Genomic DNA, 112,905 nt, shown 5'->3' on the forward strand with positions numbered 1-112,905 from the left:
CGGTGCGGGCCAAGGCCGTAGCCGGTCGCGACTACCACGACGTGGTGAATGAATGGCACGCCGCGCGAGCCCGCTTGTGGGCCGAGGCGATCGAGACCGAACTCGGACCCGACGGCGTCGGCGCGTTCCTGGCGTGGGGCGATCCGTCGCTCTACGACAGCACCCTGCGCATCCTGGACCGCGTCGCCGCACACGTCGAGTTCGAGTTCGACGTCATCCCCGGCATCACGGCCATTCAGGCGCTCACCGCCCGGCATCGCATACCGCTCAACGACATTGGCGAACCGGTGCTCATCACGACGGGCCGGCAGCTGCGTGAGCATGGACTGGTCGGGGCGGCCGTCGTGATGCTCGATGGCGAGTGCTCGTTCCTGGAATGCCCCCCGCACACCCGGATTTGGTGGGGTGCCTACCTCGGCACCGTGGATGAAATCCTGATCGCCGGGACCCTCGGTGAAGTCGGTGACACGATCGCGCGAGAACGGGCGGCGGCCCGCGATCGGCATGGCTGGATCATGGATATCTATCTACTGCGGGCAGAATCGACAGCATGAAATCGTTGCTGGTGCGCGCCGGCCTTACCGGCCTGGCGTTGTGGGTGGTCACTCGTATGGTGGCGGGGATCTATTTCGTCTTCCCCGTGGGCGCCACTCAACTCGAGCGGGTCGGCATCATCCTGGTCGTGGCTTTCGTCTTCGGGTTGGTCAACGCCATCATCAAGCCGATCGTGCAGCTGTTCGCGATTCCGCTGTACATCCTCACCCTCGGCCTGATCCACGTCGTCATCAACGCGTGGATGCTGTGGATCACGTCGTGGATCACCGAGAACACCACGCACTGGGGCCTGGGAATCGACCAGTTCTGGTTCACCGCGATCTGGGCGGCGATCCTGCTGTCCATCGTCGGCTGGGCGCTGGGCCTGGTGCAGCGCGCCGTCGAGAAGTAGGGATCAGGCCAGCGATGCCCGGATCGCGTGTAATTCGTTGGCGCCGAAGGTCGGTGGCTCGCCCATCTCGGCGGCCGGGCGTCCCGTACGGATTGCGTCGGCGAGATCGGCGATCGTCGCGGTCAGTCGCGCGGCGTCGTTCAGGGTGAGCGGCGCCTCGGACTGTTCGGTGGCCCAGCTCGCGGCGAGCGTCCGGTAGGCCAGTTGTTCGCTGGCGACGATCGTCGGCCAAAGTCGTTCTGCCGCAACCCGGGTCCGAGCGGACCCGCCGATGGCGGTGTCGTAGACCGGAAGCATGGCCATCGCGCGCAGCTGCAGATCACGACGGTCATTGCGGGCCTGATCGGTGGTGACCGCACCCGCTGCCAGATGACGCATCACGACGGCGACGGCATCCAACGTCCCGGCAATCGACTCGGCGGGGCTGGCGGCAGGATGACCGCGCCGGGTCAGCCACAGCACCAGAAGTGCCACGGCGCAACCGATCACGGTGTCGATGCCGCGGGCCAGCAGCATGGCGGGCACGTCGGCGATGTGGTGACCGCCCGACGCGATGGTCAGTGCGGCCGGCGTGATGAAGATGACCGCGATGGTGTAGTTGCGCACCACGAACATCTCGATCAGGAACTGCAGTGTGCCGACGATCAGGGCGAGCCAGGGTCCGCCCGGCGCGGCGAGCAGGACGCCGCCCGCCAGGACCAGGCCGAGCCAGGTGCCCAGCGTCCGTTCGATGCCGCGTTGTACGGTGCGCCGCCAATCGAAACCCTGATGCAGCATCAGCACCGCGGCCGCCATGGCCCAGTACGCGTGGTCCATGTTCAGGCCGACGGTGACGGTACCCGCGATCGCCACCGCAGCCGCGGTGCGCAGCGCCGCGGTCAGTGCGGGAGCGCCCGGCGTCACCGCCCGGCGCAGCAGGGTCCCGACGGACGGCCGTCCCAGCGGGATCATGCCCTCGAAACTGCCGCCGATGTCGCCGGGCACGGTGCCCAGCTGCCGCGCCAACGCGGCGCCGTCGACGGACATCGGCCGGCCGCGGTCGGCAGCGGCCATGGCTTCGGCGAACAACACGTGCAGCCGGCGGTTCGTCACCCGGAGCCGATACAGGGCATCGTCCGGTTTGGGCCGCACGGGCTGGAACGTCACCAGGGTGATCCACGCCTCGTGCAGGAGTTGTGCGGCGCGGTGCCGCGCGTCGGGTGACGACGTTTCGATGTAGGTGGCCACCGCTTCGGCGGCACTGGCGACCGCGGCGCGTTCGGGCCCGCGCGGGCGGACCAGTGCTCCGGCCATGTGGACCGCCCAGGCAAACGTGCCGCCGGCCAGCACCAGCGCACCCAACCTCCACGGGCTCAGATGCTGGGTGGCGATCCCGACCGCCGCCGCGCAGGCCAGCACCGGCATGTAGGCGCCGGGCGGACCGACCGAGAGGGCCTGGCAGACCAGTACGGCGATCATCGCGATCACCGTCACCACCAACACCGCCGACCACGGCATGGCGGCCGCCCAATCGCCGAGCGCCACGACCACCGCGAACGAGACGGCGATCGCGCCGAGGTACATCGCACGGTTGAGATACGGCCGTCCACTGCCGTACAGCGAGGTGAAGCCACCGATGGTGGCGACCAGCCCGGCGGACACGTCGCCGGCCGCCCACCCGATGAGAATCGGCACCACCATGCAGATCGATGCGCGCAGCGCGAACGGCCAGCGGCGCGGCACGCTGTTCATGATCAGGATGCGTCGCAACGGATTGGTGGCCGGGGCGGGCGCCGAGCGGTCTGCCATGTCTACAGCATGCGGTACATCCAGTCGCTAGCCTGAACCCATGCCGGAACTTCCCGAGGTCGAGGCGCTCGCCGATCACCTGCGTCGTCATGCGGTCGGATTGCCGGTGGGCCGTGTCGATGTTTCCGCCCTGTCGGTGCTCAAGACCTTCGACCCGCCACCGACCGCGCTCTACGGCAAGGAGGTGACGGGGGCCAACCGCTGGGGAAAGTATCTGGGGCTGCAGGTCGGCGACCTGCATCTCATCACCCACTTGTCACGGGCGGGCTGGCTGCGCTGGTCGGAGAAGCTGGCTGCGGCGCCGCTCAAACCGGGCAAGGGGCCGATCGCTTTGCGGGTGCATCTCGGAAAGCCGGGTGAGGCACCGGGTTTCGACCTCACCGAGGCGGGAACGCAAAAACGCCTGGCGGTCTGGCTGGTGAACGATCCGCTGGCGGTGCCGCAGATCGCCACATTGGGCCCTGACGCGCTGTCACTCGGGCCGGCTGAGTTGAGTGCCGTGCTGGCCGGCAATACCGGCCGGATCAAGAACGTCATCGCCGATCAGCGGGTGATCGCCGGAATCGGCAACGCCTACAGCGACGAAATCCTGCATGTGGCCAAGCTTTCGCCATTCGCGACGGCGGGCAAGCTGACCGACGAGCAGCTGGGATCGTTGCACGACGCAATGATCTCGGTGCTCACCGACGCCGTAACCCGATCGGTCGGCCAGGGCGCGGCAACCCTCAAGGGGGAGAAGCGCTCCGGGCTGCGGGTGCATGCCCGCACGGGGCTGCCGTGCCCGGTCTGCGGTGACACCGTTCGTGAGGTGTCCTTCGCGGACAAGTCCTTTCAGTACTGCGCGACGTGCCAGACCGGTGGCAAGGTACTTGCCGACCGGCGAATGTCCAAGCTGCTCAAGTGATTCAGCTGCAGTAGTTCCTGGTCGCTGCGGTGAGTGCCTGCCGGTAGAGCGGATCGAGGTGCTGGTTCGTGGTCACCTGTGCTCGGGCGGCGTCGAGTGCCGTGGCGCACCCCGGGCCGTGCAGGACGCCTTGCTGTGCCGCCAACTCGGCGACCATGGTGCGGTTGAAACCGTCTATCGCCGTGCGTGATTCGGACAGGTTCGGGGCTGTGGCGGGGGCCGCGGCCGGATCGAACTTCCACTGGCTGAATCGCAGGTACTCGATGCCCTCGGTGGCATGAATCTGGTCGGTGAAGACCTTCCGCACAAACGCCGGGTCAGCGCCCGCGCTCTGGGCCTGTGAACCGACCGCGGCCAGCACCTGATCGACCCGCGCGGGATCCTCGATCGAGCCGCCGTCGATCCACTTGACCGCGGCCACCGCATCGGCGGTCTGCAGCCGCTGGGCCGCGGTGTCGACCAGTCGGAACAGTGGATCGTCGTCGGCGTGGGCGAGGGGCATCGACAGCACTCCCAGGGCAACGGTCAACAGGGCGGCGAGCTTCATATGTCGATCCTGCCCCCTCCGACCTTTCTTGACAGGTGTCGACTTGGCTACGCTGCTGTCATGACTCGGCAGAAAATCCTCATCACCGGCGCGAGCTCCGGCCTCGGCGCCGGTATGGCGCGGCAGTTTGCCGCCAAAGGCCGCGACCTGGCCCTGTGCGCCCGCCGGCTGGACAACCTCGAAGAACTGAAGGCTGAACTGACGGCGCAGTACCCGGGGGTGACCGTGGCCATCGCGACGCTGGACGTCAACGACCACGACCAGGTGCCGAAGGTGTTCGAGGAGCTCTCCGACGAGCTCGGCGGCATCGACTGCGTCATCGTCAACGCCGGCATCGGCAAGGGCTACCCGCTGGGCGGCGGGAAGTTGTGGGCCAACAAGGCGACCATCGAGACGAATCTGGTTGCGGCACTGGTCCAGATCGAAACGGCGCTGGAGATGTTCAAGGCCGCTGGCCGGGGCCACCTGGTCCTGGTGTCGTCGGTGCTCGGCAACGTCGGCGTGCCCGGACACAAGGCCGCGTATGCCGCGAGCAAGGCCGGCGTCACATCGTTGGGTGAGTCGCTGCGTGCCGAATACCCATCCGGCCCGATCAAGGTCACTGTGCTGGAACCCGGCTACATCGAGTCGGAGATGACCGCGAAGTCCAACTCGACCATGCTCATGGTCGACAACGAGACCGGCGTGAAGGCCATGGTCGACGCCATCGAGAACGAGAAGGGCCGCGCCGTCGTTCCCGGCTGGCCGTGGTGGCCGCTGGTCGAGGTGATGAAGCTGATGCCGCCGCGCTTCACCAAGTACTTCGCCTAGTTCCTCCACTCGTGGCGTGGAAAATGCCCCGCGGCGCGGGATGTAGGTGGGGGCAGGTCAGCACGTCGCTTTCGGGGATCCAGTCCATTTATTGCTGACGAATCGCTCGTTGATGGTGTTGCCGCTCATGGAGCCGTCGTCGGCGATGTGCACGCTGTAGACGTTCGAACCGCCAGTCTCGCGCCATCGCATTGGGAAACTGAAGTCGCTGGTCTCGCCGCGCCGCTCCGCATCGCCGAGACCGGTTATGAGCCGGCCGTCCTTGGCGGTGTACTGACCACGGGCCGGTGTGCCTCCCTCGAAAGTCACGAGCACGTCGAGGCCATTGTCCTGGTGGATGGTCAGAAGATTCGGCAGCTTCCAGTAGTGGAAGAGGCCGCATGGGGGCGCCAGCGGCACCATCGGTGTTGCTGCGGCCGAGCCGGCACCTGTGAGACAAGCGACCACCGCGAACACTGCTGGAGCGGCTGTTCTCTGCGCAATCGAACGTGACATGTCGTTCCTCCGGTCTCGGGGCTGACCCCTCCGGAGTCGGCTCGTCCCTGTCCATGCCAAACGCTATGAACATTCGGAGGTCCGCGAAATAAGGGATCTCCCTAGGAAATCCGGCTTCTCCGCGGCTCTGGCTACGCGGAGCGGCTGCGCTCGGCGCGACTCAGGCTGATCGACCTCGCTCCGCTCGGTAATGGCGCACGAGTGCATCGGTCGAGCTGTCGGACTGTGGGGCCGGCGCGGCTTCGGACGTGATCACCGGCAGGAGGGCCTTGGCCTGCGTCTTGCCCAGTTCGACGCCCCACTGATCGAACGAGTCGATGCCCCAGATGACGCCCTCGGTGAAGACCTGGTGCTCGTACAGGGCGATCAGCTGGCCGACCACCGACGGCGTCAGCTTGGTCGCCAAAATCGAAGTGGTGGGCCGGTTTCCGGGCATCACCTTGTGGGGGACGACATCGGCCGGGGTGCCCTCGGCAACGATCTCCTCGGCCGTCTTGCCGAACGCCAGCACCTGCGTCTGCGCGAAGAAGTTGCTCATCAGCAGGTCGTGCATGCTGCCGGTGCCGTCGGCGGTGGGCAGGTCGTCGGTCGGCTCGCTGAAACCGATGAAGTCGGCCGGCACCAGCCGGGTGCCCTGGTGCAGCAGCTGGTAGAAGGCGTGCTGGCCGTTGGTTCCCGGCTCGCCCCAGAAGATTTCGCCGGTGTCGGTGCTCACCGGGGTGCCGTCGGAACGGACCGATTTGCCGTTGGACTCCATCGTCAGCTGCTGCAGGTAGGCGGCGAACCGGGCCATGTCGTTGGAGTAGGGCAGCACCGCACGCGCCTGTGCGCCAAAGAAATCCGAGTACCAGAGGCCGATGAGCCCGAGCAGCGCCGGCGCATTCGCCTCCAGTGGTGCGGTGCGGAAGTGCTCGTCGACCAGGTGGAAGCCGGCCAGGAATTCGCCGAACCGCTCCTTGCCGATGACGGCCATCACCGAGAGCCCGATGGCGCTGTCCACGGAGTAGCGGCCGCCGACCCAGTCCCAGAAGCCGAACATGTTCGCGGTGTCGATGCCGAACTCGGACACCAGCTTCGCGTTGGTCGAGACCGCGACGAAGTGCTTGGCGACGGCATCATCACCCAGCGCCGCGACGAGCCAGCGCCGGGCGGCAGTGGCGTTCGTCAACGTCTCCAGCGTCGAGAACGTCTTGGAGGCGACGATGAAAAGCGTTGTGGCAGGGTCGAGTCCGTCCAGCTTGGCCACCAGGTCAGCCGGATCGACGTTCGACACGAACCGCGCCGAGATGCCTGCGTCGGCGTAGTGGCGCAGCGCCTGGTCGACCATCACCGGACCCAGATCGGAGCCACCGATACCGATGTTGACCACGGTGGTGATGCGCTGCCCGGTGGCCCCGGTCCACTCACCGCTGCGCAGCCGGTCGGTGAAGGTGCCCATGTCGTCGAGTACCGAGTGCACGTCCGCGACCACGTCCTGACCGTCGACCACCAACGAGGCGCCCCGGGGCAGCCGCAGCGCGGTGTGCAGCACCGCGCGGTCCTCGGAGGTGTTGATGTGCTGACCGGCGAACATGGCGTCGCGCCGCTCCTCCAGGCCGGCCGCACGGGCCAGATCGAGCAGCAGCGCAAGGGTTTCCCGGGTCACCCGGTGCTTGCTGTAGTCGATGTACAGGTCGCCGACGGTCAGGGTCAGCTCGCGGCCGCGGTCCGGGTCGTCGGCAAACAGCTCGCGCAGCGTGGTCGCCTCGACCGCGGCGTGGTGCGCGGTGAGCGCCTCCCAGGCCGAGGTGGTCGAGATGTCGGCAGCGGGAGTGTGATCAGCCATGCCTCAAACCCTAGTGTGACGCAGGAGACGCCGCCGTACATGATGGGTGTATGGACATCGCCGCGCTGTTGTCGTCTGTCCCGACTGGCCTCTGGATCGGCGGTGAGGAGCGCGCCGGGCAATCCACGTTCGAAGTGCTCAACCCGGCTACCGAGGACGTCATCGCCCGTGTCGCCGACGCCACCCCGCAGGACGGCATCGCCGCCCTCGATGCCGCGGCGGCCGTCGAAAAGGAGTGGGCGGCAACCCCCGCGCGTGAGCGCGGGGAAATCCTGCGGTCGGTGTTCGAGACCATCACCGCGCGCGCCGAGGACGTGGCGACGCTGATGACGCTCGAGATGGGCAAGGTGCTCGCCGAGAGTCGCGGCGAGGTCAAGTACGGCGCCGAGTTCTTCCGCTGGTTCGCCGAAGAAGCGGTCCGCATCGGCGGCCGCTACACGCCGAGCCCGGCCGGTACCGGACGGATCGTCGTCACCAAGTCGCCTGTCGGTCCCTGCTATGCGGTGACGCCGTGGAACTTCCCGCTGGCCATGGGTACCCGCAAGATCGGCCCGGCCCTGGCCGCCGGTTGCACCATGCTGGTAAAGCCGGCCGCCGAAACGCCTCTGACCATGCTGCTGCTGGCCAAACTGATGGCCGACGCGGGCCTGCCCAAGGGCGTGCTGTCCGTGCTGCCGACCACCAGTCCGGGTGAGCTGACCGCCGCCCTCATGAACGATGGCCGACTGCGCAAGCTGACCTTCACCGGGTCGACCGGGGTGGGCCGGGCGCTGGTGCAGCAGGGCGGAGAGAAGCTGCTGCGCATGTCGATGGAGCTCGGTGGCAACGCGCCGTTCGTGGTGTTCGACGACGCCGACATCGACGCCGCGGTCGACGGCGCCATCCTCGCCAAGATGCGCAACGGCGGCGAGGCCTGCACCGCGGCCAATCGCTTCCACGTCGCCAACTCGGTGCGCGAGGAATTCACCACCAAGCTGGTGCAGCGGATGAGTGGGTTCACGCTCGGCAATGGCCTCGACGAGAACGCGACACTCGGCCCGCTGATCAACGCCAAACAGGTCGGCACCGTGACCGAGCTGGTGTCCGACGCGGTGTCTCGCGGCGCGACCGTGGCCGTCGGCGGCACCGCTCCCGGTGGGCCCGGCTACTTCTATCCCGCGACGGTCCTGGCCGATGTGCCCGCCGATGCCCGCATCCTCAAGGAGGAGGTGTTCGGGCCCGTCGCACCGGTGACGGGCTTCGACACCGAGGACGAGGCCATCGCCGCCGCGAACGACACCGAGTACGGGCTGGCGGCCTACATCTACACGCAGTCGCTGGACCGGGCGCTGCGGGTGTCCGAGGCGCTGGAGTCCGGCATGGTCGGCGTCAACCGCGGCGTCATCTCGGACCCCGCGGCGCCGTTCGGCGGCGTGAAGTTGTCGGGATTCGGCCGCGAAGGCGGCACCGAAGGCATCGAGGAGTACCTCGACACCAAGTACATCGCCCTGACCCCGTAACTCCCTGCGCGCCCCTCCGCGAGCGGCCGTGTCTGCACACGACACGCCGTGGCTAGTCGTACAAAAGGGGGCCGCTCACCAGCCGCGAGGGTCCGCAAACCACACACCCAAGTCGGTGTGTCGCCGTACAGACACGGCCGCTCGCGGGAGAAGGCGTCGGTGGCCGAGGCGTCAGTGGCCGAGGAGTCAGTGGCCGAGGCGGCCGCGGCCGAGGCGCAGCAGGAGCATCGCGAGGTCTTTGCCCTCGGGGCCCAGCTCGCTGTAGCGCTCGATGACCTTCATCTCGCGGCTGTGCACCAGCCGGGTACCGCCGGAGGCCATGCGGGCTTTGCCGATCATCTTGGAGACCTCGGTGCGACGGGCGACGGCCGCCAGGATGGTGGCGTCGAGCTCGTCGATCTCCAGGCGGAGCTCGTCGATGTTGGGGAGTTCAGTTTCGGTCGACATGTTTTCCTCGTTGTTGGTGGATTCTGGTGTCATCCGAATTCAGGCCTCACACAACAAACGAGCCCCGGATCCGGATGCGGACCACGGGGCTGAAGGGAAGCAGCTAAACCCCGGGTACCGGCGTCCGGTACCCGTAGAAAAATCGCTGCTGCGCATTGAGCACGTTTCGAGTGTGCCATCCCGGCCGGTGCCAGCGCAAAGAGGCGAGCGATAGCGGCGGGGAAGTGCCGGGCTTGTCACACCGCAGCGGTAAGTTTGAGCTGATATGACGAGCCCCAACATGACCAGCACTGCCCCCGACACAGACCAGTTGTTGGACGGCCTCAACCCGCAGCAGCGCGCAGCTGTGCTGCACGAAGGTTCGCCGCTGCTGATCGTGGCCGGCGCGGGCTCGGGCAAGACCGCGGTGCTGACCCGGCGCATCGCCTACCTGTTGGGCAACCGCGACGTCGGCGTCGGCCAGATCCTGGCCATCACGTTCACCAACAAGGCCGCCGCAGAGATGCGCGAGCGCGTGGTCCAGCTGATCGGGCCGCGTGCCAAGTCGATGTGGGTGTCGACGTTCCACTCGACCTGCGTCCGCATCCTGCGCAACCAGGCGTCGCTGTTGCCGGGCCTGAACTCGAACTTCTCCATCTACGACGCCGACGACTCGCGCCGGCTGCTGATGATGGTCGGCAAGGACCTCAATCTCGACGTCAAGCGCTACTCGCCGCGGATGCTGGCGACAGCGATCTCGAATCTGAAGAACGAGCTGATCGACCCGCTGCAGGCCGCATCGGAGGCATCGGAAGCTGACGAGGACCTGCCGAAGATCGTCGCCGAGGTGTACGGCGAATACCAGCGCCGGCTCCGCGCCGCGAACGCCATGGACTTCGATGATCTCATCGGCGAGACGGTCGCTGTGCTGCAGAGCTTTCCGCAGATCGCGCAGTACTACCGGCGGCGCTTCCGGCACATCCTGGTCGACGAATACCAGGACACCAACCACGCCCAGTACGTGCTCGTGCGCGAGCTCGTCGGGCACCACGCGGCAGAAGGCGCCGACGACGTGCCACCCGCCGAACTGTGCGTCGTGGGTGACGCCGACCAGTCCATCTACGCGTTCCGCGGCGCGACCATCCGCAACATCGAGGATTTCGAGCGCGACTTCCCGAACGCGAAAACCATTCTGCTGGAACAGAATTACCGATCCACTCAGAACATCCTGTCGGCGGCCAACGGGGTGATCAGCCGCAACGCCGGCCGCCGCGACAAGAAGTTGTGGACCGACGCGGGCGAAGGCGAGCTGATCGTCGGCTACGTCGCCGACAACGAACACGACGAGGCGCGGTTCATCGCCGAGGAGATCGACACGCTGACCACCAAGGGCAGCGGTATCGACACCAAGTTCAGCTACGGCGACGTCGCGGTGTTCTATCGCACCAACAACTCGTCACGGTCGGTGGAAGACATCTTCATCCGGGCCGGTATCCCGTACAAAGTCGTTGGGGGCATGCGCTTCTACGAGCGCAAGGAGATTCGCGACATCGTCGCGTACCTGCGGGTGCTGGACAACCCGGGCGACGCGGTGAGTCTGCGGCGCATCCTCAACACCCCGCGACGGGGTATCGGCGACCGCGCCGAAGCCTGTGTGGCGGTGTACGCCGAGAACACCGGCGCCAGCTTCAGTGACGCGCTGCAGGCCGCGGCCGAGGGCCGGGTGCCGATGCTGAACTCCCGCTCGGAGAAGGCGATCGCCAGCTTCGTCGAGCTCATGGACAGCCTGCGCGCCGGACTCGACGGCGAATTGGGCGACCTGGTCGAGACGGTGCTCGACCGTACCGGCTACCGCCGTGAGCTGGAGGCCTCCAGCGACCCGCAGGACCAGGCGCGGTTGGACAACCTGAACGAACTGGTCAGCGTCGCACACGAATTCAGCACCGACCTGGCCAATGCGCAGGCATTGCAGGAAGAGGAACTGGACGAGGATATCCCCGATACCGGAGCGCTGGCGGCGTTCCTGGAACGGGTCTCCCTGGTGGCCGACGCCGACGAAATTCCCGAAGGCGGCGACGGCGTCGTCACCATGATGACGCTGCACACCGCGAAGGGTCTCGAGTTCCCCGTGGTTTTCGTGACCGGCTGGGAAGACGGCATGTTCCCGCACATGCGCGCCCTCGGTGATCCCACCGAGCTGTCCGAGGAACGCCGACTGGCCTACGTCGGCATCACCCGGGCCCGGCAGCGGCTGTACCTCAGCCGCGCCAAGGTGCGGTCGTCGTGGGGGCAGCCCATGCTCAATCCGGAATCGCGCTTCCTGCAAGAGATTCCGCAAGAGCTGATCGACTGGCGACGGGTCGAGCCGCCGCCATCATTGTCGGCGCCGAGCCGGTACGGTTCCGGCGGCTCGAGCGGCGGTCTGGGCGGCGGACGTCCGTCGCCGATGCGGCCGGCGCCCAATCGCAACAAGCCGCTGGTGGTGCTGTCACCGGGTGATCGCGTCACCCACGACAAGTACGGGCTGGGGCGGGTCGAAGAAGTCAGCGGAGTCGGCGAATCGGCCATGTCGCTCATCGACTTCGGTAGCTCCGGCCGGGTCAAGCTGATGCACAACCACGCGCCGGTACAGAAGCTTTAGCGCCGTCGCGCGCGAAACCGCCAGGGTGCGATCTCGCTGATTTTTAGCCGGATTCGCGTTGGCGACGTCAGATTTTGGTGCACCAGCGCCCGGTGACGGGCAGCATCGCGAGGACGATGCTCACGACGGGCAGCACCGGGATGCCGTAGACGATGGGCGGTAGTTTCGCCCCGGCGACGAACAAACTGGCGAAGATGACCAGCGTCACCAAAGCGCCGACCACCACCAGCATCCGGCCGGTGCGATGGCGCAGCAGCACCGCGATCTGGCCGCCGATGGTGGCGCCGCAGCCCACCGCGGCGAGGAAGCCGATGGCGACGCAGAACAGCGGATCGGTGCGCCACCACCCGGAGATCAGTGAGGTGGCGATGACGGCGGTGGCCCAGCCACTCAAGATGCAGGCCGTGGCGGTGGCGGCGGCGGCGAACGGGCCGGGCGGCGATTTCGGCCTGGGCTTACTGGGTGCCGCGATGTTGGCGGTCCCTGGCGCTTCGGGTTCGACCAGGCCGGACAGGATCAGGCCGGTGGCAGTGGGTTCGATGATGCTGGTCTGCGGCGCGTCGGCATCGGCATCGGCGACAGGGATGGGGATGGCGCCGGTCGGCATGCGCCGGATGATGCTGGTCGCCGGTGCGCTGTCGTCGGCGGGGTGCACGATCGGGATCGCGCCTGTGGGTACCCGACGAATCAGCCCAGTTTTGGGCTCGTCGTCAGACTGTCGCCCAAAGGTCTGGGTGGGGTCGGACAACGGCCCATCGGGAGAGTTGTCGTCCGTCACGAATCAGCCGACGTAGTTACCCGGGCTCAGGCCACGCTGCGCCAGCCACGGCACGGGGTCGATGCGCTGGCTGCCGCCGAGGAGCACCTCGAAGTGGCAGTGCGGGCCGGTCGAGTTGCCCCGGTTGCCGATGGTGGCGATCTGGTCGCCGGCGAAAACGCGCTGGCCGACCGACACCACCCAGGTGTTGACATGGCCATACAGCGTCACGGTGCCGTCCGAGTGGCGGACCTTGACCCAGGCGCCGTAACCTGCGGTCGGACCTGCCGCCACGACAACGCCGTCGGAGACCGCGACGATCGGGGTGCCGATCGGGCCGGCGAGATCGATACCGCCGTGCAGCGCGCCCCAGCGGTAGCCGAACCCGGAGGTGAACACACCCCGCGTCGGCATCACGAACAGCGGGCGGGCCAGGCGGGCTTCGCGCTCGGCGCGCTCTTGCGCGAAAGCGGCGCCGTTGGCCAGTTCCTGGGCGTGCACAGCGCCGGAAGATGCAGCGGGCTCGACGTTGACGATCTGGATGCCGTCGGCGGAGCCGGTGGGACCCGACGCCAGAATCTGATCGGCGGCCAGCTTGGTGCTGGTCGGCTGATCGGCGCTGGTCATCATCGAGTACCCGGCGGCAGCAGTGGCGCCGACGGCCATGGCGGCGGCGACCAGGCGGCCCTTCACACCGCCCGTGGGCTCGGGTTTGCGGTGGGTGCCACGGCTCGCGCGCAGATCGATGACGTCGGTGTCATCGAAACCATTGCTGGTGTCCGTGTGGCTGTCGCGGTAGGCGCTGGCGGAGAGGCGCTGGGCGCCCTCGGGCCGCCGGAATTCTGCCGGCACAGTCAGGATCAGCGGGGTCTCGTCGTCGGTGTCGTTCAGATCGTCGAGCTCAGGGGCCGCGTTGACGCGGGAATCGCGGTCGAAAGCGCTCTCAGAGAGGTCCAGATCGTGCAGATCACCGAACTCGTTGAACGGGATGATGTCAGTCACTTCGGCGGGGCTCACAGCGCGGGATGGCTTGATGGTGGTGCGGGTAGCGTTCTCGGTGTTGCCGGCGTTCGTCGCCTCTCCGAGGGGAGTGCCAGACGAATCGTGCTCAGCCAACCGAAATTCCTTTGCTCCGTGACCGTACCGTTACCGAGACCGCCCATGACGGTACTGAAAATCAGAACCGATTGGCAACCTATTGATGCCATTGGCCGGGAACTGTGATTTGCCTCACTCGTGGCTCTCGGGTGAGATGTACCACATGGGTGGTAGGCGGTGCTGGCTACTCATTAGTACGTGGCTAAAGTGCCGAGCGAGCCAGTGCGGCCCAATGCTGAAGTGAATTCAACCGTCAACGCAGACAGAACGGGATTTCTCAGAGCTCATGGATCTCTTCGAGTACCAGGCGAAAGAGCTGTTCGCCAAGCACAACGTCCCTACTACACCGGGCCGGGTCACCGAGTCCGCCGATGACGCCAAGGTGATCGCCGAGGAGATCGGCAAGCCGGTCATGATCAAGGCGCAGGTCAAGGTCGGCGGCCGTGGTAAGGCCGGTGGCGTGAAGTACGCCGCCACCCCGGAGGACGCCCTCACTCACGCGCAGAACATCCTCGGTCTGGACATCAAGGGTCACATCGTCAAGAAGCTGCTCGTTGCCGAGGCCAGCGACATCGCGGAGGAGTACTACATCTCCTTCCTGCTCGATCGCGCCAACCGCACCTACCTGGCCATGTGCTCGGTCGAGGGTGGCATGGAAATCGAAGAGGTCGCCGCCACCAAGCCGGAGCGCCTCGCCAAGGTCGCCGTCGACGCCGTCAAGGGCGTTGACCTGGCCTTCGCCCGTGAGATCGCCGAGAAGGGCCACCTGCCCGCCGAGGTCCTCGACGCCGCCGCCGTGACCATCCAGAAGCTGTGGGAGGTCTTCGTCGCCGAGGACGCCACCCTGGTCGAGGTCAACCCGCTGGTTCGCACCCCCGACGATCAGATCCTCGCCCTGGACGGCAAGGTCACCCTGGACGAGAACGCCAACTTCCGCCAGCCCGGCCACGCCGAGTTCGAGGACAAGGAAGCCACCGACCCGCTCGAGCTCAAGGCCAAGGAGCACGACCTCAACTACGTCAAGCTCGACGGCGCGGTCGGCATCATCGGTAACGGTGCCGGTCTGGTCATGTCGACGCTGGACGTCGTCGCGTACGCCGGGGAGAACCACGGCGGCGTGAAGCCCGCCAACTTCTTGGACATCGGTGGTGGCGCCTCGGCCGAGGTGATGGCCGCCGGCCTGGACGTCATCCTGAACGACAGCCAGGTCAAGAGCGTCTTCGTGAACGTCTTCGGTGGCATCACCGCGTGTGACGCGGTCGCCAACGGCATCGTCAAGGCTCTGGAAATGCTGGGCGACGAGGCCAACAAGCCGCTGGTCGTCCGTCTCGACGGCAACAACGTCGAAGAGGGCCGCCGCATCCTGGCCGAGGCCAACCACCCGCTGGTGATCCAGGCCGAGACCATGGATTCCGGTGCCGACAAAGCCGCCGAGCTGGCGAACAAGTAAGGGAGCCAACAACTTATGTCTATCTTCCTGAACAAGGATTCCAAGGTCATCGTCCAGGGCATCACCGGCGGTGAGGGCACCAAGCACACCAAGCTGATGCTGAAGGCGGGCACCCAGGTCGTCGGTGGTGTGAACGCGCGCAAGGCCGGCACCAAGGTCTCGCACGTCGACAAGGACGGCAACGACATCGAGCTGCCGGTGTTCGCCACCGTGGCCGAGGCCATGAAGGAGACCGGCGCCGACGTGTCGATCGCCTTCGTCCCGCCGGCGTTCTCGAAGGACGCCATCATCGAGGCCATCGACGCCGAGATCCCGCTGCTGGTCGTCATCACCGAGGGCATCCCGGTGCAGGACAGCGCGTACGCGTGGGCCTACAACGTCGAGAAGGGTCAGAAGACCCGCATCATCGGCCCGAACTGCCCGGGCATCATCACCCCCGGTGAGGCGCTGGTCGGCATCACGCCGAACAACATCACCGGCAAGGGCCCGATCGGTCTGGTCTCCAAGTCCGGCACCCTGACCTACCAGATGATGTACGAGCTGCGCGATTTCGGTTTCTCGACCGCTATCGGCATCGGCGGCGACCCGGTCATCGGCACCACCCACATCGACGCCATCGAGGCGTTCGAGAAGGACCCGGAGACCAAGGTCATCGTGATGATCGGCGAGATCGGTGGCGACGCCGAAGAGCGTGCTGCCGATTACATCAAGGCCAACGTCACCAAGCCGGTCGTCGGCTACGTCGCGGGCTTCACCGCTCCGGAGGGCAAGACCATGGGCCACGCCGGCGCCATCGTGTCGGGCTCGTCGGGCACCGCTGCCGCCAAGCAGGAGGCCCTCGAGGCCGCCGGCGTGAAGGTCGGCAAGACCCCGTCGGCCACCGCTGCGCTGGCTCGCGAGATCCTGCAGTCGCTGTAATTCTTTCTGCACAACAGGCCCCCACCTTCTGGTGGGGGCCTGTTGTGTTTTGTGCCGAATGTGCGGTCAGACGCGACCGCCGAGGTGCTGGGCGAGGAAGCGCTCGACGGCGTGGTTCATGTCGATCTGGTTGTCGGGGTTGAGGAATCCGTGTCCTTCGTCGGCCTTGACCATGTACTCGACCGTGACTCCGCGGGCGCGCAGTGCCTCGACGAGGTTGTCGGATTCTGCCTGCACGACGCGAGAATCGTTGGCGCCCTGGATAACCAGCAGTGGTGTGCGGATCTGATCCACCTTGGTGATGGGCGAGCGGGCCAGCATGTCGGCCTCCTGCGCGGGGTCGTTGGGGTCGCCCACGTACGTATGCCAGTTGGTGGCAAGGAAGGGCCGAGCCACGTTGGGCAGGGTGCGCATGAAGTTCGCGAGACTTGAGATCCCGACGTAGTCGATGGCCGCCGCGAAGACGTCCGGGGTGAACGTCACGCCGACCAGCGCGGCGTAGCCACCGTACGAGCCGCCGTAGATCGCCACCTTGTCCCGGTCGGCGTAGCCCCGCTTGACGGCCCAGTCCACGGCGTCGATGAGGTCGTCGTGCATCTTGCCCGCGAACTCCCCGATCGCAGCTTTGGTGAAGGCCTTGCCGTAGCCCGTCGAGCCGCGAAAGTTCACCTGCAGCACCGCGTATCCGCGATTGGCCAGCAACTGCACGTCGGGTTGGAAGCCCCAGCAGTCGCGCGCCCACGGACCACCGTGGACCAGCACGACCAACGGCAGGTCGACGGGTTCGATCCCGACTGGCAGGGTCAGATACGAAGGCAAGTCCAGGCCGTCGCGCGACATGATGGTCACGGGTGTCATCGGGGCGAGCGCATCCGGGTCCAGACGCGCGTAGGGCCGAAACAGCAGCCGGCTTTCGCCGGTCGAGTGGTCGTAGAGATAGGTGGCCCACGGATCACGGTCATGGGTGAAGCTGACCACCCACCGTTGTCCACGGTCGTCGGATGACACGGTGGCGAGGTCGCCGTCCGAGAGTTTGACCAGATTGTCCAGTACCGCAGCGAAATTCGGGTCCAGCGGATGGACGACCTGGCGTTCGCCGTAGTAGCGGACGCCGATCAGATCACCTGTCCGCTGGCCCAGGATGAATGGTGACGGGAGGACCATCTGGTTGCCCAGGTCGAATGTCGGGTGGCTGTCGACCTCGGTCTCGGTGCCGTCGGCGACGTCGACCAGGACCAGTCGGGACCGGTCGCTGTTCTCATACGAGGGTAGCCAGATGCCCCTGCCGTCCGGTGTGACGGTGACCGGGAAGATCCCCACCGGGTAGTCGCTGCCGTCGTAGACCTTGACCGGGCGCAAGGTGCTCGTTGTCGCGTCCCAATGCGAGATCTCGACGTCGCCTTCGGAGGTCAGCGTATTGGTGAACAGGTCACCGCTCGGACCGCTCAGCCAGGTCACGACATTGCCCGGGTTCTCCGCGCGGAGCGTGAGTTCGCCTGTGGCGATGTCGATTTCGTAGACGTCGAACAGTTCGGGGTTGCGTTTGTTGATCTGGACGATGGCCTTTCCCGGCAATCGCCTGGGCAGTTCGAAACTCGCTCGCGTCCCGGGAAACGGGGTCAGGTCCACTGCAGGCGTGTCCGGGGTCTCCAGGTCGATGCGGTACACGTGCCAGTTCTCGTCACCGCCGTTGTCCTGCATGTAGAGCATCCATCGTGGATTGTCAGTCCACCGGTAGATGTACACGCTGCGCGTTTCGTCGGCGGTGACGCACCGTGCGGTGGCGTCGTCGTCGACGTCCTGCACCCAGACGTTCAGGCGGTTCTTCCACGGTGCCAGGTACGCGATCCGGGTTCCATCCGGGGAGATCGTCGCCGCCGTGCGTTCAGGTGCGCTGAAAAGGTCTTCGACGGAGATGAGTTCGGGTAGCGCCATGGGAATCCTTTCTTGGACAAGCTTGTTCGCCGGGCCGGTGGTCGCCGGCTCGTGAGGAAATATGGGGTTGTCAGGGTTTGACGGGGCCGCCCAGCCTGCCGTTGGTGGCTTCGCGAATCGCCCGGTCCATGAGGGCCAGTGCCTCTTCCTGGCTGACTCTCTTGCCGTCGACCACGATTGCCTTACTAACGTCTTCGTCGACGACGCGGAAGGCGCCCGTGACCGCCGCCGCGCACAGGCGGACGGTGAGGTCGTCGTCGGGTAAGCCCAATCGGTCGGCGATGACCGGGATGAGTCCCCGCTCCATGCGGTCGTGGACCATCAGGTACGCGGTGCGCAGAGCAGGGTCGGATGTTGTCATGGTGGCCAGCCGGATCGCGCTGAGCTCGTCCTCGATGTCCTGCGGTGACAGCGGATGCGCAATGGCATCTGCCGCAAGGTGTTCCGACAACGAGAGCTCGTGCGGCCAGCGCCGTGCGCTCGCCAGGAACCGGTCGGCCGACTTGGCGAGCAGGGGTTCGACGCAACTTTCCTTGCTGCGGAAGTAGCGCCAGATGGTGCGGGTGGAAAGTCCGGCGGCCGCGGCGATGTCGTCACCACTGGTTCCGGCGACGCCCCGCTCCCAGAACAGGGCACAGGCAATGCGTGACACCGCAATCCGCGCCTGGTCCTGCTTGTCGCTCATTGGCCTCCCTCCTGTCACTTAGTGACAGTCCAACTGTGTCACTAAGTGACAGTTTCGTCAAGGAGTCGAGCCCCAGCGTTGGCGGCGTTCGCGGTAGTGCAGGTAGTTCCGCAGCAGCGGGTCGTTGAGGTCGTACCAGGTGGCGCGGCGGTCGCCCGACTCTGCTTTGGCGGGGTGGACCCAACCGCCGGTCGTCAGCCGGCCCAGGGCGGCCGAGGCGGATTGGTTCGAAATACCCACGGCCGCAGCGAGGTCGGTGACGGTTCGCGCCCCGTCGGCGCGAGCCAGTTCGACGATCAGGCGTTGTTCGCCCGCGGGCAGCTGCCAGAGGAGCTGCTGGTAGTGGGGTGTCAGCTGTTCGAGTACGGAGTCGGCGGCGGGCTGTGTTGCTTGGAGTGCGGCTCGGTCGACGGTGTCGGCGATGATCTGCCAAACTCGCGGTGACCAGCCGACGATCTGTGCGACATCGCCGATCCGGGCCGCGCCCTCGGAAGTCTGGACGTACGAGGCCACTTCGCGGTTGCGGGCATGTTGGGCGAGGAGCTCGGCGACATCGGTGTCGGTGAGGTCGGGGAGTTCCTCGATGATGAATGATCCGTACCAGGGGTGGGTGCGGGAGGATATCGCGGGGAACAGTGCCGGCGCCGTGGCGAAAACCAATATCGCGGTGGATGTTTCGACCCATGCCCGGAAGCTGCCCTGACCTGCCTCACCGATGGCCTCGAAGATCCGATCGGCGTTCTCGATCGCGATCAGCACCATTCGGCCCGCGGCCAGATCGAGGATCTCCCGTTCGAGTTCCAGTGCGTCGCCGCGCTGTTCCCGCGCACGTTCGGCTGTCTCGGGGTCCTGGGTGCGGAGCAGTTCGACGAGGAGGTCCGAATAGCTGCCGACAGCCAGGGCGTCTTCCGGAAGTGCCAGCAGCAGGGTTGCTTTCGCGGTCTTGTGGTGCTTCATGGCCCGGTGGATCGCGACCTGAAGGGTGTGTGTTTTGCCGGCGCCGCGGGGTGCGACGAGCAGCGTGTGCGGCCGGGAGCCGTCCTGGGCGGAGCTGACGATGCGGTCCGTCAGGCGCTTCAGTAGTGCGGCGCGGCCGACGGTGCGGGCGTCGAGCTCGGCGGGGTGGACGGTGCCGGGGGAGAAGGCAGGGTGGGACACGGCCTACCGCCTCATCGCCCGCCAGGCGGATTGCACGAGGCCGGAGGCGAAGCAGTCGTCGTCGCCGATGCGGCGCAGGTAGTGATCCTGTTCGAGGCGTTCGATGAAAGACACCAACTGATCGCGGTCATGGATCGGTGACCCTTCGGTCTGCAGGAACTGCAGTGTGGCGTCGACGCCCAAAGGTGCTGGGGCATGGGCATAGATGTCGAGCAGGCCTGCGATCGCGGGGGCGTCATCGCCGTAGTAGTTGCGCAGCCGGTCGCGGTAGTGACGGAGGTCCCAGGGGTCGTGCGGATCGGTGATGGCGGCCGCGAGCAGCTCGGCGATCCGTTCCGGTTGGACGGCACCTTCTCGTGCCGCGCCCGCGACCAGATGCTGGATGTAGTACGGCACGTTCTCCGCCGCCGCCGCAACGGATTCCGCGACCTGATGTCGGTCGGTGGTCGGGACGTTCGCGCCGAGCAACAGGCACTCGGCGAGGTACGTGGCGTGGTCATGCCGGATGGGTCCGACCGTGACCTTGCGGATGTCGTTGACCGAGCTGAGGGCGTCCTCTGAAACATGGTGAAAGCCAATAGAACCGGATAATACGGTAGCCAGCTTGCCGGAGTTGTCCTGCCGGAAGCGGCGCAGCAGATGCAGGAATGCGTCTCCGCCGCCGAGCTTTTCGCGTTCGAGGTTGCGCGCGAGCACGGTGACCTCGTCGATGAACAACACCAGCGGGCCGTTCTTGGTGCGGGCGACGGCGCGCTGCAACAGGTCGTCGAGCGCGGCGTCGGCGCGGACCCGCTCGAACTTGAACGGCCCGGTGCCGACGGCAACCTTCCAGCGGTCGACTTCTTGACGCAGCGCGTTGTCGACGCGGCCGAGTTCGGCGGCGAGGGCGGTGACGAACTCGGCGTAGGTCTGCCGCTCGGCACTGACCGAGACGACGGTGAGGCCCTGCAGTCGCGCGGTGTGCGCGACGAGGCGGGACAGTGACGTCTTGCCGTGCCGACGATCGCCGACGAGGGCGGCGCCGCCGTCGGGCAGGCTGGCCAGGATTTCCTGCTGCTCACGGACGCGGCCCACCACGTTCTCGGGCGGGACGACGCCGCCGACCACGAGAGACATGGGTCTGATGGGCCAATTCATGCCGCAATTGTACGTCGAATTAGATGTACGTCTAGATGGTTGTACGTCTGAATTGGCGTGGGTTAGAAGGTCCAGCTGCCGGTGGGTGAAATGACGAAACCGTGGTGTTGGCTGGTCGCGCATGCAATGTAGTGGTCGTCACCGACAGCGCATCCCGTGGCGCCGACCGTGAGTTTCATTCCTGCGGGCAGGAGCCGGTAACCCTTCTCCTCGGTATAGGTACCCAACGCTGACGTGAATCTGAATTGACCATCGGACGATTCTTCGACGGTGAACACCGTCGGCCGGTCTTTGAGTTTGGGGTTGAGGGCATCTGCGGGGAAGCCTGGCATCGATTGTCCGTGGCACTCGATCAGTCCCATGGCGTTGTTGGAGATGTAGGCAAAGCAGCCGATTTCACCCGGCGTCCGAAACAAGACGTACGTGTCGTCATGCCAGTTCTTCGCGGAATACGACGCCAGTTCGGCTGGTGCGAAGGACGCGAAATCGGGGAAGACTCCGCTCGGCGGAGGAGGGTGCGGTGGACCGCCGGCAGGTGCCGTCGGTGGCGATTCCGGGGTTGCCTGACCGGGCGAGGACATGTGGCATGCGCTCGCGATCGACACGATCAGACCCAACGTCGCCAGCTGGCGCATCAGAACGTTCAGTCGTGAGGCCGCACGCACCTGAATATTCATGCCTCAGCGCCGCCCAGGTGCGGATCCGATCCGGCGGCCATTGCTCAACCGTACTTCGGTCCGCGGCTAGCTCCTGACGCAAATGTGCAGCTACCCCGCGACGTTGCGGAGACATCGCAATCGGTTAGCCTGTCGAATTAACAGTTGCCTGGAGGTTTGTAATGGGTGTCGATCCGCGTACGCCGGTGATCGTGGGCGTCGGTCAGTTCACCGAACGCCTGGAAGACCCTGACTACGGAGGGATGTCGTCGGTCGACCTCGCCGCCGCAGCGGCGCAGGCTGCGCTCGAGGACACTGGAGCTGACGTGGCAGTGGTCGCCGCGGCCATCGACACCGTCGCAGGCACCCGGCAGTTCGAGATCTCCGGCCACGTTCCGGCTCCGCTCGGCAAATCGAACAACTACCCGCGATCCGTGGCGCAACGCATCGGTGCCGACCCGGCCCGCGCCGTGCTGGAAGTCATCGGCGGGCAGAGCCCTCAGCACCTGATTACCGAATTCGCCGGTGAGATCGTGGCCGGCCAGGCCGATGTCGTGATGATCATGGGGTCGGAGAACACGTCCAGCATCCGCTATTTCAAGGGCCGGGACGACAAGCCCGATCACTCGGAGACCATCGACGGCCAGCTCGAAGACCGCGGCTACGGCTACGACGGCATCTTCGACGAATACACCGTTCGGCATGGGCTGATCGGTGCGCCGGTGCAGTACGGCTTGCTGGAGAACGCCCGTCGTGCCCGCCTCGGGCTGTCGGTGCAGGATTACCGACAGGCCATGGGGGAGCTGTACGCCCCGATGTCGAAAGTCGCTGCCAAGAATCCCTATTCGTCGGCGCCCGTTGAGCGCACTGTCGATGAGCTGGTGACCGTCACCGACAAGAACCGGATGATCTGCGACCCGTACCCGCGCCTCATGGTGGCTCGCGATCAGGTCAACATGGGTGCGGCCGCGGTGCTCATGTCGGTGGAGTCCGCGCGCAAACTCGCTGTGCCGGAATCCAAGTGGGTCTATCTGCGTGGGCATGCGGATATGAAGGAGCAGAAGCTGCTCGATCGTCCGGACGTCGGTGCCAGCCCGGCCTCGGTGCTGGCAGTGCAAGAAGCGTTGCGCGTGGCGGGAATTGGGATCGATGACGTCTCGGCATTCGACCTGTACAGCTGCTTCCCGTTCCCGGTGTTCAACATCTGCGACGGTGTTGGTCTCGCGTCCGACGATCCGCGGGGTCTGACCCTGACCGGTGGACTGCCGTACTTCGGTGGCCCGGGAAACAACTATTCGCTGCACGGCATCGCCGAGGCGGTCACCCGAATGCGCGAAACCCCAGGCGAATTCGCGTTGGTCGGTGCGAATGGCGGCATTGCCAGCAAGTTCTCGGTCGGCATCTATTCGACCGAGTCCGCGGATTGGGTGGCGGACAACAGCGCCGAATTGTGCGAAGAGGTCGCATCGTGGCCGACGGTCGCTGTTGTCGAACATGCGAACGGCCCCGCGACTATCGAGACCTACACGGTCCGATACGACTGGACTCCCAACACCGGCATCATCATCGGTCGGCTCGACGCCGACGGGAGCCGGTTCTTGGCCACTACTACCGATGCCGATTTGATGGCGCTGCTGGTCGATGGCGAGCCGCTGGGTGCGAAGATCGTCGTCACCTCGACTGACGAGGGGAATCGGGCTGCGCTTGCCTGACCCTCGGTCGACGAGATCGACGAAATGGTCGTTATCGCAGTAGGTTCCACGACCATTTCGTCAATCTCGACGCGTCAGAACAGCGTGGTCTTGTCTGGCGTCACCAGATATCAGTGATCGCCCACGCAGAGACGCCGACGCGCCGGCCGAACTTCAGATCCCGAAGTCGCGCAGCTTCTTGGCCAGCTTCTCGACGTACGCCGACACGGTCGCGTCGTCGCTGTCCGGCAACCCGAACAGCACCTCGGTCACGCCGAGTTCCTTCCAGTGCGCCAACTTGTCGGCGTCAGGCTTGAAGTCGAGCGCGACGATCGTCGGGGCGCCCGAACGTCCGGCTGCGGCCCAGGTGTCCTGCAGCAGCTTCACCGGCGCGTCGATGTCGAAATCACGCGGCGTGGTGATCCAGCCGTCGGCCGACTTGGCGATCCACTTGAAGTTCTTCTCGGTGCCGGCTGCCCCGACGAGGATCGGCACGTGCGACTGCACGGGCTTCGGCCATGCCCACGACGGACCGAACTTCACGAATTCGCCGTCGTACTCGGCTTCTTCCTGGGTCCACAGCGCGCGCATCGCCTCCAGGTACTCGCGCAGCATGGTGCGACGCCGGGCCGGCGGCACGTTGTGGTCCTGGAGTTCGTCTGTGTTCCAACCGAATCCGACGCCGACCGACACTCGGCCACCGGACAGGTGATCCAGTGTGGCGATGGATTTCGCGAGGGTGATGGGGTCGTGCTCGACCGGCAGCGCCACCGCGGTCGACAGCCGCACGCGCGAAGTGACCGCCGCGGCCGAGCCGAGTGCCACCCACGGGTCCAGCGTGCGCATGTAGCGGTCGTCGGGCAGTGTCTCGTCACCGGTGGTGGGATGCGCGGCCTGGCGCTTGATCGGGATGTGCGTGTGTTCGGGCACGTAGAAGGTGGTGAAGTCGTGGTCGTCGGCCAATTTGGCCGCGGCGGCCGGCTTGATGCCGCGGTCACTGGTGAAAAGTACGAGCCCGTAGTCCATAGGGTGAATTAGAACGTGTTTCAGTATCGGGGCGCAAGAGGCGGTGTCAAGAAACCTGCTCAAGCCTGACTAGCTGGGATTTTGCGCCAACCTCACGGGGTGAAGCGCGGGTGAACCGCTATCGAGATAAGTTCACCGCGAACGTTACCCACGACGGCGGCACGCCTCGCTTGTTCACATGGCCCCATGACGACCGAACGCATCGCCGACCACGTCAAGTTCGCCTACTGGGTGCCGAACGTCAGTGGCGGCCTGGTGACCAGCGACATCGAACAGCGCACCGACTGGAACTACGAGTACAACAAGAAGCTCGCGCAAACCGCGGAGAACAACGGCTTCGAGTACGCCCTCAGTCAGGTCCGGTACGAGGCCAGCTACGGTGCCGAATATCAGCACGAGTCAACGAGTTTCAGCCTCGCGCTACTGCTCGCGACGGAACGCCTGAAAGTCATCGCGGCCGTTCACCCGGGTCTTTGGCAGCCTGCCGTACTGGCCAAACTGGGCGCGACGGCGGACCACCTGTCCAACGGGCGCTTCGCCGTCAACGTCGTCTCCGGTTGGTTCAAGGACGAATTCACGCACCTGGGCGAGCCCTGGCTGGAGCACGACGAGCGCTACCGCCGCAGCGCCGAATTCCTCCAGGTACTTCGCAAGATCTGGACCGAGGACGAGGTGGACTTCCGTGGCGACTTCTACCGAATCCACGACTTCACGCTGAAGCCCAAGCCACTGAACACGCCGGAACGCCCGAACCCGGAGTTGTTCCAGGGCGGCAACTCGACGGCGGCGCGACGCAATGGCGGCTATTACGCCGACTGGTATTTCTCGAATGGCAAGGACTTCGACGGTGTGACCGAACAAGTCGTGGATGTTCGCGACCACGCCCGTCAGGTTGCCCGGGAAGTCCGTTTCGGACTGAACGGCTTCATCATCGCGCGCGACACCGAGAAGGAAGCGAAAGAGACGCTCAAGGAGATCGTCGCGAAGGCGAACCGGCCGGCCGTCGACGGGTTCCGTCAGGCCGTGCAGCAGGCGGGCAACTCGACCGGAGACAAGAAGGGCATGTGGGCGGATTCGAGCTTCGAGGATCTGGTGCAGTACAACGACGGTTTTCGTACCAAGTTGATCGGAACTCCGGAACAGATCGCCGAACGCATTGCTGCGTACCGCAAACGCGGCGTTGATCTGATCCTCGGCGGCTTCCTGCATTTCCAGGAGGAGATCGAGTACTTCGGCGCCAAGGTGCTGCCGCTGGTGCGGGAAATCGAGGAGGCCGAACAGGACGCGGCGCAGGGTCCGATTCGCGTCCCGGCCTGACGCGCGGACAAGTTTGCTCAGCACCGTCGCGGCCGGTCAGGCGGGGGCTCTGCGCGTTCAACTGATGCGGGGCACCCTCAGTGAAGTGCGCTAGCGTGGTTGGTCGAGTCGAGCAGTACAGGAGAGGTCATGACGTACCAGCCCGGTAACTCCGGCTACCCGCCCGCCCAGCAGCCCAACCAGTTCGGTGGGCCGACCCAGCCGTACAACCGGCTACCCGAGCAGATCCCGGCTGCGCCCGCCGCGCCGGCCGGCCCGAGCAAACTGCCGGAGTACCTGACCACCGCGGTCGCGGCGCTCGGCCTGCTCATCTTCGGCTTCAACTTCGCGCCGCAGTTGGGCGCGGGGGGCCTGGACGCCGGAACTGGCAGCATCCTGACCCAGGCACCGATCGTGGTCGCCGTACTGGCCGCGCTGCTCGCGGGCGTCAGCCTGCTGCCCAAGCAGAAGAGCTTCAAGTCGTGGGTCGCCATCCTGTCGGTGCTGGCGTTGCTGCTGGTGATCAACGAGATCGTCCAGGCACCCAAGGGCATCGAGGTCGAGTGGGGCCTCTACGTCGTGCTGGTGCTGTCGGTGCTGCAGGCCGGTAGCGCGGTCGCGGCGCTGCTGCTGGACGCCGGCGTCATCCAGCCTCCCGCACCCCGCCCGCAGCCCGATCCGTACAACTACGGCGGACCGGCACAGGGCTACAACCCGCAGGCTCAGTACTACGGCCAGCAGCCGCAACAGCAGTACGGCCAGCAGACCGGCCAGCACTACGGGCAGCAGGGTGGCTACCAGCCGCAGCAGGCTCAGAACGGTCCCGTCGGCGGCTACACCGGTCCGCAGGGTGCGCCGCAGCACGGTGCCGACTCGGGTCCGCCGACCCCTCCGACCGGATTCCCCGCCTTCGGCCAGCCGCAGTCTCCGGCCGGCCAGTCGTCGGCCCCGCAGTCGTCCGGCCAGGGTTCGTCGGCGTCCGAGGCGGTCTCCGGATCGTCGTCGTTCACCTCGGCGCCCGGCGTTCCGGGTGCGACAGGATCCGGCTCCGAGCCGACGACGACCTTCCAGCAGCCCCCGGCTCCGCAGTAATCGGGTCCGGCTTCGTCATAATCGCTAGGGCACTCGCGGCAGGCGGGTGACGACCTCGCGAGGAGTGACCCAGCTAGTGGATAACCGACCGGTCGGTACGCGCCAGGCGCGGGACCTGCTTCGGGTTGCGTTCGGCCCGTCGGGCATCGCCCTGGCGATCATCGCTGCGCTGGTGCTGATCCAGCTGGTCATCGCCAACAGCGATCTGACCGGTGCGTTCGGCGCGATGGCCAGCATGTGGCTGGGCGTGCACGGCGTGCCGGTGTCGATCGGCGGCGCCGAACTCGGCGTGATGCCCCTGGCGCCGCTGCTGGCGATGGTCTGGGGCACGGCCCGCACCACGGCGACGGCGACGCGGCCGGGTGCGTCCTGGTTCGTCGTCCGCTGGATCGTCGCGTCTGCCCTCGGCGGGCCGTTGCTGATCGCGGCGATCTCGATCGCGGTGATCCACGATGCGTCGTCGGTGCTCACCGAACTGCAGACACCCAGCGCCCTCCAGGCGTTCGGCTGTGTCCTTGCGGTGCATGCGGTTGGCGCGGCCATCGGCGTCGGCTCACGCCTGCAGGGCCGGCTGCTCACCGATGCCCACCTGCCGTACTGGCTTCCCGAGGCCTTGCGCGGCGCGCTCGCCGGCGTGTTGGCGCTGCTCGGCTTGTCAGGGTTGGTCGCGGTGGGCTCGATGGTCGTGCACTGGTCGACCATGCACGACCTTTTCGGCATCACCGATTCGGTGTTCGGCCAGCTCAGCCTGACCGTGCTGTCGGCGCTGTACATCCCGAACGTCATGGTCGGATCCGCGGCGGTGGCTGTCGGCTCGAGTGTGCACGTGGGGTTGGCGACGTTCAGTTCGTTCACGGTCCTCGGCGGCGACGTGCCTGCCGTGCCGGTGCTGGCCGCGGTGCCGTCACCTCCGCTGGGGCCGGTGTGGGTGGCGCTGCTGATCATCGCGGCGGCCTCGGCGGTGGCGGTCGGGCAGCAGTGCGCCCGGCGCCCGGCCCCGTGGCCGATTGCCTTCGCCAAGTTGGCGGTGGCGTCGGTGCTGGCAGCAGTGCTGATGGTCATGCTCGCAATCGCCGGCAGCGGTCGCCTCGGCAATTTCGGCGAGCTCGGGGTGGACCAGACGACATTCGGTCCGGCGGTGTTCCTGTGGTTCGTGTCGATCGGCGGCCTCACCGTCGCGATGGCCGGCGGGCTGACCAGGCGCCCGGCTCGGCCGACACCGGTCGCCCCGGTGGCGCCGGTGGACGAGGAACCGTTTGCGGATGAAGCGGAAGACGTCGTCGAGGACGACGAACCAGTGACGGAGAAACTGATCGGCGACGTGACGGCTGCTGCGACGGACGTCGACGACGACTCGCATTTCGCCGGCGGTCCGGCGTTCGAGCAGGTCACCGAGCCGGAACCCGAACCCGATCCTGAGCCCGCCGCAAAACCCGCCGAACCGCGCCGGCCGGCGCGTCCGGAACCGGACATGAGCCCGGCGCCGGCAGAGGCTTATCAGTCCGGCACCACCGATCGGATCGGCGAGCACGTCGCCTTCGACCCTGACGAGGACCCTGAGGCGCATTTCGTCGTCGACGAGGACGGCCACTAGGCTGCTCCCGTGCAGCAACCGGTTCACGTGCCCCCGACTGCGCCGGCGCGGCTCGTCGTCCTGGCGTCCGGGACCGGGTCGCTGCTGGAATCGGTGCTCGCTGCAGCGGTCGGAGATTACCCGGCCCGCGTCGTGGCCGTCGGTGCCGATCGCGAATGCCAGGCGCTGCAGATCGGGGCGGCGGCGAGCGTGGCGACGTTCACCACTCGGCTCCGCGATCACACTGACCGGGCCGCGTGGGACGCCGCGTTGACCGACGCCGTCGCGGCCCACGAGCCGGATCTGGTGGTGTCGGCCGGGTTCATGAAGATCCTCGGACCTACGTTCCTGGCGCGCTTCCAGGGTCGGGTGCTCAACACCCACCCGGCGTTGCTGCCGTCGTTCCCGGGCGCGCACGCTGTGTCAGAGGCCCTCGCGTACGGGGTGCGCGTCACCGGTAGCACGGTGCATCTGGTGGATGACGGGACGGATACCGGGCCGATCCTGGCGCAGGAGCCGGTGGCAGTACTCGACGGTGACGACGAGTCGTCGCTGCATGAACGGATCAAGGTCGTCGAGCGACGACTGTTGGTAGATGTTATCGCCGCGGTGGCCCTCCGCGGTGTGACGTGGAGTGGGCGAAAGGCGGCCATCGGGTGCCGCGAAGGTGAGGAGCAATAGGATGACGCGACGACCGATTCGGCGCGCGCTGATCAGCGTGTACGACAAGACCGGCCTGGCGGAGCTGGCCCGCGGGCTGCACGCGGCCGGAGTGACCCTGGTTTCGACCGGGTCGACCGCGAAAACCATTGCTGCCGAGGGTATCCCGGTGACTCCCGTCGAAGAGGTCACGGGCTTCCCCGAGGTGCTGGACGGCCGGGTCAAGACGCTGCACCCGCGCGTGCACGCCGGCCTGCTGGCGGACACCCGCAAGGCCGAGCACCTCGCCGCGCTGGATGAGCTCGGTGTCGAGGCGTTCGAACTCGTTGTGGTGAACCTGTATCCGTTCACGCAGACGGTGGCGTCGGGTGCCTCGGAGGACGAGTGCGTCGAGCAGATCGACATCGGCGGCCCGTCGATGGTCCGCGCTGCGGCCAAGAACCACCCGAGCGTCGCCGTCGTCGTCGACCCGTTGGGGTACGACGGTGTGCTGGCCGCCGTCAACGCCGGTGGCTTCACGCTCGAGGAGCGGAAAAAGTTGGCGTCGTTGGCTTTCCGGCACACCGCCGAGTACGACGTGGCCGTCGCTTCCTGGATGGGGTCCGTGCTGGTCCCCGGCGACGACGAGGCGTCCGCCGCCGGCATGCCGGCGTGGCTCGGTGCCACGTGGCGTCGCAGCGATGTGCTGCGCTATGGCGAGAACCCGCACCAGAAGGCGGCGCTCTACAGTGACGATGCCGGCTGGCCGGGCCTCGCTCAGGCTGAACAGCTGCACGGAAAAGAGATGTCGTACAACAACTTCACCGACGCCGACGCGGCGTGGCGGGCGGCGTTCGACCACGAGGACATCTGCGTGGCGATCATCAAGCACGCCAACCCGTGCGGCATTGCGGTGTCGTCGATCTCGGTTGCCGATGCCCATCGGAAGGCGCATGCGTCGGACCCGCTGAGCGCGTTCGGTGGCGTCATCGCGACCAACACGGCCGTCACCGAGGAGATGGCCGAGACGGTCGCGGACATCTTCACCGAGGTGATTGTCGCTCCTGCCTTCGAGCCCGGCGCGGTCGAAATCTTGACCCGTAAGAAGAACATTCGCATCCTCGTGGCTTCCGAACCGCAGCCCGGCGGCACCGAGTTCCGTCAGGTGAGTGGCGGCCTGCTGGTGCAGCAGCGCGACGCGCTGGATGCCGCGGGCGATGACCCGGCCAACTGGACTCTGGCGACCGGCTCCCCGGCCGACCCGGAGACCTTGGCCGACTTGGTGTTTGCGTGGCGCGCGTGCCGCGCAGTGAAGTCGAACGCCATCGTGGTGGCGACCAACGGCGCCACGGTCGGCGTTGGCATGGGTCAGGTGAACCGGGTCGACGCGGCCCGGCTGGCGGTGGAGCGGGGCGGCGATCGCGTTCGCGGCGCTGTTGCTGCCTCCGACGCGTTCTTCCCGTTCCCCGACGGTCTGGAGACGCTGACCAACGCCGGCGTGAAAGCCATTGTGCACCCGGGTGGTTCGGTCCGTGACGACGAGGTCACTGCGGCTGCCGCGGCTGCCGGGATCACGCTGTACCTGACCGGGGCGCGGCACTTCGCCCACTAGGTCTTACCGGCTGCATGGCCAGGTCTGCACGGAGATGGTTCGTGCAGACCTGGCCATTGGCATTTAGAGGCTCAGCAGCGCGGCGGTGTCGCGCGTGGCCACGGCGTCGGCCATGCGCGCCTGCCAGGACGTGTCCCATCGTTCGGGGAAGCACCGCTGCAGGAGGTCGAGCATGATCGGCACGGCGGTCGAGGCTCCCGGCGACGCGCCCAGCAGTCCGGCGATGGTGCCGTCCGCCGAGCAGACGAGTTCGGTCCCCGATCGCAATGCACCGATGCGTGCGGCGTCCGGGGTGACCAGCTGTGCTCGTTGTCCGGCTGGTATCAGTTCCCAGTCGCGGGGGTCGGCGCCCGGGTAATACCGTTGTAGCTGTTTGATCTTGCCGCTGAATGGCGCGAGCAACTCGCCGATCAGGTAGCGCACCAGGGGCAGACTCTGCGCGGCCGCGGCGGCCAGCACGTGCAGGTTGTGCCACCGCAGCGTGGTGAAGAAGTTGGACAGCTTGCCGCCCTTGAGAAGCTTGGTGCTGAACGTCGCATACGGACCGAACATCAGGTAGCCCTCGCCGTTGACAACGCGTTTGTCCAGGTGCGGCACCGACATCGGCGGTGCTCCTATCGCGGCCTGGCCGTACACCTTGGCATCGTGCTGGGCGACGACGTCGGGTCGCGCACACCGCAGAAAAGCGGCGCCGACGGGCAGGACGCCGTAGCCGCGGACTTCGGGAAGGTGCGCGCGCTGCAGCAGTCGCAGGGCGAATCCGCCGGCCCCGACGAACACGTGCCGCGCCCTCAGTTGAAACCTGTTGTGCGAGTGCGCACGCCGACCACCGACGAGCCAGGTGCCGTTGGCGTCCTGGTGTAGTTTGCGCACCTCATGGCCGAGCCGCACCTCGCCACCGTTCGAGGTGATGATGCGGGTCAGTTCGCGGGTGAGCGCTCCGAAGTCGACATCAGTACCGCCGGGGTGCCGGGTCGCCGCGATCGGTTGCGCCGGATCGCGGCCGGTCATCACCAGCGGTGCCCATTCGGCGACTTTCGCGGGATCGTCACTGAACTCGAGGTCGGCGAAAAGCGGATCGGAGCTCAGGGTTTCGAACCGTCGTCTGAGGTAGGCCACATCGTGGTCGCCGAACACCACATCCATGTGCGGTGTGCCGTGGACGAAAGTCGCCGGGTCCAGCAGGCCTTGCTCGACCAGATACGACCACCACCGGCGAGACACCTGGAACTGTGCGGCGATGTCGGCCGGCGCGGTGCCGTCTTCAGGGTCGGGCATGTAGTTGAGCTCGCAATAGCCGGAATGACCCGTGCCGGCGTTGTTCCACGGCCCACTGCTCTCCGTGGCGATGTCGGATGCCCGCTCCACCAACACGATCCGCCACTGCGGCTCCAACGTGCTGATCATGGCGCCGAGCGTGGCGGACATGATGCCGCCACCGATGAGGACGACGTCGGCGACTTCGGGTTCAACTGTGTACATGGTTGCTCCTTGTCTCGTTGACCCCAGCATCACTTGCGCCGATTCGATCCGTCCAATGAATGTTTTGGCGATTACCATCCGAATATGGATCAATGGATGAGTCTGCTGGCGCCACAGCTCCGGGCTCTCGAAGAGCTTGACTCCCAGGGCGGACACATGACCCGCGCGGCGGACAGTCTGGGGATTCCGCAGTCGTCGATGAGCCGGCGTATCCACGCGCTGGAGAAGACCCTCGGCATCCGGCTGCTCATCCAGGAGGGTCGGACGGTCCGTCTGACGCCGGCCGCAGTGCAGCTGGCCGCGCAGGCGCGCCGCCCGCTACGTGAGCTCGAAGCAGCGGTCGAGACGATCGCAGGGGAAGCCGACCCCGAGCACGGCACCGTCCGGTTCGGCTTCCCGCTGACGATGGGAGCCGGGGCGGTGCCCAACCTCGTCGCCGAATTCCACCGGCGCGCACCGGGGATCCGGCTGCAGATCAAGCAGGCGCACGGCAGTGAACTCGCCGCGGACCTCAAGACCGGGACGATTGACGTCGCAGTGGTGATACCTCCGCCGGACGGTGTCGAGCATGTGGTGATCGGCGGGCAACCGGTCCGTGCCGTGGTGCCGGCGGTCCATCCGCTCGCCGCCCGTCGTCGTCTCCGTTTGGACGAACTGCGAGACGAGACGTTCATCGCCAACCCGGCCAGCTATCACCTGCGTCAGGCCACCGAAAGCTGGTGCCGCGACTCGGGATTCGTTCCGCACGTGCCCGTGGAGATCACGGAATTCTCGACGATCCGCGAATTGGTCGGCCGCGGAATGGGTATCGCGTTGCTACCGCACGACGAGCACACCTCGCGCAAGGTTCGCGAAATCCCGTTGACGCCCAACATCTATCAGCGACAGATCGCGCTGGCGTGGGCGCCGACGGCGGGCACGCCCGCAGCCCGCAGGCTGCTGACCTTCCTGCGGGGAGAATGGTCGACCGTCGGTTAGGAGGCGACCTCGCCGGGCTGGTGCTGGGTGGTGGCGTATTCGAAGAAGTCCACGATCTCGTCGACGGCCTTGCGGGCGTCGGGGTTGATGTCGAAGCTCAACTGGAACATGTGCATCGCCTTGTCCCAGACCTGAACCCAGGCGAGAGCCCCGGCAGCGCGCAGCGCGTCCGCGAGCGCGAACGAGTCGTTGCGCAGCATCTCGTTGTTGCCGACCTGCAGGAGCGTCGGTCCCAGGCCGTGCAGGTCGGCTTCAGTGGGCATCTCCGGCACCGGGTGGGTGCCGTTCTTGGTCGCGAAGACGTCGTAGAGGTACTTCACCGCCATGAACGGGAACAGCACGTCGCGGTGTTCGAGCATTGCGTTGTACTTCAGGTTCATATCGGACGACGTGAGCGGCGACAGCAGGATTTGGCCGGCGGGTACCTGCAGGCCGGCATCACGCACCGCGAGCGCGGTACCGGTCGCGATCAGGCCGCCGGCGGAGTCACCGGCGAACACGATCTTCTCCGCGTCGACACCGCTGCCGAGCACCTTCCGGTAGGCGCACACGCCGTCGGCGATGGCGTCCTCGATGAGGGCCTGCGGTGCCAGTCGGTAGCCCACGTTCAGGACCCGGGCGCCGGTCGCGGCCGACAGCTTGCTGGCCCAGCGGCGGTGCGAGTTCAGCCCGAGGGTGATCAGTGCCGAACCGTGGAAGTAGATGATCACGCGATCGGAGCCCTGGGCGCGCGGCGCGACGATCCATTCGGCGGCGCAGTCGTCCAGCGCGATCGGCGTCACCGTGGTGCCCGGCAGGGCGCGGAACGCGCGGAACGGCCCGTCGATGATGTCGTAGCGGCCTCGCTGGACCAGTTCGGGCCAGTACCGGTTGACGACGATGCCGATGAGCGTGAGCAGGCCAATTACCGGTCGGACGAACACCGCGGTCAGCGCGCCGAGCAGTCGGCTCTGCCACGCGGCGGGGCCGAACTCGATGTCGGTTGGGCGGGTGGTCCAGTCGAGCGAGTTCACGTTACCGAGGGTACTGGGTAAAGCCGCAGAGCCCAAGGTGCTGCCGCTCACGGTGCACCGTCGTAGCGTGGAGGTCGTGACATCACCTAACGACCTTCCGCGCACCGTCGGCGAACTGAAGGCCTCGGGCCACCGCGAACGGGGCATCAAGACCGAAATCCGCGAGAACCTGCTGGCAGCCCTGGCCGACGGCCGCGACGTCTGGCCCGGAATCTTCGGTTTCGAGGACACCGTCCTGCCGCAGCTCGAGCGCGCGCTGATCGCCGGGCACGACGTCGTGCTGCTCGGTGAGCGCGGACAGGGCAAGACCCGACTGCTGCGCGGTCTGGTCGGACTGCTGGACGAGTGGACCCCGGTCATCGCCGGTTCGGAGCTGGGTGAGCACCCCTACTCGCCGATCACGCCCGAGTCGATCCGTCGCGCCGCGGATTCGGGCGACGATCTGCCCATCGCCTGGAAGCACCGCAGCGAGCGCTACACCGAGAAGCTGGCGACGCCCGACACCAGCGTCGCCGACCTGGTCGGCGACATCGACCCCATCAAGGTGGCCGAGGGACGGAGTCTGGGCGACCCGGAAACCATCGCCTACGGCCTCATCCCGCGGGCGCACCGCGGCATCGTCGCGATCAACGAGCTGCCCGACCTCGCCGAGCGCATCCAGGTCGCCATGCTCAATGTGATGGAGGAGCGCGACATCCAGGTCCGCGGCTACACACTGCGCCTGCCGCTGGACGTGCTCGTGGTGGCCAGCGCCAACCCCGAGGACTACACCAACCGTGGCCGCATCATCACGCCGCTGAAGGACCGCTTCGGCGCCGAGATCCGCACCCATTACCCGCTGGAGCTCGACGCCGAGGTCGGCGTCATCACGCAGGAGGCCCATCTGGCCGCCGAGGTCCCGGAGTACCTGCTGCAGATTCTGGCCCGCTTCGCTCGGTATCTGCGCGAGTCGCAGTCGATCGACCAGCGCTCGGGTGTCTCGGCGCGATTCGCCATCGCCGCGGCCGAAACCGTTGCGGCAGCGGCGCAGCACCGTTCGGCGGTACTCGGTGAGCAGGAACCGGTCGCGCGCGTGGTCGACCTGCAGACCATCATCGGCGTGCTGCGCGGCAAGCTGGAATTCGAGTCCGGTGAGGAAGGCCGCGAGCAGGCGGTGCTGGAACACCTGCTGCGGCGGGCGACGGCGGACACCGCACAGCGGCTGCTCGGCGGCATCGACGTGGGCTCGTTGGTCGCTGCGGTGGAAGGGGATTCACCAGTGACGACGGGGGAGCGGGTGTCGGCCAAGGACGTCCTGGCCGCGCTGCCCGACCTGCCGGTGATCGACGCGATCGCCGACCGCCTGGGCGCGCAGTCCGACGGCGAGCGGGCGGCGGCTGTCGAGCTGGCGCTCGAAGCGCTGTACCTGGCCAAGCGCATCGACAAGACCTCTGACGACGGCGAAACGGTTTATGGCTAACCACCTCTCGCGGTATTCGCGCTACACCGGCGGCCCCGATCCGCTGGCGCCTCCAGTCGACCTGAGGGAGGCGCTGGAGCAGATCGGGCAGGACGTCATGGAGGGCGCGTCGCCTCGGCGCGCGCTGTCCGAGCTGCTGCGTCGCGGTACCCAGAACATGCGCGGCGCCGACCGGCTGGCCGCCGAAGCCAACCGGCGTCGTCGCGAGTTGCTGTCGCGCAACAACCTTGACGGGACGCTGCAGGAGATCAAGAAGCTGCTCGACGAGGCGGTGCTCGCCGAGCGCAAGGAACTGGCCCGGGCGCTCGATGACGACGCGCGGTTCGGCGAACTGCAGTTGGAGTCGTTGTCGCCGTCGCCGGCGAAGGCGGTGCAGGAGCTTTCCGAATACGACTGGCGCTCAACGGAAGCCCGGCAGAAGTACGAGCAGATCAAGGATCTGCTGGGCCGCGAAATGCTGGACCAGCGATTCGCCGGCATGAAGGACGCGCTCGAGAACGCCACCGACGAGGACCGGCAGGCCGTCAACGACATGCTCGACGATCTGAACAACCTGCTGGAGAAACACGCCAACGGCGAAGACACCCAACAGGATTTTCAGGACTTCATGGCCAAACACGGCCAGTTCTTCCCGGAGAATCCGCAGAACGTCGACGAGCTGCTCGACTCTCTGGCCCAACGCGCGGCCGCGGCACAGCGCTTCCGCAATAGCCTGTCGCCCGATCAACGAGCCGAATTGGATGCGTTGGCACAGCAGGCATTCGGGTCGCCGTCGTTGATGAACGCGCTCGGCCGCCTCGACGCCAACCTGCAGGCCGCCCGTCCCGGCGAGGACTGGACCGGCGAGCGGAGTTTCACCGGAAACAACCCGCTGGGTATGGGGGAGGCCGCCAAGGCGATGGAGGACATCGCCGAATTGGAGCAACTGGCCGAACAACTTTCGCAAAGTTACGCCGGTGCGCAGATGGACGACGTCGATCTGGACATGCTGGCCCGGCAATTGGGCGACGAGGCCGCCGTCGACGCGCGCGCGTTGGCGGAGCTGGAACGCACCCTGATGAATCAGGGCTTCCTGGACCGAGGTTCGGACGGGCAGTGGCGACTCTCGCCGAAAGCCATGCGTCAGCTGGGGCAAGCGGCGCTGCGTGATGTGGCGCAACAACTTTCCGGCCGGCACGGCGAGCGCGACACCCGTCGGGCCGGTGCGGCCGGAGAACTGACGGGGGCCACCCGGCCGTGGCAGTTCGGTGACACCGAGCCGTGGAACGTCACCCGTACTTTGACCAACGCAGTGCTGCGGCAAGCGGGCACCAATCCCGACGGGCCACTGCGGATCACGGTCGACGATGTCGAGATCTCAGAGACCGAGACCCGCACCCAGGCTGTGGTGGCGCTGCTGGTGGACACCTCGTTCTCGATGGTGATGGAGAACCGGTGGCTGCCGATGAAGCGCACCGCCCTGGCACTCAACCATCTGGTGAGCACCCGGTTCCGGTCAGATGCGTTGCAGATCATCGCCTTTGGTCGCCATGCCCGCACGGTGTCCGCGGCGGAGCTGACCGGATTGGAAGGCGTCTACGAACAGGGCACCAACCTGCACCACGCGCTGCTCCTCGCGGCCCGGCACCTGCGTCGTCATCCCAACGCGCAGCCGGTCATCCTGGTGGTCACCGACGGCGAGCCGACCGCCCATCTCGAGCAGTACCGCAATGGGACCGAGACGTTCTTCGATTACCCGCCGCATCCGCGCACCATCGCCTTCACGGTGCGTAGCTTCGACGAGGTGGCCCGGATGGGCGCGCAGATCACCATCTTCCGGTTGGGGAGTGATCCCGGTCTGGCCCGGTTCATCGACCAGGTGGCCCGGCGCGTCGAAGGTCGCGTCGTGGTGCCCGAGCTCGACGGGCTGGGTGCTGCGGTGGTCGGCGACTACCTGCGCTCGCGGCGGCGCCGGCGCTGACTCCCGGTGTCGAACACCCATGCCGCGCCGGGTGCTATGTCGAATGTGCAGCTTCAGGTGCCGTTGCACAGGATTTTTGCGCTGAAAGCTGCACATTCGACATAGGACGCGTACCGGTGGCTTGAGGGTTCTGCGGTCTTCGCCGACTGGACACTCGACAAGCAAAGGTTCTGTGCTTGTTGAGATGGTGTCTGGTTTCTGGGGTCAGCCCGGCTTGATTCTTTGCGCTCGTCGCCCGCGAGCGGCCCGAAAGTGCACGCGACATGCGGCGTGTTGCGTACAAACACGGCCGCTCGCGGGGAGGGGCTCAGGCGGGGAGGGGCTCAGGCGGGGAGGGGCCCAGGCGGGGAGGGGCTCAGGCGGGCGGGGGCTTGCGCTTCTTGGACTTGATGCCGACGCGGCCCCACAGCGAGAAGCCGCGGATGGTGACGCGCGGGGCGCCGGGGGTGCCCTGCTGACCGAGGTGGTCGAAGGCGCCCATGACGCCGACGCCGTGCACGTCGACGTTGACCTCCGGCGGCAGCAGGATGGTCTGCCCGCCGAAGATCGAGTAGGAGTGGATCTCGACGTCCGGTGACGTGAAATCGGCGTAGCGCAGATCGATGACACCGCCGCCGAACAATGAGAACGACGTCAGCCGCTGCGGCACGTTCCAGCGGCCCCGACGCTCGAATCCGCTCATGATCGCCAGCAACAATGTCGAGGGTGCGGGGTGGCATTCGCCGCCCGCGTCCCAGGGCGCGGTGGTGATGTACGGCAGGTCGTCGCTCAACTTCGACAGTTCGGCATACGTCTGCGCCGAATAGGCGCGGTTCAACCGGTCCTCGTACTCGGACATCGGCAACTGCCCCTGCGCGGCCGCGTCGCTGAGAAGGTGAGCGACCTGTATCCGGTCGGTATCGACGACGCGCATCTGTGCGCGCGAACCTGGGGTGCTCATCAACTCGAGCCTACGACGATGACAGCAACTTGCAAGGCTGCTGTTACAAACTGTGGCCGCTTCGACGTCATATCCGTTACGGGAGGTGGATCACTTATTCCAGTTCGGCTGTCGCTTCTGGAGGAAGGCCATCATGCCTTCCCGAGCCTCGTCGGAGACGAACAGCTCCGCCGATTGCTTCGCCAGCTTCTCGGCGTCGCGGTCGAAATCAGCCAGGATCGACGCTGTGGTCAGCGCCTTCGACGTGGCCAGACCCTGAGGTGAGCCCTTGGTGATCTCGTCCGTCAGCTTCGCCACCGCGGCCGGTACGTCGTCGGTCGCGATCGTCACGAGGCCGATCCGTTCGGCCTCGTCGGCACCGAACTTCTCACCGGTGACGAAATAGCGACCGGCCGCGCGGGCCGTCATCTTGGGCAGCAGCGTCAGCGAGATGATCGAGGGCGCCACGCCGATCCTGGCCTCGGTGAGCGCGAAGGTGCTGGCGGCGCCCGCGACCACCAGGTCGCAGGCGCCGATCAACCCCATGCCACCGGCGCGGACGTGACCGTCGATCGCGCCGATCACCGGAACAGACAACTCCAGGATCGAGCGCAGTAACCCCGCCGCCTCCCGCGCACGGGAGGTGGCCACGTCGCCGGGGTCGCGTCCGGCCGCTTCACTCAGGTCGGCCCCGGCACAGAAGGTGCCGCCGGTGTGGCCGAGCACCACGACCCGCACCCCCGGATCGTCGGCGGCGTCGGTGAGGCCTTGCCGCAGCTGGTCCACCAGCGCGGTCGACATCGCATTGCGGTTGTGCGGTGAGTCCAGCGTCAGCCGGGCGACACCGTTTTCGACGGAGTAGTGGACCAGTGTGGTCATGAGACTTCCCTGTCAGTACGAGCGAGGCAGACCAAGCGAGGTCTGCGCCACGAAGTTAAGCACCATCTCGCGGCTGACCGGAGCGATCCGTGCCAGGCGCGACGCCGTGACGGCGGCGGCGATGCCGTACTCCTTGGTCAGGCCGTTGCCACCGAGCGACTGAACGGCCTGATCGACCGCGCGCACCGAGGCCTCACCGGCGGCGTACTTGGCCATGTTGGCAGCCTCGGCGGCGCCGAAGTCGTCACCGGCGTCGTACAGCGTGGCGGCCTTCTGCATCATCAGCTTGGCCAGCTCGAGCTCGATGTGAATCTGGGCCAGCGGATGCGAGATGCCCTGATGAGCGCCTACCGGGACCTTCCAGACCTGACGGGTCTTGACGTACTCGGTGGCGGTGCGGATGGCGAGACGGCCGGTACCGACGGCCATGGCCGCACCGATGATCCGTTCGGGGTTCAGACCCGCGAACAACTGCGCGATGGCGGCATCCTCGGAGCCGACGAGCGCATCGGCGGGCAGCCGCACCTCGTCCAGGAACACCTGGAACTGGCTCTCGGGGCTGATGATCTCCATCTCGATCTTGGTCCAGCTCAGGCCCGGCGCATCGGTCGGTACGACGAACAGCGCCGGCTTCAGGTTGCCGGTCTTGTGGTCCTCGGTCCGTCCGACGACAAGCACGGCGTCGGCCTGGTCGATGCCCGAGATGAAGACCTTCTGCCCGGACAGGATCCAGTCACCGCCGTCGCGGCGGGCCGTCGTGGTGATGCGGTGGCTGTTGGAGCCGGCGTCGGGTTCGGTGATCGCGAACGCCATGGTGAGCGAGCCGTCGGCAAGGCCGGGCACCCAGCGCTTCTTCTGTTCCTCGGTGCCGTACTTGGAGATGATGGTGCCGTTGATGGCCGACGAGACCACCATCATCAGCAGCGGACAGCCACCTGCGGCCATCTCTTCCATGACCAGGCTCAGCTCGTACATGCCGGCGCCACCGCCGCCGTACTCCTCGGGCATGTTGACCCCGAGGAAGCCGAGTTTGCCTGCCTCAGCCCACAATTCGTCGGTGTGCTGCCCGGCGCGGGCCTTCTCCAGGAAGTAGTCCTGGCCGAACTTCGAGGCCATCCCGACGACGGCTTCGCGCAGCGCGGTGCGCTCCTCGGATTCGATGAAACTCATGGGTCATTCTCCTTCGGGGGTTTCTACAAGCGCCAACACGGCGCCGACGTCAACCTGTTGGCCGGGTTGCACGTTGAGTTCGGTGAGCACGCCGGAATCCGGTGCCGCGATGGTGTGTTCCATCTTCATGGCTTCCAGCCAGATGAGGGGCTGGCCGGCCGTGACCTGGTCGCCGACGGCCGCGCCGACCCGAACCACCAGCCCGGGCATCGGGGCCAGCAGCGAACCTTGGGCCACCGCCGCGTCCGGGTCGGGGAACCGCGGCTGGGCGACGAGGTGGACGGCACCGGCGGGCGAGTCGACGAATACGTCGGCTCCGTACCGGGCAATGTCGAACGACCGCTCAACCCCGTTCAGGGACAAGACCACCCGAGTGGGATCGGCGGTCACCACGGTCACATCGTCGCGGTCGGGCAGCTCGACGCCGTTCCTGGTGTACCGGTACCGCACCTGATGCTCGGACCCGGCACCGTCGGTGTACGAACGGCTCTGGTAACCAGATCCGAGATTCCGCCACCCGCTCGGCGCGGCTGCAAAAACAGTTGCCGTGCTGCGGTTGTGCGCGGCATCGGCCAGCGTCGCGGCGATTCCGGCCAGCGTGACGTCCGTATCGGCGGGGGCCGCCAGCTCGGCCAAACCGTGCGTGTCGAAGAACGCCGTGTCGGTGGCGCCGGCCAGGAAAGCGGGGTGCCGCAACACATTCACCAGCAGGTCGCGGTTCGTACGCAGACCGTGGATACGGGCGCGGGACAGGGCGTCGGCGAGGATCGCCGCGGCCCGGTCACGCGTGGGCGCGAACGAGATCACCTTCGCCAGCATCGGGTCGTAGAACACCGACACCACCGAGCCATCGGCGATGCCCGAGTCGACGCGCGTGCCGGCTCGGCCCAACAGACTGAATTCGGTTCGGACGCCCGGCACGTCGAATCGGTGCACCGTGCCCGCCTGCGGCTGCCAGTCCTTCGCGGGGTCCTCGGCGTAGAGCCGGGCCTCGATCGAATGTCCTTGCGTTGCGGGCGGTTCCAGGGGCAGTGCGCCGCCGTCGGCGACATCGAGTTGCAGCTCGACCAGGTCGAGTCCGGTGGTCTCCTCGGTGACCGGGTGCTCGACCTGCAGGCGGGTGTTCATCTCCAGGAAGAAGAAGTCGCCGTTCGCGTCGGACATGAACTCGACGGTGCCGGCGCCGGTGTAGCCGATCGCGCCGGCAGCCAGCCGGGCTGCCTCGAAGAGCTTGTCGCGCATGCCCGGCGTACGTTCGACCAGAGGTGATGGCGCCTCTTCGATGACCTTCTGGTGCCGTCGCTGGATGGAACACTCGCGCTCGCCGACGGCCCACACGGTGCCGTGTGTGTCGGCCATCACCTGCACCTCGATGTGGTGCCCACTGGCCAGGTAGCGCTCGCAGAACACCGTCGGATCGCCGAACGCGGATTGGGCCTCGCGCTGCGCCGCCGCGACTTCGGCAGGCAGCGCGGACAATTCGCGAACCACGCGCATGCCGCGGCCACCGCCACCAGCGGAGGCCTTGATCAGCACGGGCAGCTGGTCGGCGGTGACGGTCTCGGGGTCGAGCTCGGTCAGCACCGGAACCCCGGCTGCCGACATCAGCTTCTTGGCCTCGATCTTGGAGCCCATGGCCTGCACGGCCGCCACGGGCGGACCGATCCAGGTCAGCCCGGCGTCCAGCACCGCGGCCGCGAAATCCGGGTTCTCCGAAAGGAATCCGTAGCCGGGGTGGATCGCGTCGGCGCCCGAGGCCTTGGCTGCGGCAATGAGCTGAGCGGCGTCGAGGTAACCGGTGCGACCCTCCAGCCGCACGCGGTCGTCGGCCTCGGCGACGTGCGGGGCGGCCGCGTCCGGATCGGTGTACACCGCGACGGTGCCGATACCGAGCCGGCGGCAGGTCGCGAACACCCGGCGGGCGATTTCGCCACGGTTGGCGACGAGGATTTTACGAATCATGAACTGCGTCCTCTGCTCTTCGCGCAAGCGCTCATCGGCGGGCTACTCACATCCGGAAGACGCCGAAGTTCGACGTCCCCTCGATCGGGGCATTGGCAATGGCGGACAAGCACATTCCCAGTACCGTGCGGGTGTCACGGGGGTCGATGATGCCGTCGTCGTAGAGCCGGCCGGACAGGAATGCCGGCAGCGATTCGGCGTCGATCTGCGCTTCGACGGCGGCCCGTAGCGCCGCGTCGGCGGCTTCGTCGACCTGGCCGCCGCGGGCTTCGGTGGCTGCGCGGCTGACGATCGAGAGCACACCGGCGAGCTGCGCACCACCCATCACCGCGGATTTGGCGCTGGGCCACGCGAACAGGAACCGGGGGTCGTAGGCCCGGCCGCACATGCCGTAGTGGCCGGCGCCGTAGGAGGCGCCGATGAGCAGCGAGATGTGCGGCACCTTCGAATTGGAGACGGCGTTGATCATCATCGAGCCGTGCTTGATCATGCCGCCTTCCTCGTACGCCTTGCCGACCATGTAGCCGGTCGTGTTGTGCAGGAACAGCAATGGCGTGTCGGAGCGGTTGGCCAGCTGGATGAACTGGGTGGCCTTCTGAGATTCCTCACTGAACAACACGCCCCGCGCATTGGCCAGGATGCCGACGGGGTAGCCCCAGAGGTTGGCCCAGCCGGTCACCAGTGAGGAGCCGTACAGCGGCTTGAACTCGTCGAAGTCGGAGCCGTCGACGATGCGGGCGATGACGTCGCGCGGATCGAACGGGATGCGCAGGTCGGCGCCGACGATGCCGAGCAGCTCCTCTTCCGGATACAGCGGCGGTATCACCGGTGCCGGGGTCGGACCCTGCTTACGCCAGTTCAGCCGGGCGACGATGCGCCGGCCGATGCGGATGGCATCGAGCTCGTCCTGCGCGAAATAGTCGCCGAGACCCGATGTGCGGGAGTGCATTTCGGCGCCGCCGAGGGATTCGTCGTCGGACTCCTCGCCGGTGGCCATCTTGACCAGCGGCGGTCCGGCCAGGAACACCTTGGAACGTTCCTTGATCATCACGACGTGGTCGGACATCCCGGGGATGTAGGCGCCACCGGCGGTGGAGTTGCCGAACACCAGCGCGATGGTCGGGATGCCCTCGGCCGACAACCGGGTCAAATCCCGGAACATCGCACCGCCGGGGATGAAGATCTCCTTCTGTGTGGGCAGGTCGGCGCCGCCCGATTCGACCATCGAGATCACCGGGAGCCGGTTCTCGCGGGCAATCTGGTTGGCGCGCAGGATCTTCTTGAGCGTCCACGGATTGCTGGTGCCGCCCTTGACCGTCGGATCATTGGCGACGATCAGGCACTCGACGCCCTCGACCACACCGATGCCGGTGACCAGGCTGGCGCCGACGACGAAGTCGCTGCCCCACGCGGCCAACGGGCTCAGCTCGAGGAACGGCGAGTCCAGGTCCACCAGCTGCTCGATGCGCTCACGCGCGGTCAGCTTGCCGCGGGCGTGGTGGCGGTCAACATATTTCGCGCCGCCACCGGCCAGGGCCTTGGCGTGCTCGGTGTCCAGCTCGGTGAGCTTGGCCGTCATGGCGTCGGCTGCTTCGGTGTACCCGGCCGACGCGGAATTGAGTGTGGATTTGAGCGCGGTCATACGTCTGCTCCCGCCATCGAATGTGCAGTCAGCGCGCCTTTTACGCCATATTCTCGCGCTGATTGCACGCTCGGTTTGGTACTGATCCCGGTCATGACTGGAATCCCAACGTCTTGGCGGCCAGCGAGGTGAGAATCTCGGTGGTGCCGCCGCCGATGCCGATGATGCGCATGTCGCGGTACTGCCGTTCGATTTCCGACTCGGCCATGTACCCCATGCCGCCGAACAACTGGACTCCGGCATTGGCCACCCACTCGCCGGCCTCCACGGCCGTGTTCTTGGCGAAACAGACCTCGGCGATCAGGTTGGTCTCGCCGGCGAGCTCCCGCTCGACGAGGTGGTGCGTGTACACCCGGGCGACATCGATCCGGCGGGCCATGTCGGACAGCGTGTTCTGCACCGACTGACGCGAAATCAGCGGGCGGCCGAAGGTCTCGCGGTCCCGGCACCACTGGACGGTCAGATCGAGGCAGCGCTGTGCGCTCGCATATGCCTGCGCGGCGAGGCCTACGCGTTCGGAGACAAAGGCGCCGGCGATCTGCAGGAAGCCGGAGTTCTCCGGGCCGACGAGGTTGGCGGCCGGGACGCGGACGTCGACGTAGGACAGCTCGGCGGTGTCCGACGAGCGCCAGCCCATCTTCTCCAGCTTGCGGCTGACGGTGAAGCCGGGCGTGTTCTTGTCGACCACGATCAGCGAAACACCGGCTGCGCCAGGGCCGCCCGTGCGCACTGCCGTCACCACGTAGTCGGCTCGCACACCCGAGGTGATGTAGGTCTTGGCGCCGTTGATGATGAAGTCGTCACCGTCGCGCTCGGCGCGCGTGGTCAGGTGTCCGACGTCGGAGCCGCCGCCGGGTTCGGTGATCGCCAGGGAGCCGATCATCTTGCCCTGCAAGGTCGGTCGCACGTAGGTGTCGATCAGCCGCTGATCGCCGGAGGCGATCATGTGCGGCGTGGAGATGCCGCAGGTGAACAGCGACGCGAAGACGCCGCCGGGTACGCCGGCGTAATGCAGTTCCTCGCAGACGATCACCGCGTCGGCTCCGTCGCCGCCACCACCGCCGACGGATTCGGGCGCCTGGGCACCCAGGAGACCGGCCGCGCCGGCTGCCTCGTGCAGCGAACGGGGCAGCTCGCCGCTGCGCTCCCACTCGTCGACGTGGGGCAGTATCTCCCGCTCGGCGAACGCGCGCACGGTCTTTCGCAGCGCATCGCGTTCGGGCGTGGTCCAGATGCTCACGAGAACAGTTCCTCCGGGATGTCGAGATGACGGGTTCGTAGCCATTCCCCGAGGCCCTTGGCCTGGGGGTCGAATCGGGCTTGGTACGCGACGCCTTCGCCGAGGATGCCCTCGATGACGAAGTTGATGGCGCGCAGGTTGGGCAGCAGGTGCCGGGTGACCGGTAGCTCAGCGGCTTCGGGCAGCAGTTCACGCAGCGTGTCGACCGTCAATGTGTGTGCCAGCCAACGCCATTGGTCGTCGGTGCGGACCCAGACACCGACATTCGCCGAGCCGCCCTTGTCGCCGCTACGGGCTCCGGCGATGGTGCCCAGTGGTGCCCGGCGAGTCGGTCCGGAAGGCAGCGGATCCGGCAGCGCCGGGTCGGCGACCGGACCCAGCGCCAGTGTCTCCGCGGCCGGCGCGATGTCGGCCCGGGTGCCGTCGGCCAGTACCGCCACATGGGGTACCAGGGCAGCGTCGACGTAGCCGGGCTTGAACAGTCCGTACACCTGGCCGTCGCCGGGCGGGGCGGTCGTGGTGAAGCCCGGGTAACTGGCCAGTGCGAGTTCGACTGCAGCCGCGGAGAATTGGCGGCCGACCTTGGCCGGGTCGGGGTCTCGCACCACACAGTGCAGCAGCGCGCTGGCACGTTCCTCGGTGTCGGCGTCCGGATGATCGGTCCGGGCCAGTGTCCACTGCAGCTCGGCCGGACGTGTCGCGATGCTGGCTTCCAGCTGGCGCTGCAGCAGATCGGCCTTCGCCTCGATGTCCAGGCCGGTGAGGATGAAGGACGCCGCGTTCCGGAATCCGCCGATGCTGTTGAGCGACACCTTCAACGTGGGTGGCGGCGCTTCGCCCCGCACGCCCGAGATCCGCACGCGGTCCTCACCGTCGGCGGTCAGCTCCAGCGAGTCGACCCGCAGGGTCGCGTCGGGATTGGCGTAGCGCGCCCCGGTGATCTCGTACAGCAACTGGGCCGTGACGGTGTCCACGCTCACCCGGCCGCCGGTGCCGGGGTGCTTGGTGATCACCGATGAACCGTCCGCGGAGATTTCCGCCAGCGGGAACCCGGGGCGGATGAGGTCGGGAATCTCGGTGAAGAAGCTGAAGTTGCCGCCCGTGGCCTGGGTACCGCATTCGATGACGTGGCCCGCGGCGATCGCGCCGGCGAGCGCGTCATAGTCCGTGCGGGTCCAGCCGAAGTGTGCGGCGGCAGGTCCGACGATCACCGAGGCGTCGGTCACCCGGCCGGTCACGACGACGTCGGCGCCGGACTTCAAACAGTCCACGATGCCCCAGGCGCCCAGGTAGGCATTGGCGGACAGGGGCGTTCCGAACCCCAGTTCGGCGGCGCGCCCCACGAGGTCGTCGCCCTCGACGTGCGCGACGTTCACCGACAGTCCCAGCCGCTCTGCGAGCGCCCGAACCGCCGCGGCCAGGCCGGCCGGATTGAGACCGCCGGCATTGGCGACGATCTTCACGCCCTTTTCCAGGGCCAGGCCGAGGGATTGTTCCAGCTGGCGCAGGAACGTCTTGGCGTACCCGAGGTCGGCGTTCTTGGCCCGGTCGCGAGCGAGGATCAGCATGGTCAGCTCGGCGAGGTAGTCGCCGGTGAGGTAGTCCAGCTCACCCCCGGCGAGCATCTCGTGCATTGCCGCCAGCCGGTCTCCGTAGAACCCCGAGCAGTTACCGATCCGGACTGCTGGTGATGTCACACACACTCCCGTCATTCAACCAACCGGTAGGGAGGTTAGTCGGTACTAGCGGTACCGAGTCAAGGGGGCTGGGGTTGCGTGTTGCCCGGTTGGGGCGACGTTTTGGAGCCTACGCAGGTCGGCGGCTATCCTGAGGTGCAATCGCTGCGCACGCGAGGAGCAAGGTGGGTTCTGCCGGCCTTCGTACGTCGCGCCGCTGACCGCAAGCAATTCCGTTTAGTTAGAGAGGTGCACATCATGGCTGTGCCCAAGCGCAGGATGTCGCGCTCGAACACCCGTAGCCGTCGCGCGCAGTGGAAGGCCGAGGCTACTGGCCTGGTCAGCGTGAACGTCGCAGGTCAGGCGCACAAGGTTCCGCGTCGTCTGCTCAAGGCCGCACGTCTGGGTCTGGTCGACCTCGACCGCCGCGCCTGAACCGTCTGACGGTTTTTCTCGCGCCCTCATGGCGCGTCTTCTCAGTCCGCTCTCAGATGGTGGGGTGAGACTGTGGCTGTGCGAATCCTTGTAGTCGACGATGACCGCGCTGTGCGTGAATCACTGCGTCGGTCACTGACTTTCAACGGGTACTCGGTCGAACTGGCTCAAGATGGTGTCGAGGCGCTGGAGCGCATCTCCAGCGACCGGCCCGACGCCGTCGTGCTCGACGACATGATGCCCCGGCTGGACGGCCGTGGCGTCTGTCGTCAGCTGCGCAGCAGCGGTGACGATCTCCCCGTGCTGATGCTGACGGCCCGTGACTCGATCGATGAGCGGGTGGCGGGTCTCGACGCCGGTGCCGACGATTATCTGCCGAAGCCGTTCGCGCTCGAGGAACTCCTGGCGCGCATGCGCGCGCTGCTCCGCCGGACCGGGCCCGATGACCGCACGGAATCGGCGGCGCTGACGTTCTCCGACCTCAGCCTCGACCCGGTGACGCGTGAGGTGACCCGGGGTTCCCGGTCGATCAGCCTGACCCGCACCGAGTTCTCGCTGCTCGAGATGCTGATCCACAACCCGCGCCGGGTGCTCAGCCGCAGCCGCATCCTCGAAGAGGTGTGGGGCTTCGATTTTCCGACGTCGGGAAATGCCCTGGAGGTCTACGTCGGGTACCTGCGCCGCAAGACCGAGGCCGAGGGAGAACCGCGCCTGATCCACACCGTGCGCGGTGTGGGTTACGTGCTGCGTGAGACGCCTCCTTGATGCCGAGGCCCTGATGCTCCAGAAGATGCGCGAAACCATGGACCGGAAGATGCGGGAAGTGCCGCAGATGCCGGTGTCGGCGCCGGACGGCGCAGTGCAACATGACGCCAGCTCGGTATCGCTGAAATGGCGCGTCATGCTGCTCGCGATGTCGATGGTGGCATTGGTCGTCGTCCTCATGTCGGTCGCGGTGTACGTCGTGGTGTCCAAGGCCCTGTACGGCGACATCGACAACCAGTTGCACAGCCGCGCCCAACTGCTCATCGAGAGCGGGTCCCTGGCCGTCGACCCGGGCAAAGCCATCGAGGGCACCGCGTACTCCGACGTCAACGCGATGTACGTGATCCCGGGCGAGTCCATCTACACCGCGAACCAGCAGGGGCAGACGCTGCCGCTGGGTACGCCGGAGAAGGACGTCATCGCCGGCAAGCTGCTGATGTCGTTGCGTACCACCAACTACCAGCGTGTGCTGGCGGTGCATCTGCAGTCGGGTAACTCGCTGCTGATCTCCAAAAATCTGGGGCCGACAAGTGAGGTTCTCAAACGGCTGGGCACCATTCTGCTCATCGTGGGTGGAATCGGCATGGCCGTCGCCGCCATCGCCGGTGGCACGGTCGCCCGGACCGGGCTGAGACCCGTCGCCCGATTGACCGAGGCCACCGAACGGGTGGCCCGCACCGACGACCTGCGTCCCATCCCGGTGTATGGCAATGACGAATTGGCCAGGCTGACAGAGGCTTTCAACATGATGTTGCGGGCGCTCGCCGAGTCGAGAGACCGGCAGGCCCGCCTCGTGTCGGACGCCGGCCACGAGTTGCGCACGCCGTTGACCTCTCTGCGGACCAATGTCGAACTGCTCATGGCGGCCATGGCGCCCGGCGCGCCGCCGTTCCCCGAGGAGGAGATGACGGGTCTGCAGTCCGACGTCATCGCCCAGATCGAGGAGCTCTCCACCCTCGTCGGGGACCTGGTTGACCTCACCCGCGACGACGCCAGCGTGACGGTGCACGAGCCTGTCGAGATGGCCGAGGTCGTCGACCGCAGCCTGGAGCGAGTTCGCCGCCGCCGCAACGACATTGACTTCGATGTCGACATCGCCGGATGGCAGGTCTACGGCGACGGGGCCGGGTTGTCCCGGGCGGTGCTGAACCTGCTCGACAACGCCGCCAAGTGGAGTCCGGCCGGCTCGGTGGTGCTGGTCCGGCTGAGGCGCATCAGCCCGACGCACGCGGAGCTGGTGGTGTCCGACTGGGGACCCGGCATCCCGCCGCAGGAACGGGCGCTGGTGTTCGAACGTTTCTACCGGTCGACGACCGCACGGGCGATGCCCGGTTCCGGGCTCGGGCTGGCCATTGTGAAGCAGGTGGTGCTCAAACACGGTGGGGCACTGCGGATTGAGGACACCGTGCCGGGCGGGACGCCTCCTGGCACGTCGATCCATCTCGTATTGCCGGGCAGGCCCTCGGGTGTCACCGCAACACACCGGCCCTCTGGGCTGGACGTAACGGGTGTGACCACGGAAAATGAAGCTGCCCGGACGGGGGAGGAAGTCTAGGGTGCGGCCAGTGGTGTCTCAGTGCATTCTCAGCCCGAATGGGCACCGATAGGTCATGTCGTTCGTTGTCCCGGCAACGAAAGCGGAAATACAGGAAGAGTGTCGACCAGTAATGACGAATCACCCGAGGTACTCGCAGCAGCCCGAGTCCGGTCGGCGTCCTGATTCCTATCAGTCCGCGCCCGGCTACGGCGCTTCGCCGCAGCAGGGGTCGTCATATGACTGGCGGTATGCCACGCATCAGCAACCGCAGACCACCGGGCAGTACCCGACGGGGAGCTACCCGACCGGTCAGTACCAGACGGGGCAGCACCAGACCGGGCAACATCAGACCGGACAACATCAGACCGGCTCGTACTCCACCGGCCAGTACTCGACCGGGTCGTACGGTTCGCAGCCGTACGACCCGTATCGCAACGGACAGCACAATGGTCGACCGTCTTCCATCGCGGCGCGACCGCAGAACCGTTCCCGCACAGGGCCTTTGATCGCCGGAATGGCAGCGGTGGCACTGGTGTCGGCGGGCATCGGCGGCGGCATCGTGATGCTGGCCCAGCCCGACTATTCGAATGGTTCGACCTCACTGGGCGGTTCGGCGCGCGGGCAGCACGCGGGAAACGCGCCGATCGGTTCGGTCGAGCAGGTCGCCGCCAAGGTGGTGCCCAGCGTCGTGAAGCTGGAGACCGACATGGGCCGGTCGTCCGAAGAGGGCTCCGGCATCGTCCTGTCCGCCGATGGGCTGATCCTGACGAACAACCACGTCGTGGCCGGCGCCAAGGATGTTCCGGGCGCGCCTCCCGGCAGTCCGCCGGTACAGACCAAGGTCACGTTCAACACCGGCACCACCGCGACATTCCAGATCGTCGGCACCGATCCGAGCAGTGACATCGCCGTCGTCCGGGCCAAGGGCGTCTCGGGCCTGACGCCCATCTCGTTGGGCTCGTCGTCCAATCTGGTGGTGGGCCAGCAGGTGGTGGCAGTCGGTTCGCCGCTGGGTCTGCAGGGCACCGTCACCGAGGGCATCATCAGCTCGCTGAATCGCCCCGTCGCCGCGGGCGGCGATGCCAAGAACCAGAACACCGTGCTGGACGCGATCCAGACCGACGCCGCGATCAACCCCGGCAACTCCGGTGGCGCGCTGGTCAACATGAGCGGGGAACTGGTCGGCATCAACTCGGCGATCGCGACGCTCGGGGGTGACTCCGGTCAGTCGCAGAGCGGCTCGATCGGACTGGGCTTCGCCATTCCGGTGGACCAGGCCAAGCGCATCGCCGATGAGCTGATCAAGAACGGCATCGCCAGCCATGCGTCGCTCGGCGTGCAGGTTGGCAACGACAAGGCGATCGACGGCGCGAGGATCGTCGACGTCACCAACGGCGGGGCGGCCCAGTCGGCCGGCCTGCCGAGCGGTGTGGTGGTGACCAAGGTGGACGACCGCGTGATCAGCAGCGCCGACGCGCTGGTGGCCGCGGTGCGCTCGAAGGCGCCCGGCGACAAGGTCACGTTGACCTACCTCGACACCGCAGGCAAACCGCAGACCGTTCAGGTGACCCTGGGAAAGGCGCAACAGTGATGAGTGCAGGCCCGAGTTCGATGTCAGAGGCGGGATATACGGTGACAGGCATGGAACAGGCAGGGGAATTGGCCGGGCGCGCACTCGTCGTGGTCGTGGATGACCGGACGGCGCACGGCGAAGAGGATCACAGCGGCCCGTTGGTCACCGAATTGCTCGGTGAGGCCGGCTTCCTTGTCGACGGAGTTGTCGTGGTCCCGGCCGACGAGGTCGAGATTCGCAACGCCTTGAACACCGCGGTGATCGGTGGCGTCGATCTGGTCATCTCCGTCGGCGGCACCGGGGTCAGCCCCCGCGATGTCACGCCGGAAGCGACCCGCACCATGCTCGATCGCGAGCTGCTCGGTATCGCCGAGGCACTCCGGTCATCGGGCTTGGCCGCGGGTATTTCGGACGCCGGCCTCTCCCGTGGCCTGGCCGGAGTCTCGGGAAGCACGCTGGTGGTCAACATCGCCGGCTCGCGCGCGTCGGTGCGCGACGGTATGGCGACGCTGGGGCCGCTGGCCGCATACATCATCGCCCAGCTGTCGAGTCTCGACATCTGATTGCTGAGCTCCGCAGGGGGCGCGTCGGCCGAACGGAGTAGTCAGGTTTGTCCGACCCGAGTGATTCAATTTAGCAAAGGTGTGATCTTGATCACACCGAAGGAGGCTTGTGATGAGTGATACACAGCCCTCGCGCGACCTAGTTAACAAGGTGTTCGGCGATGTTTTGCCGGACGTTACCCGCGACGAATGTAACGAAACCTCCCCGTCGGGGGATGGTGACCGAGATCGCTGGCTACGAGAGAACGTTCCGCCGCACCACCGCTGAGCACGCTGTTCTCACAACGGGTGCCCGCGAACGAGGTTAACTCCTGATTGCGCCGGTCAGTGGCCCTGTTGAGGGCATGTTTCCGGCTTGTTTCGGCCCAACCGACCGGTAGGGCAGACGCCGTTTTGCAGGTAGTTCCCAGCAAACTTTTCCGGATCGGGAATATATGCGCGGTCCTGATGCAGTTCGCATTGCCGGAGCGGACGTACGCCGATATCTTCCTCGTGTCAACGATGAGCAAAAGGTAAGAGCGACATGTGAAGTTCGCCTGTAGGCGCACATGAAGGTCTTGCGACGGTCGCGCGGTCAGCTTGCTGGCACCGCCTACTGAGCTAGGGAGAATATGAAGGCATTCAGTCGGGTGCTGGTAGCACTGGTAGCGGCGCTGGCGTCGCTGTTTTTCGGAGCAGGTACGTCCCATGCGGGTCTGGATAATGAGCTGAGCCTGGTCGATGGCCAAGATCGGACGCTGACGGTGCAGCAGTGGGACACGTTTCTGAACGGCGTATTCCCGCTGGACCGCAACCGCCTGACGCGTGAGTGGTTCCACTCGGGCCGGGCCAAGTACATCTGCGCCGGCAAGGGCTGCGACCAGTTCGGTGGCACGCTCGAGTTGGGTTACCAGATCGGTTTCCCGTGGTCGCTGGGTGTGGGTATCAACTTCAGCTACACCACGCCGAACATCCTCCTGGATGACTTCAACCCGGCGACGCTGGCCGGTACCGGCGGCGGTGGCATCATCACGCCGAACCTGTTCCCCGGTGTGTCGATCTCGGCGGACCTGGGCAACGGGCCGGGTATCCAGGAAGTCGCGACGTTCTCGGTGGACGTGTCCGGCCCGGCCGGTGCCGTCGCCGTCTCGAACGCTCACGGAACCGTGACCGGCGCGGCCGGTGGCGTGCTGTTGCGTCCCTTCGCTCGCCTGATCGCCAAGACCGGTGACTCGGTGACGACCTACGGCGAACCCTGGAACATGAACTAGGCGAGATCGCCAGCGCCTAGGGCTTATGCTTGGCGCCGATGACGCATTCGGGGCGGCGTCGACAGGCCAGACCATCTGGTGCTGTCGACGCCGCCCTGCGTCGTTTGTCAGCAAAATCAAGCCCGGAAAGTGGGAATCATGAAGGCGTTCAGTCGGGTGCTGGTGGCGGCGGTAGCGGCGGCCTCGTCGCTGTTTGTGGGCGCGGGTACGTCCCATGCGGGTCTGGATAATGAGCTGAGCCTGGTCGATGGCCAGGATCGGACGTTGACGGTGCAGCAGTGGGACACGTTCCTCAATGGGGTGTTCCCGCTGGACCGCAACCGGCTGACGCGTGAGTGGTTCCACTCGGGCCGGGCCAAGTACATCTGCGCCGGCAAGGGCTGCGACGAGTTCGGTGGCACGCTCGAGTTGGGTTACCAGATCGGTTTCCCGTGGTCGCTGGGTGTGGGTATCAACTTCAGCTACACCACGCCGAACATCCTGCTCGATGACTTCAACCCCGGAACTCTGGCCGGTACCGGCGGTGGTGGCATCATCACGCCGAACCTGTTCCCCGGCGTGTCGATCTCGGCTGACCTGGGCAACGGTCCGGGTATTCAGGAAGTCGCGACGTTCTCGGTGGACGTGTCCGGCCCGGCCGGTGGAGTGGCGGTGTCCAACGCGCACGGCACTGTTACGGGTGCGGCTGGTGGTGTGCTCTTGCGTCCATTCGCCCGCCTGATCGCCAAGACCGGTGATAGCGTCACGACCTACGGAGAACCCTGGAATATGAACTAGGTGAGAGCAAACTGCGCCTAGGCCTTATGCTAGGCGCCGACGACGCATTCGGGGCGGCGTCGACAGACCAGACCACCTGGTCTCGTCGACGCCGCCCTGCGTCTGCAAGGAACTTCATATGGACCATCATCAAGCCCAGAAAGTGGGGACCATGAAGGCATTCAGTCGGGTGCTGGTAGCGACGGTCGCGGCGGCTTCGTCGCTGTTCTTCGGCGCGGGTACGTCCCATGCGGGTCTGGATAACGAGCTGAGCCTGGTCGATGGCCAGGATCGGACGCTGACGGTGCAGCAGTGGGACACGTTCCTGAACGGTGTGTTCCCGCTGGACCGCAACCGCCTGACGCGTGAGTGGTTCCACTCGGGCCGGGCCAAGTACAACTGCGCCGGCAAGGGCTGCGACGAGTTCGGCGGCACCTTGGAGCTCGGCTACCAGATCGGCTTCCCGTGGTCGCTCGGCGTGGGCATCAACTTCAGCTACACCACGCCGAACATCCTCCTGGACGACGTCAACCCGACCACGTTTGTCGGCGGCGGTGGCGGCATCATCACGCCGAACCTGTTCCCCGGCGTGTCGATCTCCGCTGACCTGGGCAACGGTCCGGGTATTCAGGAAGTCGCGACGTTCTCGGTGGACGTGTCCGGCCCGGCCGGTGCCGTCGCCGTCTCGAACGCCCATGGCACCGTGACCGGCGCGGCCGGTGGCGTGCTGTTGCGTCCCTTCGCTCGCCTGATCGCCAAGACCGGTGACTCGGTGACGACCTACGGCGAACCCTGGAACATGAATTAGCCCTGAAAAGGGTATGAGTAGGGGCGCGCAGCGCTTTTACTGAGCGCCAACGACGTACTTTGGGGCGGCGTTGACAGACCGAATCGGTCCGTCAACGCCGCCCCGTCGTTTTGCCGGGCGTTGACAGTGAACAGCAGCCCCGGGAGTGGAGAATTGACGGCGTTCGGTCGTGTGGTGTTGGTGGTTCTGGTCGGGGTGTCGTCGTTGTTCCTGGCGGCGGGTACGTCGCACGCGGGCGTCGACAATGAGCTGAGCCTGGTCGACGGCCAGGATCGGACGCTGACCGTGCAACAGTGCGACACGTTCCTCAATGGCGTGGTCCCGCTGGACCGCAACCGGCTGACGCGTGAGTGGTTCCACTCGGGCCGGGCGAAATACAACTGCAGTGGCGCCGGGTGCGAGGAGTTCGCCGGGGCGTTGGAGCTGGGTTACCAGATCGGTTTCCCGTGGTCGCTGGGTGTGGGTATCAATTTCAGCTACCAGACGCCGAATATCTTGCTGGACGACGTGACGCCGGCGACGCTGACGGGCCAGGGCTTTGGTGGCATCATCACGCCCAATCTGTTCCCGGGCGTGACGATCTCCGCGGACCTGGGCAACGGGCCGGGTATCCAGGAAGTCGCGACGTTCTCGGTGAATGTATCGGGCCCGGCCGGCGCGGTCGCGGTGTCCAACGCGCACGGAACCGTGACCGGCGCGGCCGGCGGCGTGATGCTGCGTCCCTTCGCGCGGCTGGTCTCCGAGACCGGTGATTCGGTGACCACCTATGGCGAACCCTGGAATATGAACTGAGCCGAGCGGTCCGCACCGGCCTACGACACAGCCCCGGCCAGGAGCCGGGGCACCGACGTGGAACTACTGGTCGTTGCCGGTGTCCTTGCTGGTGGTGAGCAGATCGCGGATCTCGGTCAGCAGTTCGACTTCCTTCTTGACTGCTTCTTCTGTGACGGTGCGGAACCGGCTGTACGGCAGCACGACCACGAAGTAGATGACCGCCGCGACCAGGACGAAGTTGATCGTCGCGCTCAGGACGGCATTCAGGTCCATGTAGTTGTCGCCGAGCAGATGGATGCGCAGCACGCCGTACGAATGGTCGCCGCCGGCGCCGATGCTGGAGATGAGCGGCTGGATCACCTGGTCGGTGAATGCCTTCACCAGCGTGGTGAACGCGGCGCCGATGACCACCGCGACCGCCAGGTCGACGATGTTCCCTTGCATGAGAAACGCCTTGAAGCCCTTGAACATGACTGCCCTCCCTGTGATACGTCCTGTACCCACGAACGGTAAGACTGACCTCGGCTTCGCGCAGTAGTCGGCGGCCTCACGACCGCAACAGATGCGATCCGGTGACGAAATCGAAATCGTCCGCCGGGCAAATTTCGTGGCTCAGTGCAGCGTGACGGTGATCGCCCGGTGCAGAGCCGCACCGGCGACGGTGTTGGCGCTGTGCCGGGGCAGGGCCACCAACACGACGCGTTCGTCGGCGCTCGTCGGTGTCTTGCGGCGTTCGGATACCAGCACCACCCGGGCATCGGTCGCGATGACCTCGGCTGCCGATTGATCTGCTGCGGCACCGGTGTTCTCCGGTCCAGCCAGGACGTCGACGACGTCGCCCGCGCGCAACAGGTCCGGGAGGGCGGGGTCGGCCAGATGCAGTGGCACCATGCGCGCGTCGGGACCGGCGGCAGCCGTGGTCAGCCGGGAACCGAGCAGCCGCACGTCGGTGATCACCTCACCGCGTCGTGTGGGAGCGGCCAGCGTCGAGCCGACCGCGGCGCTCGGCTCGCGCAGCGCGCCGTCGGGAATGCCTGGCGCGGAACGGGATTCGACGACGACGTCATCGACGGTCAACGTCGACCCAGGGGAGATGTCGTGCTTGGCGACGACGACGCCGATCTGGCCGTCGCGAGGATCCGGACGGAACTCGATGACGGCCGCGAGCACCACCAGCAGTCCAGCGGCGACGCGGCGCGCAGCGGTGGTCCGGGCCCAATCAGGCCGCAATTTCTGTGTCAGTCGGCCCAGCAATGGCGCGTCGAGTGAATCCCCCATGCCGCAACGGTAGGGATTTCAGCCGGGAAACACAGGCCGGAAGGTATGCGGCCTGTGGATAACTCAGCTGGACGCGGCGGCGGCCGGAGCAGCCGACTTGGTGCTGCTGCTCGATGCGGACGACGACGAAGAGTCCGACGAACTGGAGCTCGACTCGGTCTTGGCCGGAGCGGCCGCGGTGCTGGAGCTCTTCGAGTCGCGGCTGTCGGTGCGGTAGAAACCGCTGCCCTTGAAGACCACACCGACGGAACCGAACAGCTTGCGCAGCCGGCCGTGGCACTTGGGGCATTCGGTCAGTGCGTCATCGCTGAATGCCTGAACCGCGTCGAACCGGTTGTCGCACTCGGTACACGCGTAGGAATAGGTCGGCACGTAAACCTCCGAGGTCGTCAAACTTGTTAGCACTCTACCGGCTTAAGTGCCAAAACAGCTATTCGGTGCCGGCCATTCCCAGGCCCCCGGGCCCGGCGGCCTGGTGACAGGGCCAATCGCTTCCGGGATGGCGGCGGGACACATAGCATTGTGCGCATGACTGGCAACATCACCAAGGGCGGCTGCGACAACCCGGACTGCACCTGCGAGAACTGCAACTGCGGCTCGGGATGTACCTGCGGCAAGGACTGACGTCCGCCCCCAAGACCTAGATTCCCAACTTGACCAGCCCCGACCTCGGTGTCAGGGCGTGTGTCATCGGCACATCGTGAGGCTCGGCGGGCAGTGCCGGCAGCAGGTCGTCGTCGTACACCACCGCCACGAGGAGCGCGTCCGGCGCGGCCAACGCCAGTGAGCGGTCGTAGAAGCCGGCGCCGCGGCCCAGCCGGACGCCGGCGCGGTCGACGCCGAGCGCAGGGACCAGAATCACACCGGCCTGCCGGATGGCGTCCGGTGGCAGATGCGGCGTCGCCGGTTCGAGCAGCCCGAATTGCGCTTCGGTGAGATGCCCGGGGCGATACCAGCCCCAGCTCAGTGGCACATCGGGGCGAGTCACCGGCAACAACACCCGGGCGCCGGCCTCGACCAGAGCGTCCAGCAGTGCGGGTGACCCCGGCTCGGTGCCGATCGGCACGTAGGCGCACACCACGCCGCCGTGCCCCGCCAATTCCGGTGCCCGCCGTGCCAGGGCTTCGGCGTCCGCCTGTCTCTGCTCGGGGGTCAGGGCGCGACGTCTACGCAGGATGGCGCTGCGCAGCTCGCGCTTTCCCTCGGGGCTCACAGTTACCACCGTGTCATATTTGCTCGTGCGGTGTTGTACACCTGTCCAGGTAATGGCCACTTTGACGTTGCCGCCGACCTCGGAAAGGTGCACCTTGGTAGGGCAGATCGAGGCAATGCCGTTATCGTGTGAACAATGACGACACAGACTTCAGTGCCGATGCCGCGCACCGCGGTGGTCCCGGCCGCTGGTCTGGGCACGCGTTTTCTGCCTGCTACCAAGACCGTCCCCAAGGAGTTGCTGCCGGTCGTCGACACCCCCGGCATCGAGCTCGTTGCTGCCGAAGCTGCTGACGCCGGCGGCGAGCGACTGGTCATCGTGACCTCGGAGGGTAAGGACGGCGTCGTCGCGCATTTCGTCGAGGACCTCATCCTCGAGGGAACGCTCGAGGCGCGCGGCAAGCACGTGATGCTCGAGAAGGTGCGGCGGGCGCCCGCGCTGATCAAGGTGGAGTCGGTCGTGCAGGCCGAGCCGCTGGGCCTGGGCCACGCAGTCAGTTGCGTAGAGCCGGTCCTGCTGCCTGACGAGGACGCCATTGCGGTCCTGCTGCCCGACGACCTGGTGTTGCCGACCGGCGTGCTGGAGACCATGGCGAAGGTGCGTGCCAAGCGTGGCGGATCCGTGCTGTGTGCCATCGAGGTGCCGAAGGACGAGATCAGCGCCTACGGCGTGTTCGACGTCGAGACGGTGCCCGACGCGGCGAACCCGAATGTGTTGCGCGTCAAGGGCATGGTGGAAAAGCCCAAGGTCGAGGATGCCCCGTCGCCGTTCGCCGCGGCGGGACGGTACATCTTGGATCGCGCCATCTTCGACGCGCTGCGGCGCGTGCAGAAGGGCGTCGGCGGTGAGATCCAGCTGACCGATGCCATCGCGCTGCTCATCGAGGACGGCCACCCCGTGCACGTCGTGGTGCACCGCGGGTCCCGACACGACCTGGGAAATCCCGGCGGCTACCTTAAAGCTGCGGTTGACTTTGCGTTGGAACGCGACGACTACGGCCCGGAATTGCGGCGTTGGTTGGTCGAGCGATTGGGTCTTGCCGAGCGCTGAGCGCCTGACACCGGCGGTACGGTTGGCCCGCACATGCGCGAGCATGTGGTCAGCCACGGTGTACAAGGTATGCAGAAAGGCGAGCTGTGCGTTCGGTTGAGGAACAGCAGGCCCGGGTTGCGGCTGCGGCGGTGGCGCCGCGGCCGGTGCGGGTAGCGATTGCCGAAGCGCAGGGCCTGATGTGCGCCGAAGAGGTGATCACCGAACGCCCGCTGCCCGGGTTCGACCAAGCCGCCATCGACGGCTATGCGGTGCGCAGCGTCGACGTGATGGGCGCGGATTCCGGCGGCGAGAGCGACGTCACTCTGCCCGTGGTCTCGACCATCGCCGCTGGTGAACGTACGCCCACCCGCCTGCAGCCGCGTCAGGCCGCGCGGGTGCAGACCGGTGCGCCGATGCCCACGCTTGCTGATGCGGTGCTGCCGCTGCGCTGGACCGACGGCGGTGAGTCGCGGGTGCGGGTCCTGCGCGGTGTGCGATCCGGCGCGTATGTGCGTCGTACCGGGGACGACGTGCAGCCCGGCGACGTCGCGGTGCGCGCCGGCACCATCATCGGACCGGCGCAGGTCGGACTGTTGGCGGCGGTGGGTCGCGAACGCGTGCTGATCCACCCGCGGCCGCGGCTGACGATCATCTCCGTCGGCGGTGAGCTGGTCGACATCGCCCGGACCCCCGGCAACGGCCAGGTCTACGACGTCAACTCCTATGCACTGGCCGCCGCGGGCCGCGACGCCGGCGCCGAGGTGAACCGGGTCGGCATCGTGGACGCCGACCCCAAAATTCTTCGCGACGTCGTCGAAGGACAGCTGAGCCGGTCGGAACTCGTGGTGATCGCGGGCGCCGTCGGCGGCGCGGCGGCCGAGGGCGTGCGCGCGGTGCTCGCCGAGCTGGGGGAGATGGAGGTCGCCCGGATCGCGATGCACCCCGGATCGGTGCAGGGCTTCGGCACGCTCGGGCGCGACGGCGTGCCGGTCTTCCTGCTGCCGGCGAACCCGGTGAGTGCGCTGGTGGTTTTCGAGGTGATGGTCCGTCCGTTGATCCGGATGTCGCTGGGCAAGCGGCAACCGATGCGGCGCGTCGTGCCGGCCCGCACGTTGTCACCCATCTCATCGGTGGTGGGGCGCAAGGGATTTCTGCGCGGCCAGTTGATGCGTGACCAGGACACCGGCGAATATCTGGTGCAGGCGCTGGGCGGCGCGCCGGGCGCGTCGCACCTGCTGGCCACCCTTGCCGAGGCCAACTGCCTGGTGATCGTGCCCACCGAGGCAGAACAGATTCGCACGGGTGAATCGGTCGACGTGGCCTTTCTTGCTCAGCGTGGCTGATCCGTGAACTTGCTGCGTTCGAGTGCGATACATCCGGGCTGGCCGTTGTCGGTCGGCCCGATCCGGGTGCGGGCCGGGGTCGTCCGGTTGCGGCCGGTGCGGTTGCGTGACGGTTCGGTGTGGAGCCGGATGCGGCTGACGGATCGTGCGCACCTGGAACCCTGGGAGCCGGTCGGTGAGGTGGATTGGACTGCGCGCCACGCTGTTTCGTCATGGCCGGCCCTGTGCTCAGGTCTGCGTTCGGAGGCCCGGCGCGGGCGCATGCTGCCGTACGTCATCGAGTTGGACGGCGAGTTCTGTGGCCAGCTGACCATCGGAAATGTGACGCACGGAGCGCTGCGGTCGGCGTGGATCGGCTACTGGGTGGCACGTCAGTTCACCGGTGGGGGCGTTGCGACGGCGGCGCTGGCGCTGGGGGTCGACCATGCCTTCGGTCCGGTCGGCCTGCACCGGATCGAGGCCACGGTGCGGCCGGAAAATGGTCCGAGCCGGTCGGTGCTGGCGCGAGTGGGCTTCCGCGAGGAGGGCCTGCTGCAGCGTTACCTGGAAGTCGACGGGGCGTGGCGGGACCATCTGCTCGTGGCCAAGACAGTGGAGGAGATGGTCCAGTCGGCGTCATCGGCGCTGGTCAGGGATGGTCGAGCCACCTGGGTCTGAGCAATTCGTGCGGTTTGTGCCGGGAATTGTGCGCAAATCGCAAATGCAACTGTGTTGCAGATGTGACATCTGTGACTGATGTGCTTGTAAGTAGCGAATTACAGGTGTGTAATTGACCCTGGCGCGTCGGCTTCGGATGCGCTGGTCACAGACCTAATCTGATGGGGAAAGGAGCCGGCGACATGCCAAGCATCCCCCAATCTCTCCTGTGGATATCCCTCGTTGTGTTGTGGTTGTTCGTACTGGTGCCGATGTTGATCAGCAAGCGCGAGAACGTCCGCCGGACGAGCGATGTCGCATTGGCGACCCGCGTGCTCAATACGAACGGCAACAGCCGACTGCGACGCCGCAGTGGGCCCGCCGCCGGTCACCACAGCGACCCGCACTGGAAGCAGGACGAGGACTTCACGGCTTTCGAAGAAGACTTCGCGCGTACCGATGCGACCACCGACTCGATCCCGGTCGCCGACCCCGAAGCGGATAAGACGCGTTCGATGGTGGTCGTCGAGCAGGTCGTCGTCGAAGAGTCGGAGTACCTCGACGTCGAGGTCGTCGAGATGGACTCCGGTGCGCTGCCCATCGGCGCCTCGGGCCGCATGAAAGCCGTCCCCGAGCCTGAAACCGCCGAACAGCCAACGCTTTTCGACGAGGTCGCGACGCCGACCATGGCGATCCGCACCATCTCTGAGGCCGACTTCGATCCGGAGGAGGCGCTCACCGATGAGATGGCGGCGGCGGCGGAGCCTGAAGAGGCGGAGCCGACCACCGACGTCCACGAGGCCATCGCAGCCGACGACGCCGACGACGCCGACGAGGTTGTCGAGGAGCAGGCCGAGGCGGAAGCCGAGGCTGACGACGGTACCGAGCACGACTACGAGTACGTCGACGACACCTCGGGTGTGGAAGCGGTGTCGGACGCCGAGCCGAAGCTGGCCGAGTCGATGTCCCAGGCACGCCGCAACCGTTACGAGTCCAAGGCCGCCGTCGCGGCCGCCGAGCGCAAGTACCGCTTCCGCAGCCGGATGCTGTCCGGCATGGCGCTGGCGATCCTGTTCACCGGCATCGCCGCCTACTCGCTGTCACCGGGCATGTGGTGGGTCTGCGGCATGGTCAGCATCGTCTCCGTGCTGTATCTCGCGTACCTGCGCCGTCAGACGCGTATCGAGGAGCAGCTGCGGCGCCGGCGTGCGCAGCGGATGATGCGGTCCCGGCACGGCGTGGAGAACACGCAGGACGAGGAGTTCGACGTCGTCCCCTCTCGCTTGCGGCGTCCGGGCGCCGTAGTGCTGGACATCGATGACGAGGATCCGATCTTCGAGCACCTGGAATACACCCGGATGGCCAGGGACTACGACCTGCCCCGAGCGGCGGGACAGTAACTCGGTTTTTATGTGACGGACCGGTACTGGTAGCCTTTGCTTCCGGTACAAGGGGCTATAGCGCAGTTGGTAGCGCGTCTCGTTCGCATCGAGAAGGTCAGGGGTTCGATTCCCCTTAGCTCCACAGAGATTCAGCTGGTTCGGTCTGCCCGGATCAGCGGCGCGCTCCGCTGGGGGGAGCGCATGCGGCGGTCGGAGATTTCGAGGGGGAATCTACGTGGTCGACGATCAATCTGGTGCTGACGCGGCTCCTGTCAATCCGCGGACGTCACGTCGCTGGTTGCTCGTCGTGGTCGTCGTGATCGTGGTCGCGGGCGTCGCCGTTGCCGGGTCGCAGACACGCTGGTTCGGCCTTCGTCCAGACCCTCGCGAGGCCGTCGCCATCGACCGCTGTGAGGACGCCGTGCGCCATGATTTGGCGGTTCCGGATCAGGCCCACTTCGACCGCGTCAGGGCGCGGGCGGACATCGTCACCGAAGATGATCATGTTCGCCTCGGGTTCGACGCTTCGAAGGTCGCTGCCATGTGGGGAGTATCGGGCTCGGTGGCTTCGCCCGGACGTTCGGGACAGCCGGCTACGCTGGAGTTCGCCTGCCGCGCAGCATTTTTCGATGGCCGACCTGTCACTGCATCCGTCAACTACGGGAGCGCGGACCTCTCCGGTCAGCTCGGAAAGCGCAGCTGACAGAGTCGACCCGGGTACGCGATCGGCGTCGGGAGTGCTCGAAAACCCGGGTAGTGTCGGTTATGAACGAGAATGCCCTTGGGGGAGGTTATTCATATGGCGGGGAACGCAGTCGCGGTCAATCTCGGCGAATTGGACCGGTTCATCGGTCAACTTGCGGCATTCTCGCGTGACATCGACGCTAAGGTCGACAGCCTGGCAAGCCACATCGACGGCCTGCACGCGCAGTGGCACGGCACGGCAGCCCAGGCGCATGCGAAGGCGCACGCCGAATGGGCGCAAGGCGCCCAGTTGATGTCCGACGGTATTCGTCGTCTCGAAGAGGCTTCAGCCAACGCGCACAGTGCATTCACCACGACAGTGCAAGCCAACAAGGCGTTGTTCTCATGAGCGGTGAGCTGCACGTCAACCCCACAGATTTGGTACTGACGGCGCAGACCGCGGATACCACTGCCGATGAGATGTTTGAGCGGTACCACGCGATGGCGGCCGAAGTAGCCGGTCTGCTCGACGGCAGGTGGAAAGGTGCGGCCGCTGACGCATGCCGGTCCGCGTGGGACGAATGGAGTGACGGATTCCGCCTCGTTCTCATGGGTCTTCGTGATGAGGCCGACGCGTTGCGCGCTGCTGCCAGTGAATACACGGCTGGCGACGCCCGGGGTGCGGCCGGCGTGTCGTCGGCCGGCCAGGCCATCTGACCTGCGCCGCTTTCAGCGGCTCGCCACGGCCGGCTGCGACAACCCGTTGAGTGAGGACAGTTCCCGGCTGAACCCGGTCGCGGTGTCAGCATCTGTCTGGGTGACGTTGTCGGCCGCCGAGACGATCTTGTTTCCATTAGCCGTCAAGTCATCGATGAAGCTGTTCATCTGATTGTGCAGCTTGTTCGCATATTCAACGAGCCGAGGTCCGGCCGCAAAGCCCGGGTTACCATGCGCCGCTGCCTCTTGTGAAGTGAAGTATTTGTTCGTTTGCGCCTTCGCGGTTCCGGCCAATTCACCGAGACACTGACCGCTTGCCTTCACTTCGCCGGGTTCGATGTTGATGTCGTCGCTCATCGCATTCCTTATGTTGTCCGGAAGATCGGCTACCAGGTTCTCCTGGGCTGTACGATCTCGATCTTCTGTTGGCCGTACCCCTGCTCGAATTCGGGCAGCCGGCCATTGAGCGGATAGTTTTTGGCCGAATCTGAGTGCTGGGTGTAAAGGACTTCCCCGTCCGGCAGGACTCCGGTCACGACGGCGGCATGATGGGTTTCACCGGCGTGGTGACCTTGGCCGTCCTGGGTCATCGTGTAGTAAACGATGTCGCCAGGTCTCGCTTGATCGGCCGAAACAACTTGACCGCCATGGCCGAGGAAGAAGTCGCGATTGTTCTGTGCCGCTGCCCAGGTCGGGGTGTGCGACATGCCGGGCGGCAGAATGTCTTTGTGGCCCATGGTGCCGTCGCTCCAACCGTCCCGGTCGAAATGACGGGGAAGGAACCATGATTCCTTCTGTTTCATGCCACCGCCATAACTGAGTGAGTCGGAAACGAAATTTGTGCAGTTGTCCGAAAATGAGTCGAGGTCCTGGTTGTTGTAATTTGCGATCGCGTATCTCACCGTGCCGACTGAACTGTAACCACGGTCGGCCCGGTCCATTTGCTTCTTGACGTCGTCCGGAATGCCGTTCAAGTCATAGAGTTCGACAGGACACGCGCGCTCCAAGTCGTATTGCTTCTGGGGAGTGAGTTGACTCCACCATTGTCTGACATCTTCGGGTGGCAACCCATCCGGCAGCGTGTCTCGGATTTCTTCCAAAGCCTTGAGGGTGTTGTTGGCCTGGATTCCTTGGGCTTTGCTGACGTCGCTGGGGTCGTTGTCATTACTCACATCGGTCAGCGCACCGGTGCAGAGTCCGTCGGCTTGGGTGGCCGCTTCGACGGCATCCGCAATCAACCGGTGAGCTTCGGCCAATATCGCCATTTTCGTAGCGAGTTCGTCCTGTGACATGGATGGCGGAGCGGTGATGTCGCCGGTTTCCGAATTGACGATGAACCCGGCGCCTTCCGCCATGCGCACGCCGTTTTCGAGTTCGTTCTGGGCGATGGTAACGGCGTGGCTCAGGGTATCGAGTGGATCGACGGTGGCTCTGGCGAGGATGGATGTGGTTTCGGCGCGGACGGCCAGTGTGGTCAGCGCGTCTTTTGCGAGCGCGCCGACATGGTCGGGCCAATGCTCGTCGAGTGGTTGTACCCCATTGCGATGTATGTCCTGATTGACGCGCTCACACTGCGACGCGGCATTGCGCATGTCATTGGCGGCTGCTGTCCACAGCGCAGGTTGCGCATGGCGCAATTGCGCAAAGTTCACCATCGCTGATTCCCACTTCCCCCAGTGCAGCGGGACGAAGTCCTCGCCTCAATCGATGCTAATTCAGTCGGCGGGGCACGGCTGACACCAAAAATGCGGCGACGCCGCGGACGCCGGGCGCCCTCGAGGACGCTTTTCTCATCGAGCAGGTCAGAGTTCGATTCCCCTTGGCTCCAGAGAGATTGGTAGTTCAGTCTGGTGTGGCTTCGCCGAGGCCCAGTGTCACCGAGGGTCCGGCGAAACGCTTCACAAGCTCGTATTCGGATTGTTTGTCTTTGAGCGGCCAATACCACAATGCGAATGTCACGCGGATCAGCCATTGCGCGGCCAACGGGTCGTGGCTGCCGATCATCTCCTCGGCGAACGTGGCGACCAGTGGCGACGCGGTGACGGCCCCGCTGTCGTGATCGGGCCGGATATCTCCCATGATGAGCTTTCCCAGCGGTTCGGCCCGCATGCAGTCCAACGCGACGACGATGGCGGTCACGATGCGCTCGGTGCCTGCCAGGTCCGCGATGGCCTCGCGAATGGAGCCGACGATTCGTTTCGCGAAACGTGAGACGAGCTGCTCGAGGATAGCGGCCTTGCCGCCTGCGCGGCGGTAGACGGTAGCTGGGGAACAGTGCAGCCGGGCGGCCACCGCGTCGATCGTGAACGCTTCGAACCCGTTGCGGGACACGAGTTCTGAGGCTGCCGACAGGATGCGCTCGAGAGCTTCGGTATTGCGGTCCGCGCCGACCACCCAGTCATGTCGAGGCATATCGTGAGGACCTCCGTCGAGATAGGAGCGAAATCCGTTCTATCACCTTGAGACGTTTTCGGGCTTTTTTCTCACAGATATCGCCTGGTCGGGATGGGATCGTGCTCGGCAACCGCATGCCGGGCCCGTGCCTCGCGTTTCAACTTCGGTGTGATGCGTTGACGGCGCCGATGGCGCGGCCGGACGCTGATGAGGTGCCCACCACGACAATCGTTCAGGCGTCGCGCGGCGCCGCGTCAGCGTTGTCCCCGCTGATTGCCGCTGGCCGGCTGAATGTCTCCGCAGCAGTGCGTGCCCACCGCCTGGGATATCGAGCCTGGACGGGCGCGACCAACACGGACTACGACCCGCTGCACCCGGTCACTGCCGCGCAACCTCACGATGCGTACGCCGCGCTGCATCGGGGTGGCCGGGTGCACTACAGCCCCAGGCGCTCCACCTGGATTCTGCATCGGCTCGACGATGTCCGGGCGGCCCTGCGGGACACCGATCAAGTCACGAGCAGCCAAGGGGTGACCCGGATTCAGATGGTCGCCGACCTCGTCGTGGTGACCGACGACGATCTGCACAGCCGCCTGCGCAAGCAGGTGCAACCCGCGTTCACCAAAGGGGCGCTGGATGGTTGGCGCGCCACCATCGAACAGCTCGCCGCGGAACTCGTCGACGACCTCATCGCCGACCCTGGCGCGGACGCTGTGCAGCGACTGACGGTCCCACTGCCGCTGCGGGTCATCGCCGCGATCCTCGGCATCCCGGATCGCGACATCGCTGACTTTCGCCGTTGGTCAGACGAGAGCACCCGACTCATCAACTTCACCCCGACAGTCCCCGGCCTGATGGACGCCGCGAAGTCCATGCGCGCTGCAATGGCATTGCGCCGCTACTTCTTGCGGCATCTGAAGACCGGCGAACTCAAGGGCTCCGATACCGTCCTCGGGCGATTGGTTCAACACAGCGCAGACGGCGCCTTAACTGACGAGGCGCTGTTCCAGATTGCAATCCTGCTCCTGATCGCCGGTAACGAAACCACGACGAACCTTCTCGGCGGCATGCTCGATACGTACGCGAACAATCCAGACCAGTACGACATCATCCAGGCGAATCCGGACCTCATCCCGCAGGCCATCGAAGAGCACGTCCGGTACACCAGTCCCATTCAGAACCTCTACCGATACACCCGCGCGCCATACCGGGTCGGAGAAGTCACGATCCCTACAGGATCTCGCATTCTCCTGTCGTTCGGCGCCGCGAACCGTGATCCGCTGGCTTTCGACGATCCCAATTCTTTTCGCGCGGAACGCAATCCACGCAACCACGTCGGATTCGGCTTCGGCGCACACCTTTGTCTGGGCGCGCCGTTGGCGCGGATGGAGGCGCAGGCGGTTCTCCGCGAGCTCGTCACTCGGGTCTCACGAATCTCGACGACCGGGCCGACGACGTGGTCCACCAACAGCTCGCTACGCGGACCGACGCGACTCCCGGTCGTTCTTCACCGCTGACCGGGGCTACTTTCGCCGATGGATTTGCCGGCGAAAACCTTTGTGTCCTCAGTCAAATCCGGCGGCATTGTCGGCAGCTGCTTGAGCGCTTTCAGCGCGATGTACAGCTCGGCGGAATCCAGCTTCCGCTCGAAGGTACGGCCGGTCAGCTTCTCGATTCGCCGCAGTCGATAACGGACGGTGTTCGGATGGCAGTGGAGCAGTTGGGCTGCCTGGCTTGCCGACCCGTCGGCATCGAAGTAGACCGCCATGGTCGTGATCAACAACTCGCGGTCGCTGTCGGGCAGATCCAGGACGGATCCGAGGATTTGCTTGCTGATCGCGGCTGCGGTGGTGGGCGCGCTGACCACCAGCATCGGCAAGGGACTGTCGTCGAACACCGTCACCTCGGCTATGTCGACCCTCCCGGCGCTGAGCGCGTTCCGGGCCAGATGCAGCGCATGTGGAGTTTGATCAAGCCGGCTGAACGATGGGCTGACGCCGACGCGGCTGGTGGCGAGGGACCTCAGGACGTCGACGAGCTCGGTCATTCCAGCCGCGCTCCGCATGGAAACGATTCCGAGGTGCAGGTCGGGTGTCAGGCGCCACGCCGAGCCGATATCGCGAGCTCGCAGAACGGGTTCGACATTCGGCAGGGCGTGTCGAGCGAGTCCGGGAGCGTCGGCCGCCACTACGGCGAAGGTCCCTTGATAGGGCAATGCCAACAGGTCGGCGGCGTCGTGGACGGTCTTGGCATCGCCCATCCCGCCTTGTAGCACTGCCTCGACAAGTGCCGAACGCTCCTGGTCGCGCCGGAGCATCAACAGTGCCACGGTCTCGTTGAAAGCGTTCATCATCGCGCTGGTGAAGGTGTCGTGGAACGTCCAGATCTCGCCCGCGATGGCGACCAGGTCGGCATCGGAAACCGATTCGGTCTCCGCTCCAGCGGCGACGATCATCTGCCACATGCACTCGAACGAGTTCCGAAATGCGTTCTGCACCAATGCGAGTGGAACCCCTTGGTCGGCGCGTCGTCGGCCCGTGCGACGCGGCGCTTCGAGGTCGAGCAGCGGCTCGTGCGCCAGGTGGCGAAACATGAACTCCAGGTTGGTTCGACACGATTCGTACAGATCGTCCTCGGGAACCAGGCCCCCGCTTCGATACACGTCGATGTTCTGCTGAATCCGGTCAACCAGCACCTGTGCCAGCTCCGCAACGCGGGGTAACAGACTTGCCGCGATCATGCGCCCTGGGTCGGTCGTTTCGGCGGACACCCGTCCAGGGTAGGGGAACTGTCGGGGTCTTTTGTTCCGCCGGACAAATTTGCACCAGGCGTGTGGTTGCCGCCGCTATCGACTCCGGCGTCCTGGCATCTCAAGATGGATTACGGAACAACGTCGCGGATTGTTCGAATGGTGTACGGGTATCCCGACGGTGAGCAAGCTGACAAAGATTGAGGTGGAGTGCTGTGGCAACCGATCAAGAGGAACTGAGCAAGTCCCCGACGCCCGATCCGGCTGAGGACAATGCCTTCTTTCCCTCGCCGTACTCGTTGAGTCAATACACCTCGGACAGAACAGATTTCGGGGGAGTCCAACACGCCGGTGCATATACCGGCGGGCGGTGGAAGGTCCTGATGATCGCCACTGATGAGCGCTATCTGCTGATGGACAACGGCACCATGTTCTCCACCGGGAACCATCCCGTGGAGATGCTGCTGCCGCTGCACCACCTCATGGCGGCCGGCTTCGACGTCGACGTCGCGACGGTCACTGGAAACCCGGCCAAGCTGGAGCTGTGGGCGATGCCGGGCAAGGACGAGGCGGTGCAGCAGACCTATGCGGCCCTCAAGTCCAAGCTCAAGGAGCCGCTGAACCTCCGTGAAGTGGTCGCCGACAAGCTGGGACCTGATTCCGACTACCTGGCGGTGTTCATCCCGGGCGGCCACGGTGCCGAGGTCGGCATCCCGTTCAGCCCCGAGGTCGGTCAGGTGCTCGACTGGGCGCTGGACAACGACAAGTTCATCATCACGCTGTGTCACGGGCCCGCCAGTCTGCTCGCCGCAGCCATCGGCAAGGAAGAGTCGCCGTTCAAGGGCTACAGCATCTGCGTGTTCCCCGACGCCCTGGACAAGGGCCCCAACAAGGACATCGGCTACCTACCCGGCGGACTGCGGCTGTTCATCGCAGAGGCGTTGGAGAAGCAGGGGCTGAAGGTTGTCAACGATCAGATGAGCGGTCAGGTCCATCAAGACCGGCGGCTGCTCACCGGGGACAGCCCGCTTGCCTCGAACAACCTGGGGCTGCTCGCCGCGAATGCACTCGTCGAGGCGGTATCGGCATAGAGGTGACGGTCGCCTGACCGGTCGGGAGGGTCAAGTCGTGGCGTGCTCGCGGAGTACGGCCATCCTTTCGCGGTACTCCGTTTCGGTGATGTCGCCTTGTGCGTATCGCGTGGCGAGTATTTGTCGAGCGTCGGGTTCGGCGGGGCCGGAGTAACCGCTTCTCTGGTCGCCACCGGCGACGCGGATCAGCGCGACCATGCCGCCGAGCACCAATGCCCAGAACAAGAACATCCCGATTGCCATCCCGGCGTAACCCCATCCGCCCATGTCGTGGCCGTACCAGAACATCATGATGTGTTGCTCCTTCCGCTGCTGTGGACCAATCGTCGCGCCGCGGACCGGCTTCTCGCTGGTGTCAAAGGGACAGCGGTAATGGGACTTTCGGCACCAGCAGCCAGCCTGGATGCGCAGTCAGGGCATTGTCAGGGCCAGGACGACGCCGAAAACCACCGCCGGCGGCGTCATCCCGGCGAGAAACCGGAGCCCAAACCGACGACCGCCCGCGGTGAACGCCAGCACGGTTTTCACGATCAGGTTGGAGCCGAGTGCGGCCGCCACCGCGATCAGCGCGGTATCGACGGTGATATCGCCCTTGGCGGCCAGGCTGGCGGCGGCGACAGCACCGGCGTGCGCGTCGGCCAGGCCCGCTGCGAACGCGGCGAGCACGGTGCCTCCGGCGCCGAGCACATCAGCACCCCACCGCCCGACGAGCAGGGCGAGCGTGAGCACCGCGGCCAAGATCAACGCCGGACGTAGAGCGAAGGGTCGGCTCGCGGGCGCCGCGCCGGTGTCCTGTTCTGGCGCCGGATTGCCCTCGGTGAGCTGCCCGGCTCCTCGGTAGACGACGGCGGCGATCGCGATGAGCACGAGGGCGCCGGCAGCGACCGGTGGCCACAGGTGCTGGAGGACTTGGGCGTCGACCACACCGATCACGACGAGCAGCTGGACGAAGGTGGCCAAACTGGCCAGCAGAGCGCTGGCCAGGGGCGCGCGCACGCTAGGTGTCGTGCGGCTGAGCCGTCCCATGGACGCCGTTGTCGCGGTCGCCGAGACGAACCCCCCGGCGATGCCGGTGATCAGCAGGCCACGTTCCGGGCCGAGCGCGCGAACCCCGATGTAGCCGACCCACCCGATACCGGTGAGCAGTACCACGAGGAGCCAGACCTTCTCCGGATTGAGAACGCCGTATGGTCCGAGCCCGCGATCCGGCAGCAGCGGCAGGATCACGAATGCCACGACCAGAAACTTGATCGCGTCTTCCAGCTCGACCTCGGTCATGATGTCGCGGGCGAATCGGTGGATGCGAGTTTTCGAGACGAGCAGACCTGCCACCACGACGGCCAGGGCCACCGCCAGTGCCGGGCGGGAGTAGGCAAGCGCCCCGAGTAGGTAGGCGACGAATGCTGCTGTCGCCGTGGTGGTTCCAGCGTCTTCCGCACTGGTGCGGAAGTAGGCGAGCGCGATCAGCGCGCCGACGCCGAGGGATACCGCGACCACGGTCCATGGGCCGAAACCCGCTGCGACCGCGCCGGCCAGCGACAGCAGCGCGAACGAGCGCGACCCGGCGGGGAGCTTGCGCGTGTGACTACGTTCGCGCTCCAGACCGAGCAACAGCCCGATGGCGAGCGCCACCAGGAAGGGTTCGATCTGCTGCCAGCTCATGTCGGCTCCGGCGGCTAACGCGCGGACGGGAACTGTGGTGCGCGCTTCTCACGCAGCGCCGTATACCCCTCGACCACATCCGGGCCGAGGAACGTCAACATCTCGTAGGCCGCGGACTGATCGAATATCGGGCCCGCGTTGCGGAGCCAGTTGTTGAGTGCGCGCTTGGTGAGCCGGATCGCCTGCTGTGCACCACTGGCCAGCACGTCGGCCACTCGCAGCGCTTCGTCCAGAACTTCTTCGCGGGGAAGGGCTTTGGCGACCATCCCGATGCGCTCGGCCTCGATGCCGTCGATCATCTCGCCCGTCATCAGGTAGTACTTCGCCTTGGCGGTCCCGGCGAGCAGTGGCCAGATGATCGCGGCGTGATCACCGGCGGCCACACCGAGTTTGACGTGGCCGTCGCCGATCTTGGCGTCCTCGGCGATGATTGCCACGTCGGCGAGCAATGCGGCAACGGCGCCGGCGCCGACCGCGACGCCGTTGATCGCGGAGACGATCGGTTTGTCGCAATTGATCATGTTGTAGACCAGGTCGCTCATCTCGTCGAGCATGTGCGAGACCCGGTCGTAGTCGCCGGCCATGCGTTCGACCATCGCCAGATCCCCGCCGGCGCTGAATGCCTTTCCCGCGCCGGTGATCACGGCCACCCGGGTGTCCGGATCGGCCGCCACGTCCTTCCAGATGCCGGCCAGCTCGGCGTGCATGCCCTCATCGGCGGCGTTGTACTTCTCCGGCCGGTTCAGGGTGATCAGCAGGACGCCGTTCTCGCGGCGCGTCAGGGACAGCTGCTGGTAGTCGGTGAATGCCATCTCGCGAAGCCTTTCTGCCACCGGCGGGTGCATGAAGCGCTCCGCCCGATGGCAACCCACGTTACGGTCTCCCGACCGCCACCGTGGTCAGCCCACGCGCACGGTGTCCGAGGCCGGCTGAACCGCCCGCGGCCAGGCCAGCGGATTCAGGCTCCGGTACGGATCGCCGGCCCGGATTTCCTGCAGGTCGGCCAGGATCTGTTCCAGCGCTTGCTGAGTCGCCGACTTGACCGTTTCCACCCAGCGGGCGTGATTCGTCCCCTTCGCCGGTGCCGTGGTGGAAATCGGTTCGCCGAACTCCAGGTACATGCGCTGTGGTCGGGGGATCAGCGTCGGACCGATACCGCGCACCAGCGGCATCGCCATGTCTGACGGTCCGCCGAGTCGCTCGCCGATGGACCGGCTGAGCCGGCCCAGCGTGCTGTCACGTTCGATGAGGGGAGCGTAGACGTCGTCACTGCCGACGAGGCCGACCGGCACGATCGGGTAGCCGCTTTCGATGGCCACCCGGGCGAAACCGCTCCGCCCGTCCCATTTCAGCTGGTATTCCTCGCCCTTGAACTTGGGCATTTCGCGTCCGCCGCCAGGGAAGACCAGCACGGTCTCGTTGTGTCGCATCAGTTCTCGCGCGGTATCGGGGTGGCCGACCACGCCGCCGAAGGCTGCGACCAGGTCGCCGCCGAGGCCCGTCATCTGACCGAGTGCCCGTTCGGCCAGTGGGCGAACTCGCACACTCAGCTCGCGCCGCGTGTAGTACGGGATGAGCAGCACCTCGGCGAAGCCGAAGGCGGTGTGATTGCCCACCAACAGAAAGCGGCCGTCGCGCGGCAGCCGGTCCAGCCCGGTGACGTACGGCCGGTACAGGTCGATCAGCGGATCGAGGGCATCGCCCGTGGCGCCCAGCATATTTCGTAGTGTGCGGACGCGTGGTGGCGGGTCCATGATGGCGGCGATCTCGTCGTCGGTGACAGTCGGCCGGCCCTGTGGCGGTCCGAAACCCATCGTTGCTCCCGTCGGTGGCGTGGTGTAGCCACCAACGTACCGACGAACTGGCTAGTTCAGCTAATAATATCCTGTGAAGTTCGTAGCGCAGCCCGCTCCTTCGGCGTCGTCGCGCCCCAGATGCCGTAGGGCTCATCGGCTTCCATCGCGTGGCCGAGGCACTCGCGCAGCACTGGGCAGTGGTGGCAGATCTGTTTGGCGTGCTCTTCGTGGGCGACCCGCCGGGCGCCGCGGTCGTCGTCGCCGGTGTAGAAGACCTCGGCGGGCAGGCCGCGGCAGCGGGCGTGCAACTGCCAGTCCCACGCCGCGGTGGTGGCCGCGCCCCGCGGGTGGGACCCGGGGCGCGGCCGGTGCCGGTTGCTGCGTGATGGGGATATGAATGTCTCGGCGTGGCAAGGGGATAGCCGCGCCAAGATCATCGGCCGTACTTGCGGTTGAACTTCTCGACGCGGCCGGCGGTGTCCAGGATCTGTCGTTTTCCGGTCCACACCGGGTGTGAGTCCGAGGTGACGTCGACCACGATCAGCGGGTAGGTGCGGACGCCGTTGGCGGTCTGCCATTCGATGGTTCGCGAGCTGGTGGCGGTGGACCGGGTGAGGAACGTGCGTCCGGTGGTGGCGTCCTGGAAGACGACGTGGTGGTAGTCGGGGTGAATGCCGGCCTTCATGGGAACCTCCGTCGACTAGCTGAAAATCGTTGTCATTAAGGCGACGCCGACGATACCCGACGCCTGCGGGCTTGTCGAAAATTATTTTCAATAAGGGGCGGGTTCGAAGGGCACTACGTGGCATGCTGTCCGCCGGTAACGTTTCCCAGGTGCCGGACTCGACCACGGATGACCTGGCCTCGCTGGGGTTCTTCGCCAAATGCCGTCAGGAGGACCTTGATCGGCTCGCGCCTCTGCTGCGCCCACTGACGGCCGAGCCCGGCGAAGTACTGATGACGCAGGGTGAACCGGCTCAGTGGTTCATGCTGATCAGCTCCGGCGGTGTCGAGGTGACGCACGCCGCGCCCGACGGCGAGCTCATCGTCCACCACATCGGACCGGGCTTGATCGTCGGTGAGATCGCGCTGCTGCGCGGCGGCACCCGCAACGCCACGGTGCTGGTCACCGAACCGCTGGCCGGGTGGATCGGCGGGCACGACGCCCTGACGGCCATGCTCGACGTGCCCTGTATGGCCGAGCGCCTGGTGCGCACGGCGAGGCAGCGGCTCGCGGAGTTCATCACGCCGCTTCCGGTGACGCTGAGCGACGGCAGTCAGATGTACCTGCGGCCCGTACTGCCGGGTGACAACCCGCGCGTGCGCCAGGGGCCCGTCCGTTTTTCGACCGAAACCATGTACCGCCGGTTCCAAACCGCATACGAGCCGAGCCCGGCCCTGATGGCCTACCTGTTCGAGGTCGACTACGTCGACCATTTCGTCTGGGTGCTGGCGGATGGTTCGGAAGGACCCGACGGACCGATGGTCGCAGATGCGAGATTCGTTCGGCTGCACGAGAACCCGACGGTCGCGGAGGTGGCCTTCATGGTGGGCGACGACTACCAGGGCAAGGGCATCGGGACCTTCCTGATGGATGCGCTGGTGCCGGCCGCCCGGGGTTCCGGCGTCGAGCGGTTCGCGGCGCGGGTGCTGTCCGACAACTTTCCGATGCGCAAGATCCTCGAACACTACGGTGCCACCTGGGAGCGCGACGACCGCAACATGATCGTCACCGAGTTCGACGTCCCGGCACCTGATCAATTGTCGTTGTCGCACAAGCAGTATCGCGACATCTACACGTTGGCCCAGCACGTGATCAAGGCCGTCGGCTGATGACGGACTCGCTGTACTCCGGGCGTCCGCTGCTCAACAAGGACACCGCCGTGTGCATCTCGCTGGCCGCCCGGCCCAGCAACATCGGCACGCGCTTTCACAACTACCTCTACAACGAACTCGGCCTGGATTTCATCTACAAAGCCTTCACCACGACGGACATCGTCGCGGCGATCGGTGGCGTCCGGGCCCTCGGCATCCGCGGCTGTTCGGTGTCCATGCCGTTCAAAGAGGACGTCATCGCACTCGTCGATGAACTGGAAGAGTCTGCGCGCGTGATCAATTCGGTGAACACGATCGTCAACGACGCGGGCCGGCTGACGGCCTGCAACACCGACTACCTCGCCATCGCCCGGCTCATCGATGAGCACGGCCTGGACCCGGCGGCATCGCTGCTCATCCGCGGCAGCGGTGGGATGGCCAGTGCGGTGGCAGCGGCATTCCGGGACAAGGGATTCGAGGCGGGCAGCATCGTGGCCCGCAATCGGGAGACCGGCGAGCGATTGGCCGACCGGCTGGGGTATCGCTACGCGGCGGACGCTTCGGGTGGCGCGGACATCGTCGTCAACGTCACCCCGATCGGGATGGCGGGTGGGGCCGAAGTCGACGACCTGGCTTTCGATCCCGACGTTATTACCAAGGCGCACAACGTGTTCGACGTGGTTGCGCTGCCGTCGGAGACCCCGCTGGTGCGCGCGGCGCGGGCGGAGGGGATTCCGGTGATCACCGGTGCCGAGGTGATCGCCCTGCAGGCCGCCGAGCAGTTCGAGCGCTATACCGGGGTGCGGCCGACCGCCGAGCAGGTCGCCGCGGCGTCGGCGTTCTCCCGCGCCTGACTCAGGGCACGGTGATCGTCAGTGATTTGTCGATCGCGGCGGTCGCGTCCATCAGCGGCGCGATGGTCTCCTTGGTGCCGCTGGCGTTGATCTGCAGCACGATCACGCCGTCCTTGGTCGGGATGGCGGCCGTCTTCTGGGCCATCAGCCGGTCCTTGCCGTCCTGGCTGTACATGCCGCCGACCTGACATGCCTTGAACCCGGCGAGCTTGGCCTCGCAGTTGGTGCCGGCGTCCTGCCAGTTGTGCAGGTTCTGCAGCTCGCCGGGCGCGTACTGCAGCACCTCGTCCGCATTGGCGCCGGGCAACTTCGAGATCAGCACAATGATGGTCGGCGGGTCGGCCTTCATCGCCGGGTCATCGAATTTGCTTGCGCTCCAAGCCCATTTCGGCGTCAGGGCGCCGGCGTCCACCCAGCCCTGGGGGAGCGGCATGGTGAGCGTCGGAGCCCCGGGATCGCCGGGATGCAGCTGCTGCTCGGTGATGTTCTTCTCGTGCAGGTAGTCCCGGATGGTCTTCTTGGGAGCCGCGGGCGGATTCGGAGCCGCGGGCGTTGTCGGTGCCGCCGCTGCGCTGGTACTCGATGCGCTACTGGAGGTCGACGACGAGGCCGGCTTCGAGTCCGAGTTGCACGCACTCGCGCCCATCGCGATCACGGTCGCGGCCAATGCCACGCCGGCAGTCCTCATCGGCACCATTTACGTCTCCTGTCGTCGGTTGCAGACTACGGGGCGGACGAGGCAGGTGGCGGGAGCTTTCGATGCGAAGCCGTCCCCGCAAAAGACGCATCGGCGTGGCGGCGCACATTGGCCGGGGTCGGCGGGTTTGCCGTGCTATCAACAGCAAATGCGCGCACTCGCGTGGTCGGCAGCAGTCCTGCTGTGTGCTGCGTGCGGGTCGGCCACCGAGCCCACGCGACCGACCACGGCGGTGGCCGCGAAACCCGCCGACCCGGCCGCGATCGGCCGGATGCGCCAGCACCTGCCCAAAAACCTGCAGGGCTACGAGTTCGGTGCGTTGCCGGCACCCGCCACGCCGAGGAATTTCTGGGGCATGTCGTCCGGGGCGACTGCGGACCCGCCGGACTGCGCGGCGCTGGTGGCCGCGCCGGAGGACGGTGCGCGCGGCTGGTCGGCATCGGGACCCGGCGGCATCGTGTACGCGACCGCGGCGCCGGCCGTCGCCCCGGTGCCCGAGCTCACCGGCGACTGCTCCACCTGGACATTGAGCACCGACCGGGCACGCGCGGCCGTCGACCGCATCGATGCTCCGCAGATCGCCGGTGCCCGCACGTTGGGCCTGACGGCACACATCACCACCAGCGTCGAGAACGGCGCGCAAACGCATTCGCAGGCAACAACTCTGATCGCGTACGTCGACACGCTGGCGGTTTCGGTCACCATGGTGACCGACCCAGGGGCCGTCGCCGCGCCGCTGCCCGCCGATCTTCCGGCGACCCTGCTGGACGCGGCCGTACGGTCGGTGCGGGGCATCCCGCCCGTCGACGGGTTGGCCCGGTAGATTCGCCACAATGCGCAGAACGGTGCTCGCGGTGGCCTCCGCTGGTCTGGTGGCGGCATGCACGTCCCACGCCCAGGTGGTGGTCGCCGACCCCGACATCACGAAAATCCTTGATCTGAAGGGCACTTTTGGGCCGGACTTCCAGGTCAAGACGGTCGCGCCGACGGGTATCGACCCGCGCGCCTTCGCCCCGCAGACGCTGCCGCCCGGCCTGAAGTTCGAGCCACCGGACTGCGCGAAGTTCGCCTCCGGCATGGCCGTCTCGCCGGGAGCCAAGGGCAACATGACCGCTGTCACCGCGGAAGGGCAGGGCAACCGGTTCGTCATCCTGGCGGTGGAGACGTCCGAACCGATCGCTCCGGCTGATCCAGGTGACGGCTGCAAGAAGGTGGCCTTCTCCGGCGCCGGGGTGCGGGGCCTGGTCGAAGAGATGCCGGCCCCGCCCATCGAGGGCGTGAAGACCCTGGGCACCCACCGCATTCTCGAGACGGTGGCCAATGGCAAGCCCGCGTCCGGCCAGCTGTACAACTATGTCGCCGGTTTCGGCAGGTTCCTGGTGATCGTCACCGCGAACTCGCTCGTCGTGCCGGACAAGCCGGTCGTGCCGGTGAATACCCAGAAGGCGACGGAGCTGCTGACGAAGTCAGTCACCGCGGTACGCGGGAATTAGGCACCGCCGGCTGGGACGAATGACTAGCGCACGTCGCGCGGCCGGAACTGGATGCTGATTCGCGGTCCGGTGGGGCGGGCGGTCTTGGGTACCGCGTGCTCCCAGGTGCGCTGGCAGGCCCCGCCCATCACCAGCAGATCGCCGTGACCCTGCGGCAGCCGAACGCTCGTCCGTCTGCCGTCGGCGCCCGCGTTGCGGGGGCGCAACGCGAAAACCCTTGTCGCCCCGAGGCTCAGCACCGCGACCATGGTGTCCTCGGTGCTGCTTCGTCCGATGGTGTCACCGTGCCAGGCCACGCTGTCGGCGCCGTCGCGATAGAGACACAGGCCCACCGTGGTGAAGGGCTCGCCGAGCTCGTGCGCGTAGGCGTCGTTGAGTCGCACCCGTAGCCGCGCCAGCCCGGGATGGGGTGCCCGTTCCCGAGCGAGGTCGTGGAAGCTGACGAGGCGGGGCACGTCGAGCACCCTGTCGTACATCTGGCGCTGTTCGGCGCGCCAGGGAATTGCCGTCAGCAGCTCGTCGAAGAGCGTGTCGGCGCCCGTCAGCCAGCCGGCACGGACGTCGACCCAGGCGCCGTCGTCGAGCCACCGCCGTTCGGCGTGGTCGAACAGCGAACCCTGAACCGCCAAGGACACTCCGCGATCCTATCGCACAGACGTTCGATGTGGCTTACCGCCACGTGACGATCAAGCGGCGAGGTACGAGCCGCGTTGAGGAGCGTGGCAATCAGCTAGCGCCACGAAGGCAGCACGATCTCCATGTTCCAGGTGGACGGCGAGATCGGGAGCCCCGTGAGGATCGGATACATCCAGGCGAAGTTGGTGATCACCAACGCCACGTAGAAGCACACGACCAGCAGCCCGAGCGTTCTTCGTTCCGGTTCCGCCGACCGCGGATACAGGACATCGCCGAGGATCAACGTGATCAGGATGATGAGGAACGGCGCTATGGGCGTCGCGTAGAAGAAGTACATCTGCCGGTCGATGTCGGCGAACCACGGCAGGTACCCCGCGGCGTAGCCGGTGAGCGCGGCGGCGTAGCGCCAGTCGCGTTTGACGAACGTCCGCCACACCGCCCAGGCCAGTACCGGGACCGCGATGAACCACATCGCCGGCGTACCCGCCAGCATCACGGCCTTGACGCACGACTGCGCGCCGCAGCCCGGCACGTTGTTGTTGTCGATGGCGTACAGCACCGGCCGCAGCGACATCGGCCACGTCCACGGCTTCGACTCCCACGGGTGGTGATTGCCCGCGGCGTTGGTCAGCCCGGAATGGAAGCGGTAGACGTCGTGCGTGTAGTACCAGAGCGAGCGCAGCGTCGCGAGCGGCCCTTCGCCGATGTTCCGGCCCTCCATGTGCCGGTCGATCGCCGTCTCCGACGCGAACCACGGCGCGTACGACGCCAGGTACACGCCGACCGGGATCAGCGTCAGCGCCCACATGCCCGGCAGGACGTCGCGGCGCAGCGTCCCCAGCCAGGGCCGCTGCACCCGGTACGCGCGCCGGGCCGCGATGTCGAAAGCGACGGTCATCAGGCCGAAGAACACCATGTAGTAGAGGCCCGACCACTTCACCGCCAGTGCGAGCCCCAGTAGGACGCCGGCGCCGAACCGCCACCACCGCACACCGAGCCGCGGGCCCCAGACCGTCTCGGTGATCCGGCCTTCGGTCATCGCGACGTGCATCCGGGCGCGCACCTGGTCGCGGTCCACGATGAGCGCGCCGAACGCCGCCACGATGAACACCGCCTGATAGACGTCGAGCAAGGCCGTGCGAGCGGAGACGAAGCTGACACCGTCGGCGACGATCAGCAGTCCGGCGATACCGCCCAACAGCGTCGAGCGCGTCATGCGCCGCGCGATCCGCGCCACCAGCAGCACCAGGATGACGCCGCACACCGCGCCGGCGAACCGCCAGCCGACGCCGTTGTAGCCGAAAATCCACTCGCCGATGGCCATCAGCTGTTTGGCGACCGGTGGGTGCACCACCAGGCCGTAGCCGGGGTTGTCCTCGACGCCGTTGTTGTGCAGCACCTGCCAGGCCTGCGGCGCGTAGTGCTTCTCGTCGAAGATCGGGGTGCCGGCATCGGTGGGCGAACCCAGGTTCAGGAACCGGGTGATGACGGCCAGCGCGGTGATCACCGCGGTCATGGTCCAGCCGCGCAGCCGATCGGTCGGGCCGAAATCGGCGGCAGGCGTCAGCGGCGCCGGACTGATCACGGGGACCTCGTGCTCGGCGTCGGAGGCGTCGAGGGCGGGGGCGGTCACGTCAGCGAGCTTAGGCTGTCCGGGTGACACCGGTATCTGGTCCGCCCGCGACATCAGCCTCGGGTCCGCTCGCGGACGTCGGTCGGCTGTTGCTCGCGGCCACTCCACTGGGCCAGCCCGGCGACGCGTCGGCCCGCCTCGTCGAGGCGCTCGGAACGGCGGACGTGATCGCCGCCGAGGACACTCGACGGGTGCGCGCCTTGGCGGCGTCTCTGGATGTGCGTCCCGTGGGGCGCGTCGTCAGCTTTTTCGACCAGAACGAGGCGTCGCGGGTCGCGGGACTGGTCGAATCGATCGCCGCGGGGGAGACCGTGCTGGTGGTCAGCGACGCCGGCATGCCGTTGATCAGTGATCCGGGGTACCGCTTGGTGGCGGCGTGCGCCGAGGCCGGGCTGCCGGTGTCGTGTCTGCCGGGCCCGTCGGCGGTGACGACGGCGCTGGCGGTGTCCGGGCTGGCGTCGGACCGGTTCTGCTTCGAAGGCTTCGCACCGCGCAAGGGCCGGGCGGCGTGGCTGGCCGGGTTCGCGAATGAGCGACGGACGTGTGTGTTCTTCGAGTCGCCGCGCCGGTTGGCCGAGACCTTGGCCGAGGCAGTGACCGCGCTGGGGCCGGATCGGCGCGTCGTGGTGTGTCGCGAGTTGACCAAGACCCACGAGGAGATCAAGCGCGGGACGCTCGGCGAGCTGGCCGAGTGGGCTGCCGACGGCGTGCTCGGTGAGATCACCGTGGTGCTCGCGGGTGCCACGCCCGTCGCGGACGTCGACACGTTGGTCGGTCTGGTGCAGGAGTTGGTCGACGACGGAGCGCGCGTCAAAGATGCTTGCGCCCAGGTGATCGCCGAGAATCCTGGCGCCCCGTCACGCCGCGACCTCTACGACGCGGTCCTCAAATCCCGCGGCTGACAGTTCTACCCCTGCTCGCGCCCTTGCTCGCGGGACAGGGCGAGGCTGACGATGGTGGCGGCCTTGTGGAGGCACTCCTCCCATTCGCGGTCGGGGTCGGAGTCGGCGGTGATGCCGCCACCCACACCCAGGATCGCGGCGCCGTCGGCGTCGAATTCCACCGTGCGGATCGCGACGTTCAGTTCGGTACCGGCCAGCGGTGAAGCCAAACCGACTGTGCCGCAATAGATTCCGCGGTCATGAGGTTCCCACTCGGCGAGGAGTTCGCGGGCGCGCCGCTTCGGGGTGCCGGTCACCGACGCCGGCGGGAACGTGGCGTCCAGGACCTCGGCCATCGGGGTCTCGATTGGAACCTGCGCGGCCACCGTCGACACCAGGTGCCAGACGCCCGGCGCGGGTTTGACCGTGAGGAGTTCCGGGACCCGGACCGACCCGGTGGCCGCGACACGACTCAGGTCGTTGCGGACGAGGTCGACGATCATGATGTTCTCTGCGACATCCTTGACCGACGACGCCAATTCTGATGGTGAATGGTCAAGGGGGAGTGTGCCTTTGATGGGGCTGGAGGTGACGATTTCGCCACGGCGGCTGAGGAACAACTCCGGGGACAGTGATGCGACCGCACCCCACTCGCCCGCGACGTAGGCGGCCCGGGCGGGCGCGGTCCGTGCCACCGCGTCGATGAAGAAGTCAACGGGCGCGCCGGCTATCCGTCCGGTGAACCGCGTACAGACGCACGCCTGGTACACCTCGCCGGCGGCGATCGCGTCCAAACAGGACAGCACGCCGGCGCGGTGACTGGCGCGGTCCGGAGCGCACCAGTCGATGGTGTAGCGCGCGGGTGCCGCCGGTTTCAGATCGGCCAGCCAGCCGGGAAGTGCTGCCCCGGAGAGGCTTTCGTACCACCAGTGTCCGTCGGCGTCCCGTCGTAGGACACAGTCGGACCAGCCGCCTGCGGCCGTCGGGATCCGGCTGTCACCGTCCGGGTAGGACAGGTAGCCGAACCAGCCGCCGCCGATCACCTCACCCGAGCCCGGTGGTGCGTCGAACACGTCGGCGGCAGTCACCGGTTCGATGGCCACGCTCGGTGCGATGACGGCCGTCGCGCCGAACCAGTCACCCAGCAGCGCCGCCGGTGGCGGCAGGCCGCAGCGGGCCGCGGCGTCGGCGACAGCCTTCAGCACCCCTGGGGCGTCGCCCAGATCGGCCAACCGCTCGACTCGCACGCCCCACAGCTTCGCCTATGACCGCCCGCGAGCGGGAGGTGCCCCCAGCTCGCACCGGGAGGTGGCCGAATTTCGCGGGACCACTCAAGGAACTCAGGTCAGCGCTGGATCGCCCGCTCGACCAGCACACCGCTGAGCTTGTCCGGGTTGCGCATGGCGTAGAAGTGGCTGATCTGGCCGTCCTCGATCTCGATGAGGATGACGCCCTCGAGCTTCTCTCCGAGGTAGAGCACCAGTGCCGGCGCGTTGTTGTACGTCGCGAGGTCGATGCGGGCTTCGGGGTACTCGCCGGCGCCGCGCATGAGGCCCATCACCAGGCGGGCGACCTTGTCCGGTCCGTACACCGGGCGACGGGCGGCACTGACCTTGCCGTCGCTGTCCGCGGTCCACGTGACATCGGGCGCCAGCAGCGTGATCAGGCCTTCCAGGTCACCGGTCGCGGCCGCCGTCAGGAACTGGGTGGTCACCTCGGCGGACTTGGTCGTGTCCGGTGCGAACCGCTTGCGCCGGGCCTGCACATGCTCGCGTGCCCGGTGTGCCACCTGCCGCACCGCCGCGGTGGATTTGCCGACGGCCCCGGCGATTTCGTCGTAGTCGAAGCCGAACACCTCGCGCAGCACGAACACGGCGCGTTCGTCCGGGCCCAACGTCTCCAGGACCACCAGCATCGCCATCGAAACCGACTCGGCGAGAACGACATCCGAAGACGCATCGCGTTCGTCGAGCAGCAGTGGCTCGGGCAGCCACGGACCGACGTATTCCTCCCGGCGCCGCGCGCCCGCCCGCAGCGCGTTCAGCGCCTGCCGCGTCACCAACTGCGCCAGATACGACTTGGTGTCCCGCACGGTGTCGAGGTCGACGTCGGCCCACCGCAGGTAGCTGTCCTGCAGCACGTCATCGGATTCTGTTGCCGAGCCCAGGATTTCGTAGGCGATGGTGAAGAGCAACGGCCGCAGGTGGGTGAACCGCTCGGCGTGTTCACCCCCTGCCGTCCCGGTGGAACCGGTCATGCGTCGACCGCCTCCGTCAGATGTTCGGCACGCTTACCGCCCGACATCACGAAGATCGCGCTCGGCTTACTCGCCGCGCGTCGGATGCCCCACAGCGTGCCTTTGCAGATCGCTTCCTTCAGCTTCGCGGCGACCCGCCCGCCGATGTAGTAATTCGTCGGGGAATCGTCCTTGTGAGAGATCTGGATGGTCGCCGTGTGCCGGCCCAGGCTGACGCAGGACCCGGCGAACACCGGGTCCAGTGCTGCCGGTTCGGTGCCGGCAATGCGGCTGAGCACGGTGCCCACGGCGGTCACGGTGAGGGGGCTCGAGGCCTGGCAGCTCATCCGCAGTGGCTGTCCCGACGGCGCGGCGGCGTCACCGGTGGCCACGATCCGCGGATCGTCGATGCTGGTCAGCGTTTCGTCGGTCAGCAAGCGACCCAGCTCGTCGGTGCGCAGCCCGCTGGCGGTCGCCAGCCCCGGGGTACCGAAGCCGGCGGTCCACACCGTCACGGCGCTGTTGATGAAGCGCCCGTCGGCCAGTGTGACGCGGTTGGCGGTGATGGAGCTGACGTCGCCCTCGATGACCGTCACGCCCAGCGTGGCCAGGGCCTTGGCCACCGAGCGGCGGCCCCGTTCGCTCAGCGACGGCCCCAGCTTGCTGCCGACCAGCACGACGTTGCGTCCGGCCTCGGCGAACTCGGAAGCGGCCTCGATGCCGGTCAGGCCGGCGCCGATGACCACCATCTGCGCGGACAGTGGCACGTCCTGCAGCCGGGCCACCAGCCGCTCGGCCTGCTCGAATTCAGCTAGGGGATAGGCGAATTCAGCGGCGCCGGGAACCGACGCCGGGACGGTTCCGGTGCTGCCGACGGCGTAGATCAGATAGTCGTAGTCCAAGGTATCGCCGGATGCCAGCTCGACGGTGCGCGCGCCTGCGTCGATGCGGGTGGCGGTGTCGACCACCAGGCGCACGTCGTCGCCGAGGAGCGTGTCGTAGCCGACGGTGGCGTCGTAGTTCCCGGCCGCGTGCTGGTGCAGGCGGATGCGTTCGACGAACTTGGGGCGCGGGTTCACCAGGGTGACGGCCACATCGTCGCGCATCCGGACGCGATTGGCCGCCAGAGCGCCGGCGTAGCCGCCGCCGATGACGACGACGCGGTTGGGCTTCTGGTTTCCGGTCATCACTGCATCTCCTTCGGGTTGGTTATGCCCTCAAGACACCGGCGGCGCCGAAAGTGTGACAAACCTACCCGCAGATGTGGTCCAGATCACTTGGCGTGGGGTCAACGCCCAGGTCAGACGACCCCCAGGGCCGACATCGCATCGGCGACCCGGATGAACCCGGCGATGTTGGCGCCGGCCGTGTAGCTGCCAGGCTGGCCGTATTCGTCGGCGGTGGCCAGGCACCGGTCGTGGATGCGGCCCATGATCTCGGCCAGGCGCTGCTCGGTCTCCTCGAACGTCCACGAGTCGCGCGACGCGTTCTGCTGCATCTCCAGCGCGCTGGTGGCGACGCCGCCGGCGTTGGCGGCCTTGCCGGGCGCGAACGCGACCTTCGCCTCGGCGAACAGCTTCACCGCATCCGGGGTGCACGGCATGTTGGCGCCCTCGGCGACGATCTGGCAGCCGGACCCGATCAGTGCCTTCGCGTCGTCGCCGCCCAACTCGTTCTGCGTCGCGCAGGGCAGCGCGATGTCGCACGGCAATTGCCAGATCGAATCGCCTTCGACGAATTGCGCACCACCACCGCGCATTTCGACGTACTCGGAGATCCGGCCGCGCCGCACCTCCTTGAGCTCCTTGAGGAGGCTCAGGTCGATGCCCTTCTCGTCGACGACGTAGCCACTGGAGTCCGAACAGCCGACGACGGTGCCGCCGAGCGCGTGCACCTTCTCGATGGCGTAGATCGCGACATTGCCGGACCCGGACACCACCACCTGCTTGCCGTCGAACGACTGCCCGGAACTGCGCAGGATTTCGTCGACGAAGAACACCGTGCCGTAGCCGGTGGCCTCGGTGCGGACCTGCGAGCCACCCCACGTCAGGCCCTTGCCGGTGAGGACACCGGACTCGTAGCGGTTGGTGATGCGCTTGTACTGGCCGAACAGGTAGCCGATCTCGCGGCCGCCGACGCCGATGTCGCCGGCGGGGACGTCGGTGTATTCACCGATGTGCCGGTACAGCTCGGTCATGAACGACTGACAGAACCGCATCACCTCGTTCTTCGAGCGGCCCTTGGGGTCGAAGTCCGATCCGCCCTTGCCGCCGCCGATGGGCAGGCCGGTCAGTGAGTTCTTGAAAATCTGCTCGAAGCCGAGGAATTTCACGATGCCCAGGTACACCGACGGGTGGAATCGCAGGCCGCCCTTGAACGGGCCCAGTGCGGAGTTGAACTCCACGCGGAAGCCGCGGTTGATCTGCTCGGCGCCGGCGTCGTCGATCCACGGCACCCGGAAGATGATCTGCCGCTCGGGCTCGAACAGCCGTCGGATGATGGCGGTGTCGGAGTACTCGGGGTGCTTGTCGACGACCGGGCCCAGGCTGGTCAGAACCTCGTAGACGGCCTGGTGGAATTCGATCTCGCCGGCGTTGCGGCGGGTGACTTCTTCGTAGACGTCGTGCAGCCGCTCGTGTAAGCCGTTCTGCGCCATATCTTTCCGCTACTCCTTGGTCTCCGCTTGATAGCGGGGAAAAACGCCTTCGGGGGTCGGCAGCACCGTTCCCGGTGCCAGCCGGGTGCCGACGGCACGGAAGTCCCGCGCCGAGGCGTCCTGCCCGAGAAGGTCGAGCAGCTTTGCCCCCGACTCCGGCATCACCGGCTGTACCAGCAGCGCGGCGATCCGGACCGCCTCCAGCGTCGTGTACAGCACCGTGCCGAAGCGGGTCTGGTCCGACTCAGCGGGAGACTTGCGCAGCACCCATGGTTCTTCGGCCGAGAAGTAGCGGTTGGCGGCGCCCAGCATCAGCCAGATCGCCTCGAGTGCCAGATGCATCGCCGGCACGTCGTAGTGCCCGCGCACGGTGTCCAGCAGATCGTCGGCCTGCTTCAGCAGTTCCAGATCGGCGGCGGTGAATTCGCCTGGCTCCGGGACGATTCCGCCTAGGTTCTTGTTCACCATCGACAGCGAGCGCTGGGCCAGGTTGCCCAGTTCGTTGGCCAGGTCGGCGTTGATGCGGCCGATGATGGCTTCCTCGCTGTAGCTGCCGTCCTGGCCGAAGGACACCTCACGCAGGAAGAAGTAGCGCACCTGGTCCAGGCCGAAGGCGTCGATCAGCGCGATCGGATCCACCACGTTGCCCACCGACTTGCTCATCTTCTCGCCCTTGACGTTGATGAAGCCGTGCGCGAAAACCCGTTCTGGAAGGGCGATTCCGGCCGACATCAGGAACGCCGGCCAGTACACACTGTGGAACCGGATGATGTCCTTGCCGATCATGTGCAGATTCGCGGGCCAGTACTTCTCGAAGGACTCCGAAGCCACCTCCGGAAAGCCCACGCCCGTCAGGTAATTCGTCAACGCGTCGACCCACACGTACATGACGTGCTCGGGATGGTCGGGAACCGGAACGCCCCAGTCGAACGTGGTCCGCGAGATCGACAGATCCTTGAGGCCGCCCGAGACGAAGCTGACGATCTCGTTGCGGCGCACGTCAGGTCCGATGAACTCGGGATGCGCCTCGTAGTGCGCCAGCAGCCGGTCGGTGTAGGCGGACAGCCTGAAGAAATAGGTCTGCTCTTCGGTCCACGTGACGGGTGTACCGGTCTCGATGGCGAACCGGCCAGCCCCGCTGTCCGAGTCGCGCACCTCGGTCTCGTCCTCGGCGAAGAAGCGCTCGTCGCGCACGGAGTACCAGCCGGCGTAGGTGCCGAGATAGATGTCCCCGGCGTCGTTCATCCGGCGCCAGATCTCCTTGGACGCCTCGTAGTGGTCGGCGTCGGAGGTCCGGATGAACCGGTCGAAGGAGATGTTGAGCTTCTCCTGCAGCGACTGGAACACGTCGGAGTTGCGACCCGCCAGCTCGGCCGCCGAGATGCCCTCGGCCGCGGCGGCCTCGGCCATCTTCTGGCCGTGCACGTCGGTACCGGTCAGGTAGCGGACGTCGAAGCCGTCGAGCCGCTTGAACCGGGCGATCGCGTCGGTGGCGATGTACTCATACGCGTGCCCGATGTGCGGTGCGCCATTCGGGTACGCGATGGCGGTCGTGATGTAGAAGGGCCCCCGGTCGCCGGGGGAATTCTGGCTGCTCATGTTGCCCCCACCTTAAGGTGTCGCTGTGAGCGCCAAACGTGAGAAGCCGCCCGCCCCGGAACCGCTGCCCGGGCTGGTCGACGCCCACACCCACCTGGACGCCTGCGGCGCGACCGACGCCGCGAGCATCCGGGTCATCCTGGACCGTGCCGAGGCTGTCGGCGTCGAGAAGGTGGTGACCATCGCCGACGATCTGGCGGCCGCCGAGTGGGCCGTCGGTGCGGCTCACGCCGATCCGCGCGTGTACGCCGCCGTCGCGCTGCACCCGACCCGCGCCAACGCCCTCGACGGCGAGGCCAAACGCACCCTGGAAACCCTGGCGGCAGACCCGCGCGTGGTCGCGGTGGGGGAGACCGGCATCGACATGTACTGGCCGGGCAAGCTCGACGGCTGCGCTGACGAAGCGACGCAGCGAGAGGCCTTCGCCTGGCACATCGACCTCGCCAAACGGGTCGGCAAGCCGCTGATGATCCACAATCGGGACGGCGACGCCGAGGTCCTCGACATGCTCAGGTCCGAGGGTGCGCCGGAGACCGTCATCTTCCACTGCTTCTCATCGGACGCGGCGATGGCTCGGACCTGTGCCGACCAGGGCTGGCTGATGAGCCTGTCGGGCACCGTCAGCTTCCGGAACGCGCACGCGCTGCGCGAGGCGGCGGCGATCATTCCGGTGGAGCTGCTGCTAGTCGAAACCGACGCGCCGTTCCTCACTCCGCATCCGTTCCGTGGGGCGCCGAACGAGTCGTATTGCCTGCCGTACACGGTTCGGGCGCTGGCCGAGATCAGAAATTCTCCAGCGGCCGAAATAGCCGCCATGACCTCGGAAAATGCTTCGAAAAGCTATGGACTGTAGCATTAGTCCAAGTTGCCGCCTCCCGGGGACGTTCGTTACCGTTCTGTGATCAACCCGGTCGAGGTGGCTTTTATGTGGTCACCGCGGCCGCTGCTCGGGGCCACCTCGGGCCCGATAGACACGGGATTGACGCCTTGAACGTTCTGAACAAGTTGCATGATGCGCGCTCGCCGCTGCTCCGCGGCGTGACCGGGGCCTTCCTCGCCACGCTGACCGTCGCCGGAGGGTTTGCCGTCGCGAACCACAAGACCGTCACCCTCACCATCGACGGCGCACCGATGACGGTGCAGACCATGAAGACCCGCATCGGCGACGTCCTGACCGAGAACGGCTTCGCCGTCGGCGAGCGCGACGACCTGTTCCCCGCGGCCGACCAGGAAGTGCACGAGTCCGACAACATCGTGCTGCGCCGCAGCCGCCCGGTCGAGATCTCGCTCGACGGCCAGAACACCCGTCAGGTGTGGACCACCGCGGCCACCGTGCAGGACGCCCTCAAGCAACTGTCCATGACCGACACCGCGCCCGTCGCGGCCGACCGCGCCACCCGCGTGCCGCTCGCCGGGATGTCGCTTCCCGTGGTCAGCGCCCGCAACGTCACCATCGTCGACGGCGGTGTGCCGCGCCAGGTGCACCTGGCCGCCGCGAACGTGGCGGGCCTGCTGGCCGCCGCCGGTGCGCCGCTGGAGCAGCGCGACACCGTCGTCCCCGCAGCGGCCACTCCGGTGACCGAGGGCATGCAGATCGACGTCACCCGCATCCGGCTGCAGCAGGTGACCATGGAGTCGCCGTTGGCGCCCGCCATGAACCAGGTTCCGGACCCCGCGCTCAACATGAGCCGCAAGGTGGTCGACGATCCGGGCCAGGCCGGCACCCAGAACGTCACGTTCGCCGTTGCCACGGTCAATGGTGTGGAGACCGGGCGGTTGCCGGTCTCCAATCAGGTGCTGACTCCGGCACGGGACGGCGTGCTGCGGATCGGCGCGAAGCCCGGTACCGAGGTGCCGCCGGTGGCGCAGGGAGCTGCCTGGGACGCACTGGCGCGTTGCGAGTCCACCGGCAACTGGGCCATCAATACCGGTAATGGTTTTTACGGTGGCGTCCAATTTGATCAGAACACCTGGGAGCGACAGGGTGGTCTGCGTTATGCTGCGAGAGCTGATCTTGCGACACGTGAAGAGCAGATCGCGATTGCTGAAGTGACGCGAGCCCGCCAAGGTTGGGGTGCCTGGCCTGTGTGTAGCGGGAGAATTGGGGCACGATGACGATCCGGCTACTCGGTCGAACCGAAATCCGGCATTTGGCAAAAGAGCTTGATTTCCGGCCGCGTAAGGCTTTCGGACAAAACTTCGTGCATGACGCCAACACGGTGCGCCGCATCGTGTCGGCTTCCGGCGTGAACCGGCAGTCCCACGTCTTGGAAGTGGGCCCGGGTCTGGGCTCGCTGACGCTGGCGCTGCTGGACCGGGGCGCGAAGGTGACGGCGGTCGAGATCGACCCGGTGCTGGCCCGCCAGCTGCCCACGACGGTCGCCGAGCATTCCCACAGCGAGATCGGCCGGTTGACCGTGCTGAACCGCGACGTGCTCGACCTGGTGCCGTCCGACCTGGACGAGCAGCCGACCGCGTTGGTCGCGAACCTGCCGTACAACGTCGCCGTGCCGGCCATCCTGCACCTGCTCTCGGAATTCCCGACCATCCGCACCGTCATGGTGATGGTCCAGGCCGAGGTCGCCGAGCGCCTCGCCGCCGACCCGGGCACCAAGGACTACGGGGTGCCCAGCGCCAAGGTGCGGTTCTTCGGCAACGTCCGGCGCTACGGCATGGTGTCGCCGACGGTCTTCTGGCCGATCCCACGCGTCTACTCGGGCCTGGTCCGGATCGACCGGCACGAGACCACGCCGTGGCCGACCGACGACAGCTTCCGCTCACAGGTGTTCAACCTGATCGACATCGCCTTCGCGCAGCGGCGCAAGACGTCGCGCAACGCGTTCGCCGAGTGGGCGGGTTCGGGCAATGCGTCGGCCGAGCGCCTGCTGGCCGCCAGCATCGATCCGGCACGCCGCGGCGAGACCCTGGCGATCGCCGACTTCGTGCGACTGCTGCAGCGTTCGGGCGAGCTGGACCGTGAGCAGCGGGCCGGCCAGCAGATCGAAGCGCCGGAGTCCGACCAGCAGGTCGACGCCGCCCACTAGGGGCCGCCGGGCGGGGCTTTTCCGCACTTGGTGTTGTGGCCCGCGCCGCGGGCGTTACTGTCGTGGCGTGTCTACGTCGGATGGAAACACTGCTTCTGAGTGGGTACCCACAGGCTCGGTGACCGTCCGCGTGCCGGGCAAGGTGAACCTGTATCTCGGTGTCGGCGACTGCCGCGATGACGGCTACCACGAGCTGACCACGGTGTTCCACGCCGTTTCCCTGTTCGACGAGGTGACGGTCCGCAACGCCGATCTGCTGTCGGTGGAGATGTTCGGCGACGGCGCCGAGGGTCTGCCGACGGACCACCGCAACCTCGCATGGCGGGCCGCGGAACTGATGGCCGAACATGTCGGTCGGGCGCCCGACGTCGCCATCTCGATCAACAAGTCCATCCCGGTGGCCGGTGGCATGGCCGGCGGCAGCGCCGACGCGGCCGCCGTGCTGGTCGCGATGAACAACCTCTGGGAGCTCGGCGTCCCCCGGCGGGACCTGCACGTGTTGGCAGCGCGACTGGGCAGCGATGTGCCGTTCGCGCTGCACGGCGGCACGGCGCTGGGCACCGGCCGTGGCGAGCAGCTGGCAACGGTGCTGGCGCGCAACACTTTTCATTGGGTACTGGCTTTCGCCGAGGGTGGATTGTCCACGCCGAAGGTTTTCGCCGAACTGGACAACCTGCGGGACGACGACCGGGCGGGGGGCCCGCCGGCGTTGGACGACCCCGAGCCGCTGCTGGGCGCGTTGGCGTCCGGCGACCCACGCGAACTGGCGCCGCTGCTGGGCAATGACCTGCAACCCGCGGCCGTCAGCCTCGACACCGGGCTGCGGCGCACCCTGCGGGCGGGCGTCGAAGCCGGCGCGCTGGCGGGCATCGTGTCCGGGTCCGGGCCGACATGCGCTTTCCTGTGCGCCTCCGCCGACGATGCGGTCGAGGTCGGCACCCAGCTCTCCGGCGCGGGGGTGTGCCGGACGGTCCGCGTAGCCAGCGGCCCGGTGCACGGCGCCAGGGTGGTGCCGGCGCCGAGCAAGCACGCCTGATCGGGTGTGCCGCCCAGTGTGACTCAGCACTCAATTCGGCCAACAGTTTGTTAGCTACTTAAGAGTCTCTTAAGATGATCGGTGGTGTATGCCAGCGGCCAGGCGTGGAACGCAATGGTTTCTCTCATCGGCGGTGTCGGTGAGGGAATGCGCAGCGCCGGGGTCATGGCATCGGAGCCATCGATTCGAGATATAACCGCGGCCGAATTGTGCGTGCGCGCCTCTACAAGTGCGCCTGTCACCGGACGGACTATGGAACGACGGGCAGTGGCGCCTGACCTCAGGAGGTTGTCGTGAGCCGATTTACCGACAAGATGTACTACAACGCTCGTACCTCGCAGCGGGGCATGGTCACCGGTGAGCCGCACGAGCCGGTGCGCCACACCTGGGGCGAGGTCCACGAGCGGGCCCGGCGCGTTGCCGGTGGCCTGGCAGCGGCCGGAATCGGTCACGGCGACAAGATCGGTGTGCTGGCCGGTTTCCCGGTCGAGATCGCCCCGACCGTGCAGGGCATCTGGATGCGCGGCGCCAGCCTGACGATGCTGCACCAGCCGACGCCGCGCACCGACCTCGCCGTCTGGGCTGAAGACACCATGAACGTCATCAGCATGATCGAGGCCAAGGCCGTCGTCGTCTCCGAACCGTTCCTCGTCGCGATCCCCGTGCTGGAGGAGAAGGGCCTGCAGGTCCTCAAGGTCGAGGACCTGCTGGCGGCCGAGCCGATCGACCCTGTCGAGACCGGCGAAGACGACCTCGCGCTGATGCAGCTGACGAGTGGCTCGACCGGGTCTCCCAAGGCCGTGCAGATCACGCACCGCAACATCTTCTCCAACGCCGAGGCCATGTTCATCGGCGCCGAGTACGACGTCGACAAGGACGTCATGGTCAGCTGGCTGCCCTGCTTCCACGACATGGGCATGGTCGGCTTCCTCACCATCCCGATGTACTTCGGTGCCGAGCTGGTCAAGGTCACGCCCATGGACTTCCTGCGCGACACCCTGCTCTGGGCCAAGCTCATCGACAAGTACAAGGGCACCATGACGGCGGCCCCGAACTTCGCCTACGCGTTGTTCGCCAAGCGGCTGCGCCGCCAGGCCAAGCCCGGCGAATACGACCTGTCCACCCTGCGGTTCGCGCTGTCCGGCGCCGAGCCCGTCGACCCCGCCGACGTCGAAGACCTCATCGATGCCGGTAAGCCGTTCGGGCTGAAGGCGTCGGCCATCCTGCCGGCCTACGGCATGGCCGAGACCTGCCTTGCCGTGTCGTTCTCGCCGTGCAACGCCGGTCTGGTCGTCGACGAGGTCGACGCCGACCTGCTGGCGGCGCTGCGTCGCGCCGTGCCCGCGTCGAAGGGCAACACCCGCCGGCTGGCCTCGCTCGGTCCGCTGCTGCGCGACCTCGAGGCCCGCGTCGTCGACGAGGACGGAAACGTCCTGCCCGAGCGCGGTGTCGGCGTCATCCAGCTCCGCGGCGAATCGGTGACTCCCGGCTACATCACCATGGCCGGCTTCCTGCCGACGCAGGACGAGAGCGGTTGGTACGACACCGGTGACCTCGGATACATCACCGAGGAGCGCAACGTCGTCGTCTGTGGCCGGGTGAAGGACGTCATCATCATGGCGGGCCGCAACATCTATCCGACCGACATCGAGCGGGCCGCCGGTCGCGTCGAGGGCGTGCGCCCGGGCTGCGCCGTCGCGGTGCGTCTCGACGCCGGTCACTCGCGGGAAACCTTCGCGGTCGCAGTCGAGTCCAACGCGTGGCAGGACCCGGTTGAGGTGCGTCGCATCGAGCATCAGGTGGCGCACGAGGTCGTGACCGAGGTCGACGTGCGGCCGCGCAACGTCGTCGTCCTGGGCCCGGGCACCATCCCGAAGACCCCGTCCGGCAAGCTGCGGCGTGCCAACTCGGTGGAACTCGTCACCGGCTAGGTCTTGCTGCGAGCAGCGGGTACCGCTGCTCGCGGGGCCAGATGAAAACTCCCGATTTCTTCGGAAATCGGGAGTTTTTACGTTTTTCGCGCGGGTCGGATGGCCCGCTTCGCTGAGCGAAAGCTGTGAGTCCCGGGTAATCTCGCTGAATTATTGACGAGAGGATCTGCAGACACATGGGGCGTGTGATTGCGGCTGCGGTGGCAGCGCTCGGCGCGTGCGCCATCGCCGCGGTGCCGGCTTGCGCTGAAGCTCCGGCGGGCTTGGTCGACGGGACGAACGACATCGCCGCGGCCGTCGGCTCCGGGGTGCGGGGCGGCGTCATCGTCGGCTTCTCCGCAACCGGGCCTGACGTCCCTGCCGCCTCCGCCGCGGTGATCGCGGCCTGCAAGCGTGCCGGTGCGGTCCAGTGCACCAGCGACGAGGTCACCAACGACCGGTTGTGCATCGTCAACGTCAACGCTCCCGACAGTGGCGTGGTCGCCGGGGGCGCCGGACGGACGGTCGACGAGGCCCGCCAGGAGGCGTTCAACCGGGCCGCGGCCAACAACACCCCACTTGCCGCGGATTCACCGACGCTGGCGTGGTCGTGCCCGTAATTTGCGGCGCGCCCGCGACGGTCGCGACGAATTCCGTTGCGTGGGAAAGTTCCTCGCCTTTTCGGTGACGTTGCTCACCGGCATTTGGCAGACCGCCAGCTCACCGCATTTCGCCTGCTCACTTACATTTGAGTTCGCCATGAGTTAATGGCGTGGATACATGGCCGAAACATATAGTCGACCTAACATGCGTTGTTGGAAGGCGTGTTAGTGGTTTTCAGCCCGTCGATGACGGACCGGAGGCAGGCGACCTTCCCTGAATAGTGAGAAGGTGACATGACTCATCAAAGCAAGCGCAGGATGGCCGCTCTGCTGGTGGGCCTGGCCTCGGTCAGCGGCATCATGGCGCCCATTGCAGGTGCCCGCCCGACCTGTCAGGACTCCGGCGCCACCTCTACCTGTGAGACGAACGGCAGCGTGGCGATCAAGGCGACGCCGGGCGTCCGTACTCAGGACACCACCCAGAGCTCGCGGGTGGGTGCCCAGGGCCGTCGTAACTGCTACACGGATGCGGTTGACCGCCAGCACATCTGCGGATAGCTGCTTTCGTCATTAGTCGCGAAAACCCCCAAATTCGGTGGAATTTGGGGGTTTTCGTGGCTCTACACCAAAAAATGACTACCAGGCGTGGACGGTGTTCTGTGCCGCCTCGACGCCATGCTGCAGCAGCAATTCCGTTGCGTCAGCGGCTTGTTCGAGGATGGTGCCCAACTCGGGCCGTTCCTTCGAATTGAAGTTCTCCAGCACGAACGCCGCGGGGTCCTGCCGGCCCGGCGGGCGGCCGACACCGATGCGCACGCGTTGAAAGTCCTTGGTGCCCAAGGCTGAAGCCACGGACCGCAGGCCATTGTGACCGCCCTCGCCGCCACCGAATTTGAGCCGGATGCGGCCGAAATCGATGTCGAGCTCGTCGTGGAGCACCACGACATCAGCCGGTGCGACGGAATAGAACTTCGCCAAAGGCCCGACGTGCCTACCGGATTCGTTCATGTAGGTGCGCGGCTTGGCGAGCACCACGGACCGGCCTCCCAGCCGGCCCGTGGTGACTTCAGCTCCGGACTTCTTGTGCACCTTGAATCCTGAGCCGATGCGCTCGGCCAGGATGTCGGCAACCAGAAATCCAACGTTGTGCCGCGTTGTTTCGTAGCGCGGCCCAGGATTGCCCAGGCCGACCACCAGCAGTGGCTCGGCCAAAGCGGACTACTCCGACTCGGCGGCGGCCTCTTCGGCAGCCTCGCCCTCGGCGGCGGCCTCTTCGCCCGAAGCGGCCTCTTCCTGGCCGGCGCCCTCGGACTCGAGGTCCTCAGCGGTCGGCGCCGCGACGACGTTGACCACCAGGGTCTCGGCGTCGGTCACCAGGGTGACACCCTTGGGCAGCTCGACCTGGCCGGCCAGGATCTGGGTGCCGGCCTCGATGCCCTCGACCGACAGGGTCAGGTGCTCGGGGATCGACTGGACGTCAGCCTCGACCTGGATGGTGTTGGCGTCCTGGGTGACCAGGGTGCCGGAGGCGGCGTCACCCTCGACGACGACGTTCACGTCGACGGTGACCTTCTCGCCACGCTTCACGACGATCAGGTCGGCGTGCTCGATGTTGCGCTTGATCGGGTGAATGACGATCTGCTTGGTCAGCGCGAGCTGCTCCTTGCCGGCGATGTCCAGGGTCAGCACCGCGTTGGTGCCCGAGTGGCGCAGCACGGCGGCGAAGTCGTGGGCGTTGATCTCCAGGTGCTGCGGGTCGGTGCCGTGGCCGTACAGGACGACGGGCACGCGGCCTTCGCGACGGGCCAGACGCGAGGCGCCCTTGCCGGTCCGGGTGCGGACCGCAGCGGTCAGATTGTTCGAGGTGGGGGCCGCGTTCTTGGCCATGTGAATCGCTCCTGATGCCGTATCTACTGGGTGGCACGGCCAGGGCTGAAGCACGTCAGTGCTGAAGTTCCCGTCGATAACGGTGGTCTGAAATCAGACCGACCCTCGCCGTGATCGTCAGTCAGACTAGCGGACTGGCCCCTTACAGCGGAAATTCGGTGGCGGTGAGCTGGGCGGACAGGTCCCAGAGCGCGGTCGCGGTGCGCGCTGACCGGCCGGCCGGCGTGATCAGCTGTGTCGGGCCGGTGGGCCCGCGCATACCGAATTTCGGGCCGACGAACGTGTTGCCGGGCAGCTCCTGCGACGCCGCGAACAGCGTCTGACGGGCGCCGAAGGATGCGTCGGTGCCGAGCTTGTTGGCGGCGAGCCAGAACTTGTCGCCCAGCTCGCTGCCGGTGTGGCCCTGCAGGTTGGTGGCCGAGTAGCCCGGATGCGCGGTCAGCGCCCGGACCGGGGAGTCGGCCAGCGACAACCGGCGCTGCAGGTCCTTGGTGAACAGCAGGTTCGCCAGCTTGGACTGCCCGTACGCCAACCATGCCGAGTACGGCCGCGACTTCCAGTTCAGGTCTTTCAGGCTGATGTGGCCCAGCATGTGCAGCATCGACGACACCGTGACCACGCGGTCGGTGATCTTCGGCAGCAGCAGGTTGGTCAGGGCGAAATGACCCAGGTGGTTGGTGCCGATCTGGCTCTCGAAACCGTCCTCGGTCACCGAGAAGGGCACGGCCATGATGCCGGCGTTGTTGACCAGGACATCGACGGCATCTACACCGGCGGCGAACTCGCGCACCGAGGCCAGGCTTTGCAGATCCAGGGGCCGGACCTCGACGTCGCCCGTCATGCCCGCGGCGGCGGCGTCACCCTTGGCGGTGTTGCGGCAGGCCAGGATGACCTTGGCGCCGACGCGGGCCAGTTCACGGGCGGTGACCTCACCGAGGCCACTGTTGGCGCCGGTGACGATGACGGTGCGGCCGGCGAAAGACGGCAGGTCGGCATTCGTCCATTGGCCGGTCCATTCACTCATGACCGCGAGCTTAGTGGGGTGCGGCTACTTGGGGCCGACCGAGAAGCCCTTGATGATCGCCTCGATGTCGCCGGCCTGTTCCTTGGCTTGTTCGGCGTACGTGGTGACGGTCAGCTGGATCAGGTAGTGGATTCCGGGCCGTGGCGGCGACGGCTGCGCGATGACGATCCGGTTGTAGGACTGCATCCGGCGGTTGTGCAGGTCGTAGCTGCCCTCGATCATCGCCGACGGGTAGCCCTGGAAGTCTTCGCCCGAGCTGTAGAGCTTCTTGAAGTTCTCGGACAGCAGTGCGTCGGCATCGGAATGCTTGAGGGCGTCCTTGACATCGAAGTCGCCGGACAACTGGAACACCATCAGCATCGCCAGGGGATAGGTGTCGTTCTTGGCGATCGTCACGGTGCCGGGCGAGTAGTTGAGGTTCTTGTATCCCGTCCAGCCCGGCGGCCGGGGCAGTGTCACCTTGAGATCGGTGAGCTGGTCGGGCACCACCTGCTTGCTCTGCACACCCAGCTTGTTCAGGTAGTCCGGGAACGGAATCAGGCTGGCCTTGTCCACCGGCGTCGTGCTGGAGGTGGTCGGCGCAGTCGACCAGATCGACTTGTAGTCAGGTGTTTTCGCGTCGCACGCGGCGAGGGTCAGCGCAGTCGCAGTGGACAGCAACGCCCCAACGATCCGCTGCAGGGTCACAGAATCTCGCGGACCGCGTCGATCGGGCGGGCCAGTCGGGTGCCCTTGTCGGTGACGACGAACGGCCGCTCGATCAGAATCGGATGTTCGGCCATGGCGTCGAGCAGCTGCTCGTCCGTGGCGTCGGCCAGATTCAGCTCGGCGTAGAGGGATTCGCGCTTGCGCACCGCGGTACGCACGTCGATGCCCGCATCTTTGATCATCGCCGCGAGTTCGGCTCGGGTCGGCGGCGTCTTCAGGTACTGCACGACCTCAGGCTCAATGCCGTTCTCCCGCAACAGATCCAGCGTCTTGCGGGAGGTCGAGCACTTGGGATTGTGAAGAATCCGGGCCATTTAGGCGGATCCGTCGAAAAGGCCGGTGACCGAGCCGTTTTCGAACACCGCACGGATGGTCGCGGCCACCAGTGGCGCGATCGACAGCACGGTCAGGGCCGGGAACTGCTTGTCCGGCGTGATGGGCAGCGTGTTGGTGACGATGACCTCACGGGCGCCGCAGTCGGCGAGGCGCTGGGCCGCCGGGTCGGACAGCACGCCGTGAGTGGCGGCGATGATGACGTCCTTGGCCCCGTCTTCGCGCAGCAGCTTGACCGCGCCGGCGATGGTGCCACCGGTGTCGATCATGTCGTCGGTCAGGATGCAGGTCTTGCCCTTGACGTCGCCGACGACGCGGTTGGCCTTGACCTGGTTGGGGACCAGCGGGTCGCGAGTCTTGTGGATGAAGGCCAGCGGCACGCCGCCCAGGGAGTCGGCCCACTTCTCGGCGACGCGCACGCGACCCGAGTCGGGGGAGACGACGACGAGGTCGGAGTCGCCGTACTTGTCACCGATGTAGCCGCACAGCAGCGACTGACCGCGCATGTGGTCGACCGGACCGTCGAAGAAGCCCTGAATCTGGTCGGTGTGCAGATCGACCGAGACGATGCGGTCCGCTCCGGCGGTCTTGAGCAGGTCGGCGACCAGGCGGGCCGAGATGGGCTCGCGGCCGCGGTGCTTCTTGTCCTGGCGTGCGTACGGGTAGAACGGCAGGATCGCGGTGATCCGCTTGGCCGACCCGCGCTTGAGCGCGTCGATCATGATGAGCTGTTCCATCAGCCACTGGTTCAGCGGCGCGGGGTGGCTCTGCAGCACGAAGGCGTCGCAGCCGCGCACGGACTCGTCGAAGCGGACGAAGATCTCGCCGTTCGCGAAGTCGCGGGACGTCTGCGGGGTGACCTCGATGCCGAGCTCTTTGGCGACCTGTTCCGCCAGTTCGGGGTGCGCTCGCCCCGAGAAGAGCATCAGGTTTTTGCGGTTGTCGGTCCAGTCCGTGGCCACTGTGTGCTGCTTTCGCGGTGGGGGATCGATACGGCGTAATGGTACTTACCGGTAACCCGGTCCGGTTGCCGGGTTACCGGATTGCCAACATCAGGTGTCGGGATCAGCTTTCGCCGCGTGCTTTGCGGGCGGCGTCGGCGGCCTTGGAGTCGGGGCGTTTGCGCTCCACCCAGCCCTCGATATTGCGCTGTTCGCCCTTCGAAACGGCCAGTGCACCGGGGGGCACGTCCTCGCGGACCACGGTGCCGGCGCCGGTGTAGGCGCCGTCGCCGACGGTCACCGGCGCGACGAACATCGTGTCCGAGCCGGTGCGCACGTGCGAACCGATGGTGGTGCGGTTCTTGTTCTCGCCGTCGTAGTTGACGAAGACGCTGGATGCGCCGATGTTGCTGTACTCGCCGATGTCGGCGTCCCCGACGTAGGTCAGGTGCGGCACCTTGGTGCCGGTGCCGATCTTCGAGTTCTTGACCTCGACGAACGCGCCCAACTTGCCGTCGGCGCCCAGTTCGGTGCCCGGCCGCAGGTACGTGAAGGGGCCGACGGTGGCGCCGGCACCGATGACCGCCAGCTGCCCGTGGGTGCGGATCACCTCGGCGCCGTCGCCGACCTCCATGTCGGTCAGCGTGGTGTCGGGGCCGATGGTGCAGTTCGCGCCGATGTCGGTGGCGCCGAGGAGTTGGGTGCACTGCTTGACGACGGTGTCGCGGCCGATGCTGACGTCGACGTCGATCCAGGTGGTGGCCGGGTCGATGATCGTGACGCCGGCGCGCTGGTGACCGGCGATGATGCGGCGGTTCAGCTCGGCGGCCACTTCGGACAGCTGCACGCGGTCGTTCACACCGGAGACCTGCGCGCTGTCGTCGACGTGGTGGGCCCGGACGATCTGACCGTCGCCGCGCACGATCGAGATGGCGTCGGTGAGGTAGAGCTCCTGCTGGGCGTTGTCCGAACGCAGCCGGCTCAGCGCCGAGCGCAGGGCCGCCGCGTCGAATGCGTACACACCGGAGTTCACCTCGCGGATGGCGCGCTGGGAGTCGGTGGCGTCGGCCTGCTCGACGATGCCGATCACCTCATGGTCCTGCGTGCGCAGGATGCGGCCATAGCCCGTCGGGTTACTGACGGTCGTGGTGAGCACCGTGGCGGCCGCGGTGGCGGTCGCGTGAGTCTCGACGAGGCCCTCGAGGGTGCCGGCGTCGAGCAGCGGCACGTCTCCCGCGGTGACGACGACGGTGCCGGCGAAATCGTCGGGCAGGACAGACAGGCCGCAGCTGACGGCATGCCCGGTGCCGAGCTGCTCGTCCTGGATGGCGACGGTGACGGTCCGGCCGAGTCCGCCCGCGATCTCGTGCACATGCGCGGTGACCCGCTCGCGTTCCTTGCCGACGACCACGACGAGGTGCGTCGGGTTGACCTTGGCGACGGCATGCAGCGCGTGCGCAAGCATGCTGCGGCCGGCCAGCGTATGCAGGACCTTGGGAATGTCGGAGCGCATCCGGGTGCCCGACCCGGCCGCCAGGACGATGACAGCGGCTTCGCCTCGAGTCACGTACGCCTCTCTCTACGCGATGTCGCGCTTTGACTGCTTCGCGCTGTGCACTACTTGACTTGCTCCGTCGCCAGGACTCGAACCTGAACTATCTGAACCAAAATCAGAGGTGCTGCCGATTACACCACGACGGATTACTCGCCAGAGACTCTAGTGCAAGCGGATACGCTGGCGACCATGGCAGCGGCGGAGAACGGAGCGCGCAGTCCTCGTGCGCGCATGACCGGCAGTGAACGCCGTCAACAGCTGATCGAGATCGCCAAGTCTCTGTTCGCCGAGCGCGGTTACGACGGCACGTCCATCGAGGAGATCGCGCAGCGCGCCAACGTCTCCAAGCCGGTGGTCTACGAGCATTTCGGCGGTAAGGAAGGGCTGTACGCCGTCGTCGTCGACCGGGAGATGTCCGCACTGCTCGACGGCATCACGTCGTCGCTGACCAACAACCGGTCCCGGGTGCGCGTCGAGCGGGTGGCACTGGCACTGCTGACCTACGTCGAGGAGCACACCGACGGCTTCCGCATCCTGATCAGGGATTCGCCGGCGGCCATCACGTCGGGCACCTACTCGACGCTGCTCAACGACGCGGTCAACCAGGTCAGCTCGATCCTGGCCGGCGACTTCTCCCGCCGCGGGCTCGACCCGGAGCTGGCCCCGCTCTATGCGCAGGCGCTCGTCGGCTCGGTGTCGATGTCCGCGCAGTGGTGGCTGGACACCCGCGAACCGAAGAAGGAAGTGGTCGCGGCGCACCTGGTCAATCTGATGTGGAATGGCCTGACGCATCTCGAGTCGGACCCGGCGCTGCACGACGAGGGCTGAGTGCTGCCGTGCCGAACCTGAGCTTGTGTGCGACATTCGGCGCAGAGTTGGCACACAAGCTCACGCTCGATTGACGTTCTTACCCGCAGTCGCGCAGCAGCAGGTCCGCGGTGGTCTCTCGGCGGATCAGCGGCCGGACCCGGCGGTCGCACACGGCGATCACCGGTGGCCGGGTCGTCATGGTGAAGTTCGACGCGGTGCTGTGGTGGTAGGCGCCGGTGCACGCCGTGGCGAGCAGATCGCCCGGGTGGACGTCGTCGGGCAGCTCGAGGTCGTCGGCGATGGCCGTGCCGTCGCGCCCGACGATGGTGGTCCGGCGCGTCGGTCCGAGCGGGTGCCGATTGGCAAGGGCCACAGTGTAATTCGCGACCGGCGCAGAGTGGGGGTGGCTGCCGTCCACCGTGACGACGCCGCTGCCGTCTGTTCGGGTCGACACCGACTGCACGCGGTGCAGCGTCACGCCGGCGCGCCCGCTGATCGCCCGGCCGGGTTCGACGACGAGCCGGGGGCGCGGGAACCGGTTGGCGGCGCAGGCGGCGTCGAGGGCGTCTTCGAGGAAATCGGCCAGTGCTGTCACGTCGAGTTCTGGTTCCCCGGTCCGGTACGCGATGGCATGGCCGCCACCGATGTTCAGCTCGGTGAGCACGACGCCATGGGCGGCGCGCACGTCGGCCATGGTGTCGACGAGTCCGCGCACGGCCTCGACGTAGACCTCCGGCTCGGCGATCTGCGTGCCCAGGTGGCAGTACAGCCCGACCAGCGGCAGTTGCGGGGTGGCCAGTGCCCGGCGCACGGTCGGCAGCACGTCGACGCCCGGCAGCACCTGCAGCAGCACGGCCTGCCGCCGGCGCGCGACGCCCGCCAGGTAGGCCATTTCTATGGGGCAGTCGAGCACGATGCGGCCGACGCCTGCCCCCGCGGCGGTCGCGAGCTCGTCGACCGATTTGCCGCTGCCGTGCACGACGATGCGTGCCGGGTCCATGCCGCCGGCGAGGGCCGTGGCCAGCTCGGCCGTCGAACACACGGCCATGCCGAGGCCGGCTTCGTGGACCCAGCCGGCGACGGTCCTGGTCAGCAGCGACTGGGCGGCGTAGACGACTTCGACGCTGCGCAGCGAAGCGCGGTAGTGCTGCGCGCGCTTGCGGAAGTCGGCCTCATCCAGAACATATGCGGGCGTGCCGAACTCGTCGGCCACGTCGGTGAGCGCCACCGACCCGACGCACAGTCGTCCCAGGGCGTCGACCTGGGTGGTCGACGGCCAGATGGTGGTGTCGATGCGCGGACGCATGGCGCCACGCAGGGACGGCAGGATGTCGAGCAGTGTCATGGCTCCAGGCTGCGCCCGGAATCGCCCGGTGAGCGCTCCGTTGACGATCCCTTGATGGGACGGTGCCCAATATTGACGAAGTCCTGCGAACTACAATCGGATGCATCATGACCTCCCCGGGGCAGCAATCGATCCAAACCCCGTTGGCGGGGCTCGTCCAACTCGCACTCACCGATCCTGGCCTGCAGGAACTGACGCGGCATGCCGCCGAAGGCGTCGCCGAGCAGGCGCTGGTGGGCCCGGTCAGCGCCCGGCTGCCGGTCGCGGCCGCACTGGCTGCCGCCGGTCCGGTGCTGGTCGTCACGGCCACGGGCCGCGAGGCCGACGATCTCACCGCCGAACTGCGGGCCGTCCATGGCGATGCCGTGGCGCTGTTCCCGTCGTGGGAGACGCTGCCGCACGAGCGGCTCTCGCCCGGCGTCGACACCGTCGGCGCGCGGCTGACGGTGCTGCGCCGGCTGGCCCATGCCGACGACGCCCGTCTCGGTCCGCCGCTGCGCGTGGTGGTCACCACGGCCCGGTCGCTGCTGCAGCCGCTGGCCGGCGGGGTGACCGACGCCGAACCGGTGACATTGACCATCGGCGGTGAGGCCGACTTCGACGACACCGTGGCGCGGCTGGTCGAGCTGGCCTACACGCGCGTCGACATGGTCGGCAAACGCGGCGAATTCGCCGTCCGCGGAGGCATTCTCGACGTCTTCACGCCCACCGCCGAACACCCCGTACGCGTCGAGTTCTGGGGCGACGAGGTCACCGAGATGCGCATGTTCTCGGTCGCCGACCAGCGGTCCATCCCCGAGATCGCCGTCGACACCATGATCGCGGTGCCCTGCCGCGAACTGCTGCTGACCGCCGATGTTCGCGACCGCGCCGCCGAAATCGGGGCGGGCCTGCCCAGCAGTGACAACCAGGTCACCGGCAGCGTCGCGGACATGATGGCCAAGCTGGCCGAGGGCATTCCTGTCGACGGCATGGAGGCGCTGCTGCCGGTGCTGCGGCCCGGCGAACTGGCGTTGCTCACCGACCGGCTGCCGGCCGGTGCGCCGCTGCTGATCTGCGATCCGGAGAAGGTCCGCACCCGCGCGGCCGATCTGATCAAGACGGGCCGCGAGTTCCTGGAGGCCTCGTGGTCGGTGGCCGCCGTGGGTGGCGATGCGCCGATCGACATCGAGCAGCTCGGTGGTTCGGGGTTCCGCGACTTCGTGGAGATCCGCGAGGCGGCGGCGGCCGGCGGCCACCCGTGGTGGACGCTGAGCCAGCTGGCCAACGAGACGGCGCTCGAGGTGCAGATCCGGCCGGCGCCGTCGGCGCGCAGCCAACAGAGCCTCGAAGAGATTTTCGCGATGCTGCGGGCGCACATCGCCACCGGCGGGCTCGCGGCGGTGGTGACCCCGGGTACCGGTACCGCGCACCGCGTGGTCGAACAGCTCAGCGAATCCGATGTCGCCGCAACGATGTTGGAGCCAGGTGCGGTGCCGAAGCCCGGTGTCGTCGGCGTGTTGAAGGGCCCGTTGCACGACGGTCTGGTGCTACCCGGCGTCAACCTGGTGATCATCACCGAGACCGATCTGACGGGCAACCGGGCCGGGGCCGCCGAGGGCAAAAGGCTTGCCGCCAAACGGCGTAACGTCGTCGACCCGCTGGCGTTGACGGCGGGCGACCTGGTGGTGCACGACCAGCACGGCATCGGCAAGTTCGTCGAGATGACCGAGCGGGTGGTAGGTGGCGCCCGGCGCGAGTACCTGGTGCTGGAGTACGCGTCGGCCAAACGCGGTGGCGGGTCGGACCGGCTGTACGTGCCGATGGACTCGCTGGACCAACTGTCCCGCTACGTCGGCGGCACCGAACCCACGCTGAGCCGACTCGGTGGCAGCGACTGGACCAACACGAAGACCAAGGCGCGCAAGGCCGTTCGTGAGATCGCCGGCGAGTTGGTGTCGCTGTACGCCAAGCGCCAGTCCGCGCCCGGGCACGCATTCGCGCCGGATACGCCGTGGCAGGCCGAGATGGAGGATGCGTTCGGCTTCACCGAGACCGTGGACCAGATGACCGCCATCACCGAGGTCAAGTCCGACATGGAGAAGCCGGTCCCCATGGACCGGGTCATCTGCGGTGACGTCGGTTACGGCAAGACGGAGATCGCGGTCCGCGCGGCGTTCAAGGCCGTGCAGGACGGCAAGCAGGTCGCGGTGCTCGTGCCGACGACGCTGCTGGCCGACCAGCATCTGCAGACCTTCACGGCCCGCATGGCGGGTTTCCCGGTGACGGTCAAGGGACTGTCGCGGTTCACCGATCCGACCGAATCCCGTTTGGTGATCGAGGGTTTGAAGGACGGCTCGGTCGATGTGGTGATCGGCACCCACCGGCTGCTGGCGACCGGCGTCACCTGGAAAGACCTCGGCCTGGTGATCGTCGACGAGGAGCAGCGGTTCGGTGTCGAGCACAAGGAGCACATCAAGTCGATGCGCACCCACGTCGACGTGCTGACCATGAGCGCCACGCCGATCCCGCGCACCCTGGAGATGAGCCTGGCCGGCATCCGGGAGATGTCGACCATCCTCACGCCGCCCGAGGAACGCTTTCCGGTGCTGACTTACGTTGGGCCGCATGATGATAAGCAGGTCGCCGCGGCGCTGCGACGCGAACTGCTGCGAGACGGGCAGGCGTTCTACATCCACAACCGGGTGAAGTCGATCGACAACGCCGCCGCGCGGGTACGCCAGATGGTGCCCGAGGCGCGGGTGGTGGTGGCACACGGGCAGATGCCCGAGGAGATGCTGGAGAAGACCGTCGAGGGCTTCTGGAACCGCGATTACGACATCCTGGTGTGCACCACGATTGTCGAGACGGGCCTTGATATCTCGAACGCCAACACGCTGATCGTGGAGCGTGCCGACACCTTCGGGCTGTCGCAGCTGCACCAGCTGCGTGGTCGTGTGGGCCGCAGCCGGGAACGCGGCTACGCGTATTTCCTGTACCCGCCCGAGGTTCCGCTCACCGAGACCGCGCACGACCGGCTGGCGACCATCGCCCAGAACAATGACCTGGGCGCCGGTATGGCCGTTGCGATGAAGGACCTCGAGATTCGCGGCGCCGGCAACGTGCTCGGTGTCGAGCAGTCCGGGCACGTCGCGGGCGTCGGCTTCGACCTGTACGTCCGGCTCGTCGGCGAGGCCGTCGAGGCCTACCGGGCCGCCGTCGACGGGAAAACCATTGCGGCCGTGGAGGAACCGAAGGAAGTGCGGGTCGATCTGCCGATCGACGCCCACCTGCCACCGGACTACATCGGCAGCGACCGGCTGCGCCTCGAGGCCTACCGCCGCTTGGCCGCCGCGTCCGACCACGCGGCCGTCGCGTCCGTCGTCGAGGAGTTGGTGGACCGCTACGGACCGCTGCCCGAACCCGCGCAGCGCCTCGTCGCCGTGGCGCGTCTGCGGCTGCTGTGCCGCGAGTACGGGGTCACCGAGGTGAGCGCGATCTCGGACTCGACCATCCGGTTGACGCCCCTGACGCTCTTGGACTCCGGGCAGCTGCGGCTCAAGCGGATGTATCCCGGGGCGACGTACCGGGCCACCACGTCGACGGTGCAGATCCCGATTCCGCGGGCCGGCGCCGGGGTCGGCGCGCCCCGCATCCGTGACCTCGAACTGGCCCGTGCGGTGGCCGGATTGCTGCTGGTACTCGACGGGAAAGCGGCCGGTGAAGTGGACATAACCGACCTTGGAGGTAGTGCGGTGGGAGAACTGGGGCAGTCGAAGTGACGGTCGTCCTGGTCGATCCGCGCCGCCCCTCGCTGATGCCGATCGACGCGCTGGCCCTTCTGACCGGCGACGTGCAGTACACCGAGGAGCTGCCGGTCAAGGTGCCGTGGTCCCTGCCGTCGGGCCGGCCGGCCTACGGCGACTCCGACAATCCGGCGCCGGTGCTGCTGTCCTCCGATCCGGAGCATCCGCAGGTGCGGGCCCGGCTCGCGGCCGGCGAGAGGCTGATCGCGGCGGACGGTTCGCAGCCCGGGGAACGGCTCATCGACGCCGTCATGATCATGGACAAGCTGCGCACCAACGGGCCGTGGGAGAGCGAGCAGACGCATGACTCGCTGCGCCGTTACCTGCTGGAAGAGACCTACGAACTGTTCGACGCGGTCCGGGGCGGCAACGCCGACGACGTCCGCGAGGAACTCGGAGATGTGTTGCTGCAGGTGCTGTTCCACGCGCGCATCGCCGAAGACGCGCCGCTGCACCCGTTCGGTATCGACGACGTGGCCGACACCTTGATTCGCAAATTGGGCAACCGGGTTCCGGCAGTGCTTGCCGGACAAGAGATTTCGCTGGAAGACCAGATCGCGCAGTGGGAAGAGCGCAAGGCGTTGGAGAAGGCCGCGCGGACGTCGTGCATGGACGAGGTGCCGACGGCGCTGCCGGCGCTGGCCCTGGCGCAGAAGTTGATCGAACGGACCGGCACGGCCGGGTTGCCCGCCGATCTGCTTCCGGCGGGACTCACCTCGGTGACCCTCGAACCCGACGTCGACGCCGAAAGTGCCTTGCGCACAGTGGCTCTGGAATTCATCGACACCGTGCGGGCGACCGAGCGCCGCATCGTCGCCGCCCGCCGCGGCGACGAAGTGGCGGTGGAGCTGGATGCCGCACCGCTGGGTGCGGTGTCAGAGGAGGAGTGGCGGGAGCACTGGCCGGCTCAGACCGACTGAGTCGCGGCCTCGTCGATCAGATCGGCCACGGCGACCGGCTGTGAAGCCAGCGACGCGTGGCTGGCGTCCAGTTCGATGATCTTGCGCGGGTTCATTCGCTGCGCCATGCGGCGTTCGTTGTCGGGGTGGATCATGTGGTCCTGCGTGGACACCTGGTACCACGTCGGCTTGACCCGCCAGGCCGGTGCCGTCACTGTGTCGCCGAAAGTCGATGCCAGCGGTGCCTTTTGGGTCACGGCCATGACGAGCGCGGCGTCGTCGGGCAGGTCCTGGCAGAAGCTCTCGTGGAACTTGTCCTGGGCGACCCACAGGTAGCCATCTGAATCCGGCGCGAGGTTGGCGGCCGCGGCGGGCGGCATCTCCTGGGTGATTCCGCCGGGGCTCTCCCCGGCGTCCGGTGCGAAGGCCGCGATGTAGACCAAGGCCGTCACGTTGGGCAGGTCACCGGCTTCGGTGATCACCGCGCCGCCGTATGAATGCCCGACCAGGACGACCGGGCCATCGACCTGACTGACCATCTTGCGGGTGCGCTCGGCGTCGTCGGCCAGCGACGTCAGAGGGTTCTCCACCGCGCGCAGCGACTGATAGCCGCGCCGGTTCAGTTCGACGATCACGTTGGCCCAATGGGCGGCACCGCCCCAGAATCCGTGGACCAGGACGACTGTTGGTTTTTCGGTCATGCGGTGACAGTATTTGGACGATGAGGCAAGATCAATGACTGATACGGTGTCAAACTTTGCCGATTCACCGGCGTGCGGTTCCGATGCGTTTTCCGAGATCCTCGACACCGTCCGTCTGCGCGGCCAGGACGTGGTGCGTTATGCGCCGCGTTCCAGGCCGTTCAACATCGCGATGCCCGGGCGACGCCAGCTGCACATCGTCGAGCGCGGCGACGTCCGGCTGCGGGTGGGCGACGGCGGTCCCTCGGTCACGTTGCACGACGGCGACCTCGTCCTGCTGGCCCGGGGTGGTCGACATCAGCTGCAAGCGGGGCCGGGCGTGGCGGCCCGCGGTCTCGTCGAGGCCGACCGCTATACCGACGAAGGTGAACTCTCGCAACAGGATTCGCCACGCTGGGTGACCGGGACGTTCGCGGTCGACGAGGCTGTCGCCGACCCGCTGTTGGCGGTGCTGCCTCCGACAATCGTGGTGTCCGGAGGCGGGGTTGACCGTGAGTGGCTGGAGGTCAGCCTGCGGCTGCTGGTGGCAGAGGTGGCGGAGCCGCGGCCCGGCTCGGCGGTGATGATCTCGCGCATCCTGGACCTGCTGTTCATCCATACCCTGCGGGCCTGGTCTCGCGATGCCGTAGCGCCATCGGGATGGTTGACGGCCGCGCTGGATCCAGTTCTGGGCCAGGTGCTTTCGGCTATTCATCAGAATTTGGCGCGGCCATGGTCGGTCGCCGAACTCGCGCAGATGGCCAACCTGTCGCGGACCGCCTTCGCCGAGCGGTTCACCCGGCTGCTGGGGAGCCCGCCCGCCGGCTACCTCATCGACCGCCGGCTGGACCGGGCGGCGCAGCTGTTGCGAACGGATACGGCGTCGGTCGCCGCGGTCGCGGCGGCGGTGGGCTACACCTCGGAGGCCGGGTTCAGCCGGGCGTTCAGCCGGCGGTTCGGCGCCCCGCCGTTGCGCTGGCGAAACACTGTGGGCCGCGCCGACTGATCGGCTGCCACCGATCCTGACTGCACTGCGACTTCCGGGCTGGTTCTCCGCCGTGAGGTCAGGCTCGCGCAGTGCGATGTGTGCTGTGTGGTGGGGGCCGAACGCAACTGCATGGCGATTTTCCGGCCGGTTTTCCGCCACCCGGTTGCGTTCGAGGACCTTCGGGTCAAGGCCTGCCCGCCCACAACGAGAACTTGGGATCGGTAGCCGACCGGCCCCGGTGTGATTGCTCCAACGACGCCGATGAACGAGCGTCCAAAGAGAGGAATCACCGTGAAGATCGTCCCCGCCGTCATCGAGCAGCACGTCAACCGCTTCGACCGTCAGCAGAGCCTGATCATCGCGATCAGCACCGGTCTGCTGGCGTTCTGGTCGGGGTACCGCGTCGCCTGGTCGCTGTATCTGACCCTGACCTACGACTTCCTGTTCGGCTCGCTGGTCTTCCAGGTCGCGCTGTGGGGCGTCATCGGTGGTGCCGCAGCGGTCGCGTCGCTGGCGTTCTACAACCGCTACCGCACCGCCGATCAGCCTGACGCTCAGCCGAGCAGCGTCGAACCCCAGTAGTCCGACGAACCATCACGCACACCTGGCGGGCAGGCGAAGATGCCGCTGCCGGTGTGCGTGATGTATTCGTTCAGGGCATCGTGGTCGGACAGCGACCGCTGCATCGGGATGAACGACTCGGCCGGATTGCGGACGAAGGCGATGAAGAACAGACCTGCGTCCAAATGGCCGAAACCGTCTGAGCCGTCGGTGAAGTTGTAGCCGCGACGCAGAATCTTGGCCCCGTTGTTGGCTTCGGGGGAAGCCAGCCGCACGTGCGAGTCGACGTCGATCATCGGCGCGCCGTCGGCGCCCTTGCTCTCGAAGTCCAGCGGGGCGAACTCGTCGGTGTAGCCGTTCGGCGCGCCGCTGCCCTTCTGCCGCCCGATGACCCGTTCCTGTTCGGCCAACACGGTGCGGTCCCAGGATTCGATGAGCATCCGGATGCGCCGGCTGATGAGATATGCGCCGCCGGTCATCCAGGCCGGTCCGTCGCCGTCGCCGACCCAGACGTGCTGGTCGATGGCCGATGTGTCCTCGGCCTTCAGGTTGTTGGTTCCGTCCTTGAACCCGAACAGGTTTCGTGGCGTGGATTGCGTGACCGTGGTCGACGACGTACGGCCGAACCCGAGCTGCGAGTACCGGACCGCGACGGTGCCGAAGCCCACACGCGCCAGGTTGCGGATGGCGTGCACCGCAACCTGCGGGTCGTTGGCGCAGGCCTGCACGACGATGTCGCCGCCGCAGCGGGCCGGGTCCAGCTTCTCGTTGCGGAACTTGGGCAGGTCCACCAGGTGTGCCGGCCGCTGCGCGTCGACGCCGAACCGGTCCTTGCCGTCCTTGCGGAAGAAGGTGGGGCCGAAACCGATGGTCAGGGTCAACGCCGACGGCGAAAGGCCAAGGGCCTCACCGGTATCGGCCGGCGGCGCGTACGGATTGAGCCCGACGGCCCCGTGTGCGACGGCCTCCTCGCCGAGCGTCATGCGCTCGGCCATCTCGGTCCACTTCTTGAGCATCGCCACCACGTCGGCCTTCTTGTCCGTCGTGATGTCGAAGGTGGCGAAATGCATGCGGTCCTGTGCGGCGGTGACGATGCCCGCCTGATGGGTCCCGCGGAACGGCACCGGATTGCGCAGGCTGTTGTCGACTACGGCTGCGGAGGAGCGGCCGGCCAGCGCACCGGTGGCGGCGGCGCCGACCACGGCGGCCGTCACCCCGGCCGCGCCGAACAGCTTGCGTCGGCTGAGTCCGCCGGACCCGGTCACCGTCGGCTCAGTGGTGTGCGGTTGGGGCTCATTGCTTTGCGATGACACCCTGCACCTCGCTGACCTCCTTGCTCAGGGCATCGACGGCGCGCGAAAGTTCTTGCCGCTCAGGCTCGGTCACCTTGTCGTAGGAGATGAAGCCGTCGCCCTGGCGCCACTTGTCGAGCAGCTTCTGGACGTTCTCGAAGGCTGCGTCCACGTCCTTGCCGAGCTGCGGGTTGCGCTCGTCGAGGATCGGGTCCACCGAGCCGACCGCGGTCCGCGAGCCCTCGATGTTTGCCTGGATGTCCCACAGGTCGGTGTGGCTGAAGATGTCCTCTTCGCCGGTGATCTTGGTCTTGGCGATCTCGTCGAGCAGTTCCTGCGCGCCACCGGCGATCTTGGTGGAGTCGATGGTCCACTTCGGATCCTTGACGCCGGCGTCGAGTTCCTTGACGTCCGCGACGAGCTGGTCGGCCAGGGCGTTCGCGTCGGGCTGCAGGCCGGTGACCCACAGCTGCTTCTCCAGGACGTGGAAGCCGGTCCACTTGTCGCCGGGTTTGACGTCGGCTTCGCGCAGGTCGATCCGCGGGTCCAGGTCGTCCGGGAACGACTCGGCGACGGGCTCGATGCGCTCGTAGAAGGTGCGGGCCTTCGGGTACAGGCCCTTGGCGCCGGCAACGTCGCCCTTCTTCACGGCGGCGGCGAATGCCTCGGTGGCAGGCACCAGGGCGGTGGTCTGCTCGACGACGTACTTCTTGTAGAAGTCGGCGGCGTCCTTGAACTTGCCGGTGTCATCGATCTTGACGGTGTCGCCGGTGACGGTGAAGTCACCGCGGATGCCGTCGCCGACCATGCCGGGCTTGCACGCGGTCTTGTAGGTGCCGGCTTCGGGCAGCTGCACGATCAGCTTGCGCTGCAGGCCGGGGGAGACGTTCTCGATCTCGCCCATGACCTTGTCGCCGGGGCCGTAGACGTAGAACTCGGTGACCTTGGTGCCGTTGTTGGTGACGACGAAGGTGCTGGTGCCCGTCTTGGCCGACGTCGCCGACAGCTTGCAGGCGTCGTCGGACGCGGTCACGGTGATCTCGCCCGAGGCGGACTTGTTCTCGTCCGACTTGGAGGAGCACGCGGAGACCGCGGTCAGACCGGCGAGCAGGGCGGCGGAGGCGGCCACGCCGGTCTTGACGTTCAGGGCAGCGAGTTTCACTTAGCGGACCTTTCGAGGGTTGCAGCAGGGGCAGGTTTGGCTGCGACAGGTCGCAGGAACAGCGTCAGGACGACCGACAGGTACGCCAGCCAGCAGACGAACTGCAGGATCGAGGGGGTGGGGCTGATGTTGAAGACACCCTGGATCACCTGGCCGTACCACGACGACCAGTTGAATGCGCCCGTCATGTCGAAGGCCTTGGCGCCCAGGCCGGGCAGCCAGCCGACGGTCTGCAGCGCGTGGATGGCGTAGGACAGGATGCCGGCGGCGACGACGACGAGGAACGCGCCGGTGTATTTGAAGAACTTGGCCAGGTTGATCCGCACCGCGCCGGCGTACATGCCGTAGGCGAAAACGACGGCGATGAGCAGGCCGATCACCAGGCCCGCGAGCGGCCAGGCTGTCGAGGCGTTGGCGTAAC

At 66.8% G+C, this 112,905-nt stretch carries 108 protein-coding genes, 2 tRNA genes and 1 pseudogene (2 of these 111 cut by a window edge); 54 read left to right on the forward strand and 57 right to left on the reverse strand.

The window, feature by feature from the left end; genetic code table 11:
* Positions 1 to 554 carry the 3' portion of a precorrin-6A synthase (deacetylating) gene (gene cobF / locus ACWW1C_RS04065; protein ID WP_455982253.1) on the forward strand. 202 nt of this gene lie to the left of the window's left edge, so the window shows 554 of its 756 coding nt (coding positions 203-756); the start codon falls outside the window, past its left edge; the stop codon is at positions 552 to 554.
* Entirely contained in the window at positions 551 to 946 is a 396-nt protein-coding gene (locus tag ACWW1C_RS04070) for a phage holin family protein (protein WP_455982254.1), read from the forward strand. Before cobF ends, ACWW1C_RS04070 begins: the two co-directional genes overlap by 4 nt.
* 3 nt (positions 947 to 949) lie before the next feature.
* On the opposite strand, the gene ACWW1C_RS04075 is transcribed toward ACWW1C_RS04070, so the two are convergent.
* Entirely contained in the window at positions 950 to 2,734 is a 1,785-nt protein-coding gene (locus tag ACWW1C_RS04075; RefSeq protein WP_455982255.1) for an FUSC family protein, read from the reverse strand.
* A 40-nt stretch (positions 2,735 to 2,774) separates the two neighbouring features.
* Here ACWW1C_RS04075 and ACWW1C_RS04080 point away from each other — a divergent pair.
* A pseudogene (locus tag ACWW1C_RS04080) lies at positions 2,775 to 2,969 on the forward strand (DNA-formamidopyrimidine glycosylase family protein); the annotation flags it as partial.
* 195 nt (positions 2,970 to 3,164) lie between these two features.
* Positions 3,165 to 3,638, forward strand: coding sequence for a zinc finger domain-containing protein (locus tag ACWW1C_RS04085; RefSeq protein ID WP_455984136.1), 474 nt, complete (start codon positions 3,165 to 3,167; stop codon positions 3,636 to 3,638).
* A 1-nt stretch (position 3,639) separates the two neighbouring features.
* Here ACWW1C_RS04085 and ACWW1C_RS04090 read toward each other — a convergent pair whose 3' ends face one another.
* Positions 3,640 to 4,185, reverse strand: coding sequence for a chorismate mutase (locus tag ACWW1C_RS04090; protein ID WP_455982256.1), 546 nt, complete (start codon positions 4,183 to 4,185; stop codon positions 3,640 to 3,642).
* Between the two features lie 60 nt (positions 4,186 to 4,245).
* Between ACWW1C_RS04090 and ACWW1C_RS04095 the strand changes: the two genes are divergently transcribed.
* Positions 4,246 to 4,995, forward strand: a complete 750-nt coding sequence (locus ACWW1C_RS04095; RefSeq protein WP_455982258.1) for an SDR family oxidoreductase — start codon at positions 4,246 to 4,248, stop codon at positions 4,993 to 4,995.
* A gap of 57 nt (positions 4,996 to 5,052) precedes the next feature.
* Here the strand turns inward: ACWW1C_RS04095 and ACWW1C_RS04100 are convergent, their stop codons facing one another.
* Together ACWW1C_RS04100 and pgi are read right to left on the reverse strand one after the other, a co-directional pair.
* On the reverse strand, positions 5,053 to 5,397 hold the full coding sequence (locus tag ACWW1C_RS04100; RefSeq protein WP_455982260.1) for a hypothetical protein: 345 nt from the start codon (positions 5,395 to 5,397) through the stop codon (positions 5,053 to 5,055).
* Positions 5,398 to 5,650: 253 nt separating this feature from the next.
* Positions 5,651 to 7,315 carry a glucose-6-phosphate isomerase gene (pgi, locus tag ACWW1C_RS04105; protein ID WP_455982261.1) on the reverse strand — a complete coding sequence of 555 codons (1,665 nt, stop codon included), beginning with the start codon at positions 7,313 to 7,315 and terminating at the stop codon, positions 5,651 to 5,653.
* Positions 7,316 to 7,365: 50 nt separating this feature from the next.
* Between pgi and ACWW1C_RS04110 the strand changes: the two genes are divergently transcribed.
* Positions 7,366 to 8,814 carry an NAD-dependent succinate-semialdehyde dehydrogenase gene (locus ACWW1C_RS04110; RefSeq protein WP_455982263.1) on the forward strand — a complete coding sequence of 483 codons (1,449 nt, stop codon included), beginning with the start codon at positions 7,366 to 7,368 and terminating at the stop codon, positions 8,812 to 8,814.
* A gap of 186 nt (positions 8,815 to 9,000) precedes the next feature.
* On the opposite strand, the gene ACWW1C_RS04115 is transcribed toward ACWW1C_RS04110, so the two are convergent.
* The gene (locus ACWW1C_RS04115; protein WP_455982264.1) at positions 9,001 to 9,294 is read right to left on the reverse strand and encodes a chorismate mutase; all 294 of its coding nucleotides are present in this window, start codon (positions 9,292 to 9,294) and stop codon (positions 9,001 to 9,003) included.
* A 232-nt stretch (positions 9,295 to 9,526) separates the two neighbouring features.
* Between ACWW1C_RS04115 and pcrA the strand changes: the two genes are divergently transcribed.
* Positions 9,527 to 11,881 (forward strand): DNA helicase PcrA, encoded by a 2,355-nt coding sequence (gene pcrA, locus ACWW1C_RS04120; protein WP_455982265.1) that lies wholly within the window; start codon positions 9,527 to 9,529, stop codon positions 11,879 to 11,881.
* A 67-nt stretch (positions 11,882 to 11,948) separates the two neighbouring features.
* Here the strand turns inward: pcrA and ACWW1C_RS04125 are convergent, their stop codons facing one another.
* Complete coding sequence (locus ACWW1C_RS04125; RefSeq protein ID WP_455982266.1) at positions 11,949 to 12,659, reverse strand: hypothetical protein; 711 nt, start codon at positions 12,657 to 12,659, stop codon at positions 11,949 to 11,951.
* 3 nt (positions 12,660 to 12,662) lie between these two features.
* Positions 12,663 to 13,754 (reverse strand): M23 family metallopeptidase, encoded by a 1,092-nt coding sequence (locus ACWW1C_RS04130; RefSeq protein WP_455982267.1) that lies wholly within the window; start codon positions 13,752 to 13,754, stop codon positions 12,663 to 12,665.
* 268 nt (positions 13,755 to 14,022) lie between these two features.
* Here ACWW1C_RS04130 and sucC point away from each other — a divergent pair, with 268 nt between their 5' ends.
* Together sucC and sucD are read left to right on the forward strand one after the other, a co-directional pair.
* Positions 14,023 to 15,186, forward strand: coding sequence for an ADP-forming succinate--CoA ligase subunit beta (sucC, locus tag ACWW1C_RS04135; RefSeq protein ID WP_455982268.1), 1,164 nt, complete (start codon positions 14,023 to 14,025; stop codon positions 15,184 to 15,186).
* Between the two features lie 15 nt (positions 15,187 to 15,201).
* Positions 15,202 to 16,104, forward strand: coding sequence for a succinate--CoA ligase subunit alpha (gene sucD / locus ACWW1C_RS04140; RefSeq protein ID WP_020099021.1), 903 nt, complete (start codon positions 15,202 to 15,204; stop codon positions 16,102 to 16,104).
* A gap of 66 nt (positions 16,105 to 16,170) precedes the next feature.
* Here the strand turns inward: sucD and ACWW1C_RS04145 are convergent, their stop codons facing one another.
* The 5 genes from ACWW1C_RS04145 to ACWW1C_RS04165 all read right to left on the reverse strand — a co-directional run bounded on the left by ACWW1C_RS04145 (position 16,171) and on the right by ACWW1C_RS04165 (position 21,696).
* Positions 16,171 to 18,039, reverse strand: a complete 1,869-nt coding sequence (locus tag ACWW1C_RS04145) for an alpha/beta fold hydrolase (protein WP_455982269.1) — start codon at positions 18,037 to 18,039, stop codon at positions 16,171 to 16,173.
* A gap of 70 nt (positions 18,040 to 18,109) precedes the next feature.
* Positions 18,110 to 18,724 carry a TetR/AcrR family transcriptional regulator gene (locus tag ACWW1C_RS04150; RefSeq protein WP_455982271.1) on the reverse strand — a complete coding sequence of 205 codons (615 nt, stop codon included), beginning with the start codon at positions 18,722 to 18,724 and terminating at the stop codon, positions 18,110 to 18,112.
* 57 nt (positions 18,725 to 18,781) lie between these two features.
* Positions 18,782 to 19,882 (reverse strand): MarR family transcriptional regulator, encoded by a 1,101-nt coding sequence (locus ACWW1C_RS04155; RefSeq protein WP_455982272.1) that lies wholly within the window; start codon positions 19,880 to 19,882, stop codon positions 18,782 to 18,784.
* A 3-nt stretch (positions 19,883 to 19,885) separates the two neighbouring features.
* Complete coding sequence (locus tag ACWW1C_RS04160) at positions 19,886 to 20,998, reverse strand: ATP-binding protein (RefSeq protein ID WP_455984137.1); 1,113 nt, start codon at positions 20,996 to 20,998, stop codon at positions 19,886 to 19,888.
* A gap of 83 nt (positions 20,999 to 21,081) precedes the next feature.
* Positions 21,082 to 21,696, reverse strand: coding sequence for a hypothetical protein (locus tag ACWW1C_RS04165; protein ID WP_455982273.1), 615 nt, complete (start codon positions 21,694 to 21,696; stop codon positions 21,082 to 21,084).
* 161 nt (positions 21,697 to 21,857) lie between these two features.
* Here ACWW1C_RS04165 and ACWW1C_RS04170 point away from each other — a divergent pair, with 161 nt between their 5' ends.
* Complete coding sequence (locus tag ACWW1C_RS04170; protein WP_455982274.1) at positions 21,858 to 23,387, forward strand: acetyl-CoA acetyltransferase; 1,530 nt, start codon at positions 21,858 to 21,860, stop codon at positions 23,385 to 23,387.
* 153 nt (positions 23,388 to 23,540) lie between these two features.
* Here the strand turns inward: ACWW1C_RS04170 and ACWW1C_RS04175 are convergent, their stop codons facing one another.
* Complete coding sequence (locus ACWW1C_RS04175) at positions 23,541 to 24,392, reverse strand: LLM class F420-dependent oxidoreductase (RefSeq protein ID WP_455982275.1); 852 nt, start codon at positions 24,390 to 24,392, stop codon at positions 23,541 to 23,543.
* 186 nt (positions 24,393 to 24,578) lie between these two features.
* On the opposite strand from ACWW1C_RS04175, the gene sfnG reads away from it, so the two are divergent.
* The 5 genes from sfnG to purH all read left to right on the forward strand — a co-directional run bounded on the left by sfnG (position 24,579) and on the right by purH (position 30,604).
* Entirely contained in the window at positions 24,579 to 25,709 is a 1,131-nt protein-coding gene (sfnG, locus tag ACWW1C_RS04180; RefSeq protein WP_455982276.1) for a dimethylsulfone monooxygenase SfnG, read from the forward strand.
* Between the two features lie 129 nt (positions 25,710 to 25,838).
* The gene (locus ACWW1C_RS04185) at positions 25,839 to 26,780 is read left to right on the forward strand and encodes a DUF5336 domain-containing protein (protein ID WP_455982277.1); all 942 of its coding nucleotides are present in this window, start codon (positions 25,839 to 25,841) and stop codon (positions 26,778 to 26,780) included.
* 76 nt (positions 26,781 to 26,856) lie between these two features.
* A complete protein-coding gene (locus ACWW1C_RS04190) occupies positions 26,857 to 28,374 on the forward strand; it encodes a cell division protein PerM (RefSeq protein WP_455982278.1) in 1,518 nt (505 codons plus the stop codon).
* 9 nt (positions 28,375 to 28,383) lie between these two features.
* Positions 28,384 to 29,034 carry a phosphoribosylglycinamide formyltransferase gene (purN, locus tag ACWW1C_RS04195; RefSeq protein WP_455982279.1) on the forward strand — a complete coding sequence of 217 codons (651 nt, stop codon included), beginning with the start codon at positions 28,384 to 28,386 and terminating at the stop codon, positions 29,032 to 29,034.
* A 1-nt stretch (position 29,035) separates the two neighbouring features.
* On the forward strand, positions 29,036 to 30,604 hold the full coding sequence (purH, locus tag ACWW1C_RS04200) for a bifunctional phosphoribosylaminoimidazolecarboxamide formyltransferase/IMP cyclohydrolase (RefSeq protein WP_455982280.1): 1,569 nt from the start codon (positions 29,036 to 29,038) through the stop codon (positions 30,602 to 30,604).
* 63 nt (positions 30,605 to 30,667) lie between these two features.
* Here the strand turns inward: purH and mqo are convergent, their stop codons facing one another.
* A complete protein-coding gene (mqo, locus tag ACWW1C_RS04205; protein WP_455982281.1) occupies positions 30,668 to 32,086 on the reverse strand; it encodes a malate dehydrogenase (quinone) in 1,419 nt (472 codons plus the stop codon).
* 84 nt (positions 32,087 to 32,170) lie between these two features.
* On the opposite strand from mqo, the gene ACWW1C_RS04210 reads away from it, so the two are divergent.
* Positions 32,171 to 33,064, forward strand: coding sequence for a LysR family transcriptional regulator (locus ACWW1C_RS04210; protein WP_455982282.1), 894 nt, complete (start codon positions 32,171 to 32,173; stop codon positions 33,062 to 33,064).
* Here ACWW1C_RS04210 and ACWW1C_RS04215 read toward each other — a convergent pair.
* Positions 33,061 to 34,077, reverse strand: a complete 1,017-nt coding sequence (locus tag ACWW1C_RS04215) for an alpha/beta hydrolase (RefSeq protein WP_455982283.1) — start codon at positions 34,075 to 34,077, stop codon at positions 33,061 to 33,063. The genes ACWW1C_RS04210 and ACWW1C_RS04215 overlap by 4 nt on opposite strands.
* 76 nt (positions 34,078 to 34,153) lie before the next feature.
* Between ACWW1C_RS04215 and ACWW1C_RS04220 the strand changes: the two genes are divergently transcribed.
* Together ACWW1C_RS04220 and ACWW1C_RS04225 are read left to right on the forward strand one after the other, a co-directional pair.
* A complete protein-coding gene (locus tag ACWW1C_RS04220; protein ID WP_455982284.1) occupies positions 34,154 to 35,536 on the forward strand; it encodes a sigma 54-interacting transcriptional regulator in 1,383 nt (460 codons plus the stop codon).
* Complete coding sequence (locus ACWW1C_RS04225; RefSeq protein ID WP_455982285.1) at positions 35,529 to 37,496, forward strand: vWA domain-containing protein; 1,968 nt, start codon at positions 35,529 to 35,531, stop codon at positions 37,494 to 37,496. The genes ACWW1C_RS04220 and ACWW1C_RS04225 overlap by 8 nt, the downstream gene beginning before the upstream one ends.
* A 355-nt stretch (positions 37,497 to 37,851) precedes the next feature.
* Here the strand turns inward: ACWW1C_RS04225 and ACWW1C_RS04230 are convergent, their stop codons facing one another.
* The 7 genes from ACWW1C_RS04230 to ACWW1C_RS04260 form a co-directional block, all read right to left on the reverse strand.
* Complete coding sequence (locus ACWW1C_RS04230; RefSeq protein WP_455982286.1) at positions 37,852 to 38,436, reverse strand: DUF1707 SHOCT-like domain-containing protein; 585 nt, start codon at positions 38,434 to 38,436, stop codon at positions 37,852 to 37,854.
* A gap of 90 nt (positions 38,437 to 38,526) precedes the next feature.
* Positions 38,527 to 39,294, reverse strand: a complete 768-nt coding sequence (locus ACWW1C_RS04235) for an enoyl-CoA hydratase family protein (protein WP_455982287.1) — start codon at positions 39,292 to 39,294, stop codon at positions 38,527 to 38,529.
* 12 nt (positions 39,295 to 39,306) lie between these two features.
* On the reverse strand, positions 39,307 to 40,464 hold the full coding sequence (locus ACWW1C_RS04240; RefSeq protein WP_455982288.1) for an acyl-CoA dehydrogenase family protein: 1,158 nt from the start codon (positions 40,462 to 40,464) through the stop codon (positions 39,307 to 39,309).
* Between the two features lie 3 nt (positions 40,465 to 40,467).
* Positions 40,468 to 42,426, reverse strand: a complete 1,959-nt coding sequence (locus ACWW1C_RS04245) for an ATP-binding protein (RefSeq protein WP_455982289.1) — start codon at positions 42,424 to 42,426, stop codon at positions 40,468 to 40,470.
* Positions 42,427 to 42,472: 46 nt separating this feature from the next.
* Positions 42,473 to 44,068, reverse strand: a complete 1,596-nt coding sequence (locus tag ACWW1C_RS04250; protein WP_455982290.1) for an acyl-CoA carboxylase subunit beta — start codon at positions 44,066 to 44,068, stop codon at positions 42,473 to 42,475.
* Positions 44,069 to 44,159: 91 nt separating this feature from the next.
* Positions 44,160 to 45,308 (reverse strand): acyl-CoA dehydrogenase family protein, encoded by a 1,149-nt coding sequence (locus tag ACWW1C_RS04255; protein ID WP_418003432.1) that lies wholly within the window; start codon positions 45,306 to 45,308, stop codon positions 44,160 to 44,162.
* The gene (locus ACWW1C_RS04260; protein WP_455982291.1) at positions 45,305 to 47,020 is read right to left on the reverse strand and encodes an acyclic terpene utilization AtuA family protein; all 1,716 of its coding nucleotides are present in this window, start codon (positions 47,018 to 47,020) and stop codon (positions 45,305 to 45,307) included. The genes ACWW1C_RS04255 and ACWW1C_RS04260 overlap by 4 nt, the downstream gene beginning before the upstream one ends.
* Positions 47,021 to 47,242: 222 nt before the next feature.
* Here ACWW1C_RS04260 and rpmF point away from each other — a divergent pair, with 222 nt between their 5' ends.
* The 9 genes from rpmF (at position 47,243) to ACWW1C_RS04305 (ending at position 55,463) form a co-directional block, all read left to right on the forward strand.
* Entirely contained in the window at positions 47,243 to 47,419 is a 177-nt protein-coding gene (gene rpmF / locus ACWW1C_RS04265; protein ID WP_133763289.1) for a 50S ribosomal protein L32, read from the forward strand.
* A 78-nt stretch (positions 47,420 to 47,497) separates the two neighbouring features.
* Positions 47,498 to 48,184 carry a response regulator transcription factor gene (locus tag ACWW1C_RS04270; RefSeq protein WP_133763290.1) on the forward strand — a complete coding sequence of 229 codons (687 nt, stop codon included), beginning with the start codon at positions 47,498 to 47,500 and terminating at the stop codon, positions 48,182 to 48,184.
* 67 nt (positions 48,185 to 48,251) lie between these two features.
* Positions 48,252 to 49,739, forward strand: coding sequence for an ATP-binding protein (locus ACWW1C_RS04275; protein ID WP_455984138.1), 1,488 nt, complete (start codon positions 48,252 to 48,254; stop codon positions 49,737 to 49,739).
* 112 nt (positions 49,740 to 49,851) lie between these two features.
* Positions 49,852 to 51,312: a S1C family serine protease gene (locus ACWW1C_RS04280; RefSeq protein ID WP_455982292.1), complete on the forward strand. Its 1,461-nt coding sequence runs from the start codon at positions 49,852 to 49,854 to the stop codon at positions 51,310 to 51,312.
* Positions 51,313 to 51,332: 20 nt separating this feature from the next.
* Entirely contained in the window at positions 51,333 to 51,857 is a 525-nt protein-coding gene (locus tag ACWW1C_RS04285; RefSeq protein WP_155902276.1) for a MogA/MoaB family molybdenum cofactor biosynthesis protein, read from the forward strand.
* A 611-nt stretch (positions 51,858 to 52,468) separates the two neighbouring features.
* Positions 52,469 to 53,107, forward strand: a complete 639-nt coding sequence (locus ACWW1C_RS04290; protein WP_455982293.1) for an MspA family porin — start codon at positions 52,469 to 52,471, stop codon at positions 53,105 to 53,107.
* 138 nt (positions 53,108 to 53,245) lie between these two features.
* Entirely contained in the window at positions 53,246 to 53,884 is a 639-nt protein-coding gene (locus tag ACWW1C_RS04295) for an MspA family porin (RefSeq protein ID WP_455982294.1), read from the forward strand.
* Positions 53,885 to 54,035: 151 nt separating this feature from the next.
* Complete coding sequence (locus tag ACWW1C_RS04300) at positions 54,036 to 54,671, forward strand: MspA family porin (protein ID WP_455982295.1); 636 nt, start codon at positions 54,036 to 54,038, stop codon at positions 54,669 to 54,671.
* Positions 54,672 to 54,824: 153 nt separating this feature from the next.
* Positions 54,825 to 55,463 carry an MspA family porin gene (locus ACWW1C_RS04305; protein ID WP_455982296.1) on the forward strand — a complete coding sequence of 213 codons (639 nt, stop codon included), beginning with the start codon at positions 54,825 to 54,827 and terminating at the stop codon, positions 55,461 to 55,463.
* Positions 55,464 to 55,526: 63 nt separating this feature from the next.
* Here ACWW1C_RS04305 and mscL read toward each other — a convergent pair whose 3' ends face one another.
* The 4 genes from mscL to ACWW1C_RS04325 form a co-directional block, all read right to left on the reverse strand.
* On the reverse strand, positions 55,527 to 55,916 hold the full coding sequence (gene mscL / locus ACWW1C_RS04310; protein ID WP_455982297.1) for a large-conductance mechanosensitive channel protein MscL: 390 nt from the start codon (positions 55,914 to 55,916) through the stop codon (positions 55,527 to 55,529).
* A 141-nt stretch (positions 55,917 to 56,057) separates the two neighbouring features.
* Positions 56,058 to 56,723 carry an SAF domain-containing protein gene (locus tag ACWW1C_RS04315; protein WP_455982298.1) on the reverse strand — a complete coding sequence of 222 codons (666 nt, stop codon included), beginning with the start codon at positions 56,721 to 56,723 and terminating at the stop codon, positions 56,058 to 56,060.
* 63 nt (positions 56,724 to 56,786) lie between these two features.
* A complete protein-coding gene (locus tag ACWW1C_RS04320; protein ID WP_455982299.1) occupies positions 56,787 to 57,095 on the reverse strand; it encodes an FmdB family zinc ribbon protein in 309 nt (102 codons plus the stop codon).
* 268 nt (positions 57,096 to 57,363) lie between these two features.
* A complete protein-coding gene (locus ACWW1C_RS04325) occupies positions 57,364 to 57,936 on the reverse strand; it encodes a 5-formyltetrahydrofolate cyclo-ligase (RefSeq protein WP_455982300.1) in 573 nt (190 codons plus the stop codon).
* A 159-nt stretch (positions 57,937 to 58,095) separates the two neighbouring features.
* Here ACWW1C_RS04325 and ACWW1C_RS04330 point away from each other — a divergent pair, with 159 nt between their 5' ends.
* The 8 genes from ACWW1C_RS04330 to ACWW1C_RS04365 all read left to right on the forward strand — a co-directional run bounded on the left by ACWW1C_RS04330 (position 58,096) and on the right by ACWW1C_RS04365 (position 63,730).
* Positions 58,096 to 58,986 (forward strand): UTP--glucose-1-phosphate uridylyltransferase, encoded by an 891-nt coding sequence (locus ACWW1C_RS04330; RefSeq protein ID WP_455984139.1) that lies wholly within the window; start codon positions 58,096 to 58,098, stop codon positions 58,984 to 58,986.
* An 86-nt stretch (positions 58,987 to 59,072) separates the two neighbouring features.
* Positions 59,073 to 60,311 (forward strand): molybdotransferase-like divisome protein Glp, encoded by a 1,239-nt coding sequence (gene glp / locus ACWW1C_RS04335; protein WP_455982301.1) that lies wholly within the window; start codon positions 59,073 to 59,075, stop codon positions 60,309 to 60,311.
* Positions 60,312 to 60,314: 3 nt separating this feature from the next.
* The gene (locus ACWW1C_RS04340) at positions 60,315 to 60,968 is read left to right on the forward strand and encodes a GNAT family N-acetyltransferase (RefSeq protein WP_455982302.1); all 654 of its coding nucleotides are present in this window, start codon (positions 60,315 to 60,317) and stop codon (positions 60,966 to 60,968) included.
* 182 nt (positions 60,969 to 61,150) lie between these two features.
* Positions 61,151 to 62,347 (forward strand): divisome protein SepX/GlpR, encoded by a 1,197-nt coding sequence (sepX, locus tag ACWW1C_RS04345; RefSeq protein WP_455982303.1) that lies wholly within the window; start codon positions 61,151 to 61,153, stop codon positions 62,345 to 62,347.
* A 51-nt stretch (positions 62,348 to 62,398) separates the two neighbouring features.
* Positions 62,399 to 62,471, forward strand: a tRNA-Ala gene (locus ACWW1C_RS04350).
* A gap of 93 nt (positions 62,472 to 62,564) precedes the next feature.
* A complete protein-coding gene (locus ACWW1C_RS04355; RefSeq protein ID WP_455982304.1) occupies positions 62,565 to 63,032 on the forward strand; it encodes a hypothetical protein in 468 nt (155 codons plus the stop codon).
* A 78-nt stretch (positions 63,033 to 63,110) separates the two neighbouring features.
* Positions 63,111 to 63,422 (forward strand): WXG100 family type VII secretion target, encoded by a 312-nt coding sequence (locus tag ACWW1C_RS04360; protein WP_455982305.1) that lies wholly within the window; start codon positions 63,111 to 63,113, stop codon positions 63,420 to 63,422.
* Complete coding sequence (locus ACWW1C_RS04365; RefSeq protein WP_455982306.1) at positions 63,419 to 63,730, forward strand: WXG100 family type VII secretion target; 312 nt, start codon at positions 63,419 to 63,421, stop codon at positions 63,728 to 63,730. The genes ACWW1C_RS04360 and ACWW1C_RS04365 overlap by 4 nt, the downstream gene beginning before the upstream one ends.
* A gap of 12 nt (positions 63,731 to 63,742) precedes the next feature.
* On the opposite strand, the gene ACWW1C_RS04370 is transcribed toward ACWW1C_RS04365, so the two are convergent.
* From ACWW1C_RS04370 to ACWW1C_RS04380, 3 genes are all read right to left on the reverse strand, one after another.
* Positions 63,743 to 64,087, reverse strand: a complete 345-nt coding sequence (locus tag ACWW1C_RS04370; protein ID WP_455982307.1) for a hypothetical protein — start codon at positions 64,085 to 64,087, stop codon at positions 63,743 to 63,745.
* Between the two features lie 29 nt (positions 64,088 to 64,116).
* Positions 64,117 to 65,385, reverse strand: a complete 1,269-nt coding sequence (locus ACWW1C_RS04375) for an amidase domain-containing protein (RefSeq protein ID WP_455982308.1) — start codon at positions 65,383 to 65,385, stop codon at positions 64,117 to 64,119.
* Positions 65,386 to 65,572: 187 nt separating this feature from the next.
* Complete coding sequence (locus ACWW1C_RS04380) at positions 65,573 to 66,142, reverse strand: TetR/AcrR family transcriptional regulator (protein WP_455982309.1); 570 nt, start codon at positions 66,140 to 66,142, stop codon at positions 65,573 to 65,575.
* A 194-nt stretch (positions 66,143 to 66,336) separates the two neighbouring features.
* Between ACWW1C_RS04380 and ACWW1C_RS04385 the strand changes: the two genes are divergently transcribed.
* Entirely contained in the window at positions 66,337 to 67,641 is a 1,305-nt protein-coding gene (locus tag ACWW1C_RS04385) for a cytochrome P450 (RefSeq protein ID WP_455982310.1), read from the forward strand.
* Here ACWW1C_RS04385 and ACWW1C_RS04390 read toward each other — a convergent pair.
* A complete protein-coding gene (locus ACWW1C_RS04390; RefSeq protein ID WP_455982311.1) occupies positions 67,632 to 68,894 on the reverse strand; it encodes a PucR family transcriptional regulator in 1,263 nt (420 codons plus the stop codon). The two genes, ACWW1C_RS04385 and ACWW1C_RS04390, sit on opposite strands and share 10 nt — an antisense overlap.
* A gap of 194 nt (positions 68,895 to 69,088) precedes the next feature.
* Between ACWW1C_RS04390 and hchA the strand changes: the two genes are divergently transcribed.
* Complete coding sequence (gene hchA, locus ACWW1C_RS04395; RefSeq protein ID WP_455982312.1) at positions 69,089 to 69,964, forward strand: glyoxalase III HchA; 876 nt, start codon at positions 69,089 to 69,091, stop codon at positions 69,962 to 69,964.
* A 30-nt stretch (positions 69,965 to 69,994) separates the two neighbouring features.
* On the opposite strand, the gene ACWW1C_RS04400 is transcribed toward hchA, so the two are convergent.
* The 6 genes from ACWW1C_RS04400 to ACWW1C_RS04425 all read right to left on the reverse strand — a co-directional run bounded on the left by ACWW1C_RS04400 (position 69,995) and on the right by ACWW1C_RS04425 (position 74,107).
* The gene (locus ACWW1C_RS04400; protein WP_455982313.1) at positions 69,995 to 70,255 is read right to left on the reverse strand and encodes an SHOCT domain-containing protein; all 261 of its coding nucleotides are present in this window, start codon (positions 70,253 to 70,255) and stop codon (positions 69,995 to 69,997) included.
* 120 nt (positions 70,256 to 70,375) lie between these two features.
* Positions 70,376 to 71,626: an MgtC/SapB family protein gene (locus tag ACWW1C_RS04405; RefSeq protein ID WP_455982314.1), complete on the reverse strand. Its 1,251-nt coding sequence runs from the start codon at positions 71,624 to 71,626 to the stop codon at positions 70,376 to 70,378.
* Positions 71,627 to 71,640: 14 nt separating this feature from the next.
* Positions 71,641 to 72,438 (reverse strand): enoyl-CoA hydratase/isomerase family protein, encoded by a 798-nt coding sequence (locus tag ACWW1C_RS04410; protein ID WP_455982315.1) that lies wholly within the window; start codon positions 72,436 to 72,438, stop codon positions 71,641 to 71,643.
* An 87-nt stretch (positions 72,439 to 72,525) separates the two neighbouring features.
* The gene (locus ACWW1C_RS04415) at positions 72,526 to 73,440 is read right to left on the reverse strand and encodes a lysophospholipid acyltransferase family protein (RefSeq protein WP_455982316.1); all 915 of its coding nucleotides are present in this window, start codon (positions 73,438 to 73,440) and stop codon (positions 72,526 to 72,528) included.
* Positions 73,441 to 73,496: 56 nt separating this feature from the next.
* Positions 73,497 to 73,859, reverse strand: coding sequence for a WhiB family transcriptional regulator (locus tag ACWW1C_RS04420; protein ID WP_455982317.1), 363 nt, complete (start codon positions 73,857 to 73,859; stop codon positions 73,497 to 73,499).
* Complete coding sequence (locus tag ACWW1C_RS04425) at positions 73,856 to 74,107, reverse strand: type B 50S ribosomal protein L31 (protein ID WP_455982318.1); 252 nt, start codon at positions 74,105 to 74,107, stop codon at positions 73,856 to 73,858. The genes ACWW1C_RS04420 and ACWW1C_RS04425 overlap by 4 nt, the downstream gene beginning before the upstream one ends.
* Before the next feature lie 122 nt (positions 74,108 to 74,229).
* On the opposite strand from ACWW1C_RS04425, the gene ACWW1C_RS04430 reads away from it, so the two are divergent.
* Positions 74,230 to 75,255, forward strand: a complete 1,026-nt coding sequence (locus tag ACWW1C_RS04430; protein ID WP_455982319.1) for a GNAT family N-acetyltransferase — start codon at positions 74,230 to 74,232, stop codon at positions 75,253 to 75,255.
* Positions 75,255 to 76,091: a shikimate 5-dehydrogenase gene (locus ACWW1C_RS04435; RefSeq protein WP_455982320.1), complete on the forward strand. Its 837-nt coding sequence runs from the start codon at positions 75,255 to 75,257 to the stop codon at positions 76,089 to 76,091. The genes ACWW1C_RS04430 and ACWW1C_RS04435 overlap by 1 nt, the downstream gene beginning before the upstream one ends.
* 1 nt (position 76,092) lies before the next feature.
* Here ACWW1C_RS04435 and ACWW1C_RS04440 read toward each other — a convergent pair whose 3' ends face one another.
* Positions 76,093 to 76,788, reverse strand: coding sequence for an LpqN/LpqT family lipoprotein (locus tag ACWW1C_RS04440; RefSeq protein WP_455982321.1), 696 nt, complete (start codon positions 76,786 to 76,788; stop codon positions 76,093 to 76,095).
* Between the two features lie 148 nt (positions 76,789 to 76,936).
* Here ACWW1C_RS04440 and ACWW1C_RS04445 point away from each other — a divergent pair, with 148 nt between their 5' ends.
* Both ACWW1C_RS04445 and ACWW1C_RS04450 read left to right on the forward strand, forming a co-directional pair.
* Positions 76,937 to 77,611: a DUF5642 family protein gene (locus ACWW1C_RS04445; RefSeq protein WP_455982322.1), complete on the forward strand. Its 675-nt coding sequence runs from the start codon at positions 76,937 to 76,939 to the stop codon at positions 77,609 to 77,611.
* A 10-nt stretch (positions 77,612 to 77,621) separates the two neighbouring features.
* Complete coding sequence (locus ACWW1C_RS04450) at positions 77,622 to 78,281, forward strand: DUF5642 family protein (protein WP_455982323.1); 660 nt, start codon at positions 77,622 to 77,624, stop codon at positions 78,279 to 78,281.
* 23 nt (positions 78,282 to 78,304) lie between these two features.
* Here the strand turns inward: ACWW1C_RS04450 and ACWW1C_RS04455 are convergent, their stop codons facing one another.
* Entirely contained in the window at positions 78,305 to 78,916 is a 612-nt protein-coding gene (locus tag ACWW1C_RS04455; protein WP_455982324.1) for an alpha-ketoglutarate-dependent dioxygenase AlkB, read from the reverse strand.
* 95 nt (positions 78,917 to 79,011) lie between these two features.
* Complete coding sequence (locus ACWW1C_RS04460; protein WP_455982325.1) at positions 79,012 to 80,550, reverse strand: dolichyl-phosphate-mannose--protein mannosyltransferase; 1,539 nt, start codon at positions 80,548 to 80,550, stop codon at positions 79,012 to 79,014.
* Between the two features lie 23 nt (positions 80,551 to 80,573).
* Between ACWW1C_RS04460 and rsmI the strand changes: the two genes are divergently transcribed.
* The gene (rsmI, locus tag ACWW1C_RS04465) at positions 80,574 to 81,452 is read left to right on the forward strand and encodes a 16S rRNA (cytidine(1402)-2'-O)-methyltransferase (RefSeq protein ID WP_455982326.1); all 879 of its coding nucleotides are present in this window, start codon (positions 80,574 to 80,576) and stop codon (positions 81,450 to 81,452) included.
* A 5-nt stretch (positions 81,453 to 81,457) separates the two neighbouring features.
* Here the strand turns inward: rsmI and ACWW1C_RS04470 are convergent, their stop codons facing one another.
* From ACWW1C_RS04470 to metG, 5 genes are all read right to left on the reverse strand, one after another.
* Positions 81,458 to 82,678, reverse strand: coding sequence for an aminodeoxychorismate synthase component I (locus ACWW1C_RS04470; protein ID WP_455982327.1), 1,221 nt, complete (start codon positions 82,676 to 82,678; stop codon positions 81,458 to 81,460).
* Between the two features lie 98 nt (positions 82,679 to 82,776).
* Positions 82,777 to 83,688 carry an RNA polymerase sigma-70 factor gene (locus tag ACWW1C_RS04475; protein WP_455982328.1) on the reverse strand — a complete coding sequence of 304 codons (912 nt, stop codon included), beginning with the start codon at positions 83,686 to 83,688 and terminating at the stop codon, positions 82,777 to 82,779.
* Positions 83,685 to 84,854, reverse strand: a complete 1,170-nt coding sequence (locus ACWW1C_RS04480; RefSeq protein ID WP_455982329.1) for an NAD(P)/FAD-dependent oxidoreductase — start codon at positions 84,852 to 84,854, stop codon at positions 83,685 to 83,687. Before ACWW1C_RS04480 ends, ACWW1C_RS04475 begins: the two co-directional genes overlap by 4 nt.
* Before the next feature lie 113 nt (positions 84,855 to 84,967).
* Positions 84,968 to 86,323 carry an NADP-specific glutamate dehydrogenase gene (gdhA, locus tag ACWW1C_RS04485; protein ID WP_455982330.1) on the reverse strand — a complete coding sequence of 452 codons (1,356 nt, stop codon included), beginning with the start codon at positions 86,321 to 86,323 and terminating at the stop codon, positions 84,968 to 84,970.
* Between the two features lie 9 nt (positions 86,324 to 86,332).
* Positions 86,333 to 87,922, reverse strand: coding sequence for a methionine--tRNA ligase (gene metG / locus ACWW1C_RS04490; protein ID WP_455982331.1), 1,590 nt, complete (start codon positions 87,920 to 87,922; stop codon positions 86,333 to 86,335).
* Positions 87,923 to 87,947: 25 nt separating this feature from the next.
* Between metG and ACWW1C_RS04495 the strand changes: the two genes are divergently transcribed.
* The 7 genes from ACWW1C_RS04495 (at position 87,948) to ACWW1C_RS04525 (ending at position 95,072) form a co-directional block, all read left to right on the forward strand.
* On the forward strand, positions 87,948 to 88,775 hold the full coding sequence (locus ACWW1C_RS04495) for a TatD family hydrolase (RefSeq protein ID WP_455982332.1): 828 nt from the start codon (positions 87,948 to 87,950) through the stop codon (positions 88,773 to 88,775).
* Between the two features lie 134 nt (positions 88,776 to 88,909).
* Entirely contained in the window at positions 88,910 to 90,037 is a 1,128-nt protein-coding gene (locus ACWW1C_RS04500; protein WP_455982333.1) for a transglycosylase family protein, read from the forward strand.
* Positions 90,034 to 90,966, forward strand: coding sequence for a 16S rRNA (adenine(1518)-N(6)/adenine(1519)-N(6))-dimethyltransferase RsmA (gene rsmA / locus ACWW1C_RS04505; RefSeq protein WP_455982334.1), 933 nt, complete (start codon positions 90,034 to 90,036; stop codon positions 90,964 to 90,966). Before ACWW1C_RS04500 ends, rsmA begins: the two co-directional genes overlap by 4 nt.
* Positions 90,967 to 91,033: 67 nt before the next feature.
* Positions 91,034 to 92,002, forward strand: coding sequence for a 4-(cytidine 5'-diphospho)-2-C-methyl-D-erythritol kinase (locus tag ACWW1C_RS04510; protein ID WP_455982335.1), 969 nt, complete (start codon positions 91,034 to 91,036; stop codon positions 92,000 to 92,002).
* A 293-nt stretch (positions 92,003 to 92,295) separates the two neighbouring features.
* Positions 92,296 to 93,933 carry a fatty acyl-AMP ligase gene (locus ACWW1C_RS04515; protein WP_455982336.1) on the forward strand — a complete coding sequence of 546 codons (1,638 nt, stop codon included), beginning with the start codon at positions 92,296 to 92,298 and terminating at the stop codon, positions 93,931 to 93,933.
* 176 nt (positions 93,934 to 94,109) lie between these two features.
* Positions 94,110 to 94,532: a hypothetical protein gene (locus tag ACWW1C_RS04520; protein ID WP_455982337.1), complete on the forward strand. Its 423-nt coding sequence runs from the start codon at positions 94,110 to 94,112 to the stop codon at positions 94,530 to 94,532.
* A gap of 276 nt (positions 94,533 to 94,808) precedes the next feature.
* A complete protein-coding gene (locus ACWW1C_RS04525) occupies positions 94,809 to 95,072 on the forward strand; it encodes a hypothetical protein (RefSeq protein WP_455982338.1) in 264 nt (87 codons plus the stop codon).
* A 78-nt stretch (positions 95,073 to 95,150) separates the two neighbouring features.
* Here the strand turns inward: ACWW1C_RS04525 and pth are convergent, their stop codons facing one another.
* The 8 genes from pth to ACWW1C_RS04565 form a co-directional block, all read right to left on the reverse strand.
* A complete protein-coding gene (pth, locus tag ACWW1C_RS04530; protein WP_267315522.1) occupies positions 95,151 to 95,726 on the reverse strand; it encodes an aminoacyl-tRNA hydrolase in 576 nt (191 codons plus the stop codon).
* A gap of 6 nt (positions 95,727 to 95,732) precedes the next feature.
* Entirely contained in the window at positions 95,733 to 96,401 is a 669-nt protein-coding gene (locus ACWW1C_RS04535; protein WP_455982339.1) for a 50S ribosomal protein L25/general stress protein Ctc, read from the reverse strand.
* 142 nt (positions 96,402 to 96,543) lie between these two features.
* Positions 96,544 to 97,425, reverse strand: a complete 882-nt coding sequence (locus ACWW1C_RS04540; protein WP_455982340.1) for an oxidoreductase — start codon at positions 97,423 to 97,425, stop codon at positions 96,544 to 96,546.
* Positions 97,426 to 97,449: 24 nt separating this feature from the next.
* Positions 97,450 to 98,106 (reverse strand): LpqN/LpqT family lipoprotein, encoded by a 657-nt coding sequence (locus ACWW1C_RS04545; protein WP_455984140.1) that lies wholly within the window; start codon positions 98,104 to 98,106, stop codon positions 97,450 to 97,452.
* 2 nt (positions 98,107 to 98,108) lie between these two features.
* A complete protein-coding gene (gene arsC, locus ACWW1C_RS04550) occupies positions 98,109 to 98,447 on the reverse strand; it encodes an arsenate reductase (glutaredoxin) (protein WP_455982341.1) in 339 nt (112 codons plus the stop codon).
* Positions 98,448 to 99,428, reverse strand: coding sequence for a ribose-phosphate pyrophosphokinase (locus ACWW1C_RS04555; protein ID WP_455982342.1), 981 nt, complete (start codon positions 99,426 to 99,428; stop codon positions 98,448 to 98,450).
* A gap of 103 nt (positions 99,429 to 99,531) precedes the next feature.
* Positions 99,532 to 100,920, reverse strand: coding sequence for a bifunctional UDP-N-acetylglucosamine diphosphorylase/glucosamine-1-phosphate N-acetyltransferase GlmU (gene glmU / locus ACWW1C_RS04560; RefSeq protein WP_455984141.1), 1,389 nt, complete (start codon positions 100,918 to 100,920; stop codon positions 99,532 to 99,534).
* A gap of 116 nt (positions 100,921 to 101,036) precedes the next feature.
* Positions 101,037 to 101,108, reverse strand: a tRNA-Gln gene (locus ACWW1C_RS04565).
* 85 nt (positions 101,109 to 101,193) lie between these two features.
* Here ACWW1C_RS04565 and ACWW1C_RS04570 point away from each other — a divergent pair.
* Positions 101,194 to 101,790: a TetR family transcriptional regulator gene (locus tag ACWW1C_RS04570; protein WP_455984142.1), complete on the forward strand. Its 597-nt coding sequence runs from the start codon at positions 101,194 to 101,196 to the stop codon at positions 101,788 to 101,790.
* Positions 101,791 to 101,869: 79 nt separating this feature from the next.
* Here ACWW1C_RS04570 and ACWW1C_RS04575 read toward each other — a convergent pair whose 3' ends face one another.
* Positions 101,870 to 103,117, reverse strand: a complete 1,248-nt coding sequence (locus tag ACWW1C_RS04575; RefSeq protein WP_455982343.1) for a diaminopimelate decarboxylase family protein — start codon at positions 103,115 to 103,117, stop codon at positions 101,870 to 101,872.
* 107 nt (positions 103,118 to 103,224) lie between these two features.
* Here ACWW1C_RS04575 and mfd point away from each other — a divergent pair, with 107 nt between their 5' ends.
* Together mfd and ACWW1C_RS04585 are read left to right on the forward strand one after the other, a co-directional pair.
* Positions 103,225 to 106,878, forward strand: a complete 3,654-nt coding sequence (gene mfd, locus ACWW1C_RS04580) for a transcription-repair coupling factor (RefSeq protein WP_455982344.1) — start codon at positions 103,225 to 103,227, stop codon at positions 106,876 to 106,878.
* Positions 106,875 to 107,822, forward strand: coding sequence for a nucleoside triphosphate pyrophosphohydrolase (locus ACWW1C_RS04585; RefSeq protein ID WP_455982345.1), 948 nt, complete (start codon positions 106,875 to 106,877; stop codon positions 107,820 to 107,822). Before mfd ends, ACWW1C_RS04585 begins: the two co-directional genes overlap by 4 nt.
* Here ACWW1C_RS04585 and ACWW1C_RS04590 read toward each other — a convergent pair.
* The gene (locus ACWW1C_RS04590) at positions 107,810 to 108,502 is read right to left on the reverse strand and encodes an alpha/beta hydrolase (protein ID WP_455982346.1); all 693 of its coding nucleotides are present in this window, start codon (positions 108,500 to 108,502) and stop codon (positions 107,810 to 107,812) included. The genes ACWW1C_RS04585 and ACWW1C_RS04590 overlap by 13 nt on opposite strands.
* Positions 108,503 to 108,536: 34 nt before the next feature.
* Between ACWW1C_RS04590 and ACWW1C_RS04595 the strand changes: the two genes are divergently transcribed.
* Entirely contained in the window at positions 108,537 to 109,487 is a 951-nt protein-coding gene (locus ACWW1C_RS04595; protein WP_455982347.1) for a cupin domain-containing protein, read from the forward strand.
* Positions 109,488 to 109,760: 273 nt separating this feature from the next.
* Positions 109,761 to 110,051, forward strand: coding sequence for a hypothetical protein (locus tag ACWW1C_RS04600; RefSeq protein WP_455982348.1), 291 nt, complete (start codon positions 109,761 to 109,763; stop codon positions 110,049 to 110,051).
* Here the strand turns inward: ACWW1C_RS04600 and efeB are convergent.
* The 3 genes in view from efeB to efeU are tightly spaced (each overlapping or abutting the next) and all read right to left on the reverse strand, a layout consistent with a single transcriptional unit that may run on beyond the window.
* Positions 110,024 to 111,343, reverse strand: a complete 1,320-nt coding sequence (gene efeB / locus ACWW1C_RS04605; RefSeq protein WP_455982349.1) for an iron uptake transporter deferrochelatase/peroxidase subunit — start codon at positions 111,341 to 111,343, stop codon at positions 110,024 to 110,026. The two genes, ACWW1C_RS04600 and efeB, sit on opposite strands and share 28 nt — an antisense overlap.
* Positions 111,324 to 112,484 carry an iron uptake system protein EfeO gene (gene efeO / locus ACWW1C_RS04610; RefSeq protein ID WP_455982350.1) on the reverse strand — a complete coding sequence of 387 codons (1,161 nt, stop codon included), beginning with the start codon at positions 112,482 to 112,484 and terminating at the stop codon, positions 111,324 to 111,326. Before efeO ends, efeB begins: the two co-directional genes overlap by 20 nt.
* Positions 112,481 to 112,905, reverse strand: partial view of an iron uptake transporter permease EfeU gene (efeU, locus tag ACWW1C_RS04615; protein ID WP_455982351.1) — the 3' portion only. The gene runs 472 nt beyond the window's last position; 425 of the gene's 897 nt are visible here — the last part of the coding sequence; the start codon falls outside the window, past its right edge — the gene reads right to left on this strand; it ends in the stop codon at positions 112,481 to 112,483. The genes efeO and efeU overlap by 4 nt, the downstream gene beginning before the upstream one ends.

This window comes from Mycobacterium sp. HM-7, from assembly GCF_053852335.1.

What these genes read in the sequence shown, in the direction of transcription:
- glmU (WP_455984141.1), bottom strand. Translation starts at nt 100,920, where the DNA reads ATGCGCTCCGACATTCCCAAGGTCCTGCATACGCTGGCCGGCCGCAGC.
- ACWW1C_RS04420 (WP_455982317.1), bottom strand. Translation starts at nt 73,859, where the DNA reads ATGATCTTGGCGCGGCTATCCCCTTGCCACGCCGAGACATTCATATCC.
- ACWW1C_RS04145 (WP_455982269.1), bottom strand. Translation starts at nt 18,039, where the DNA reads ATGGCGCTACCCGAACTCATCTCCGTCGAAGACCTTTTCAGCGCACCT.
- ACWW1C_RS04480 (WP_455982329.1), bottom strand. Translation starts at nt 84,854, where the DNA reads ATGACCGGAAACCAGAAGCCCAACCGCGTCGTCGTCATCGGCGGCGGC.
- ACWW1C_RS04415 (WP_455982316.1), bottom strand. Translation starts at nt 73,440, where the DNA reads ATGGGTTTCGGACCGCCACAGGGCCGGCCGACTGTCACCGACGACGAG.
- ACWW1C_RS04175 (WP_455982275.1), bottom strand. Translation starts at nt 24,392, where the DNA reads ATGGACTACGGGCTCGTACTTTTCACCAGTGACCGCGGCATCAAGCCG.
- ACWW1C_RS04235 (WP_455982287.1), bottom strand. Translation starts at nt 39,294, where the DNA reads ATGACCACACTGGTCCACTACTCCGTCGAAAACGGTGTCGCCCGGCTG.
- ACWW1C_RS04285 (WP_155902276.1), top strand. Translation starts at nt 51,333, where the DNA reads ATGTCAGAGGCGGGATATACGGTGACAGGCATGGAACAGGCAGGGGAA.
- ACWW1C_RS04300 (WP_455982295.1), top strand. Translation starts at nt 54,036, where the DNA reads ATGAAGGCATTCAGTCGGGTGCTGGTAGCGACGGTCGCGGCGGCTTCG.
- ACWW1C_RS04400 (WP_455982313.1), bottom strand. Translation starts at nt 70,255, where the DNA reads ATGATGTTCTGGTACGGCCACGACATGGGCGGATGGGGTTACGCCGGG.
- rpmF (WP_133763289.1), top strand. Translation starts at nt 47,243, where the DNA reads ATGGCTGTGCCCAAGCGCAGGATGTCGCGCTCGAACACCCGTAGCCGT.
- ACWW1C_RS04290 (WP_455982293.1), top strand. Translation starts at nt 52,469, where the DNA reads ATGAAGGCATTCAGTCGGGTGCTGGTAGCACTGGTAGCGGCGCTGGCG.
- ACWW1C_RS04405 (WP_455982314.1), bottom strand. Translation starts at nt 71,626, where the DNA reads ATGAGCTGGCAGCAGATCGAACCCTTCCTGGTGGCGCTCGCCATCGGG.
- ACWW1C_RS04575 (WP_455982343.1), bottom strand. Translation starts at nt 103,117, where the DNA reads ATGACACTGCTCGACATCCTGCCGTCCCTGCGTGGCGCCATGCGTCCG.
- ACWW1C_RS04230 (WP_455982286.1), bottom strand. Translation starts at nt 38,436, where the DNA reads ATGAGCACCCCAGGTTCGCGCGCACAGATGCGCGTCGTCGATACCGAC.
- sucC (WP_455982268.1), top strand. Translation starts at nt 14,023, where the DNA reads ATGGATCTCTTCGAGTACCAGGCGAAAGAGCTGTTCGCCAAGCACAAC.
- ACWW1C_RS04595 (WP_455982347.1), top strand. Translation starts at nt 108,537, where the DNA reads ATGACTGATACGGTGTCAAACTTTGCCGATTCACCGGCGTGCGGTTCC.
- ACWW1C_RS04520 (WP_455982337.1), top strand. Translation starts at nt 94,110, where the DNA reads ATGGGGCGTGTGATTGCGGCTGCGGTGGCAGCGCTCGGCGCGTGCGCC.
- pcrA (WP_455982265.1), top strand. Translation starts at nt 9,527, where the DNA reads ATGACGAGCCCCAACATGACCAGCACTGCCCCCGACACAGACCAGTTG.
- sucD (WP_020099021.1), top strand. Translation starts at nt 15,202, where the DNA reads ATGTCTATCTTCCTGAACAAGGATTCCAAGGTCATCGTCCAGGGCATC.
- mscL (WP_455982297.1), bottom strand. Translation starts at nt 55,916, where the DNA reads ATGTTCAAGGGCTTCAAGGCGTTTCTCATGCAAGGGAACATCGTCGAC.
- ACWW1C_RS04115 (WP_455982264.1), bottom strand. Translation starts at nt 9,294, where the DNA reads ATGACACCAGAATCCACCAACAACGAGGAAAACATGTCGACCGAAACT.
- ACWW1C_RS04100 (WP_455982260.1), bottom strand. Translation starts at nt 5,397, where the DNA reads ATGGTGCCGCTGGCGCCCCCATGCGGCCTCTTCCACTACTGGAAGCTG.
- ACWW1C_RS04170 (WP_455982274.1), top strand. Translation starts at nt 21,858, where the DNA reads ATGGGTGTCGATCCGCGTACGCCGGTGATCGTGGGCGTCGGTCAGTTC.
- ACWW1C_RS04370 (WP_455982307.1), bottom strand. Translation starts at nt 64,087, where the DNA reads ATGAGCGACGACATCAACATCGAACCCGGCGAAGTGAAGGCAAGCGGT.
- ACWW1C_RS04225 (WP_455982285.1), top strand. Translation starts at nt 35,529, where the DNA reads ATGGCTAACCACCTCTCGCGGTATTCGCGCTACACCGGCGGCCCCGAT.
- ACWW1C_RS04250 (WP_455982290.1), bottom strand. Translation starts at nt 44,068, where the DNA reads ATGACCGCGCTCAAATCCACACTCAATTCCGCGTCGGCCGGGTACACC.
- ACWW1C_RS04210 (WP_455982282.1), top strand. Translation starts at nt 32,171, where the DNA reads ATGGATCAATGGATGAGTCTGCTGGCGCCACAGCTCCGGGCTCTCGAA.
- ACWW1C_RS04540 (WP_455982340.1), bottom strand. Translation starts at nt 97,425, where the DNA reads ATGAGTGAATGGACCGGCCAATGGACGAATGCCGACCTGCCGTCTTTC.
- ACWW1C_RS04315 (WP_455982298.1), bottom strand. Translation starts at nt 56,723, where the DNA reads ATGGGGGATTCACTCGACGCGCCATTGCTGGGCCGACTGACACAGAAA.
- ACWW1C_RS04165 (WP_455982273.1), bottom strand. Translation starts at nt 21,696, where the DNA reads ATGAATATTCAGGTGCGTGCGGCCTCACGACTGAACGTTCTGATGCGC.
- ACWW1C_RS04070 (WP_455982254.1), top strand. Translation starts at nt 551, where the DNA reads ATGAAATCGTTGCTGGTGCGCGCCGGCCTTACCGGCCTGGCGTTGTGG.
- mqo (WP_455982281.1), bottom strand. Translation starts at nt 32,086, where the DNA reads ATGTACACAGTTGAACCCGAAGTCGCCGACGTCGTCCTCATCGGTGGC.
- ACWW1C_RS04525 (WP_455982338.1), top strand. Translation starts at nt 94,809, where the DNA reads ATGACTCATCAAAGCAAGCGCAGGATGGCCGCTCTGCTGGTGGGCCTG.
- ACWW1C_RS04240 (WP_455982288.1), bottom strand. Translation starts at nt 40,464, where the DNA reads ATGAGTTTCATCGAATCCGAGGAGCGCACCGCGCTGCGCGAAGCCGTC.
- sepX (WP_455982303.1), top strand. Translation starts at nt 61,151, where the DNA reads ATGCCAAGCATCCCCCAATCTCTCCTGTGGATATCCCTCGTTGTGTTG.
- ACWW1C_RS04150 (WP_455982271.1), bottom strand. Translation starts at nt 18,724, where the DNA reads ATGAGCGACAAGCAGGACCAGGCGCGGATTGCGGTGTCACGCATTGCC.
- ACWW1C_RS04075 (WP_455982255.1), bottom strand. Translation starts at nt 2,734, where the DNA reads ATGGCAGACCGCTCGGCGCCCGCCCCGGCCACCAATCCGTTGCGACGC.
- ACWW1C_RS04535 (WP_455982339.1), bottom strand. Translation starts at nt 96,401, where the DNA reads ATGGCCAAGAACGCGGCCCCCACCTCGAACAATCTGACCGCTGCGGTC.
- purH (WP_455982280.1), top strand. Translation starts at nt 29,036, where the DNA reads ATGACGCGACGACCGATTCGGCGCGCGCTGATCAGCGTGTACGACAAG.
- ACWW1C_RS04425 (WP_455982318.1), bottom strand. Translation starts at nt 74,107, where the DNA reads ATGAAGGCCGGCATTCACCCCGACTACCACCACGTCGTCTTCCAGGAC.
- ACWW1C_RS04375 (WP_455982308.1), bottom strand. Translation starts at nt 65,385, where the DNA reads ATGGTGAACTTTGCGCAATTGCGCCATGCGCAACCTGCGCTGTGGACA.
- metG (WP_455982331.1), bottom strand. Translation starts at nt 87,922, where the DNA reads ATGAGCAGCCAGAATTCCCCCGGCGACCGGGGGCCCTTCTACATCACG.
- ACWW1C_RS04435 (WP_455982320.1), top strand. Translation starts at nt 75,255, where the DNA reads ATGACGGACTCGCTGTACTCCGGGCGTCCGCTGCTCAACAAGGACACC.
- ACWW1C_RS04280 (WP_455982292.1), top strand. Translation starts at nt 49,852, where the DNA reads ATGACGAATCACCCGAGGTACTCGCAGCAGCCCGAGTCCGGTCGGCGT.
- ACWW1C_RS04330 (WP_455984139.1), top strand. Translation starts at nt 58,096, where the DNA reads ATGCCGCGCACCGCGGTGGTCCCGGCCGCTGGTCTGGGCACGCGTTTT.
- sfnG (WP_455982276.1), top strand. Translation starts at nt 24,579, where the DNA reads ATGACGACCGAACGCATCGCCGACCACGTCAAGTTCGCCTACTGGGTG.
- ACWW1C_RS04570 (WP_455984142.1), top strand. Translation starts at nt 101,194, where the DNA reads ATGACCGGCAGTGAACGCCGTCAACAGCTGATCGAGATCGCCAAGTCT.
- ACWW1C_RS04275 (WP_455984138.1), top strand. Translation starts at nt 48,252, where the DNA reads ATGCCGGTGTCGGCGCCGGACGGCGCAGTGCAACATGACGCCAGCTCG.
- ACWW1C_RS04365 (WP_455982306.1), top strand. Translation starts at nt 63,419, where the DNA reads ATGAGCGGTGAGCTGCACGTCAACCCCACAGATTTGGTACTGACGGCG.
- ACWW1C_RS04110 (WP_455982263.1), top strand. Translation starts at nt 7,366, where the DNA reads ATGGACATCGCCGCGCTGTTGTCGTCTGTCCCGACTGGCCTCTGGATC.
- ACWW1C_RS04245 (WP_455982289.1), bottom strand. Translation starts at nt 42,426, where the DNA reads ATGATTCGTAAAATCCTCGTCGCCAACCGTGGCGAAATCGCCCGCCGG.
- ACWW1C_RS04410 (WP_455982315.1), bottom strand. Translation starts at nt 72,438, where the DNA reads ATGGCATTCACCGACTACCAGCAGCTGTCCCTGACGCGCCGCGAGAAC.
- ACWW1C_RS04160 (WP_455984137.1), bottom strand. Translation starts at nt 20,998, where the DNA reads ATGTCTCTCGTGGTCGGCGGCGTCGTCCCGCCCGAGAACGTGGTGGGC.
- ACWW1C_RS04440 (WP_455982321.1), bottom strand. Translation starts at nt 76,788, where the DNA reads ATGGTGCCGATGAGGACTGCCGGCGTGGCATTGGCCGCGACCGTGATC.
- ACWW1C_RS04475 (WP_455982328.1), bottom strand. Translation starts at nt 83,688, where the DNA reads ATGACCGGTTCCACCGGGACGGCAGGGGGTGAACACGCCGAGCGGTTC.
- rsmA (WP_455982334.1), top strand. Translation starts at nt 90,034, where the DNA reads ATGACGATCCGGCTACTCGGTCGAACCGAAATCCGGCATTTGGCAAAA.
- pgi (WP_455982261.1), bottom strand. Translation starts at nt 7,315, where the DNA reads ATGGCTGATCACACTCCCGCTGCCGACATCTCGACCACCTCGGCCTGG.
- ACWW1C_RS04445 (WP_455982322.1), top strand. Translation starts at nt 76,937, where the DNA reads ATGCGCGCACTCGCGTGGTCGGCAGCAGTCCTGCTGTGTGCTGCGTGC.
- ACWW1C_RS04295 (WP_455982294.1), top strand. Translation starts at nt 53,246, where the DNA reads ATGAAGGCGTTCAGTCGGGTGCTGGTGGCGGCGGTAGCGGCGGCCTCG.
- ACWW1C_RS04095 (WP_455982258.1), top strand. Translation starts at nt 4,246, where the DNA reads ATGACTCGGCAGAAAATCCTCATCACCGGCGCGAGCTCCGGCCTCGGC.
- mfd (WP_455982344.1), top strand. Translation starts at nt 103,225, where the DNA reads ATGACCTCCCCGGGGCAGCAATCGATCCAAACCCCGTTGGCGGGGCTC.
- gdhA (WP_455982330.1), bottom strand. Translation starts at nt 86,323, where the DNA reads ATGGCGCAGAACGGCTTACACGAGCGGCTGCACGACGTCTACGAAGAA.
- ACWW1C_RS04185 (WP_455982277.1), top strand. Translation starts at nt 25,839, where the DNA reads ATGACGTACCAGCCCGGTAACTCCGGCTACCCGCCCGCCCAGCAGCCC.
- ACWW1C_RS04260 (WP_455982291.1), bottom strand. Translation starts at nt 47,020, where the DNA reads ATGACGGGAGTGTGTGTGACATCACCAGCAGTCCGGATCGGTAACTGC.
- ACWW1C_RS04090 (WP_455982256.1), bottom strand. Translation starts at nt 4,185, where the DNA reads ATGAAGCTCGCCGCCCTGTTGACCGTTGCCCTGGGAGTGCTGTCGATG.
- ACWW1C_RS04380 (WP_455982309.1), bottom strand. Translation starts at nt 66,142, where the DNA reads ATGCCTCGACATGACTGGGTGGTCGGCGCGGACCGCAATACCGAAGCT.
- ACWW1C_RS04590 (WP_455982346.1), bottom strand. Translation starts at nt 108,502, where the DNA reads ATGACCGAAAAACCAACAGTCGTCCTGGTCCACGGATTCTGGGGCGGT.
- arsC (WP_455982341.1), bottom strand. Translation starts at nt 98,447, where the DNA reads ATGGCCCGGATTCTTCACAATCCCAAGTGCTCGACCTCCCGCAAGACG.
- ACWW1C_RS04430 (WP_455982319.1), top strand. Translation starts at nt 74,230, where the DNA reads ATGCTGTCCGCCGGTAACGTTTCCCAGGTGCCGGACTCGACCACGGAT.
- ACWW1C_RS04450 (WP_455982323.1), top strand. Translation starts at nt 77,622, where the DNA reads ATGCGCAGAACGGTGCTCGCGGTGGCCTCCGCTGGTCTGGTGGCGGCA.